Origin of the sequence: Spirillospora sp. CA-128828, assembly GCF_050945415.1 — a bacterium.
Lineage (GTDB): Bacteria > Actinomycetota > Actinomycetes > Streptosporangiales > Streptosporangiaceae > Spirillospora.
In genome coordinates this window covers 8,593,513-8,706,412 of the sequence record NZ_CP191986.1, presented here as the reverse complement: position 1 = coordinate 8,706,412, position 112,900 = coordinate 8,593,513, and the positions used below count along the sequence as shown (strand labels likewise).

At 71.6% G+C, this 112,900-nt stretch carries 103 protein-coding genes and 1 riboswitch (2 of these 104 running past the window's edge); of the genes, 59 read left to right on the top strand and 44 right to left on the bottom strand.

Going from position 1 to position 112,900, the window contains the following annotated elements; all coding sequences use genetic code 11:
- Both ACQPXG_RS41715 and ACQPXG_RS41710 read left to right on the top strand, forming a co-directional pair.
- Positions 1–802, top strand: partial view of an ABC transporter ATP-binding protein gene (locus ACQPXG_RS41715; RefSeq protein ID WP_433464667.1) — the 3' portion only. Its footprint begins 143 nt before the window's first position; only the last 802 of its 945 coding nucleotides appear in the window; its start codon lies off the left edge, out of view; it ends in the stop codon at positions 800–802.
- Between the two features lie 38 nt (positions 803–840).
- Complete coding sequence (locus ACQPXG_RS41710; protein WP_433464666.1) at positions 841–1,812, top strand: ABC transporter permease; 972 nt, start codon at positions 841–843, stop codon at positions 1,810–1,812.
- A 132-nt stretch (positions 1,813–1,944) separates the two neighbouring features.
- Here ACQPXG_RS41710 and ACQPXG_RS41705 read toward each other — a convergent pair whose 3' ends face one another.
- The 3 genes from ACQPXG_RS41705 to ACQPXG_RS41695 form a co-directional block, all read right to left on the bottom strand.
- On the bottom strand, positions 1,945–2,148 hold the full coding sequence (locus ACQPXG_RS41705) for a DUF397 domain-containing protein (protein WP_433464665.1): 204 nt from the start codon (positions 2,146–2,148) through the stop codon (positions 1,945–1,947).
- Between the two features lie 262 nt (positions 2,149–2,410).
- Entirely contained in the window at positions 2,411–2,632 is a 222-nt protein-coding gene (locus ACQPXG_RS41700; protein ID WP_433464664.1) for a DUF397 domain-containing protein, read from the bottom strand.
- Positions 2,633–2,671: 39 nt separating this feature from the next.
- Positions 2,672–3,532, bottom strand: coding sequence for a helix-turn-helix domain-containing protein (locus tag ACQPXG_RS41695; RefSeq protein WP_433464663.1), 861 nt, complete (start codon positions 3,530–3,532; stop codon positions 2,672–2,674).
- A 236-nt stretch (positions 3,533–3,768) separates the two neighbouring features.
- On the opposite strand from ACQPXG_RS41695, the gene ACQPXG_RS41690 reads away from it, so the two are divergent.
- The 8 genes from ACQPXG_RS41690 (at position 3,769) to tsaD (ending at position 11,458) form a co-directional block, all read left to right on the top strand.
- Positions 3,769–5,250 carry an NAD(P)H-hydrate dehydratase gene (locus ACQPXG_RS41690; protein ID WP_433464662.1) on the top strand — a complete coding sequence of 494 codons (1,482 nt, stop codon included), beginning with the start codon at positions 3,769–3,771 and terminating at the stop codon, positions 5,248–5,250.
- A 152-nt stretch (positions 5,251–5,402) separates the two neighbouring features.
- On the top strand, positions 5,403–6,527 hold the full coding sequence (alr, locus tag ACQPXG_RS41685; RefSeq protein ID WP_433464661.1) for an alanine racemase: 1,125 nt from the start codon (positions 5,403–5,405) through the stop codon (positions 6,525–6,527).
- Between the two features lie 11 nt (positions 6,528–6,538).
- Complete coding sequence (locus ACQPXG_RS41680; RefSeq protein ID WP_433464660.1) at positions 6,539–7,615, top strand: alpha/beta fold hydrolase; 1,077 nt, start codon at positions 6,539–6,541, stop codon at positions 7,613–7,615.
- Positions 7,612–8,082 (top strand): tRNA (adenosine(37)-N6)-threonylcarbamoyltransferase complex ATPase subunit type 1 TsaE, encoded by a 471-nt coding sequence (gene tsaE / locus ACQPXG_RS41675; protein WP_433464659.1) that lies wholly within the window; start codon positions 7,612–7,614, stop codon positions 8,080–8,082. Before ACQPXG_RS41680 ends, tsaE begins: the two co-directional genes overlap by 4 nt.
- Before the next feature lie 126 nt (positions 8,083–8,208).
- Positions 8,209–9,192 (top strand): hypothetical protein, encoded by a 984-nt coding sequence (locus tag ACQPXG_RS41670; RefSeq protein WP_433464658.1) that lies wholly within the window; start codon positions 8,209–8,211, stop codon positions 9,190–9,192.
- Between the two features lie 36 nt (positions 9,193–9,228).
- Positions 9,229–9,909, top strand: a complete 681-nt coding sequence (gene tsaB, locus ACQPXG_RS41665) for a tRNA (adenosine(37)-N6)-threonylcarbamoyltransferase complex dimerization subunit type 1 TsaB (protein ID WP_433464657.1) — start codon at positions 9,229–9,231, stop codon at positions 9,907–9,909.
- 5 nt (positions 9,910–9,914) lie between these two features.
- The gene (gene rimI, locus ACQPXG_RS41660) at positions 9,915–10,427 is read left to right on the top strand and encodes a ribosomal protein S18-alanine N-acetyltransferase (protein ID WP_433470147.1); all 513 of its coding nucleotides are present in this window, start codon (positions 9,915–9,917) and stop codon (positions 10,425–10,427) included.
- The gene (gene tsaD / locus ACQPXG_RS41655) at positions 10,424–11,458 is read left to right on the top strand and encodes a tRNA (adenosine(37)-N6)-threonylcarbamoyltransferase complex transferase subunit TsaD (RefSeq protein WP_433464656.1); all 1,035 of its coding nucleotides are present in this window, start codon (positions 10,424–10,426) and stop codon (positions 11,456–11,458) included. Before rimI ends, tsaD begins: the two co-directional genes overlap by 4 nt.
- Positions 11,459–11,645: 187 nt before the next feature.
- Here tsaD and ACQPXG_RS41650 read toward each other — a convergent pair whose 3' ends face one another.
- From ACQPXG_RS41650 to ACQPXG_RS41640, 3 genes are all read right to left on the bottom strand, one after another.
- On the bottom strand, positions 11,646–12,587 hold the full coding sequence (locus ACQPXG_RS41650; protein WP_433464655.1) for an aminoglycoside phosphotransferase family protein: 942 nt from the start codon (positions 12,585–12,587) through the stop codon (positions 11,646–11,648).
- 187 nt (positions 12,588–12,774) lie between these two features.
- On the bottom strand, positions 12,775–14,424 hold the full coding sequence (locus ACQPXG_RS41645; protein WP_433464654.1) for an apolipoprotein A1/A4/E domain-containing protein: 1,650 nt from the start codon (positions 14,422–14,424) through the stop codon (positions 12,775–12,777).
- 627 nt (positions 14,425–15,051) lie between these two features.
- Positions 15,052–16,266 carry a class I SAM-dependent methyltransferase gene (locus tag ACQPXG_RS41640; protein ID WP_433464653.1) on the bottom strand — a complete coding sequence of 405 codons (1,215 nt, stop codon included), beginning with the start codon at positions 16,264–16,266 and terminating at the stop codon, positions 15,052–15,054.
- A 270-nt stretch (positions 16,267–16,536) separates the two neighbouring features.
- Between ACQPXG_RS41640 and groES the strand changes: the two genes are divergently transcribed.
- From groES to ACQPXG_RS41620, 4 genes are all read left to right on the top strand, one after another.
- Positions 16,537–16,845 (top strand): co-chaperone GroES, encoded by a 309-nt coding sequence (gene groES / locus ACQPXG_RS41635; RefSeq protein ID WP_021594484.1) that lies wholly within the window; start codon positions 16,537–16,539, stop codon positions 16,843–16,845.
- Positions 16,846–16,932: 87 nt separating this feature from the next.
- Entirely contained in the window at positions 16,933–18,561 is a 1,629-nt protein-coding gene (groL, locus tag ACQPXG_RS41630) for a chaperonin GroEL (RefSeq protein ID WP_433464652.1), read from the top strand.
- Positions 18,562–18,837: 276 nt separating this feature from the next.
- Positions 18,838–19,473 carry a sigma-70 family RNA polymerase sigma factor gene (locus ACQPXG_RS41625; RefSeq protein ID WP_433470146.1) on the top strand — a complete coding sequence of 212 codons (636 nt, stop codon included), beginning with the start codon at positions 18,838–18,840 and terminating at the stop codon, positions 19,471–19,473.
- Positions 19,470–20,255 carry a hypothetical protein gene (locus tag ACQPXG_RS41620; protein ID WP_433464651.1) on the top strand — a complete coding sequence of 262 codons (786 nt, stop codon included), beginning with the start codon at positions 19,470–19,472 and terminating at the stop codon, positions 20,253–20,255. The genes ACQPXG_RS41625 and ACQPXG_RS41620 overlap by 4 nt, the downstream gene beginning before the upstream one ends.
- On the opposite strand, the gene ACQPXG_RS41615 is transcribed toward ACQPXG_RS41620, so the two are convergent.
- Positions 20,252–20,638 carry a DUF5319 domain-containing protein gene (locus tag ACQPXG_RS41615; RefSeq protein WP_433464650.1) on the bottom strand — a complete coding sequence of 129 codons (387 nt, stop codon included), beginning with the start codon at positions 20,636–20,638 and terminating at the stop codon, positions 20,252–20,254. The two genes, ACQPXG_RS41620 and ACQPXG_RS41615, sit on opposite strands and share 4 nt — an antisense overlap.
- Positions 20,639–20,893: 255 nt before the next feature.
- Here ACQPXG_RS41615 and guaB point away from each other — a divergent pair, with 255 nt between their 5' ends.
- The 3 genes from guaB to glpD all read left to right on the top strand — a co-directional run bounded on the left by guaB (position 20,894) and on the right by glpD (position 25,482).
- On the top strand, positions 20,894–22,390 hold the full coding sequence (gene guaB / locus ACQPXG_RS41610) for an IMP dehydrogenase (protein ID WP_433464649.1): 1,497 nt from the start codon (positions 20,894–20,896) through the stop codon (positions 22,388–22,390).
- Positions 22,391–22,528: 138 nt separating this feature from the next.
- Positions 22,529–23,644, top strand: a complete 1,116-nt coding sequence (locus ACQPXG_RS41605; protein WP_433470145.1) for a GuaB3 family IMP dehydrogenase-related protein — start codon at positions 22,529–22,531, stop codon at positions 23,642–23,644.
- A 98-nt stretch (positions 23,645–23,742) separates the two neighbouring features.
- On the top strand, positions 23,743–25,482 hold the full coding sequence (gene glpD / locus ACQPXG_RS41600; RefSeq protein WP_433464648.1) for a glycerol-3-phosphate dehydrogenase: 1,740 nt from the start codon (positions 23,743–23,745) through the stop codon (positions 25,480–25,482).
- 28 nt (positions 25,483–25,510) lie between these two features.
- Here the strand turns inward: glpD and ACQPXG_RS41595 are convergent, their stop codons facing one another.
- Positions 25,511–26,200 carry a TetR/AcrR family transcriptional regulator gene (locus ACQPXG_RS41595; RefSeq protein ID WP_433464647.1) on the bottom strand — a complete coding sequence of 230 codons (690 nt, stop codon included), beginning with the start codon at positions 26,198–26,200 and terminating at the stop codon, positions 25,511–25,513.
- Positions 26,201–26,487: 287 nt separating this feature from the next.
- On the opposite strand from ACQPXG_RS41595, the gene ACQPXG_RS41590 reads away from it, so the two are divergent.
- The 3 genes from ACQPXG_RS41590 to ACQPXG_RS41580 are packed head-to-tail and all read left to right on the top strand — an operon-like array spanning position 26,488 to position 30,259.
- A complete protein-coding gene (locus tag ACQPXG_RS41590) occupies positions 26,488–28,068 on the top strand; it encodes a succinic semialdehyde dehydrogenase (protein ID WP_433464646.1) in 1,581 nt (526 codons plus the stop codon).
- A gap of 9 nt (positions 28,069–28,077) precedes the next feature.
- Entirely contained in the window at positions 28,078–29,829 is a 1,752-nt protein-coding gene (locus tag ACQPXG_RS41585; RefSeq protein WP_433464645.1) for an FAD-dependent oxidoreductase, read from the top strand.
- Between the two features lie 16 nt (positions 29,830–29,845).
- Positions 29,846–30,259 carry a hypothetical protein gene (locus ACQPXG_RS41580; protein WP_433464644.1) on the top strand — a complete coding sequence of 138 codons (414 nt, stop codon included), beginning with the start codon at positions 29,846–29,848 and terminating at the stop codon, positions 30,257–30,259.
- A gap of 60 nt (positions 30,260–30,319) precedes the next feature.
- Here ACQPXG_RS41580 and ACQPXG_RS41575 read toward each other — a convergent pair whose 3' ends face one another.
- Entirely contained in the window at positions 30,320–31,213 is an 894-nt protein-coding gene (locus tag ACQPXG_RS41575) for a zinc metalloprotease (protein WP_433464643.1), read from the bottom strand.
- Positions 31,214–31,383: 170 nt separating this feature from the next.
- Between ACQPXG_RS41575 and ACQPXG_RS41570 the strand changes: the two genes are divergently transcribed.
- Entirely contained in the window at positions 31,384–32,103 is a 720-nt protein-coding gene (locus ACQPXG_RS41570; RefSeq protein WP_433464642.1) for a DNA alkylation repair protein, read from the top strand.
- Here the strand turns inward: ACQPXG_RS41570 and ACQPXG_RS41565 are convergent.
- The gene (locus tag ACQPXG_RS41565) at positions 32,100–33,038 is read right to left on the bottom strand and encodes a zinc metalloprotease (RefSeq protein ID WP_433464641.1); all 939 of its coding nucleotides are present in this window, start codon (positions 33,036–33,038) and stop codon (positions 32,100–32,102) included. The two genes, ACQPXG_RS41570 and ACQPXG_RS41565, sit on opposite strands and share 4 nt — an antisense overlap.
- Positions 33,039–33,262: 224 nt before the next feature.
- Here ACQPXG_RS41565 and guaA point away from each other — a divergent pair, with 224 nt between their 5' ends.
- Positions 33,263–34,861: a glutamine-hydrolyzing GMP synthase gene (gene guaA, locus ACQPXG_RS41560; protein WP_433464640.1), complete on the top strand. Its 1,599-nt coding sequence runs from the start codon at positions 33,263–33,265 to the stop codon at positions 34,859–34,861.
- 12 nt (positions 34,862–34,873) lie between these two features.
- Here guaA and ACQPXG_RS41555 read toward each other — a convergent pair whose 3' ends face one another.
- Complete coding sequence (locus ACQPXG_RS41555) at positions 34,874–36,349, bottom strand: MFS transporter (RefSeq protein ID WP_433464639.1); 1,476 nt, start codon at positions 36,347–36,349, stop codon at positions 34,874–34,876.
- Positions 36,350–36,597: 248 nt separating this feature from the next.
- Here ACQPXG_RS41555 and ACQPXG_RS41550 point away from each other — a divergent pair, with 248 nt between their 5' ends.
- Positions 36,598–40,041, top strand: coding sequence for a bifunctional glycosyltransferase/CDP-glycerol:glycerophosphate glycerophosphotransferase (locus tag ACQPXG_RS41550; protein WP_433464638.1), 3,444 nt, complete (start codon positions 36,598–36,600; stop codon positions 40,039–40,041).
- A 28-nt stretch (positions 40,042–40,069) separates the two neighbouring features.
- Positions 40,070–43,588: a bifunctional glycosyltransferase/CDP-glycerol:glycerophosphate glycerophosphotransferase gene (locus tag ACQPXG_RS41545; RefSeq protein ID WP_433464637.1), complete on the top strand. Its 3,519-nt coding sequence runs from the start codon at positions 40,070–40,072 to the stop codon at positions 43,586–43,588.
- 10 nt (positions 43,589–43,598) lie between these two features.
- Here ACQPXG_RS41545 and ACQPXG_RS41540 read toward each other — a convergent pair whose 3' ends face one another.
- From ACQPXG_RS41540 to ACQPXG_RS41510, 7 genes are all read right to left on the bottom strand, one after another.
- Entirely contained in the window at positions 43,599–44,300 is a 702-nt protein-coding gene (locus tag ACQPXG_RS41540; RefSeq protein ID WP_433464636.1) for a class I SAM-dependent methyltransferase, read from the bottom strand.
- A 92-nt stretch (positions 44,301–44,392) separates the two neighbouring features.
- The gene (locus ACQPXG_RS41535) at positions 44,393–45,151 is read right to left on the bottom strand and encodes an SRPBCC family protein (RefSeq protein WP_433464635.1); all 759 of its coding nucleotides are present in this window, start codon (positions 45,149–45,151) and stop codon (positions 44,393–44,395) included.
- A gap of 181 nt (positions 45,152–45,332) precedes the next feature.
- A complete protein-coding gene (locus ACQPXG_RS41530) occupies positions 45,333–46,187 on the bottom strand; it encodes an FAD binding domain-containing protein (protein WP_433464634.1) in 855 nt (284 codons plus the stop codon).
- Entirely contained in the window at positions 46,184–48,583 is a 2,400-nt protein-coding gene (locus ACQPXG_RS41525) for a xanthine dehydrogenase family protein molybdopterin-binding subunit (RefSeq protein ID WP_433464633.1), read from the bottom strand. The genes ACQPXG_RS41530 and ACQPXG_RS41525 overlap by 4 nt, the downstream gene beginning before the upstream one ends.
- Positions 48,580–49,071 carry a (2Fe-2S)-binding protein gene (locus tag ACQPXG_RS41520; protein WP_433464632.1) on the bottom strand — a complete coding sequence of 164 codons (492 nt, stop codon included), beginning with the start codon at positions 49,069–49,071 and terminating at the stop codon, positions 48,580–48,582. The genes ACQPXG_RS41525 and ACQPXG_RS41520 overlap by 4 nt, the downstream gene beginning before the upstream one ends.
- Before the next feature lie 183 nt (positions 49,072–49,254).
- Positions 49,255–49,962: a peptidoglycan-binding protein gene (locus tag ACQPXG_RS41515; protein WP_433464631.1), complete on the bottom strand. Its 708-nt coding sequence runs from the start codon at positions 49,960–49,962 to the stop codon at positions 49,255–49,257.
- Entirely contained in the window at positions 49,959–50,126 is a 168-nt protein-coding gene (locus ACQPXG_RS41510; protein ID WP_433464630.1) for a hypothetical protein, read from the bottom strand. The genes ACQPXG_RS41515 and ACQPXG_RS41510 overlap by 4 nt, the downstream gene beginning before the upstream one ends.
- 427 nt (positions 50,127–50,553) lie before the next feature.
- Between ACQPXG_RS41510 and ACQPXG_RS41505 the strand changes: the two genes are divergently transcribed.
- The gene (locus ACQPXG_RS41505; RefSeq protein ID WP_433464629.1) at positions 50,554–50,904 is read left to right on the top strand and encodes a hypothetical protein; all 351 of its coding nucleotides are present in this window, start codon (positions 50,554–50,556) and stop codon (positions 50,902–50,904) included.
- Positions 50,905–50,927: 23 nt separating this feature from the next.
- Here ACQPXG_RS41505 and ACQPXG_RS41500 read toward each other — a convergent pair whose 3' ends face one another.
- Positions 50,928–52,451, bottom strand: a complete 1,524-nt coding sequence (locus tag ACQPXG_RS41500; protein ID WP_433464628.1) for an alkaline phosphatase D family protein — start codon at positions 52,449–52,451, stop codon at positions 50,928–50,930.
- Between the two features lie 244 nt (positions 52,452–52,695).
- On the opposite strand from ACQPXG_RS41500, the gene ACQPXG_RS41495 reads away from it, so the two are divergent.
- Complete coding sequence (locus ACQPXG_RS41495) at positions 52,696–53,130, top strand: cysteine dioxygenase (RefSeq protein WP_433464627.1); 435 nt, start codon at positions 52,696–52,698, stop codon at positions 53,128–53,130.
- On the opposite strand, the gene ACQPXG_RS41490 is transcribed toward ACQPXG_RS41495, so the two are convergent.
- The 5 genes from ACQPXG_RS41490 to ACQPXG_RS41470 all read right to left on the bottom strand — a co-directional run bounded on the left by ACQPXG_RS41490 (position 53,081) and on the right by ACQPXG_RS41470 (position 57,905).
- Positions 53,081–53,491: a hypothetical protein gene (locus tag ACQPXG_RS41490; protein ID WP_433464626.1), complete on the bottom strand. Its 411-nt coding sequence runs from the start codon at positions 53,489–53,491 to the stop codon at positions 53,081–53,083. The two genes, ACQPXG_RS41495 and ACQPXG_RS41490, sit on opposite strands and share 50 nt — an antisense overlap.
- Positions 53,492–53,556: 65 nt before the next feature.
- Positions 53,557–55,434 carry a Vgb family protein gene (locus ACQPXG_RS41485; RefSeq protein WP_433464625.1) on the bottom strand — a complete coding sequence of 626 codons (1,878 nt, stop codon included), beginning with the start codon at positions 55,432–55,434 and terminating at the stop codon, positions 53,557–53,559.
- Positions 55,435–55,622: 188 nt separating this feature from the next.
- Positions 55,623–56,327: a TetR/AcrR family transcriptional regulator gene (locus tag ACQPXG_RS41480; protein ID WP_433464624.1), complete on the bottom strand. Its 705-nt coding sequence runs from the start codon at positions 56,325–56,327 to the stop codon at positions 55,623–55,625.
- Between the two features lie 98 nt (positions 56,328–56,425).
- Positions 56,426–56,647 carry a hypothetical protein gene (locus tag ACQPXG_RS41475; RefSeq protein ID WP_433464623.1) on the bottom strand — a complete coding sequence of 74 codons (222 nt, stop codon included), beginning with the start codon at positions 56,645–56,647 and terminating at the stop codon, positions 56,426–56,428.
- Positions 56,640–57,905 carry a PspC domain-containing protein gene (locus ACQPXG_RS41470; RefSeq protein WP_433464622.1) on the bottom strand — a complete coding sequence of 422 codons (1,266 nt, stop codon included), beginning with the start codon at positions 57,903–57,905 and terminating at the stop codon, positions 56,640–56,642. Before ACQPXG_RS41470 ends, ACQPXG_RS41475 begins: the two co-directional genes overlap by 8 nt.
- Positions 57,906–58,055: 150 nt before the next feature.
- Here ACQPXG_RS41470 and ACQPXG_RS41465 point away from each other — a divergent pair, with 150 nt between their 5' ends.
- The 3 genes from ACQPXG_RS41465 to ACQPXG_RS41455 all read left to right on the top strand — a co-directional run bounded on the left by ACQPXG_RS41465 (position 58,056) and on the right by ACQPXG_RS41455 (position 60,776).
- Positions 58,056–59,249, top strand: coding sequence for an ATP-binding protein (locus ACQPXG_RS41465; RefSeq protein ID WP_433464621.1), 1,194 nt, complete (start codon positions 58,056–58,058; stop codon positions 59,247–59,249).
- 8 nt (positions 59,250–59,257) lie between these two features.
- Complete coding sequence (locus ACQPXG_RS41460; RefSeq protein ID WP_433470144.1) at positions 59,258–59,899, top strand: LuxR C-terminal-related transcriptional regulator; 642 nt, start codon at positions 59,258–59,260, stop codon at positions 59,897–59,899.
- Positions 59,900–60,026: 127 nt separating this feature from the next.
- On the top strand, positions 60,027–60,776 hold the full coding sequence (locus ACQPXG_RS41455; RefSeq protein WP_433464620.1) for a DUF4190 domain-containing protein: 750 nt from the start codon (positions 60,027–60,029) through the stop codon (positions 60,774–60,776).
- Positions 60,777–60,825: 49 nt separating this feature from the next.
- Here ACQPXG_RS41455 and ACQPXG_RS41450 read toward each other — a convergent pair whose 3' ends face one another.
- The 4 genes from ACQPXG_RS41450 to ACQPXG_RS41435 form a co-directional block, all read right to left on the bottom strand.
- Positions 60,826–61,728 (bottom strand): serine hydrolase, encoded by a 903-nt coding sequence (locus tag ACQPXG_RS41450; protein WP_433464619.1) that lies wholly within the window; start codon positions 61,726–61,728, stop codon positions 60,826–60,828.
- 110 nt (positions 61,729–61,838) lie between these two features.
- Positions 61,839–62,294, bottom strand: a complete 456-nt coding sequence (locus ACQPXG_RS41445; protein WP_433464618.1) for an SRPBCC family protein — start codon at positions 62,292–62,294, stop codon at positions 61,839–61,841.
- Between the two features lie 102 nt (positions 62,295–62,396).
- The gene (locus ACQPXG_RS41440; protein WP_433464617.1) at positions 62,397–63,140 is read right to left on the bottom strand and encodes a PIG-L deacetylase family protein; all 744 of its coding nucleotides are present in this window, start codon (positions 63,138–63,140) and stop codon (positions 62,397–62,399) included.
- 14 nt (positions 63,141–63,154) lie between these two features.
- Positions 63,155–64,120, bottom strand: a complete 966-nt coding sequence (locus ACQPXG_RS41435; RefSeq protein WP_433464616.1) for a nucleoside hydrolase — start codon at positions 64,118–64,120, stop codon at positions 63,155–63,157.
- A 71-nt stretch (positions 64,121–64,191) separates the two neighbouring features.
- Here ACQPXG_RS41435 and dhaK point away from each other — a divergent pair, with 71 nt between their 5' ends.
- The 3 genes from dhaK to ACQPXG_RS41420 are packed head-to-tail and all read left to right on the top strand — an operon-like array spanning position 64,192 to position 66,192.
- Positions 64,192–65,187 (top strand): dihydroxyacetone kinase subunit DhaK, encoded by a 996-nt coding sequence (dhaK, locus tag ACQPXG_RS41430; RefSeq protein WP_433464615.1) that lies wholly within the window; start codon positions 64,192–64,194, stop codon positions 65,185–65,187.
- Positions 65,184–65,807: a dihydroxyacetone kinase subunit DhaL gene (dhaL, locus tag ACQPXG_RS41425; protein ID WP_433464614.1), complete on the top strand. Its 624-nt coding sequence runs from the start codon at positions 65,184–65,186 to the stop codon at positions 65,805–65,807. Before dhaK ends, dhaL begins: the two co-directional genes overlap by 4 nt.
- A gap of 1 nt (position 65,808) precedes the next feature.
- Positions 65,809–66,192 carry a PTS-dependent dihydroxyacetone kinase phosphotransferase subunit DhaM gene (locus tag ACQPXG_RS41420; RefSeq protein WP_433464613.1) on the top strand — a complete coding sequence of 128 codons (384 nt, stop codon included), beginning with the start codon at positions 65,809–65,811 and terminating at the stop codon, positions 66,190–66,192.
- Between the two features lie 75 nt (positions 66,193–66,267).
- Here the strand turns inward: ACQPXG_RS41420 and ACQPXG_RS41415 are convergent, their stop codons facing one another.
- Together ACQPXG_RS41415 and ACQPXG_RS41410 are read right to left on the bottom strand one after the other, a co-directional pair.
- Complete coding sequence (locus ACQPXG_RS41415) at positions 66,268–66,570, bottom strand: protealysin inhibitor emfourin (protein WP_433464612.1); 303 nt, start codon at positions 66,568–66,570, stop codon at positions 66,268–66,270.
- Between the two features lie 28 nt (positions 66,571–66,598).
- Positions 66,599–68,065 carry a hypothetical protein gene (locus ACQPXG_RS41410; protein ID WP_433464611.1) on the bottom strand — a complete coding sequence of 489 codons (1,467 nt, stop codon included), beginning with the start codon at positions 68,063–68,065 and terminating at the stop codon, positions 66,599–66,601.
- Positions 68,066–68,413: 348 nt separating this feature from the next.
- Here ACQPXG_RS41410 and pcrA point away from each other — a divergent pair, with 348 nt between their 5' ends.
- Complete coding sequence (pcrA, locus tag ACQPXG_RS41405; protein WP_433464610.1) at positions 68,414–70,750, top strand: DNA helicase PcrA; 2,337 nt, start codon at positions 68,414–68,416, stop codon at positions 70,748–70,750.
- 7 nt (positions 70,751–70,757) lie between these two features.
- On the opposite strand, the gene ACQPXG_RS41400 is transcribed toward pcrA, so the two are convergent.
- A complete protein-coding gene (locus tag ACQPXG_RS41400) occupies positions 70,758–71,735 on the bottom strand; it encodes an Lrp/AsnC family transcriptional regulator (protein ID WP_433464609.1) in 978 nt (325 codons plus the stop codon).
- A gap of 117 nt (positions 71,736–71,852) precedes the next feature.
- Here ACQPXG_RS41400 and ACQPXG_RS41395 point away from each other — a divergent pair, with 117 nt between their 5' ends.
- Genes ACQPXG_RS41395 through ACQPXG_RS41385 form a run of 3 tightly spaced genes read left to right on the top strand, consistent with a single transcriptional unit; the run spans position 71,853 to position 74,364 of the window.
- The gene (locus ACQPXG_RS41395) at positions 71,853–73,238 is read left to right on the top strand and encodes an MFS transporter (RefSeq protein WP_433464608.1); all 1,386 of its coding nucleotides are present in this window, start codon (positions 71,853–71,855) and stop codon (positions 73,236–73,238) included.
- Between the two features lie 22 nt (positions 73,239–73,260).
- Positions 73,261–74,160, top strand: coding sequence for a WD40 repeat domain-containing protein (locus ACQPXG_RS41390; protein WP_433464607.1), 900 nt, complete (start codon positions 73,261–73,263; stop codon positions 74,158–74,160).
- Positions 74,161–74,208: 48 nt separating this feature from the next.
- Positions 74,209–74,364: a hypothetical protein gene (locus tag ACQPXG_RS41385; RefSeq protein WP_433464606.1), complete on the top strand. Its 156-nt coding sequence runs from the start codon at positions 74,209–74,211 to the stop codon at positions 74,362–74,364.
- A 9-nt stretch (positions 74,365–74,373) separates the two neighbouring features.
- Here ACQPXG_RS41385 and ACQPXG_RS41380 read toward each other — a convergent pair whose 3' ends face one another.
- On the bottom strand, positions 74,374–75,120 hold the full coding sequence (locus ACQPXG_RS41380; RefSeq protein WP_433464605.1) for an AraC family transcriptional regulator: 747 nt from the start codon (positions 75,118–75,120) through the stop codon (positions 74,374–74,376).
- Between the two features lie 55 nt (positions 75,121–75,175).
- Between ACQPXG_RS41380 and ACQPXG_RS41375 the strand changes: the two genes are divergently transcribed.
- Positions 75,176–76,363: an MFS transporter gene (locus tag ACQPXG_RS41375; RefSeq protein WP_433464604.1), complete on the top strand. Its 1,188-nt coding sequence runs from the start codon at positions 75,176–75,178 to the stop codon at positions 76,361–76,363.
- A gap of 6 nt (positions 76,364–76,369) precedes the next feature.
- On the opposite strand, the gene ACQPXG_RS41370 is transcribed toward ACQPXG_RS41375, so the two are convergent.
- The 3 genes from ACQPXG_RS41370 to ACQPXG_RS41360 are packed head-to-tail and all read right to left on the bottom strand — an operon-like array spanning position 76,370 to position 78,071.
- Positions 76,370–76,864 (bottom strand): MaoC family dehydratase, encoded by a 495-nt coding sequence (locus ACQPXG_RS41370; protein WP_433464603.1) that lies wholly within the window; start codon positions 76,862–76,864, stop codon positions 76,370–76,372.
- Between the two features lie 44 nt (positions 76,865–76,908).
- The gene (locus tag ACQPXG_RS41365) at positions 76,909–77,391 is read right to left on the bottom strand and encodes a PH domain-containing protein (RefSeq protein WP_433464602.1); all 483 of its coding nucleotides are present in this window, start codon (positions 77,389–77,391) and stop codon (positions 76,909–76,911) included.
- 53 nt (positions 77,392–77,444) lie between these two features.
- Entirely contained in the window at positions 77,445–78,071 is a 627-nt protein-coding gene (locus ACQPXG_RS41360) for a TetR/AcrR family transcriptional regulator (RefSeq protein WP_433464601.1), read from the bottom strand.
- A 51-nt stretch (positions 78,072–78,122) separates the two neighbouring features.
- Here ACQPXG_RS41360 and ACQPXG_RS41355 point away from each other — a divergent pair, with 51 nt between their 5' ends.
- Together ACQPXG_RS41355 and ACQPXG_RS41350 are read left to right on the top strand one after the other, a co-directional pair.
- Positions 78,123–78,668, top strand: coding sequence for a GNAT family N-acetyltransferase (locus tag ACQPXG_RS41355; protein WP_433464600.1), 546 nt, complete (start codon positions 78,123–78,125; stop codon positions 78,666–78,668).
- A gap of 84 nt (positions 78,669–78,752) precedes the next feature.
- Complete coding sequence (locus ACQPXG_RS41350) at positions 78,753–79,499, top strand: sulfite exporter TauE/SafE family protein (RefSeq protein WP_433470143.1); 747 nt, start codon at positions 78,753–78,755, stop codon at positions 79,497–79,499.
- Here ACQPXG_RS41350 and ACQPXG_RS41345 read toward each other — a convergent pair.
- Positions 79,496–80,986 (bottom strand): glycoside hydrolase family 15 protein, encoded by a 1,491-nt coding sequence (locus ACQPXG_RS41345; RefSeq protein WP_433464599.1) that lies wholly within the window; start codon positions 80,984–80,986, stop codon positions 79,496–79,498. The genes ACQPXG_RS41350 and ACQPXG_RS41345 overlap by 4 nt on opposite strands.
- A gap of 312 nt (positions 80,987–81,298) precedes the next feature.
- Here ACQPXG_RS41345 and sucC point away from each other — a divergent pair, with 312 nt between their 5' ends.
- From sucC to ACQPXG_RS41330, 3 genes are all read left to right on the top strand, one after another.
- On the top strand, positions 81,299–82,477 hold the full coding sequence (gene sucC, locus ACQPXG_RS41340; RefSeq protein ID WP_433464598.1) for an ADP-forming succinate--CoA ligase subunit beta: 1,179 nt from the start codon (positions 81,299–81,301) through the stop codon (positions 82,475–82,477).
- Between the two features lie 2 nt (positions 82,478–82,479).
- A complete protein-coding gene (gene sucD / locus ACQPXG_RS41335; RefSeq protein WP_433464597.1) occupies positions 82,480–83,367 on the top strand; it encodes a succinate--CoA ligase subunit alpha in 888 nt (295 codons plus the stop codon).
- 141 nt (positions 83,368–83,508) lie between these two features.
- Complete coding sequence (locus ACQPXG_RS41330) at positions 83,509–85,284, top strand: cell division protein PerM (RefSeq protein ID WP_433464596.1); 1,776 nt, start codon at positions 83,509–83,511, stop codon at positions 85,282–85,284.
- A 10-nt stretch (positions 85,285–85,294) separates the two neighbouring features.
- On the opposite strand, the gene ACQPXG_RS41325 is transcribed toward ACQPXG_RS41330, so the two are convergent.
- Positions 85,295–85,765, bottom strand: a complete 471-nt coding sequence (locus ACQPXG_RS41325; protein WP_433464595.1) for a hypothetical protein — start codon at positions 85,763–85,765, stop codon at positions 85,295–85,297.
- A gap of 102 nt (positions 85,766–85,867) precedes the next feature.
- Between ACQPXG_RS41325 and purN the strand changes: the two genes are divergently transcribed.
- The 3 genes from purN to ACQPXG_RS41310 all read left to right on the top strand — a co-directional run bounded on the left by purN (position 85,868) and on the right by ACQPXG_RS41310 (position 88,546).
- A complete protein-coding gene (purN, locus tag ACQPXG_RS41320; RefSeq protein ID WP_433464594.1) occupies positions 85,868–86,539 on the top strand; it encodes a phosphoribosylglycinamide formyltransferase in 672 nt (223 codons plus the stop codon).
- Positions 86,520–88,085, top strand: a complete 1,566-nt coding sequence (gene purH / locus ACQPXG_RS41315) for a bifunctional phosphoribosylaminoimidazolecarboxamide formyltransferase/IMP cyclohydrolase (RefSeq protein ID WP_433464593.1) — start codon at positions 86,520–86,522, stop codon at positions 88,083–88,085. Before purN ends, purH begins: the two co-directional genes overlap by 20 nt.
- A 284-nt stretch (positions 88,086–88,369) precedes the next feature.
- Entirely contained in the window at positions 88,370–88,546 is a 177-nt protein-coding gene (locus ACQPXG_RS41310; RefSeq protein WP_433464592.1) for a hypothetical protein, read from the top strand.
- Between the two features lie 5 nt (positions 88,547–88,551).
- Here ACQPXG_RS41310 and ACQPXG_RS41305 read toward each other — a convergent pair whose 3' ends face one another.
- Positions 88,552–89,145: a GNAT family N-acetyltransferase gene (locus tag ACQPXG_RS41305; protein WP_433464591.1), complete on the bottom strand. Its 594-nt coding sequence runs from the start codon at positions 89,143–89,145 to the stop codon at positions 88,552–88,554.
- Positions 89,146–89,239: 94 nt separating this feature from the next.
- Positions 89,240–89,325: riboswitch (ZMP/ZTP riboswitch) on the top strand.
- 62 nt (positions 89,326–89,387) lie between these two features.
- Between ACQPXG_RS41305 and ACQPXG_RS41300 the strand changes: the two genes are divergently transcribed.
- Positions 89,388–90,236: a bifunctional methylenetetrahydrofolate dehydrogenase/methenyltetrahydrofolate cyclohydrolase gene (locus ACQPXG_RS41300; RefSeq protein ID WP_433464590.1), complete on the top strand. Its 849-nt coding sequence runs from the start codon at positions 89,388–89,390 to the stop codon at positions 90,234–90,236.
- Positions 90,237–90,385: 149 nt separating this feature from the next.
- Here the strand turns inward: ACQPXG_RS41300 and ACQPXG_RS41295 are convergent, their stop codons facing one another.
- Positions 90,386–91,114: an FHA domain-containing protein gene (locus ACQPXG_RS41295; RefSeq protein ID WP_433464589.1), complete on the bottom strand. Its 729-nt coding sequence runs from the start codon at positions 91,112–91,114 to the stop codon at positions 90,386–90,388.
- A gap of 239 nt (positions 91,115–91,353) precedes the next feature.
- Here ACQPXG_RS41295 and ACQPXG_RS41290 point away from each other — a divergent pair, with 239 nt between their 5' ends.
- From ACQPXG_RS41290 to ACQPXG_RS41280, 3 genes are all read left to right on the top strand, one after another.
- Positions 91,354–91,794 carry a DUF3017 domain-containing protein gene (locus ACQPXG_RS41290; protein WP_433464588.1) on the top strand — a complete coding sequence of 147 codons (441 nt, stop codon included), beginning with the start codon at positions 91,354–91,356 and terminating at the stop codon, positions 91,792–91,794.
- Between the two features lie 138 nt (positions 91,795–91,932).
- Positions 91,933–93,150 carry an NADP-dependent isocitrate dehydrogenase gene (locus ACQPXG_RS41285; protein WP_433464587.1) on the top strand — a complete coding sequence of 406 codons (1,218 nt, stop codon included), beginning with the start codon at positions 91,933–91,935 and terminating at the stop codon, positions 93,148–93,150.
- Positions 93,151–93,385: 235 nt separating this feature from the next.
- Positions 93,386–94,375 carry a malate dehydrogenase gene (locus tag ACQPXG_RS41280; RefSeq protein ID WP_433464586.1) on the top strand — a complete coding sequence of 330 codons (990 nt, stop codon included), beginning with the start codon at positions 93,386–93,388 and terminating at the stop codon, positions 94,373–94,375.
- 59 nt (positions 94,376–94,434) lie between these two features.
- On the opposite strand, the gene ACQPXG_RS41275 is transcribed toward ACQPXG_RS41280, so the two are convergent.
- Positions 94,435–95,499: a class I SAM-dependent methyltransferase gene (locus ACQPXG_RS41275; RefSeq protein WP_433464585.1), complete on the bottom strand. Its 1,065-nt coding sequence runs from the start codon at positions 95,497–95,499 to the stop codon at positions 94,435–94,437.
- A 272-nt stretch (positions 95,500–95,771) separates the two neighbouring features.
- Between ACQPXG_RS41275 and ACQPXG_RS41270 the strand changes: the two genes are divergently transcribed.
- A complete protein-coding gene (locus tag ACQPXG_RS41270; protein WP_433464584.1) occupies positions 95,772–97,547 on the top strand; it encodes an HSP90 family protein in 1,776 nt (591 codons plus the stop codon).
- Positions 97,534–100,185 carry a hypothetical protein gene (locus tag ACQPXG_RS41265; protein ID WP_433464583.1) on the top strand — a complete coding sequence of 884 codons (2,652 nt, stop codon included), beginning with the start codon at positions 97,534–97,536 and terminating at the stop codon, positions 100,183–100,185. The genes ACQPXG_RS41270 and ACQPXG_RS41265 overlap by 14 nt, the downstream gene beginning before the upstream one ends.
- Here the strand turns inward: ACQPXG_RS41265 and galK are convergent.
- Positions 100,178–101,314, bottom strand: a complete 1,137-nt coding sequence (galK, locus tag ACQPXG_RS41260; protein ID WP_433470142.1) for a galactokinase — start codon at positions 101,312–101,314, stop codon at positions 100,178–100,180. The two genes, ACQPXG_RS41265 and galK, sit on opposite strands and share 8 nt — an antisense overlap.
- Complete coding sequence (galE, locus tag ACQPXG_RS41255; protein WP_433464582.1) at positions 101,311–102,264, bottom strand: UDP-glucose 4-epimerase GalE; 954 nt, start codon at positions 102,262–102,264, stop codon at positions 101,311–101,313. The genes galK and galE overlap by 4 nt, the downstream gene beginning before the upstream one ends.
- A gap of 80 nt (positions 102,265–102,344) precedes the next feature.
- Between galE and ACQPXG_RS41250 the strand changes: the two genes are divergently transcribed.
- The 4 genes from ACQPXG_RS41250 (at position 102,345) to ACQPXG_RS41235 (ending at position 106,212) form a co-directional block, all read left to right on the top strand.
- The gene (locus ACQPXG_RS41250) at positions 102,345–103,370 is read left to right on the top strand and encodes a hemolysin family protein (RefSeq protein ID WP_433464581.1); all 1,026 of its coding nucleotides are present in this window, start codon (positions 102,345–102,347) and stop codon (positions 103,368–103,370) included.
- An 18-nt stretch (positions 103,371–103,388) separates the two neighbouring features.
- A complete protein-coding gene (gene trpS, locus ACQPXG_RS41245) occupies positions 103,389–104,465 on the top strand; it encodes a tryptophan--tRNA ligase (protein ID WP_433470141.1) in 1,077 nt (358 codons plus the stop codon).
- Entirely contained in the window at positions 104,455–105,087 is a 633-nt protein-coding gene (locus tag ACQPXG_RS41240; RefSeq protein ID WP_433464580.1) for a 2'-5' RNA ligase family protein, read from the top strand. The genes trpS and ACQPXG_RS41240 overlap by 11 nt, the downstream gene beginning before the upstream one ends.
- Positions 105,088–105,156: 69 nt before the next feature.
- A complete protein-coding gene (locus tag ACQPXG_RS41235) occupies positions 105,157–106,212 on the top strand; it encodes a YihY/virulence factor BrkB family protein (RefSeq protein ID WP_433464579.1) in 1,056 nt (351 codons plus the stop codon).
- Here ACQPXG_RS41235 and ACQPXG_RS41230 read toward each other — a convergent pair.
- The gene (locus ACQPXG_RS41230; RefSeq protein ID WP_433464578.1) at positions 106,182–106,610 is read right to left on the bottom strand and encodes a nuclear transport factor 2 family protein; all 429 of its coding nucleotides are present in this window, start codon (positions 106,608–106,610) and stop codon (positions 106,182–106,184) included. The genes ACQPXG_RS41235 and ACQPXG_RS41230 overlap by 31 nt on opposite strands.
- A 156-nt stretch (positions 106,611–106,766) precedes the next feature.
- Positions 106,767–107,936, bottom strand: coding sequence for a D-alanyl-D-alanine carboxypeptidase family protein (locus ACQPXG_RS41225; protein ID WP_433464577.1), 1,170 nt, complete (start codon positions 107,934–107,936; stop codon positions 106,767–106,769).
- Positions 107,937–108,476: 540 nt separating this feature from the next.
- On the opposite strand from ACQPXG_RS41225, the gene ACQPXG_RS41220 reads away from it, so the two are divergent.
- The 4 genes from ACQPXG_RS41220 to ACQPXG_RS41205 form a co-directional block, all read left to right on the top strand.
- Complete coding sequence (locus tag ACQPXG_RS41220) at positions 108,477–109,643, top strand: glutamate--cysteine ligase (protein ID WP_433464576.1); 1,167 nt, start codon at positions 108,477–108,479, stop codon at positions 109,641–109,643.
- A gap of 439 nt (positions 109,644–110,082) precedes the next feature.
- Entirely contained in the window at positions 110,083–111,327 is a 1,245-nt protein-coding gene (locus ACQPXG_RS41215) for a M20 family metallopeptidase (RefSeq protein WP_433470140.1), read from the top strand.
- Positions 111,328–111,640: 313 nt separating this feature from the next.
- Positions 111,641–112,699, top strand: a complete 1,059-nt coding sequence (locus ACQPXG_RS41210; RefSeq protein ID WP_433464575.1) for a BMP family lipoprotein — start codon at positions 111,641–111,643, stop codon at positions 112,697–112,699.
- Between the two features lie 152 nt (positions 112,700–112,851).
- Positions 112,852–112,900 carry the 5' portion of an ABC transporter ATP-binding protein gene (locus tag ACQPXG_RS41205; RefSeq protein WP_433464574.1) on the top strand. It continues 1,490 nt past the right edge of the window, so the window shows 49 of its 1,539 coding nt (coding positions 1–49); it begins with the start codon at positions 112,852–112,854; its stop codon lies off the right edge, out of view.

Genomic DNA, 112,900 nt, shown 5'->3' with positions numbered 1-112,900 from the left:
GACGCTGCTGCTGATCCTCGCCACGCTGCTCGCCCCCGACTCCGGCATGGTGCGGATCGCCGGGCATGACGCGCTGACCCGTCCCGCCGAGGCCCGCGACGCGCTCGGCTGGATGCCGGACACGTTCGGGGTCTACGACCAGCTCACCGTGGACGAGTACCTGGCGTTCTTCGCCGACGCCTACGGGCTGCCGAAGCAGGAGCGCCCGCGCCGGCTCAGGGCGCTGCTCAGCCTCGTCCACCTGGAGGACCATCTCGGGCAGCCCGTCCACGCCCTGTCCCGCGGGCAGAAGCAGCGGCTCGGGATGGCGCGCGCCCTCGTGCACCGGCCGCGCGTCCTGCTGCTGGACGAGCCCGCGTCCGGACTCGACCCGCGCTCCCGCATCGAGCTGCGTGACCTGCTGCGCTCCCTGGCCGCGGACGGGGTGGCCGTCCTCGTGTCCAGCCACATCCTCAGCGAGCTTGAGGAGATCGCCGACCGGGTCGTCCTGGTCGACCACGGCCGGACGGCCGGCGACCACGCGATGTCGGAGATCGCGGGCGCCACGGCGCGCGTCCCGTGGCGGATCCGCTCCCTCGACCCGGAACTGCTGGCCGCGGCGCTCGCCCGGCTGACCGAGGACCTGCCGTGGGTGCGGGTGGCCGACCTGCCCGGAGGCACCGAGGTCGGCCCGCTCACCGAGGCCGAGGCCGCCGGGCTGCTGGCCGGACTCGTCGCCGCGGACGTGCCCGTCACCGGCCTCGCCCCCGCGGGCAGCGCCCTGGAGGCGGCCTACCTGGCGATGACCGAGAACCGGAGATGACCGAGACCGGAGACGACCGATACCGGAGGTGACCGGCCATGACCGCGCGCGGGATCGGCCTGGTGGCAAGGCAGGAGATCAGGACCCGGCTGCGGACCGGCCGCTGGAAGGTGCTGCTCGGCGCCTGGTTCCTGATCGTCAACGGGCTCGGCCTGCTGTTCCGGCTCGCGCTGGAGGCCGGCGAGACCTCGTCCTACGGCGAACCCGGGATCCCGATGTTCGGCGGTGTGCTCCTCGGGGTGCTGGTGCTGATCCTGCTCGTCACGCCCGCGCTCAGCGGCCAGTCGATCAACGGTGACCGGGAGCGGGGGACGCTCGCCACGCTGCAGGTCACCCGGCTCACCCCGGGCGAGATCGCGCTCGGCAAGCTCGCCGCCGCGTGGGGGACGGGCCTGGTCGCCCTGCTCCTCACGTTGCCGAGCCTGCTCCTGCCGGTCGTCGAGGGCGCCATCGGCGTGGGGCGGGCGCTGGTCGTCCTCGTCGTGACCGCCCTGCTCATGGGCGTGGTCTGCGCCGTCTCGCAGGCCTGGTCGGCGCTGCTGGCCCGCAGCGTCACCTCGATCCTCATGTCGTACCTGACGGTGTTCGCCCTGCTCGCCGGGACGCCGCTGCTGTTCGCCCTGGCGACCCCGATGACGGCCGAGCGCCACGACGACGGGGACGTGTATTACAGCGAGGAGCACACAGAGCGCATCTGGTGGATGCTGGCCCCGAACCCGGTCGTCGTGCTCGCGGACGCGGCGCCGCGCCTGCACGGGAAAAGGATCACCGTCGGCGATCAGGTGATCACGCGTTCTCCCTCGGACGATCCGCTCGGCGAGCTCAGCCGCGGCGTGCGCGACGTCCGTGAGGGCGACGACGGCTTCGAGGACGGCTCGTCGAAGGGGGGCGCCGTCTGGCCGTGGGGCCTGGCCTTCGATCTGGCCCTCGCGGCGGGCGCCGTCGCCATCACGGCCACCCGCCTCCGGACCCCCCTTTACAAGGTCCCGAAGGGCGTCCGCGTGGCATGAAAAAAGCGCGGAGTGGACGCCGCCGACACGAAAATATCCAGCGGGCACTGGAATAACGGACGCCCTCTGCCGTCGAATGCAATTCTCCGTCGTGTTGAAATTCTCAACCAGATGTAACTTGCAGGGTCATTTTCAGGGGTGGTCGAAACGACCGTCCTTGACTCCGTCGGTGAACTCGCGCCATTCGCCGGGCTGGAACGACAGGATCGTCGCCGGGTCCTCGGTGGCCCGCACGGATATGGCGTCGCGGCCGAGCCGTGCCACCTCTACGCAGCCGTTGCTCGCGCATCGGGTGCTCTTTCTCCATCGGGCGGGCGGTGTCCCACGGAAACTCATTACGGCTCCCTGCATCGAAAGTTGCATCGGGCCCGCGGCGGCGCTGCCGGTGCTCAATGCACACGGTAACAAGATCATGAAAAACGCCTGATCACGTCCGGGCAGGGCGGTACCCGTGTGACAGGCGTGTCGAGGTAGGTCCAGAGTTTCAGGTGAGGGGGCGACGAGCCGGGTCAGCGGTGGACCCGGCCCGCGCTGCGTGGCCCCCGCGCCGCCCTCGCCGAGGCCGGCGGACGGGGCTCAGCGGTGCGTCACCGCCGTCTCATCGGCCCAGATCGAATTCGCCCTTCTTGGCTCGTCCGAGGAAGTCCAGCCATTCTCCCTGGGAGAAGGACAGGACCGGGCTCTGCGTACCGTGCTTGGCGTCCCGCGCCCCGATGAAAGGGGACGAACCGGCCAGTGCGGCGATTTCGACGCACGTGTTGCTCGCCCCGCAGTGGGCGCTTCTCCTCCATTGCGGAGCAGGAGTGGCGAAAGGGGACACTCGGTGCCTTTCACAAGGATTGAGCCCCTTAGCGGACCGTCACCATGTGTCCTTGGCCTCGGCGATGCGACGCCGCGATTCCGTGGCGTCCAGCGCCTGGCCGGCCAGGCTTGAATAGGCGAGCCTGTACATATAGGTAACAGCCTCATCCGCGAAGTGGCTGATTGTCAGGGATTCGGTGTGCACGATATCAGGAAATACGATGTCATGCACCGGTGAGAATTCCAGGAGGATAAACGATTCGGCCAACACCGAGTGTGCGATGTCCAAGGGCAGGATCTGCACGGTCACGTTCGGCCGCTCGGTCATCTGACACAGATGTTCGAGCTGCTCGCGCATGACCTTCCGGTCGCCGATCCGGCGCTGCAGAACCGCCTCGTCGATAACCGCCGACAGTTCCAGTGGATCGGCTTCGTCCAGCAGTTCGCGGCGCCGCATTCGCACGTCCAGCCGACGTTCCAGTTCCTGTGGAGGCAGGGTCGCCAGGTCGCTCCAGCCGCCGATCACATTCCGTGCGTAGTTCTCCGTCTGCAGCAGCCCCGGAAAGACGGTGCTGCCCCATTCCCTGGCCGCGGTGGCCTCGGACTCCAGTGCGATGAAGTCCGCGAGCGGGCTCGGCAGGTCGCGGTAGTCCTCCCACCATCCCCGCTGGGCGGCGTCGTGCGCCAGGGAGATCAGGTCCTCGTGCCGCGTGCCGTCGATCTCGTACAGGTCGAGCAGCCGCCGCACGTCGCCGATCTTCGCGCCGGTCCGCGCGTTCTCGATCCGGCTGACCTTGGCGGTGGACCAGGTGAGCCGTTCGGCGACCTCGTCTCCGGTGAGACCCATGCGTTCGCGCAGTCTCCGGAGTTCGGCGGCCAGCCGCCGCTGGCGGACGGAGGGACCACGGGAAGTGCTCATTGCTCGGGCCTCTCCAGTCCCGACGGACTGATCTGGGCGCATTCTGCCGCACCGGGGGGCCGCGGCGCGAATACATCGGACCGGATGAGGAAGATTCTACGGCTGAAGATTCTTTTGCGCACATGACACCGAAAGTTGCAGCGCAAGGTACGAATGGCATGGGGTCGCCGGGACGCGAGGTTGCGGAGCGCTTCCTCGTGGCACCCTAAGTGTGTGATCGACACGGGGAGCCGCGGATGAGGTACGCGCACGAGGTCGGCAAGGTCCGGGCCGCGGAGCGGGCCCTCATGGACCGGCTCCCGGACGGCGCCCTGATGCAGCGCGCCGCCGCCGGGCTGGCGTCGGTCTGCGCACGCGTCCTGCCCGCCGTGTACGGGTCCCGCGTCGTCCTGCTCGTCGGCGGCGGGGACAACGGCGGCGACGCGCTCTACGCCGGAGCCCGGCTCGCCCGGCGCGGCGCCCGCGTCCAGGTCGTCCAGGCCGGGTCCAAGATCCACTCGGCCGGGCTGGCGGACCTGCGCGCCGCCGGCGGCCGGCTCCTCGGCGGCGACGAGGAGGCCGCGATCGCCGGCGCCGACCTGATCATCGACGGGCTGACCGGCATCGGCGGGACGGGCGGCCTCCGCGAACCCCACGCCCGGTACGCCGCGCTGGCCTCCGAGTCCCCCGGGCTGGTCGTGGCCTGCGACGTCCCGAGCGGTGTGGACGCGAGCACCGGACGCGTCGAGGGTGCCGCCGTCCACGCCGACGTCACCGTCACGTTCGGCACGCACAAGCCCGGCCTCCTCATCGACCCGGGCGCCTCCTGCTGCGGCGTGGTCGAACTGGTCGACATCGGGCTCGGGCCGCACCTGCCCGACCCGGACGTCGTCGCGGCCCGCCCGGCGGACGTCCAGCCCCCCGACCCCGGCCCCGAGTCCGACAAGTACCGCCGCGGCGTCGTCGGCATCCTCGCCGGCGGGGACGAGTTCACCGGCGCGGCCGTCCTCAGCACCGGCGGCGCCGTACACGGCGGCGCCGGAATGGTCCGGTTCGCATCGGTGGCCCGCCCGGTCGAGCTGGTCCGGCAGCGCTGGCCCGAGGTCGTCACCACGGTCATCGAGCCCGGCCGCCACGACGGCAAGGTCCTGGAACGTGTCGGACGCGTCCAGTCCTGGGTCGCCGGCCCCGGCCTCGGCACCGGCGACGCCGCCGAATCGCTCCTGGAGGCCGTCCTCACCACCGACCTGCCGGTCCTGGTGGACGCCGACGGTCTCACGGTCCTGTCCCGCCGCCGCGACCTGCTGCGCCGCGCCGCGCCGACCGTCCTCACCCCGCACGCGGGCGAGCTGTCCCGCCTCATCGCCGCCGCCCGCGAGGACATCGAGGCCGCGCGTCTCGACCACGTCCGCCAAGCAGCCGCCGAACTCTCCGCGACCGTCCTCCTCAAGGGCTCCACGACCCTCGTCGCCGAAGAGGACCGCCCCGTCCGCGTCAACCCGACCGGCACCCCCCGGCTGGCCACCGCAGGCACAGGTGACGTCCTGTCCGGCCTGATCGGCGCCTTCCTCGCCGGAGGCATGCCCGCCATGGACGCGGCCGCCGCCGGCGCCTACCTGCACGGCCTCGCCGCCCGCCTCGCCTCCGCCCCCACCCCGGGCCCAGAGTCCCCTGTCAGCGCCACCGACGTGATCGAGTCCCTCCCCGCCGCCTTCAGAACCCTGTCCACCCAGGGGTAGCGACCCCTGGGCTGACACTGAACCTGGGGGCGGGCAATTGCGTCTTATCGGACGAGGAGCGCTGGGGGAGCGCTCATTGGGCGGGGCATCCTGGCCGTGAGCTGGGCGATGGTGCTCCGGGCATGGCCGTGGGGGCGGCACACTTGTTGGTCATGAGGGTTCCTGCGGAGGCACGGGTCGAGCTCGGCGCCATCGGCCACAACATCGGAGTGCTGCGCGAGCACGCGCGGGGTGCCGAGGTGATGGCCATGGTGAAGGCCGAGGCGTACGGGCACGGGCTGGTGGAGGCGGCACGGGCCGCGCTCGACGGCGGCGCGTCCTGGCTGGGCGTCGCGAAGCTCGCGGAGGCGCTGCGGCTGCGGGACGCGGGCCTCACCGTCCGGACGCTGGTCTGCGTGGGCGTTCCCGGCGAGCCGTACCACGAGGCCGTCGCGCGGGACGTCGACCTGACCGTGGGGGCGGTCTGGCTGCTGGACGAGGTGGTGCGGGCCGCGGAGCAGGCGGGACGTCCGGCGCGGGTTCATCTCAAGGCCGACACGGGGATGTCGCGCGGCGGTGCGCGGGGCGACGACTGGGACGCGCTCGTCGCCGCGGCACTGAAGGCGGAGGCGTCGGGGTACGTGCGGGTGGCGGGGGTCATGTCGCACTTCGCCTGCGCGGACGAGCCGGGGCATCCGTCGATCGCGGCGCAGGTCGGCGCGTTCACCGAGATGACGGCGCACGCGGAGAAGGCGGGGGCGCGGTTCGAGGTGCGGCACCTCGCGAACTCGGCGGCCGCCCTGACGCTGCCCGAGGCGCGGTTCGACCTCGTGCGGCCCGGGATCGCCACCTACGGGCTGACGCCGGTGCCGTCGCTCGGGACGTTCGGGCTGCGTCCCGCGATGACGCTCGTGGCGGACGCGGCGCTGGTCAAGCGGGTTCCGGCGGGCAGCGGAGTGTCGTACGGTCACACCTACCACACCGAGCGGGAGACGACCCTGGCCGTGGTGCCCGCGGGATACGGCGACGGGATCCCCAGGCACGGGTCCAACGTCCTGGAGGTCCTCGCGGCCGGACGTCGCAGGACGATCGCCGGGCGGGTCTGCATGGACCAGTTCGTCATCGACCTCGGCGACGACCCGCTCTCGGCGGGAGACGAGATCATTCTCTTCGGCCCGGGCGACCGGGGCGAGCCGACCGCGCAGGAGTGGGCGGACGCACTGGGAACGATCTCCTATGAGATCGTCACCCGCATCGGGTCCCGGGTACCGAGGGCGTACCCGGGAGGGGCGCTGTAGGGGGCGCGTGCATGGACAGCAAGAGCAAGCGCAGGATCGGCATCGCCGGCGCCGTCGCGGGCGTGGGTGCGGCGGGAGTAGGCGCGGCCGTCGGGCTGCGGCACTTCGCCGTCGGCCGGGTGCGGCTGCGGCCCGACCCGGACGCCGGAGAGCCGTTCGGCGAGCTGCGCGGCCGGGAGACGACCGTCCTGGCGGACGACGGCGTCCCGCTGCACGTCGAGGTGGACGGCCCCGAGGACGCCGACCTCACCGTGGTCTTCTGCCACGGGTACACCCTCAACCAGGACGCGTGGCACTACCAGCGCCGTGACCTGCAGGGTTCGCTGCGGATGGTGTTCTGGGACCAGCGCAGCCACGGCCGCTCGGGACGCAGCGGGCCCGCGCACGCGACGATCGAGCAGACCGGCGACGACCTGCGCGCGGTGCTGGACGCGACCGTCCGCCCGGGGTGCCCTGTCGTCCTCGTGGGGCACTCCATGGGCGGGATGTCGATCATGGCGCTGGCGGACCGGCATCGCGAGCTGTTCGGCGCGCGGGTCATCGGCGTCGCGCTGGTGAACACGTCCTGCGGCGACATGGCGGAGATGACGCTGGGGCTTCCGCTGGTGCTGGCGAAGGCCGTCCGGCCGCTCGCCCCCCGGACGCTGCGCGGCCTCGGCCGCCGCGCCGACCTGGTCGAGAAGGCCCGCGGGCTGGGCGCCGACCTGGCGTTCGTCGTCACCCGGAAGATGGCGTTCGCCGACAAGTACGTGAGCCCGTCCGTGGTGGACTTCCTGGAGCAGATGATCAGGGCGACGCCGATCGACGTGATCGCGGAGTTCTATCCGGCGCTGATCGGCCACGACAAGACCGGCTGCCTGGACGTCCTCGGCGAGGTGCCCACGCTGGTGCTGGCCGGCGGGCGGGACCGGCTGACCCCGGCAGAGCACGCCCGGCGCATCGCGGCGGCACTGCCGGACGCGGAGCTGGTAGAGGTGGAGGAGGCCGGGCATGTGCTGCCGCTGGAGTACCCGGGCGTGGTGACCGGCGGCCTGCGCAGGCTGATCGACCGGGTCCGTCCGGAGTACGAAGAGGAGCGCACCGCGTGAACGCCGTCACCGTCACCGTCCCGACCGCGGAGGACATGCGAGAGCTGGGCGTGCGCCTGGCCGGCCTGCTCGGCGCGGGCGACCTGCTCGTGCTGACGGGGCATCTCGGCGCGGGCAAGACGACGCTCACGCAGGGCATCGGCGAGGGGCTGAAGGTGCGCGGCCCGATCACCTCGCCGACGTTCGTCATCGCGCGGGTGCATCCGTCCCTTGCGGGCGGGCCGTCGCTGGTGCATGTCGACGCATATCGGCTGGGCGGATTCGCGGAGCTGGACGACCTTGATCTCGACGCGTCCGTCGCGGAATCGGTAACGATCGTGGAATGGGGAGAAGGGCTCGCGGAGGGCCTTGCCGAGGACCGGCTGGAAATGATCATTTCGCGCGGGGACGGCCCCGGCGAGGAACGCGAAGTAAGGATCGTCGGGGTCGGTCGTCGCTGGTCCGACCTGGAACTCGGCGCCGGATGACAGGGCTTCGGTAACTTCTTCGTTTTTTGCCAGTCGGGATGGACCACTTTACGGCTTCATGTCGTACTCTTTGCCGGAACGAACCACACCTTCGCGACATATCGATTTCCTCGGGAGTGGGAACCGGTGAGTGGTAGCCATCGCAGCGGTAGTCACCGCGACGGTTACCGCGGTCCGGGCGGTGGCCAGGGAACAAGCGGCGGTTACCGGCCGGACGGCGGTGGATACGGCGCGGCCGGCGACGAGCACGAGCGGTACTCGTCCGGCCGATCGGGTAGTGGCCCCTACCAGAGGGAGACCGGCCCTTACGAGACCGGCAGTGGCGGTTACCGCACGGAGAGTGGCGGTTACCGTACCGAGAGCGGCGGATACCGGAGCGGCAGCGGCGGCTACCGCACCGGCAGCCACCGGATCGTGCAGGAACGCCGTGCCGGCCGGCGCTGGGCCGTCCTCCTGGGCGGCGCCGTCGCGGGCATCGGCGTCTGCGTGCTCGCCGCGTTCGTCATCCTGAGCGGCGTCGGCGCGAGCGGAGACAAGGGCACCGGCCAGGTCGTCGGCAGCGGTGCCACCGAGGACTCGCCGACGTCCAAGGGCGAGCGCACCGCCGTCCCCGACTCGTGCACGATCGTCGGCGCGGACCTGATCGGCAGGCTGGCGCCGGACTCCGAGCGCAACGAGGCCGACAACTACCAGGGCGACGACCAGCAGAACCAGTGCGTCTGGGGTGCCTACGCGGGCGACCGCAAGCGGCAGCTCACCCTTGAGCTCCGCGCGATCGCGGGCGGGGCCGACCAGTCGCCCACGGCCGCCGCCCGCAAGACGCTCGCGTCGGAGCAGGCCGCGGACGAGTCCGGCAAGGCGCTGCTGGCCGGCCAGGAGCTCAAGGACAAGATCCGCCTCACCGGCGTCGGGGACGAGGGCTACATCGTCTACAGCGTCGATGACAAGCAGGGCTCCGGTGAGGCCGTCGGCAACGTCCGGCTGGGCAACGTCCTCGTCACCATCCACTACTCGGGCTCCGACAAGGGCGACCCGCTGAAGTCCAAGGACGCCACGGGCGGCGCCACCGAGGTCGCCAAGGCCGTGGTGGCGGCGTTGAACCAGGGCTGAGCCATCCCGGGCCCATGACCGGTAGGCTTACAACCCGTGCTGGTCTTGGCTTTCGACACCGCGACCGCCGCGATCACCGTGGCGCTGTACGAGTGGACTCCGGGGGAGAGCGCCGTGCCCCGCGGCCTGGCCGAGGCGGTCGACAGGCGACGGCACACCGAGCTGCTCACCCCGTCCATCGCGAGGGTGATGGCGGAGGCCGGAGCCGCCCCCGACGACCTCAGCGCGATCGCGGTCGGCGTCGGACCGGGTCCCTACACGGGGCTCCGCGTCGGCCTGGTCACGGCACGCGCGATGGGGGAGGCGCTCAGCGTCCCGGTGCACGGTGTCTGCACCCTGGACGTCATCGCGTGGGCCACCGGCAGGGACGAGCCGTTCGCCGTCGCCACGGACGCCCGTCGCAAGGAGGTCTACTGGGCGCGGTACGACTCGGCCCGCGCGCGCGCCACCGAGCCCGCCGTGGGCCCGGCCTCGGACGTCCTGGCAGGCGCGCCCCATGGCCTGCCCGTCGTCGGTGAAGGCGCCGCCCTCTACCACGACGTCCTCGGCGGTTCCGAGTTCGAGCCGCTGCTGCCCACCGCCGGCGCCCTGGCCGAACTGGTCATCGCGCGGCTGGCGGGCCTGAAGGGGCCGGACCTGCTGCCCCCGGAGCCCCTCTACCTGCGCCGCCCGGACGCGAAGGAGCCGGGCCCGCGCAAGAAGGTGACGCCGGCGTGAGCGACGTGGTCCTGCGGCCTATGACGAACGCCGACCTGCCGGTGATCCACCGGCTGGACCGGCTGCTGTTCCCCGACAACGCCTGGAGCGAGGAGATGCTCGCCGGGGAGCTCGCCGACCAGCCCCGCACCCGGCACTACGTCGTCGCGGAGACGTCCGGCGGCGAGATCGTCGGCTACGCGGGGCTCGCCGCGGCGGGCGGGCAGGCCGACGTGCAGACCATCGGGGTGCGCGCGGACCGGCGCAAGGGCGGTATCGGCGCCGCGCTGCTGACCGCCCTGCTGGACGAGGCCGTCCGCCGGAACAGTGAGGCGGTGTTCCTGGAGGTACGCGCCGACAACGACGCCGCGCACCGTCTCTACGAGCGGTTCGGCTTCGACCGGGTCGGCATCCGCAAGCGCTACTACCAGCCTTCGAACGTGGACGCGATCGTCATGTGCCGCAAGCTCCGCGACCGTCCGCCCGTGGGCTTCACCAGACCGGAGGGCACGGACGGGGAGAAGAGGAGACTCACGTGATTCGGGACGAGCCGCTGGTGCTCGGCATCGAGACGTCCTGCGACGAGACCGGGGTCGGGATCGTGCGGGGGCACACGCTGCTGGCGGACGCGATCGCCTCCAGCGTGGACCAGCACGCCCGGTTCGGCGGCGTCGTGCCGGAGGTCGCGTCCCGCGCGCACCTGGAGGCGATGGCGCCGACCGTGGAGCGCGCGCTGGCGGACGCCGGCCTGAGGTTCACCGACGTGGACGCGTTCGCGGTGACCGCCGGCCCCGGCCTGCCGGGGGCGCTGATGGTCGGCGTCGCCGCCGCGAAGGCGTACGCGCTGTCGCTGGGCAAGCCGCTGTACGGCGTCAACCACCTGGCCGCGCACGTGTGCGTCGACCAGCTCGAACACGGCCCGCTGCCGAAGCCGTGCGTGGCGATGCTGGTGTCGGGCGGCCACTCGTCACTGCTGCTGGTGCCGGACGTGGCGGACGACGTCCGGTCCCTCGGCAGCACCGTGGACGACGCGGCGGGCGAGGCGTTCGACAAGGTCGCGCGCGTCCTCGACCTCGGCTTCCCGGGCGGCCCGGTCATCGACCGCATGGCCCGCGACGGCGACCCGGCCGCGATCGCGTTCCCGCGCGGCAAGTACAACGACGGCACCTACGACTTCTCGTTCTCCGGCCTGAAGACGGCCGTGGCCCGCTGGGTGGAGGCGAAGGAGCGCGCGGGCGAGCCGGTCCCGGTCGCGGACGTGGCGGCGTCGTTCCAGGAGGCCGTCGTGGACGTCCTCACCCAGAAGGCGCTGAAGGTTTGCAAGGACAACGGCGTCCGCGACCTGCTGATCGGCGGCGGCGTGGCGGCCAACTCGCGGCTGCGCGCCCTGGCAGCGGAACGCTGCGAGGCGGCGGGCGTGCGGCTGCGCGTCCCGCGCCCGAAGCTGTGCACCGACAACGGCGCCATGGTCGCCGCCCTGGGCTCCGAACTGGTCGCGTCCGGCATAGCCCCCTCCGACCTGGAGTTGCCCGCAGACTCCAGCCTCCCCATAGAGGCCATAACCCTCTGATCAGCGAGGCTCACCCGCACGCACGGGTTGGGCGGCCGGAGGGCGCTCTGGCGCCCGGAGGTCGCACGACCCGCCGAGCCGGGCGACCGCAGCGCCACGACACAACCCGCACGGTCGCAGCGACCGTCACTGTGGCGTGAGGATCGACCGGCTCGTGACGGGGGTTCCAGGGGGTCGCCCCCCTGGGCTAACACTCGGCTAGGAGGTTGCTCAGGTAGTCCTCGTAGAGGGGGACTTGGGCTTCGTCTATGGTGCGGTCGTCTTCTTCGGGGAGCAGGTCGAGGAGGCTGCGGACGTCCCAGTAAGGGTCGTGCAGGTGGCCGCCGGAGACCTGGTCGAAGGTGGACAGGAAGCGGTCGGCGACGGGCCGGCCGTAGCGGAGGGCCAGGCCGCGGCGCATGCGGGCGATGTCGACGGCGATGGGGCCGGACGAGGCGTCCGACCAGTCGACGACGCCGGTGAGCTTGCCGTAGGACCACAGCGTGTTGTCGGCGTGGTAGTCGCGGTGGATGAAGCGGGCGGGCGCCTCGGGGGCGGGGCGGGCGGCGACCTCGAAGGCGCGTTCCCAGAGGCCGGGGCGGAGCGCGTGCTTCGGCGGGAGCCGCACGTCGAGCCGGTTGTGCGGGACGTACGGGGGCATCGTGGACGCGCCGTTCAGCGCGTGCACCGACAGCAGCGCGGCGGCCAGCTGGATGAGGTATTCGGGCAGGTCGTCGGGCGACGGGCGCGGCGGGTGGCCCTTGAGCCGGGAGATGAGCAGGGCGGGGACGTCGCAGTAGGCGCCCGCGGGGTCGGCGGCGACCAGGGACGGCGTGGGGATCTCGCAGCCGGCGAGCAGCGCCAGCGCGGCGATCTCGCGCTCGGGGGAGAACTCGGTGTCGCCGTAGGAGCGGCGCGCGGGGACGGCGTGGTGGGACGTCCAGCGGCGCAGCACGAGGCGGTGCGCCTCGCCGGAGCGGCTTTCGACGAGGAGGGCGTGGTTGGCGTGTGCGGCGCCGCCGGCGAGGGGCCGCACCATGCGGACCTCCGCGCCCTTGCCGAGGCACTCCTCCACCCAGCGCAGGGTGGTGTGCCCGGGCGGGGCGCCGGTCGGCAGGCAGGGAGCCGGTGTGTGGGTCACCTGATCCATGAAAACGGATTCCGAAGGGTATTGGGAGTGATTTTGCGAAGACGGAACGTAACAAAATGCACGTCATCGGGGTGACGTGTAAAAGCACCTTCGGTCGTCCCGGTGTAATGCCGGACAAACGCCTCAGATTCTGTTGGGTATTCAAATGCGGCCGGGTGGGGCCCGCGCCGGGCCCCACCCGGTCGGGTCAGTCCTTCGCCTCGCGGCGGGGACGCAGTAGCGCCTCGGCCAGGGCGAGCATTGTCTCCTCAAGAGTGGACAACCGCTTCAGCACGTCCTCGTGCACCGCGTTGACCTGCTTGGAGACATCGTCATGGACGCCGTCCATCTTGCGGCCGACCTCGTCCTCGACGTGGGAGAAGCGCTTGGCGAACTCGGCCTGCGCGGCGTCGGCGCGCCGTCCGGCCTCGTCCTGCATGTTCTCCACGCGTCGGGCGAATTCGGCGTGGACACCGCCGACCTGACGGGCGACGTCCTCCTGCATGTTGCCGACCTGCTTGGAGACGTCCTCGTGGATGCTGCCGACCTGCCGCGTGACGTCCTCGTGGATGTCGCCGATCCGCTTGCCGAAGTCGTCGTGGACGCCGCTGACCTGGCGCGCCACCTCGTTGTGCACGGACTCGACCTGCTTGGTGACGTCGGAATGCACCGACTCGACGCGGCGGGAGACGATGTCGACCTGCGTGGTGAATTCCTCCAGTGCGCTGTCGACCCTCTTGGTGACCTCCTCGTGGATGTTCTCGATGCGCTTGCGGACGTCGTCGTGCACGTCCTCGAACCGGCGGGAGAACTCGTCCATGCGCTTGGCGACGTCGCTGTAGGCCGTCTCGGCGATCTGCGACATGGTCGCCTTGACCTCGTCGCGGTCCGGCCTGGCGCGCAGCTCCTCGATCAGCGGGTCGACCGCCTCGGCGAGGTGCTTCTCCAGCGCGTCGAACCGGTCGCCGTACTCGGCCGCCGGACGCTGCGCGAGCTCGTTCAGCAGCCGGTGCAGCTCGGCGATCTCCAGCGTGGCGGGCAGCCGGCTGATCCGCTCGCCGACCCCGTCGATGCGGCCGTCGATGCCCTCGAACCGGCCGTCCAGGCCGTCCAGCTTGCCGGACAGCCCTTCGAGGCGGCCGTCCACGCCGTCCAGCCGCCCGTCCAGGCCGTCGAGCCGGCCGCCGACGCCCTCGACCCGGCCGTTGACCGCCTCAAGACCCTGCTCCATCCGCTCGGCCATCTCGCCGAGCGCCTGGTCGACCCGTGCCGTGACCCCGTTGATCGAGTGCTCGAGCCGCTCGGACCGGTGCCCGAGCTCCGCCAGCGACTTGTCGAGCCGGTTGAAGCGGACGGACGCGGCCTCCATGCTGCCCTGGAGCTTGTCCAGCCGCTTGGTCATCTCGTCCATGCGCTGCGACGCCTGGTGCGTGGCGTCGGTGATCTGCTGCGCGGAGTCGAGGACGGCCTGGATGCGGGTCAGTCCCTCGTCGACGTTCTCGGCGACGACGCCGACGTCGGCCCACAGCGCGGGCAGTTCGGCGACGGGCTTGACCCGCTCGCCGAACGCCTCGATGTGCTCGGCCAGTCCTTCGGCCCATTCCGGGGGCTTGCCGGACAGTTCGTCGACCTGCCCGCGGACGCTCTCGATCTGCCCGGTCAGCCCGGTGAGCTCCCGCTCACGGACCTCGCGGAGCAGCCACTCCATGCCTTCCAGCCGCTGGCGAATCTCGTCCAGGACCTGACCCTGTGAGCGCTGTTCATAGACGTGGTCCTGCGCCGCACGGGCGAGCAACTCCCGCATCCGATCCGAGACCGGTTGACCCCCCGTCTGCAGGAAGTTGTGATTCGTTTCCACCCGATGCTCCTTCGTGTGCCGGCGCGACGAAATGACGCACGGCAAATGAATCTCTGAGGTGGCCACTGTAGTGCGTGTTGAGCGCCGCTAAAACGGGTAGCAGAGAAGATTGTGAGTTCTGCGGAATGCGCCTGTTATCCGGCTGGCGTGGATAGCACGGAATCGCCGGACGCGTTGTAATTTCCGCGCTTTGCGGCTATTGCCGCGATCATGGGGTTGGATGCCGTGGGCGTACGGGAACTGGGACGGCCGTGCCCGGCGTTCTGTCCGTACATCTCGTCCAACATCGGCAGTTCCCGCACTGGCCGGTGGGTACGGCCCGGCGACGCGTGTGCTGGGGAAGTGATGCCTAGCCGCGGGTTCCGGGCAATTTCGGGAGGCTTTAAGGGGCGCCGGAGTCCCGGCTGCTGAACCCGCCTTGGTGTTTCCGGTCATGTTGATCGCGGCGCGCCGATTCCCGTGCCGCATCGCGCCCTTGCCGGGCGCCCGCAATCGCTGGTGAACGCAATGCCGGAAAACCCCGATGATTTGCACCGCCATGGCGCGTCGCCCGGCCCCCCTTTGTGATGCCCCGCCGAGTGGAAGATCTTTGGGCAGGTTGCCGGCCGGCCGCTCCCCCCGGGCGGGTCAGGCCGCCCGGACGGGGCGGGTGAGCAGCGCGACCGGATCGCGTGCGACACGCGTCACCACCAGGGTCAGCTCGTTCGCGCCGCGTCCCGTGCGGCGTCCGCCGAAGCCGAGATCGCGGCGGAGCCGGTCGACGTCGACGGCCGAGCCGCGCTTCTTGACCGTCAGCACGCCGACCTCGCGGCGGCGCAGCTCCGCGCGCAGCCGCTTGACCGAGAACGGCATCACGTCCTCTATCTCGTAGGCGGCGGCGAACGGCGTCGGGCGCAACTCATCCGATGTGATGTAGGCGATGTGCGGGTCCGCCAAGCCGCCGTCGACCAGCCCTGCGACCTCGCCGACCAGATGGGCGCGGATTACGGCTCCGTCTGGCTCGTACAGGTAGCGGCCCCATGCGCGCACGTCCGGGACGTCCAGCCCTTGCGGAGTCAGCGTCCACACCTGGGGATCGGTGTCGGACGAGAGCAGAGTGGCCCGCCGATCCACGTCGCCGGCGAGTTCGCCGAGCCACAGAGCGACTTCCTTCACGTCGCCGTTTACCGACACCCACTCGGCCTCTGCGTGGGCCGGGACGGCCTCATGAGGGATGCCAGGTGCGACCTTCACGCACGCGGCGGGCACCCGGTGGGCCATGCCGAGGACGACATCGAGTGGCGGCTCGTACGAACGAGGGTCGAAGACCCGGCCTCGCGCTGTACGGCGTCCGGGATCGGCGAAGAACGCGTCGAAGCCTGACGGGTCCTCTTCCGTCGCATCACCCACCCGGACGGCGGCGTTCAATCCGAAAGCGGTCACGTTGGCCCGCGCCACCTCAACCGTCAGTGGGTCGAGGTCCACGCCCTCCCCGGAGAGCCCCGCGCGCGCTCGGGCGATGAGGTCGGCCCCTATGCCGCATCCCATTTCCAGCACACGCGCACCAGGCAGGCGGTCCGCGAACCGTTCCGCACGGTAGGCAGCCACACTCGCCCGGGTCGCCTGCTCCAGCCCCGCTGGGGTGAAGTACATACGGTCGGCGTCCGCGCCGAACTTGACCCGCGCCCGCTGCCGCAACCGCACCTGCGTGAGCGCCGCCGAAACGAGCGCGGGATCATGCCTCTTGCGTAGCCGGGACGACGTCGCCAGCAGATTGTCCTCGCTCACGTCCGCGTCGGCGGCCTCAGCGAGAACCGCTTGGCCGGAGATGGTGAGAAGACTCTGTAGCGACGCGATGTCCATAGGCCGACATCCTCCCCGTCCTGAGGGACGCGGAGTCCAGCCTTGGCGGGCTGAGGTTCACTGGTGGTGCGTCCGTGTTCGTGTTGACGGGTCAACGGGCACGGAATAGTCTCCATGACTGGCACTCTCCTAGCGAGAGTGCCAACACAGCGACGAAGGTCGGTCTGGCACCCGCGACGGCAGGCCGGTCCAGGGTCGCCTCTTCTGTCACATGTGCTGGCCGGTCACTCCGTGGCCGAGCCGAGGACCAATCGAAGGGGAGGTCAGATCGTGACGACCGCCACCAAGGTTGTTCTCAAGCCGCTTGAGGACCGCATTGTCGTCCAGCCGCTTGAGGCCGAGACCACCACCGCGTCGGGCCTGGTGATCCCGGACACCGCCAAGGAGAAGCCCCAGGAGGGCACCGTCCTTGCCGTTGGCCCGGGTCGCGTCGACGACAAGGGCGAGCGCGTCCCCGTCGACGTCAAGGTCGGCGAGGTCGTGCTCTACAGCAAGTACGGCGGCACCGAGGTCAAGTACAACAACGAGGAGTACCTCGTTCTCTCGGCCCGCGACGTGCTCGCGGTCATCGAGAAGTAAATCACCGAGATCGTGATGCACCCGCCCCGGTCGGCGCCGCCTTCGGCGGACCGGCCGGGGCGGATCGCGTGAAAGAGGAGTATCCGCATGGCGAAGATCCTGGAGTTCGAGGAGGACGCTCGCCGGGCTCTTGAGCGCGGCGTCAACGCTCTCGCGGACGCCGTCAAGGTGACGATCGGCCCGCGCGGCCGCAACGTCGTCATCGACAAGAAGTTCGGCGCGCCGACGATCACCAACGACGGCGTCACCATCGCCCGCGAGGTGGAGCTGGAGGACCCCTACGAGAACCTCGGGGCCCAGCTCGCCAAGGAAGTGGCGACCAAGACCAACGACATCGCGGGCGACGGCACCACCACGGCGACCGTCCTCGCGCAGGCGCTGGTCCGCGAGGGCACCCGCAACGTGGCGGCCGGCGCGTCGCCGCTCGCCCTCAAGCGCGGCATCGACGCGGCGGCCCAGTACGTCTCCGACCAGCTGCGCAAGTCGGCCCGCGAGGTCGGCGAGAAGGGCGAGATCGCGCACGTCGCGACCATCTCCGCGCAGGACCCGCAGATCGGCGAGCTGATCGCCGAGGCGTTCGACAAGGTCGGCAAGGACGGCGTCATCACCGTCGAGGAGGCCCACACCATGGGCCTCGAACTGGAGTTCACCGAGGGCCTCCAGTTCGACAAGGGCTACCTGTCGCCGCACATGGTCACCGACCACGAGCGCATGGAGGCCGTCCTGGAGGACGCCTACGTGCTCATCGTGGACGGCAAGATCTCCAATGTGCAGGAGTTCCTGCCGCTGGCCGAGAAGGTCGCGCAGACCAAGAAGCCGCTGCTCGTGGTGGCCGAGGACGTCGAGGGCGAGGCCCTGGCGCTGCTCGTCGCCAACAAGATCCGCGGCACGTTCCTGTCCGTCGCGGTGAAGGCGCCGGGCTTCGGCGACCGCCGCAAGGCGATGCTCGGCGACATGGCCACCCTGACCGGCGGCCAGGTCGTCAGCGAGGCCATCGGCCTCAAGCTCGACTCCATCGGGCTGGAGGACCTCGGCCGCGCCCGCCGGATCACCGTCACCAAGGACGCCACCACCGTCGTCGACGGTGAGGGCTCCGCGGACGAGATCACGGCCCGGGTCAACCAGATCAAGGTCGAGATCGAGAACAGCGACTCCGACTGGGACCGCGAGAAGCTGCAGGAGCGCCTGGCCAAGCTGGCGGGCGGCGTCTGCGTGCTTCGCGTCGGCGCCGCCACCGAGGTGGAGCTGAAGGAGAAGAAGCACCGCCTGGAGGACGCCATCTCGGCGACCCGCGCGGCGATCGAGGAGGGCATCGTCTCCGGCGGCGGCAGTGCGCTGGTGCACGTCGGCAAGGAGGGCTTCGAGTCCCTCGGCCTGTCCGGCGACGAGGCCACCGGTGCCGAGGCCGTCCGCAAGGCACTGTCGGAGCCGCTTCGCTGGATCTCCGAGAACGCCGGCCAGGAGGGCTACGTCGTCGTCTCCAAGGTGCAGGCCCTGCAGTCCGGCCACGGCTTCAACGCCGCGACGAACGAGTACGGCGACCTGATCGCCCAGGGCGTCATCGACCCGGTGAAGGTCACGCGTTCGGCGGTCACCAACGCCGCCTCCATCGCGGGCATGCTGCTCACCACCGAGGCGCTCGTGGTCGAAAAGCCGGAGGAGCCCGAGGAGGCCGCCGGCGGCGGTCACGGGCACGGCCACGGTCACGGCCACTGAGATCGCCCTGCCGGACGGGTCCTCCGTCCGGAGTGCGTCGGCGAGACCCCCGTCCATCCGGGCGGGGGTCTCGCCCGTTTCTGAGATCGCGGCTTCCGTGAAGACTTGTGCCCGCCGGGCAGATTTCACGACATCTGGCAGTATCGCGATCACACTGCGTAGTATCCGCAGGGCCATTCCCGCACTGTGACCATTCCGTTGTAGAGGACAGTGGAGACACGCCCGGGGGTGCTGGGCATCATGCTTGACGTGACCGAGGGATGCTACGCCGGGACCATGACCGCGCGCGCTGCCGAACCCTCGGGAGGGCCGGCCCCTCCACCGGCCCGCGCGCTGCGCGCGGCGGACGCGGGCGACGGCGACCTCAAGGAGCTGACGAACCGCGCCGTGCAGGGCGACCCCGGCGCCATCGAGGGGCTCATCGCCGAGGTCCGCCCCATGATCGTCCGGTACTGCCGGGCGCGGCTCGGACGGGTCTCGGGGCAGTACCACATCGCCGACGACGTGGCCCAGGAGGTCTGCATCGCCGTCCTGTCGGCCCTGCCCCGCTACCGGGACATGGGCCGTCCCTTCGCGTCGTTCGTGTTCGGCATCGCCGCGCACAAGATCGCGGACGCGCTGCGCAGCGCGGTCCGCGCGGCGGTGCCCACCGAGGACCTGCCGGACGGCCCGGACGACCGTCCGGGGCCCGAGGAGACGGTGGTGCGCTACATCGAGGCGCAGCGCGCCCGCGACCTGCTCACCCGGCTGCCCGAGCACCAGCGCGAACTGGTGCTGCTGCGCGTCGTCGCGGGTCTGTCGGCGGAGGAGACCGGTAACGTGCTGGGCATGTCCGCGGGGGCGGTACGCGTCGCGCAGCACCGGGCGCTCGCCCGGCTCCGTGCGATGGCCAGAGAGGAGTCGATCGCTTGACGGAGCGAGGCCCCCTCACCGGCCTGCAGGGCGCCCCGGATCCGGCCGAGCCTTCGCATCCCGGCGACTCCCCGGCGCCGGCCACGGGCCTTCCGGCCGACCTCGGCGCGGTGCGCCGCACGGACGAGCTGATCGAGTCGCTGGCGCGGCGCGCCGCCGGTTCCGCGGCACGTCCCGAGACCGGACGCCCCCGCCTCCCGGACCCGGGGCGCGCCGACGACCGCGACCCGGCCGTGCGGCTGCTGAGCGCACTGATCACCGACGTGGACGACCAGGACCCCGGTCCCGAGACGGCCCCGCCCCCGCCGTCCGGCCCTCGCCGCCGCGGGCCGCGCACCATCGTCGCCCTGGGGGTGGCCGGTGCCGTCCTCGCCAGCAGCGGCGTCGCGGCGGCGGGCGGCGGCGTCGCCGACCGCACCGCCGCCTCCCCGGTGCCGAGCACTTCCGGCGTGTCGGACGACGCGGACCGGGCCACCGCGGACACGGACGCGGACCTTCCCGGCCGTAAGCGGCCTCCCGTCCGCCCGGCGCCGGAACCCGGTGGCCCCACGGCGCGCAAGCCGTCCGGCTCCCCTGACGCCGGGCGCATCAAGCGTCGTCTGGAGCGCACGATTCCGCGCCGTCCCGACCGCTCCGAAAGGGCCCCCGCTCCGGCGGTGAACTCCGCGCCTTCCACAAGACCCGACACCGCCAGCGAAGACGACCCCCGCCGCCTCCTGGACGACCTGCGCCGGGAAGCGCAGAAACGCGCCCTCGGCGACCGGCCCCCCGACGGCGGCTAGTTCTCGTCGCGGCCCTCTTCGCTGTCGATCACGCCGTCGACGTAGCCGCGGGCGTACTCCCAGCTCACGTAGTCGACGGGGTCGGGGGAGAGGGCGGGCTCGTGTACGCGGGGGAGGCCCTGGTCCAGCAGGTGGCGCAGGTTGCCGTGCAGCAGGTCCCAGTCGATGTAGTGGAGCTTGCCGCAGTCGCCGCAGTCGACGGTGAGGCCGCGCACTCCGAGCGGCTCCAGCAGTGCACGGAAGACCTCCAGGTCGGCGAGGTCGGCCAGCACGTCCTCCCGCTCCGTCACGCTGAGCGGAGCGGTGTCGTCCGGGTCGCCGAGCGCCGCCGCAGGATCCTCCGGGTCCCCGGCGAACGGGTCGAGCGGTGCGTCGTCGTGCACACCCCCACGCTACTGCGGGACGCCCCGGCAGGTGCACCCCCGGTCTCCTCCTTGCGCGAATCTGTGCGCGAACATTCACGCGGCGTGCGCGGAAGCCGGGAATGTACAGGACCGTTCTGCTTGTTGCGAGGTGTCATCAAGACCACGTCCCCGCCGTGCGCAAGAGCCCGTCCGGCCGTGGGCCCCAGCCCCTACCATGGGAACAGGGTCCACGTGACCTGGCCCGATGCCCGCCACCACCACGGGAAGGTTGTCATGATCCCCGCCGCCGAGCCCGACAAGTTCCTTCCGCAGGGCCTGACCTTCGACGACGTGCTCCTGCTGCCGGGCTACTCCGATCTGCAGCCCGGCGAGGCCGACACCACGACCCGGCTCACCCGCGACATCTCGCTGCGGATCCCGCTCGTCTCGGCGGCGATGGACACCGTCACCGAGTCCCGGACGGCGATCGCGATGGCACGGCAGGGCGGCATCGGCGTCCTGCACCGCAACATGTCGATCGAGGAGCAGGCCGAGGAGGCCGACCGGGTCAAGCGGTCCGAGTCCGGGATGATCACCAACCCGGTCACCTGCCTCCCGGACGCGACCCTCGCCGACGTCGAGGAGCTCTGCGCCCGCTACCGCATCTCGGGCGTGCCGGTCACCGACGTGCGGGGCGTGCTGGTCGGCATCGTGACGAACCGCGACATGCGCTTCGAGTCGGACCTGTCCCGTCCGGTGCGCGAGGTCATGACGCCGATGCCCCTGATCACCGCCCCGGTGGGCGTGTCGCGGGAGGACGCGTTCCGGCTGCTGGCGGGCAACAAGGTCGAGAAGCTCCCGATCGTGGACGCCGACGGCCGGCTCAACGGCCTGATCACCACCAAGGACTTCACCAAGAGCGAGCAGTACCCCGACTCCACCAAGGACGCGGACGGCCGGCTGCTCGTCGCCGCGGCCGTAGGCGTCGGCGACGACGCCATCCGGCGCGCCCGGGCCCTCATCGAGGCCGGCACCGACGTGATCATCGTGGACACGGCGCACGGGCACTCCAAGGGCGTCGCCGACACGATCGCCACGATCAAGGGGAACTCGTCCGTCCAGGTCGTCGGCGGCAACGTCGCCACCTACGCGGGCGCGAAGGTCCTGGTGGACGCCGGCGCCGACGCGATCAAGGTCGGCGTCGGACCCGGCTCGATCTGCACCACCCGCATCGTCGCCGGCGTCGGCGTCCCGCAGATCACCGCGATCTTCGAGTCGGCGCGCGCGGCGAAGGAGGCCGGGGTCCCGGTGATCGGGGACGGCGGCCTGCAGTACTCCGGCGACATCGCCAAGGCCCTGGTCGCGGGCGCCGACACGGTGATGCTCGGCAGCCTGCTCGCCGGCATCGAGGAGTCGCCGGGCGAGCTGATCTTCGTCCACGGCAAGCAGTACAAGTCGTACCGCGGCATGGGCTCGCTCGGCGCGATGCGCAACCGCGAGCGCGGCGCCTCCTTCTCCAAGGACCGCTATGCCCAGGCCGACGTCACCGCCGAGGAGAAGCTGATACCCGAGGGCGTCGAGGGCCAGGTCCCCTACCGCGGCCCGCTCGCCAACGTCGCGCACCAGCTCGTCGGCGGCCTGCACCAGTCCATGTGGTACGCGGGCACCCGCACCGTTCCCGAGCTGCAGGAACGCGGCCAGCTCATGCGCATCAGCGCCGCCGGCCTCCGCGAAAGCCACCCCCACGACATCCAGATGACGGTCGAGGCCCCCAACTACCAGGGCCGCTGACCCCCGCCCTCTCCCGTCGCACCGGTCGTGCCGCCGCGGGTCACGTCCCCGTGGGTGCTGACGTAAGCTCTTCGGGGCTTGTTACCGCCGACTGCGGGAACACCGATCACGTGGAAGAAGGGCGCAGTGGCTGCTGAGGTGGAGATCGGCCGTGGCAAGAGCGGCCGCCGGGCGTACGCCTTCGACGACATCGGCATCGTGCCGTCCCGCCGGACGCGCGATCCCGAGGAGGTCAGCGTCGCCTGGCAGATCGACGCCTACCGGTTCGAGATGCCGCTGGTCGTCGCGCCGATGGACAGCGTCGTCAGCCCCGCCACCGCGATCGCCGTCGGACGGCTCGGCGGCCTCGCCGTCCTCGACCTCGAAGGGCTGTGGACGCGGTACGAGAACCCCGAGCCGCTGCTCGCCGAGATCGCCTCGCTGGACGACGTCCGCGCCACCCAGCGGCTCCAGGAGATCTACTCCGAGCCGATCAAGGAGGAGCTGATCGGCCGCCGGATCGAGGAGGTCCGCGAGTCGGGAGTGACGGTCGCGGCGGCGCTGTCGCCGCAGCGCACCGCCCAGTTCCACAAGGCCGTCATCGACGCGGGCGTCGACCTGTTCGTGATCCGCGGGACGACCGTGTCGGCCGAGCACGTCTCGGGACGGGCCGAGCCGCTGAACCTCAAGCAGTTCATCTACGACCTCGACGTCCCCGTCATCGTCGGCGGCTGCTCCACCTACACGGCCGCGCTGCACCTGATGCGCACCGGGGCGGCCGGCGTGCTGGTCGGGTTCGGCGGCGGCTCCGGGCACACGACCCGGACCGTCCTCGGCGTGGCGGTGCCGATGGCCACCGCGGTCGCGGACGTCGCCGCCGCCCGCCGCGACTACATGGACGAGTCCGGCGGCCGCTACGTGCATGTGATCGCCGACGGCGGCATGGTGAACAGCGGCGACATCGCCAAGGCGTTCGCCTGCGGGTCCGACGCCGTGATGGTCGGCTCCCCGTTCGCCCGTTCCACCGAGGCGCCCGGACGCGGCTACCACTGGGGCAGCGAGGCGCACCACGGCGATGTTCCGCGCGGCACCCGCCTGGAGATCGGGACGATCGGGACGATGGAGCAGATCCTGCACGGGCCGTCCCACGTCGCGGACGGCTCCATGAACCTCATCGGGGCTCTGCGCCGCGCGATGGCGACCTCCGGCTACACGGAGTTGAAGGAGTTCCAGCGGGTACAGGTCGTGGTGGCCCCCCGCCGGTCCGCCGACTGAGAGCGAACCCACTACGAATCGGTCGTTTCCAGGGTGGACCCGTCCCTACTCTTGGGTAGGAAGTGTTCGGAAACCGAACCGCTGTGGGGGGATGCGCGATGACGGGATCACCGGTGACCGGCCTTGGAAGCTCCCGGCTGGGTCCGGCGGAGCGAGCGGTGGCGCTCGACCGCATGGCCCGCGAGGAGTTCGACGTGGTCGTCGTCGGCGGCGGCATCGTGGGCGCCGGGGCGGCGCTCGACGCGGCCACCCGGGGACTGTCGGTCGCGGTGGTCGAGGCGCGCGACTTCGCGTCAGGGACGTCGTCCCGCTCGTCCAAGCTGATCCACGGCGGGCTGCGGTACCTGGAGCAGTACAACTTCGACCTCGTCCGGGAGGCGCTGACCGAACGGAGCCTGCTGCTGCAGCAGATCGCGCCGCACCTGGTGCGGCCCGTCCCGTTCCTGCTGCCGACGACGCACCACGTGTGGGAGCGCGCGTACTTCGGCGCCGGCGTGGCGCTCTACGACCTGCTCTCGCTCCAGATGGGGAGCACCCGGGGCGTCCCGCACCACCGGCACCTGACCCGGCGCGGCGCGCTGCGGCTCGCGCCGTCCCTCCGCAAGGACTCCTTCACCGGCGCGATCCAGTACTGGGACGCGCAGGTCGACGACGCCCGCTACGTCATGACGGTGCTGCGGACGGCCGCGGAGTACGGAGCCCAGATCGCGTCCCGCACCCAGTGCCTCGGCTTCCTGCGCGAGGGCGAGCGGGTCACCGGGCTGCGCATCCGCGACCTGGAGGGCAACACGACCAGCGAGGTCCGCGCGAAGCAGGTCGTCAACGCCACCGGCGTGTGGACGGACGACATCCAGGAACTCGTCGGCGGACGCGGGCAGATCCACGTGAAGGCGTCCAAGGGCATCCACCTCGTCGTGCCGAAGGACCGCATCCACTCCTCGACCGGGATCATCCTGCGCACCGAGAAGTCGGTGCTGTTCGTCATCCCGTGGGGACGCCATTGGATCATCGGGACGACCGACACCGCCTGGGATCTCGACAGGGCCCACCCGGCCGCGTCCAAGGCCGACATCGACTACATCCTGGATCACGTCAACGCCGTCCTCAACACCCCGCTCACCCACGACGACGTGGAGGGCGTCTACGCGGGCCTGCGCCCGCTGCTCACCGGCGAGACCGAGGAGACCTCCAAGCTCTCCCGTGAGCACGTCGTCGCGCACCCCGTTCCGGGCCTGGTCCTGGTGGCGGGCGGCAAATACACCACGTACCGCGTGATGGCCAAGGACGCCATCGACGCCGTCGCCCACGGCCTCGACGGCAAGGTCGCGGAATCGTGCACCGACCGCATCCCGCTCGTCGGCGGCGACGGCTTCCAGGCGATGTGGAACGCCCGCCACCGCCTCGCCGCCCGCTCCGGCCTGCACGTCGCCCGCATCGAGCACCTCCTCCACCGCTACGGGACGCTCCTGGACGACGTGCTCGAACTGGTCTCCGACAAGCCCGACCTCGCCAAGCCGCTCGGCGGCGCCGACGACTACCTCCGCGCCGAGGTCGTCTACGCCGCCACCCACGAGGGCGCCCGCCACCTCAACGACGTCCTCGCCCGCCGCACCCGCATCTCCATCGAGACCTGGGACCGCGGTGTCGGGGTCGCCCAGGAGGCCGCCGACCTCCTCGCCCCCGTCCTCGGCTGGTCCAAGAAGCAGCGCGACCGCGAGATCGAGTACTACCGCAAGCGCGTGGAGGCCGAACGCGCCTCCCAGACCCAGGAAGACGACCAGGAAGCCGACGCCCACCGCCGGGGCGCTCCGGACATCGTCCCCACCGCCACCCCGTAACGCCGCCGGCCCCGCCTCGGGGGCGGGGTCAGGGTTCGCGGCGCTGCATCAGGGTCTTGCCGGTTCTGTAGAGGTCGGCGGGGACCCGGGCGGGGTCCAGGAGGTGCTGGAAGGCGAGGCCGAAGTCGAGGGCCATGGTGAGGGTGGCCCGGTCGCCGGGTGCCAGTCCGCCGGGTGCCGGGTCGTCGGGTGCCGGGCCGTCGGCGGGTTCGAGTTCGCCGGCCAGCTGGGCGCGGCGCTCGGCGTACCAGTCGGCGATGCGCCAGCCGGCGGCGTAGTCGCGCATGCCGTAGAGCCAGAACTCGACGAGGAGCAGGGTGAGCCGGCGGGGGCCGTCGCCGGCGTCGTGGCGGGAGGACGAGCGGCCGGCCGGATCGGCGTCCTGCGCGGCGGCGTGGAGTTCCTCGCAGACGTCGGTCCGGGGGAGGTCGCTGGTGATGCGTTCCATCAGGGCGAGCAGCAGGTCGGTCTTGCCCGCGAAGTTGGAGTACACCGCGCCCTTGGTGAGACCGGCGGCCGCGGCGATGTCGTCGAGCGAGGCGCCGTGGATGCCGCGGTCGGCCCAGAGGCGCGCGGCGGCGGTGAGCAGGGCGGTGCGGGTCTGCTCGCGCCTGTCCTGGCGCGGCCGGGGGCTGCCGCCTGGCGGCCGCGGGGGACGAAGGCCGCTCGTCCCGTCCGGGCCGCCCTCGGTCCGCTCGCCGCCGTGGGCGTCCGTCATGTGGTGTTCCCCTCCGTGTGCGGCGGCGCGCGGCCCCGGCTCCGGGCGCGCGGCAGCGGACGCCCGGGCGGCGGTCGCGCGCCGAGATTCTCTCCCTGCTCTTCGGGATACACCGCCCGGACATGGTCATTCCGCGAGTTGCGCAACTCCGCCTGGCTTGGAACGGTCCCTTCGGGATGCGTTGTCAATGCGGGCCGGAGATTACGGATCGAGGTGGGGCATATCACTGCAAGTAGCGCGTTACTTGCGGGTAGCCAAGGGTGGGCGGGTGGTCATACCCTGCCTGCATGGCATCCCCGACCGTCCCTGCCAAAGGCGCGGCAGAGCAGAAGCTCCCCCAGACCCTGATCGACCGGCTGGTCTCCCATGTCGCCTCGGACGGCGCCGAGACCGCGACGATCACCAGCCCGTTCACCGGTGAGCCCCTCGCGACCGTTCCGCTCACCGGCGCGGACGATGTCCGCGCCGCCTACGAGCGGGCCCGGAGGGCGCAGCGGGCCTGGGCGGCGCTGCCCGCGGGCGAGCGCGTCAAGCCGTTCCTGCGGCTGCCGGACGCCCTGGTCGACCGGCGCGAGGAGATCCTCGACATCATCCAGCTGGAGACGGGCAAGGCGCGCCGCCACGCGATGGAGGAGTTCCTCGACGTGGCGCTGTGCTCGCTCCACTACGCGCGGCGGGCCCCGAAGCTGCTGAAGCCGCGGCGCCGCCAGGGCATGATGCCGGGCCTGACGCGCGTCCAGGAGCTGCGGCACCCGAAGGGCGTCGTCGCGCTGATCGCGCCGTGGAACTATCCGTTCGCGCTCGGCGCCAGCGACATCGCGCCGGCGCTGATGGCGGGCAACGCGGTGATCCACAAGCCGGACACCCAGACGTGCCTGTCCAGCCTGTGGATCCTGGACCTGCTGATCTCGCTCGGGCTGCCGCGCGACCTGTGGCAGATCGTCGTCGGTGAGCCGTCCGAGATCGGCGACCCGCTGGTGGACGACGCCGACTACGTCTCGTTCACCGGGTCGACGCGCGGCGGGCGGGCCATCGCCGAGAAGGTCGCGCCGCGGCTGGTCGCCTACTCGCTGGAGCTGGGCGGCAAGAACCCGATGATCGTCATGCCGGACGCCGACGTCGAGCGCACCGCGCGCGGCGCCGTCCGCGCGTGCTTCACCAACGCCGGGCAGCTGTGCATCTCGATCGAGCGGCTGTACGTCCACGAGGACGTCTACGACCGGTTCGTCCCGCGGTTCGCCGAGCTGGCCGAGGGCATGAAGCTCGGCGCCGGCCTCGACTTCGGCGCCGACATGGGCTCGCTGACCTTCAAACGCCAGCTGGACGCGGTGACACGGCACGTCGACCAGGCCGTCGAAAAGGGCGCGACCGTCCTCGCCGGGGGCAAGGCCCGTCCCGACATCGGCCCGCTGTTCTACGAGCCGACCATCCTCGCCGACGTCAACGGGGACATGGACCTGTGCGCGAACGAGACGTTCGGCCCCGTCGTCGCGGTCTACAAGTACCGGGACGAGGACGAGGTCGTCGCCCGCGCCAACGACACGTCCTACGGGCTGAACGCGTCGGTGTGGACGAAGAACCCCGCCCGGGGCCGCCGCCTCGCCGCCCGCATCCAGGCCGGGACGGTCAACGTCAACGACGGGTACGGCGCGGCGTACGCCTCGTACGACGCCCCGATGGGCGGGATGAAGCAGTCCGGTGTGGGACGCCGTCACGGGTCCGAGGGCCTGCTGAAGTTCACCGAGGCGCAGACGGTCGCGAGTCAGCACTTCATGGACCTGGAGCCCCCGGGCGCCATCGGCTACGACAAGTTCGCCGACTACATGGCGACCGGCGTGAAACTCATGAAGAAGCTGCGTATCAAGTAGGGAACGCCTGTGAAGCATGACTTCGACGTGCTCGTCGTCGGGTCGGGGTTCGGCGGCAGCGTCTCGGCTCTCCGGCTGACCGAGAAGGGGTACCGGGTCGGGGTGATCGAGGCGGGCCGCCGCTTCGACACGAACCCGTCCGGTGCGCCGGGGTCGCGGTATCCGGAACTGCCGAAGACGAACTGGCGCATCGCGCGCTACCTCTGGGCGCCGGCACTGGGCTTGACCGGCGTCCAGCGGATGCATCTCATCCGCGGCGCGAAGTCGAGCCGCGTGATGGTGCTGGCAGGCGCGGGGGTCGGCGGCGGCTCGCTCAACTACGCCAACACCCTGTACGTCCCGCCGGAGCCGTTCTTCAAGGACCGGCAGTGGGCGCACATCACCGACTGGCAGGACGAGCTGGCGCCCCACTACGAGCAGGCGAAACGCATGCTGGGCGTCGTGCGGAACCCCACGACGACCGCGGCCGACGAGGTCATGAAGAAGGTCGCCGGCCGGATGGGCAAGGGCGACACGTACGTCAGGACACCCGTCGGCGTCTACTTCGGCCGCGGCGCCGGGATAGAGAGCGCCGACCCCTACTTCGGCGGGGCGGGCCCGCGCCGGCGCGGCTGCCTGGAGTGCGGCGAGTGCATGGTGGGCTGCCGCCACGGCGCGAAGAACATGCTCACGGAGAACTACCTGTACCTGGCCGAGAAGGCGGGCGCCCGGGTGATGCCGCTCAGCCGTGTCACCTCGGTGCGGCCCCTGCCCGGCGGCGGGTACGAGGTCGCGATCGTGCGGACCGGCTCGTTCGGCCGGAACCGCAGGACGTTCACGGCCGGGCAGGTGGTCTTCGCCGCCGGCACCTACGGCACGCAGAAGCTCCTGCACAAGCTCAGGTCGACCGGCCTGCTGCCGCGGCTGTCCGACCGGCTCGGCGCCCTGACCCGCACCAACTCCGAGGCCATCCTCGGCGGCGGCCGCCGCAACGGCAGACCCGGGCCGGACTTCTCCGCGGGCGTCGCGATCACCTCCTCGTTCCATCCGGCGCCGGACACGCACGTCGAACCCGTCCGGTACGGCCGGGGCTCGAACCTGCTCGCCGGCCTGCAGACCCTCCTGGTGGACGGCGACCGCCCCGGGAAGCCGCACACGCCCCGCATCCTGAAGTTCGCCCGCGCGGCGGTGCGCCGCCCGCGCGATCTCCTCCAGCTCCTCGACGTCCGGCACTGGTCGGAGCGGACGGTCATCGCGCTGGTCATGCAGACCCGCGACAACTCCATCACGCTGCGCCCGAAGCGGGGCCCGTTCGGCTGGGACGTCCGCGCGTCCGCCGGGCACGGCGAGCCGAACCCGACCTGGATCCCCGAGGGGCACGAGGCGACGCGGCTGATCGCCGAGGAGATCGGCGGCATTCCCGGCGGCGCCTGGGGCGACCTGTTCGACGTCCCGATGACCGCGCACTTCCTCGGCGGCTGCGCCATCGGCGACTCCGCCGAGTCGGGGGTGATCGACGCCTACCACCGCGTCTACGGGCATCCCGGCCTGCACATCGTGGACGGCTCGGCGGTCTCTGCCAACCTGGGCGTCAACCCGTCCCTCACCATCACCGCGCAGGCAGAACGCGCGATGTCGTTCTGGCCGAACCGCGCGGAGAACGACCCGCGCCCCGCCCTGGGCGATCCCTACCGCCGCCTCGCTCCCGTCCCGCCGAAGAACCCGATCGTCCCGGCCGACGCGCCCGCCGCCCTGCGCCTGCCCATCGTCGACATCACGTAACGCTTAGTGTTCGTCCATGCGCAAACCGATCCCCCTGATCGTGGCGTTGAGCGTGCCTCTGGCCCTCGCGCTGCCTGCACAGTCCGCGAAGGCCGACGAGCGTCCGCAGGTGCTTCCGATGAGTGCGAAGCTGCGAGACCGGCTGGCCCGGCTCTACGAGCGCGAACACAATCCCGGGCACTATCGGCGGCTCGTCGTGGAGGCGCAGGGCGCGCACTACGGACGGGTCGGACGGCACTACTACGCCGTGCTCGCCCTCTGGTACCGGGACAGCCCGGCCAGGAACACCGACGCCGGAACCGCGTTCACGAAGCAGGCTCCGAAAGGCCGCTGGAACGTCTCCATGGTGGACGGCGCGTACGACCCCTGCGCGCGTCCTGTGCCGGAAGCGCTGATGCGGGCCTGGCACATGAGGGTGGCCGACTGCTGATCCCCGTAGCGCCCGGCGCCGGGGCGGTTCATTCCGCTCCGGCGCCGGGCGTGCGACTTGTCAGGCGCGGTAGGCGGCCCATTGTGACTGCATGCGCTGGGCCTGGCCCGGCGTGAACTCGTACATGCACGAGTCGTAGCTGTAGTCCATGAAGTTGTGGATCGGGTCGGCCCCCGGCGCGGAGCAGGTGTCACGGCCGGTCGGGCAGCCCGAGGCCGGGCTCTGCTCGGCGGGCGTGTCCGAGACGCTGTCGCCCTGGCCGCTGCAGCCGCCCTGGAAGGTGTGGTACAGGCCCATCCAGTGGCCCACTTCGTGGGTTCCGGTGTCGCCCTCGTTGTAGTTGCCGAGTGAGCCGCCCGGCAGGCTCTGGTAGTGGATGACGACGCCGTCCATCGCCGGCTGGGAGCGGTAGTCGCTCGGGAACGTGGCCCAGCCGAGGAGGCTGCTGCCGAGGTCGGCCGTGTAGAAGTTGAGGTCCTGTGCGTTCCCGGCGTGCAGGGCGGTCTTCATCTGGCGCTCGTTGCCCTCCGGGTCGGAGAACCATGCCGAGTTCTGCGTCCGCTTGATCCCAGCGAGCGTGAACGTGACGCCGCTGTCCGAGTAGGCATCGTTGAGGACGTCGAGCTGCTTGTTCAAGGTCGCGTCGGACACGTTGCCCGCGCTGCCGTAGACGACCTGGAAGTGCACGCGGACGGTCATGGCCGCCGCGGGCTTCACCTTCTTGAGCTTGCCCAGGCGGTCGTGGAACTCCTTCTCCATCGCGGCGACCTTGGCCGCCCCGGGTTGGTTCCGTTCGGTGACGTGGGCTCCGGCGCGGACGCGGGCCTGCGCGGGCTGGTCGGCGCACTTGGTGGACGGGGCGGCGGGGGCGGCGAGGGTGGCGGGGGCGGCGGGCGCGTAAGCCGTGAGGGCGGCGGCCAGGCCGAGCGCAGCGGCGATTCCGGCGCGTTTCATGGAACTCCTCGGGGGTGCGGCGCGAGCGGGGGAGCGCGCGCTGGGGGAGCGGAGTCATCGCTGGAACCAGGGTGGATGCGAACAAACGTCACGTCTTTGGCAAACCTGGACGAACAAGGGCACGCAACGCTGAATACAGCGCCATAGCGCGAGCGCGTAGCGTGTCCCGCATGGACGTGGAGGGTGAGGCTGCGCGGCTCTTGGCGGAGTTCCGGGCGCAGGCGGATCCGGTGCGCGCGGAGTACGAGAAGCGTTACCTGAAGAGCGATTTCGTCCACATCGGCGTGACCGTCCCAGCGTTGCGCAAGGTCGCGCTGTCGACGGTCAAGGCCAAACCCACAAGGGGCGAACTGCTCGCCCTCGCTGAGTCCTTCTGGGGAGTGACCGACGAAGGCCGTCCCGTACACGAGGCTCGTATGGCGGCGATAGAGGTCCTCGCGAAGCGAGTCGCACTACTGGAGCCGCGCGACATGGGGTTTGCCGAGCGATTCATACGCGACTCGGCAAGCTGGGTGTACGTCGACCATCTTGCAGAGAAGTCCGTCGGCGCACTGGTCGTCCGGTACCCGGACCTGGCGACGACCCTCGACGCATGGGTCGCCGACCCCTACATGTGGATACGGCGTGCGGCGGTTCTCGCGCTGCTGCCAGGCGTCCGGACGGGAAACCCGGATCTCGGCAGGATCGACCGCTACGGGGACGCGCTCATAGCCGAACGCGAGTTCTTCATCCGTAAGGCTCTCGGATGGGTCCTTCGTGAGCTGTCCAAGAAAGACCCTGAGTGGGTGGCCGCATGGGTCGAACCCCGTGTCGACACCATCTCGGGTGTGACGCTACGCGAAGCCATCCGTCACCTGCCGCCCGCCGAGGTGGCGCGGATCAGAGCCTAAGCCCGGTACGCCTTCCACACCGTGTGGATACGGGCGCCCTGTCCGGCGGTGAACGACGTCATGCATGTGTCGTAGCCGTAGTCCATGTAGTTGTGCACCGGGTCGTACCCAGGAGAGGTACACGTGTCCTTGCCGGACGGGCAACCGTTCGTGGGGTCGCGCTCGGCCGGAGTATCCGAGACCCGGTCGCCCTGGGCGCTGCAGCCGTCCTGGAACGTGTGGTACAGCCCCAGCCAGTGCCCAACCTCGTGCGTCGCGCTGAACCCCTTGTTGAAGTGATCGATGGAACCGCCCGGCATGCTGGCGTAGTGGATGGTCACACCGTCCATCCTGGGGTCGGACCTGTACTTCCAGGGGAACGTCGACCAGCCGAGCAGATCCCCGCCTATGTAGGCGCTGTAGAGGTTCAGCGTGCCCTTCCCGCCTCTGTGCAGCTTCGGCTTGAACGTCCCCTCGTAGCGTTCCGGGTCGCTGAACCAGGCCGCGTTGTCGGAACGGCTCACAGCCATGAGCCTGAAGGAGACGCGCGTGTTCGCCCCGCCGTTCCGCCCGCCGTAGGACGCGTTCAACGTGCCGATCTGGCGCATGACCTCCCCGGTGGACACGTTGCCCCTCGCGCCGTCGTGAATCACATGGAAGTAGACCGGAATGCTGATCTGAGTCGCCCTGCGCAGGCCGGCGCGGTTCGTCGAGCCGTCCGTCCTGTCGGCCGTGCCCAGGTCCAGACCGGCCAAGATCCGGTTGAGGCGCTGCTCCACGGAGGCGGCCTGGGCCGGGGTGAGATCGTTGCGTTCCCGCCCGTGAGCGCCCGTCCTCAACCGCGCCTCAGGGTGCGCGCAGTCGTCCAGGCGTCCATGCCGGGCGCCCAGGGACGGCCCGGACGGCGCGGCGGGAACGAGGGCGGCGAGCAGGGCGGCGGCGGCGAGCAGCTTCACGGCACTCCTAGGGAGGTCGCTTGCGGACGGGAAGCGGGCGAACACAGGGTGTTATCCACAGGTATCAGAGCGAAGACCTGCCGCGAGTGTGATCAAGGTAAATGGATGCCGACCGTTATAGGGCGATCGCACCATGTGATGGGCATGGCCGGGGCCGCGCGCATCGGCGCAGGCAGCGGCCCTTAGACTGGGAGGCCCTTCCGGCCGTGCGAAAGGCGTAGTTGGTGGCCGCAGACCAGTCCTTTGACACCGTCCTCGTCGTCGACTTCGGTGCGCAGTACGCGCAGCTGATCGCGCGGCGGGTCCGCGAATGCCATGTGTTCAGCGAGATCGTGCCGTCCACCATGCCGGCGGCGGAGATGCTCGCCAGGCGGCCCAAGGCGATCATCCTGTCGGGCGGCCCCGCGTCGGTGTACGAGAAGGGCGCCCCCGCCGCGCCGGAGGGGCTGTTCGACATCGGCGTCCCCACGCTGGGAATCTGCTACGGCCACCAGGTGATGGCCCAGGCCCTCGGCGGGACGGTCGAGAACTCCGATGTCGCCGAGTACGGCGGCGCGACCGTCGCCGTCACCTCGCCTGGGATGCTGTTCGCGGGGCTCCCGCACGAGCAGGCCGTGTGGATGTCCCACCGCGACTTCGTCAGCGGCGCCCCTGCCGGGTTCACGGTGACGGCGAGCACGGACGTCACGCCGGTCGCCGGCATGGAGGACCTGGAGCGCGGCTTCTTCGGCGTCCAGTTCCACCCCGAGGTCCTGCACACCGAGCACGGCATGGAGATCCTGCGGCGCTTCCTGTACGAGGGTGCCGGCTGCCGTCCGAGCTGGACGATGGTGAACATCGCGGACGAGTCGATCGAGGCCGTCCGGCAGCAGGTCGGGGAGAAGCGGGCGATCTGCGCCCTCTCCGGCGGAGTGGACTCGGCGGTCGCCGCCGCGCTCGTCCAGCGGGCCATCGGGGACCAGCTGACCTGCGTGTTCGTCGACCACGGCCTGCTGCGCAAGGGCGAGCCCGAGCAGGTCGAGAAGGACTTCGTCGCCGTCACCGGCGTGAACCTGCACGTCGTGAACGCCCAGGAGCGCTTCCTCGCCGCCCTCGACGGCGTCACCGACCCCGAGGAGAAGCGCAAGATCATCGGCCGCGAGTTCATCCGGGTGTTCGAGGAGGCGGCCCGCGAGATCGTCAAGGGCGGCGGACCGTCCCCCCGGCACGGCGGGGCGGACGCGGCGGAGCCGGTCGAGTTCCTCGTCCAGGGAACGCTCTACCCGGACGTGGTCGAATCGGGCGGCGGCACCGGCGCGGCCAACATCAAGTCGCACCACAACGTCGGCGGTCTCCCCGAAGACCTCCAGTTCAAGCTGATCGAGCCGCTGCGGACGCTGTTCAAGGACGAGGTCCGCGCGCTCGGCGAACAGCTCGGCCTGCCACCCGAGATCGTCTGGCGCCAGCCCTTCCCGGGCCCGGGCCTCGGCATCCGCATCATCGGCGCCGTCACGCGCGACCGCCTGGACGTCCTCAGGGACGCCGACGCCATCGCCCGCGAGGAGTTGACCCGCGCCGGCCTCGACCGCGACATCTGGCAGTTCCCGGTGGTGCTGCTCGCCGACGTCCGGTCCGTGGGCGTCCAGGGCGACAGCCGGACGTACGGGCACCCGATCGTCCTGCGCCCGGTGACCAGCGAGGACGCGATGACGGCCGACTGGGCGAAGCTCCCGTACGACGTCCTGCAGCGGATCTCCACCCGCATCACCAACGAGGTTCGCGAGATCAACCGGGTCGCGGTCGACATCACGTCCAAGCCCCCGGGCACCATCGAGTGGGAGTGACCCCAAGGGGGTTCACTCCCGCCGGGCGGCGATGAGCGGCGCGGTGAGGCACGCGGCGACCAGGAGGATGGCGGACGCGACCGTGAGGGCGACGGTGTAGCCGTGTACGGCGACCGCGGCGTCCGACGCCCGCGGATGGGACGCGAGATAGGTCGCGCCGGCGCCGGCCGCGAGGGTGTTGAGCAGCGCCGTGCCGAGGGCGGCGCCCAACTGCTGGGCGGCGTTGTAGGCGGCCGAGGCGGCCCCGATGTCGTGCCCGCACATCCCCTCGGTGGCCGAGGCGGCGGTCGGCGGCATCACGCAGCCGAGACCGAGCCCGGTCAGCACCAGCGCGGGAAGCAGGTGGCGGACGAAGACGTCCGCGCCGTCGGCGGTGAGCCGGGTGAGGATCAGCATCCCGGCGGCCGCCGCCAGCAGCCCCGGCACGACCAGCACCGCGGACGGGACGCGGCCATGCGCCTTCCCCGCGATGAGCATGGCCCCGCACAGCGCCGCCAGTGCGTTCACGATCAGGGCCAGACCCGCCTGGACGGGCGAGTACCCGAGCACGGTCTGCAGGTAGTAGCTCATGAACAGGTAGAAGCCGAACATCGCCACGAACATCAGCGTGATGGCGAGGAACGCCCCCGCACGGACGCGGTGCATCAGCACCCGCGCCGGCAGCAGCGGCTCGGACGCGCGGACTTCGACGACGGCGAACGCGGCCAGTAGCAGCACCCCGCCGGTCAGCAGCGCTGCCACTTCGGCCGAGCCCCACCCGAGCGGCTCGGCCCGGTTGAACCCGTACACCAGGGCGGCGAATCCCGAGAGGCTGAGCAGCGCGCCCGCGACGTCGAACCGTCCGCGGCGCCCCATGGGCCGGTCGCGAGGCACCGCCCCCGCGCCGAGAACGGCGAGCAGCGCGACGGGCACGTTGATGTACAGGCACCATCGCCAGCCGGCGTACTCGGTCAGCAGGCCACCGGCGATCAGCCCGGCCGCCGAGCCGGCGGCGCCGACGGCCGCGAACACCCCGAACGCCCGGCCGCGTTCGCGGGCCTCCGTGAACGTGGTCGCCAGCAGCGACAGGCCGGCGGGGGCCAGCACGGCGGCGAACGCCCCCTGCATGGCCCGCGCCCCGAACAGCGTTTCCGCGTTGACCGCCGCCCCGCCCAGCGCGGACGAGGCGGCGAACCCCACCAGTCCGGTCAGGAACGCGCGCCGGTGACCGAGCGCGCCGCCGATCCTGCCGCCGATCAGCAGCAGCCCGCCGAAGGCCAGCGCGTAGGCGGTGATCGCCCACTGCCGGTTCCCGTCCGACATCCCGAGCGCCCGTTGCGCCGACGGCAGCGCGATGTTGACGATCGTCCCGTCCAGGACGATCAGGAGCTGCGCCGCGCTCACCACCGCCAGCGTCCACCATCGCCGCCTGGGCCCGTGCCCGCGCCGGTCCCCCGTCGCTTCGCAGGCAGGCTCCGTCAGCAGCGGTTTCTCGTCTCCGAAATCCATGACTTCAATCGTTTCGTTGAAGTCGTCCCGGAGACTTGGCGCCCCGCTGCCGGCCCGCGGCCTGGACGCGGCGACCGTTGCCCCTCAAACCGCGGTCGAACCCCGCAGCCGAGCGGGCGACCTTAACGTGCTGGTCAATGGCGGCCAGGTGAGGTCAAGTCTGCGTCAGGGCACGGCCTTGCAATCGCGATGCGTGTTCGTACGGTGGCGCAACGTCACCATGCTCTGTGGGGCGAGGAGGAGGCCCCATGTCCCCGAAGCTCAGCGTCGTCGTGCCGTTCCACAACACCGAGGAGTACTTCCGGGAGTGCCTGGAGTCGCTGGCCGATCAGACACTGCGCGACCTTGAGGTGATCCTGGTGGACGACGGGTCCACTGACAACGGTGCCGTCATCGCCAAGGACATGTGCGCCCGCGACCCCCGGTTCCGCCTGGTCACGCGTGAGAACGAGGGCCCAGGGCCCGCCCGAAACGCCGGTGTGCTGCAGGCGAAGGGCGAGTACCTGGCGTTCGCGGACGCCGACGACGTGGTGGAACGCGAAGCCTATGCGCGGATGGTCCGGTCCCTTGAACGGACCGGGTCCGACATCGCGTCCGGGAACGTGCAGCGGATGGACGAAGACCGGACCTGGCAGTCGCACCTGCACGACGGTGTCTTCACGGAGTCCTGTGCGAGGACGCATGTGTCGTCCAAACCGACGCTCATGCGCGACCGAACACCGTGGAACAAGGTGTACCGGCGGGAGTTCTGGGACCGGATCGGCCTGGAGTTCCCCGCGGGCTTCTACGAGGACCCTCCGGTCACGGCGCGCGCGCACGCGCTGGCCGGTTCCGTGGACGTCCTGAGTGAGACCGTCTACTTCTGGCGCAAGCGGCCAGGGTCCATCACAGAGGACCGCTACGACTGGGACAACATCCGCCAGCGGATGCGGTCGGCGCGGGTCGTCCGGGACGGCCTGGCCGACTACGGCCCGCAACTCCTCAACGCGTACGACGAGCACGTCCTCGTCCCGATCGAACTTCGTGTCCTGTTCGCGGCCCTCCCCAGGACGGAGGACGAGAACCGCGAAGAACTCGTCGCCATGGGCGCGGTACTGGCCCGGCACATCAGCCCGCGCGTCCTGAAGCGCCAGCCCGCGATGACGCGCCTGCAACTTCACCTGCTGTGCAGGCGGATGGTGCCGGAACTGCTGGAGGTGCTGCGGTTCGTCCAGCTCCGCAAGGTGGCCGACGCGCCGAGGGTGCGGCGTGGGCTGCGGCATCGCTGGTACGCGGAGTTCCCGTTCTTCGAGGACGAGGAGCGGGCCGTCCCGTCGCACGTGTACGACGTGACCGACGAACTGAAGCCGGTGGCGGCGATCGACCGGGCCGACTGGGTGGACGGGCGGCTCCGCATCGAGGGCCACGCGTACATCCGGCATCTGGACTCCTCCACCGAGGACGGCTCCCGCATCCGGCTCTGGCTGGTCGCGGCGAACAAGCGGGGCCTCATGCGCGTCCCGGTCACCCGGGTCCGCAGGCCGGACGTGACCGCCCGGTCGCGGCAGTCGGCGGTCTCCTACGACTGGTCGGGGTTCGTCGCGGAGATCGACCCGTCCACGCTGAGGATGTTCGGACGCTGGCGGGACGTCGACTGGGTCCCGTGCGTGGAGATCGTCAACCGGGGGCTGCGGCGGCGCACGACGTTCGTGAACCCGCGGCTCACCGGGCGGCAGTGGCCGGACGACCGCGAGTGCGCCCCGGGCGTGCTCGTCCAGGGCGTCGCGGGCAGGCACCGGTTCGTGGTGCAGGTGCGGCGGACTCCGGCGGCGGTCACCGGCTGCCACCTGGAGGGGGGCGAGTTGTGGCTGGACGGCTGGAGCCTCGCCCCGTTCGGGGACGAGCCGCGCGTCACCGCCACCCCGAAGGTGGGGCGGGCCACGGTGGTCGGCCCCGTCGAACCCGCCGGCGGCGACGGCTTCCGGGCGCGGCTGCCGGTCGCCGGGCTGGCCAGGCGGCAGGGCGACTGGGAGATCAGCCTGCCGGGCGGGATCCGCCCGTACCTGGACGAGGACCCGGCGGGCACGGCCTTCCCGATACCGGGCGGGGAACTGGAACTCGCCAGGACACGGCGTAGCACGCTCCGGATCGTCGCCCGTGGACGCGTTCTCGCCGTCGACGAGGTGTCGTGGTCGTCCGAGGGGGCCCTCCGCCTGGCAGGCACGTGCACCGACCGGGTCGGACGGCCGGATTCGCTGATGCTCAGGCGGCGGCGGTCGTCCGAGGAGCACATCGTCACGCTCCATTGGGATGGTGAGCGCTTCACTGCGAAGTTCTCACCCGCGCGTATGCCGGTCCTCGGTCTCTCCCGTCCTCTTGTGGCCGGCCGTTGGGACGTCCTCGCCTCCGTTGGCGGGCAGGAACAACCTGTCGTCATCAGGCGCCACACTCTCCGCGACATGCCCGAGCCATTCGAAGCGGGCTTGCACCGGATCACCGTCCGCGCGCACAAGACCGACGTGTTGCAGCTTCGGATAGAGACGGCCCTGGACGACGACGAGCGCGGGGCCTATGCGCAGAGCCGGATACGGTCCGGGCACTACCGGCGCCACCTCAACCTGCCCGTCCGCGAACTGGCGCTCTTCGACGCGTACCGAGGACGCCAGTACTCGTGCAACCCGCGCGGCATCTACGACGAGCTTCGACGGCGCGAAACCGACCTGGAATGTGTGTGGGTCACCGAGAACGGCCAGTTCGGCAGGCCGGCGGGTGCGCGGACCGTCCTGTCCGGCACGCGGGAGCACTACGAGGCACTCGCCCGCGCGCGCTACATCTTCGGCAACTGGTCGCAGCAGGAATGGTTCTGCAAGCGCGAGGACCAGACCTACGTCCAGTGCTGGCACGGAACGCCGTTGAAGAAGCTCGGATACGACGTCAAGCAGATGCCCTTCAAGCGCACCGAGGGCGTGGACTGGATGCAGTATGACGTTCCCCAGTGGGACCTCCTGCTCGCCCAGAACACCTTCTCCGTCCCGCTGTTCCGGCGTGCGTTCGGTTACGCAGGGGACGTCCTGGAGAGCGGCTATCCCCGCAACGACGTTCTGGGCAGCCCGCACAGGGACGAGATCGCCGGGGCGGTGCGGCGGCGGCTCGGCATACCGGACGGCAAGCGGGTCGTGCTGTACGCGCCGACATGGCGGGACGATTTCCACCACGCGATCGGCAAGCGCGCGTTCCGCCTCGAATTCGAGCTGGACCGTTTCAGGGCGGCGCTGGGCCGCGATCACGTCCTGCTTCTGCGGACGCACTACCTCGTCACGGACCGGCCGCGGCTGCGCCCGGGCGACTGCGTCATGGACGTGTCCGTCTATCCCGACATCTCCGAACTGTTCCTCATCAGCGACGTGCTCGTCACGGACTACTCGTCGTCCATGTTCGACTTCGCCGTCACCGGCCGGCCGATGGTGTTCTTCACCTACGACCTGGAGCGCTACCGCGACCACGTGCGCGGTTTCTACTTCGACTTCGACGCGGAGGCCCCCGGGCCGCTGCTGGGCACCACGCAGGAGGTCGTCGAGGCCCTGCGCGAGCCGGACGCGCTGGACGCCGGGTTCCGGGACGCCCGCGCCGCCTTCGCCGCCCGGTACTGCCCGCACGACGACGGCCACGCCGCCTCCCGCGTGCTCGACCGGGTCCTCCACCAGGCCCGTTAACACCCCGAACCCCATCACGGAGCTGCTCGTGTCCCCGCAGATAAGCATCGTCGTCCCTTTCCGCAACACCGCCGGCCGGCTGCCGGAGTGCCTGGAGTCGCTCGCCGGGCAGACCCTGCGCGACATCGAAGTGCTCATAGTGGACGACGGGTCGGACGACGGCGGAACGGTCGTCGCCAAGGACTTCGCAGGGCGGGACGACCGTTTCACGCTCGTGCAACCCGGTCCCGGCGCGGCCGCCGCCGACGTGGGCGTCGAGCAGGCGAAGGGCCGCTATCTCGCCTTCGCCGACGGTGAGGACGCACTGCCGCCCTACGCGTGCGAACTGATGGTCGGCACGCTGGATTCGACGGGATCGGACCTCGTCGGCGGAAACGTCATGTGTCTGGACGGCGAACGGGTATGGCAGTCGCCGCTCCACAGCGACTCCTACGCGGAGACCATGAAGGCGACGCACGTGACCCGCCACCCGGCCCTCCTGCAAGACAGGACGGTGTGGAACAAGGTCTACCGGCGCTCGTTCTGGGACGCGCATCGATTTGAGCTTGGGGTCGGCCGAGACGCGCTGATCGCCGTGCAGACCCAGATATTGGCCTCCGCTGTCGACGTACTGGACGCGACCGTCTACTTCTGGCGGGACCGTCCGGGGACGGCCACGCGCACACGTCCCGAACCGGCCGACATCACCGAACGGTTCGCGACCCTGGCGAACGTGCGGGACTTCATCCGTGAGCATGTGCCGGACCTTCTGGAGGTCTACGACATGCACGCGCTGGACCTGGACGTGCGCGAGCTCATGCTCGCCTTGCCCGGAGCCACCTGGGAGGAGCGTGAACGTCTGGTCGAGCTCGGCGCGGAGGTCGCCGCCGACGCCGGACGTCCGGCCGCCGCCGGCCTTGAGGCGATCAGGCGGCTGGAAACATACCTGCTCGGCGAGGGCATGCTCTCCGAGTTGCTGGAGGTGCTCCGTTTCGAGGAGGACGGGCTGCAGGACGTCCCTCTCGTTCCCCGGGGCCGTCTCCGCCAGCGCTGGTACGCCCGCTACCCCTACTTCGACGACGCGGCGCGGGACATCCCCGAGGACATGTACGACGTCACCGACGAGCTCGCCCTGTGGGCGGACGTCGACAGTGTCCACTGGGACGTCGACACCCTCATCGTCGAAGGGCACGCCCACTTCGACCGGTTGGACGTGTCGTCGGCGACGGACTCCCGGATCCGGGTCTGGATGAGCGACGTGCGGACCGGCAAGGAGATCAGGCTGCCGGTGGAGCGGACGTGCGTTCCGGAGGTCACCGCCCGGTCCGGCCAGGCGAACGTCTCCTACGACTGGTCGGGTTTCACCGTCCGCGTGGAGCCCGAGTACCTGCTGGACGGCGACGAATGGCGGACGGCCACCTACGAGGTGTTCGCCGAGGTCTCGACGGCCGGGCGCAAGGCGGTTCAGCGGTTGACCGCGATGTCTCCGGCCGTGCGGTGGACGGCGGCGCGGCAGGTGGACGAACACGTGGCCGTCCAGCCGGCGGCCGGCGACGACGACGTCTTCGTCGTCCACGTCAAGCGGGCCAAGGCCGTCCTCACCAGGATCCGCCGTGACGGGGACACGCTGGTGCTGAACGGATGGACGCGACGCGCACTCGGCGCGGGGGCCGCCATGGTCGCGGCACGCCGGCATGGGGGAGTCGAGGTCAGGGGCGAGGTGACTCTGCGCCAGTCCGCCGTTCTGCGGATGGCGGAGGGCACCGGGTTCGACTTCACGGCGAAGCTGCCGCTGGAGTACCTCATCTCCGTCCCGGAGGGCGGAACCTACGGCACGCATCTGCGGGACGCCGTCGACTGGGACATCCGGCTCACGGGCGAGGGCGGCCCGCTGAGGCTCACGGTCGCGAGCAATGTGAAGGCCGCCCGGCACGCCCTCCCGACCACGGGCGGACGCGGCCGGGAGCTCGCCCTCACACGCACCGCGTTCGGGAACCTGCGCGCCGTCGAGCGGGGTTTCCGCCCGGTCGTCACGAGCGCCGAGTGGGGCGCGAACGGGCTCCTCACGCTCAGCGGGGACTTCGCCGCGCCGGAAGACCGTCCCGACCGCTTCGTGCTACGGCGGCGCCGGTCGGGCGACGAGCATCACATCCCCGTTACCTGGGAGGAACACCGCTTCACCGCCACGTTCACGCCCGCGACGATGGCCGTTTTCGGGACGGACCTGCCGCTGAGCAGCGGAACCTGGGACCTGCTGGCGCGCGCGTGTGACGGAGAGGTGGCGGTCGTCGTTGAACGTGAGGCCGTCCCCAGCCTCCCCGACCGGCAGCGTGTCGGAACGCATGAATTCGAGATCGGCGTTCACCAGATCGACGCGCTGACACTGCACAGCCGCCTGGCCCTGGAGGACGACGAGCGCGGTGGGCACGCACAGGTGCTTCTCCAACGGCGGGACTATCCCGTCTACCTGCGGAGCCCTCTCGCAGACATCGCCGTGTTCTCCAGCCACAACGGATCCCAGTACAGCTGCAGCCCGAGGGCGATCTACGAGGAACTCACCCGTCGCGGAACCGATCTGGAATGCGTCTGGGTGTCCCAGGACGGCCAGTTCGCGGTTGATGGGAAGGCTCAGACCGTCCTGGCCGGAAGCCGCGAGCACTATCGCCACCTCGCGCGCGCCCGGTACGTCGTCACCAACCACGGGCTGCCGCCCTGGTACACCAAGCGAGATGAGCAGACCTACGTCCAGACCTGGCACGGAACCCCGCTGAAGCGTCTCGGCTACGACCTGAGGGACATGCCGTACCGGCACACCGAGCGGCTCGACCGGATGGAACGGGAAACGGCCCGATGGGACCTCCTGCTGTCCTCCAGCCCGTACGCCACGCAGGCCATGAAACGGGCGTTCCGGTACGACGGTGAGGTCCTGGAGACGGGATATCCGCGCAACGACATCCTCAGCACGCCCGAGTGGGAGCGCATCGGGACCCGCATCCGCAAGCGCCTGGGAATCCCGCAGGGCAAGAAGGTCGTCCTCTATGCGCCGACATGGCGGGACGACCGGCACCATGCTGAAGGCAGGCACGGGTTCTCCCTGGAACTGGACATGGAGATCATGCGCCAGGCCATAGGCGATGACCACGTCCTGCTACTGCGGACCCATCACCTCATCACCGATCGCGACCCTCTCGTCACGGACGGAGGCTTCGTCATCGACGTGTCCCTGTACCCGGACATCGCCGACCTCTACATGGCGGCAGACGTGCTCGTCACCGATTACTCGTCCGCGATGTTCGACTACGCGATCCTGGGTCGGCCCATCGTCCTCTACACCTATGACCTGGACTGGTACCGCGACCACCTGCGCGGCTTCTATTTCGACCTGGAGGCGGAAGCCCCCGGGCCGCTCGTGAAGACGTCCGCAGAGGTCGCCGACGCGGTCAAGGCCGCCCCGGGCAGCGAACAGGGTTTCGCCGACGCCTACGACCGGTTCTTCGTGAAGTACTGCCCGCATGACGACGGCCAGGCGGCGTCCAGGGTCGTCGACCGCGTCTTCGGCGAGGCGTGAATCCCGCCGCTCAACCCGGGCGGCGGGCCCGTGCGAACAGCCACACGCCCGGCCACGAGCAGATCGGCAGGCGCCGCTCCAGCACGGCGGACAGCCGCAGGGCCTCGTTGACGAGCGGATGCAGCGGAGCCAGATCCTCGCGCCGCACCGTCCGGTTCCTGAGAAGCCGCAAGAGCGGACGGTGCAGGACGCCCCGGCACCACACGCGCTCCAGCACGAGCTCCGCGCCCTCCAGCAGATCGACGAGCGCACGGTGGGTATAGCGGCGGACCCTTCCGAGCGCCACATCGTGCGCCGACCACAGGGCCATGTCGCACGGCACGGACACCAGCGCCGTCCCACCCGGCCGCAGCACACGCGCGATCTCGGCGACCGCCCGCGCGTCGTCCTCCACATGCGCCAGGACGTCCAACGCCAGCGCCAGGTCGTACTCGCCGGGCGGAAGCGGCAGGTACCGCGCGTCACCCTCGTACGCCTCCACGCCGTGGGCGCGGGCCAAGGCCACGGCGGCCGGGCTCAGGTCGATCGCCGTGGCGCGCCAGCCGTGCTCGGCCAGCACGCGGCAGCCGGCACCCGACGCGGCGCCGATGTCGACGGCCGTCCCGGGCACGCTGAACCGCAGCAGCTCGGCGGACAGGATCTCGCGGCGTTCGCGGTACCACCAGTTGTCGTTCTCGATCCGGGCGATCCGCCGGAGCTCGATGGTGTCCACGGGACAAGCCGACGGCATGGGCGGTGGCACGTTCCATCACCGTCGCCGCCCGCACACGGATCGTTGACCCCGGTTTGACCCCGGGGCGGCCGTCAGCGCCTCTTGCGCCGGCGCACCAGGAAACGGACGGCCATCAGGAGGGCGACCAGGCCGCCGACCGCGGGGACCGCGCGCTTGGCGATCGACGGCCCCGCGACCTCCAGCAGGTCGATCGCGTCGTCCTCCTTCGCCACGTGCAGCGGCGGCCGGGCCGGCTCCGCCCTGACCGGTCCGGGCTTGTCAGCGGGCTCCTCCGGCGTCGCCGCCGCCACCCCGGTCTCGGCCTCCACCTCCGGCTTCGCGGCCTCAGCCGGGCTCTCAGGCGCCGCGGCGGGGGCCGGCGCGGTCTCGGCGGGCGCCGCCGCGCCGGGCGACTCCAGTTCGGTGGCCAGCGCCTTGGCGAACCTCGCGATGATCTTGGAGCCGACCTCGGACAGGATGTTGCGGCCGAACTGCGCCGGACGCCCCGTCACGTTCAGCTTGGTGTGGACGGTCACCCGCGTCGTGCCGTCCTGCGGGTGCAGCGTCGCCTGGACGGTGGCCGCCGCCGTCCCCGACCCGCGGGCCTCCTTGCCGGACGCCTCCATCGTCACGACGCGGGACGACTCGTCCGCCGAGACGATCCGCGCGGTGCCGCGGTAGGTGATGGTCATCGCGCCGACCTTCACCTTCATCCGGCCGGAGTACTCCTCGCCCTCGACCCCGTCGAGCGTCGCGCCCGGCATGCACGCCGCGACGCGCTCCACGTCGAGCAGCACCGACCATGCCTGATCCACCGGTACGGGGACGGTGAAATCGTGGTCGAGTTCCATGATCAATGTCCTTATCGTCCGGAGACCTTGCCGCGACCCTACGGCGGCCGCACGCCGCGTCGCCAGTGGGACCCGACAGGCATCCAGGTACCCGGCGGCGCGGTGAACATGCCGCCTGGTGAACCTGCGGCGTGGCGGCCGGGCCCCGGGGTGCGGGGCGGGGCCCGGCCGCCTGGAACCGTCAGCCCGCGGCGGCCGCCAGTGCGCGCGCCGTCAGCACCGTCGCCAGATGGGTCCGGTACTCCGACGACCCGTGCAGGTCGGTCGGCGGTTCGGTGCCGGCCGGCGCCTGCGCGGCCGCCGTCCGGAACGTGTCCTCCGACGCCGGCCGCCCCTGGACGGCGATCTCCACCGCGTTGGCCCTGACAGGAACCGGCCCCATGCAGGTCAGCGCGACCCGTGCCTCCTCGATGCCGGCACCATTGCGGCGGACGGCGCACGCGATTCCGACGATCGCCCATGCCTGCGCCGTCCGGTGGAACTTCTCGTAGTGCACGCCCCAGCCCGCATCCAGTTTCGGTACGCGCACGCCCACGAGCAGTTCGTCCGGCTCCATCGCCGACGTCATCCAGTCGACGAAGAACTCCGACGCGGGGATCTCCCTCTCACCGCGCACGGACCGGACAAGGCACACCGCGTCCAGTGCCAGCGCGACCGCGGGAAGGTCCCCCGCCGGGTCGGCGTGGGCCAGCGACCCGCCGAACGTGCCGCGATGCCGGACGGCCGGGTCCGCGACCGTCTCCGTCGCCTGCGCGATCAGCGGGGCGTGCTCGCGCACCAGCGGATCGTGGATCACCTGGTGATGCGTCGCCATGGCGCCGATGACCAGGGAGTCGCCCGCGTCCCGGATCTCCCGGAGCCCGTCGACCCGGTCGAGGTCGATCAGCGCGTCGGGGTAGGCGAGCCGGAGCCGCAGCAGCGGCATCAGGCTCTGCCCGCCGGCCAGCACCTTCGCGTCCTCGCCGGCGTCGGACAGCGCCCGGCAGGCGTCCTCCACCGAGGCCGGACGCGCGTAGTCGAACGTCGCGGGGATCACTGTGCACCTCCGGCCGAGCCGAGTCCGCCGCCCGGGCCGGGTTCGGCCGCGGCGGGTTTCTTCTCCGCGCGCAGGGCGCGCCACACGCGTTCGGGCGAGCACGGCATCGGCACGTCCGTGACGCCGTGCGGGCGCAGCGCGTCCACGATCGCGTTGACGACCGCGGGTGTCGAGGCGATCGTCCCCGCCTCGCCGACCCCCTTCACGCCCATCGGGTTGGACGTCGCGGGCGTCTCGGTGCGGTCGGTCGTGAACGACGGCAGGTCCTTGGCGGACGGGACCAGGTAGTCGGCCATGGTGGTCGTCGTGAGGTTGCCGTCCGCGTCGTACACCGCCTCTTCATAGAGGGCCTGGGCGATGCCCTGCGCAAGCCCTCCGTGGACCTGCCCCTCCACGATGAGCGGGTTGACGACCTTGCCGATGTCGTCCACGGCCACGTACTTGCGGAGCTTCACCATCCCGGTCTCTGTGTCGACCTCGGCGGCGCACAGGTGCGTGCCATGCGGGAAGGAGAAGTTGTCCGGGTCGAACGTGGCGTCGGAGTCCAGCGACGGCTCGATGCCGTCCGGCAGGTCGTGCGCGGCGAACGCGGCCAGCGCGACCTCCTGCAGCGTCTTGCCCTCCTCCTGGACACCTCGGACGCTGAACCGTCCGCCGGCGAACTCCAGGTCCTGTTCGGACGCCTCCAGCAGATGCGCGGCGACCTTGCGGGCCTTGTCGACCACCTTCTCGCAGGCCGAGAACAGCGCGACGCCGCCGACGGTCAGGGAACGCGAGCCGTAGGTGTCCATTCCCTTGGGAGAGATGGCCGTGTCACCGTGCAGGACCTTCACGTCCTCGAACGGGACGCCGAGCCGGTCCGCGGTGATCTGCGCCCAGGCCGTCTCGTGGCCCTGCCCATGCGCGGACGAACCGGTGACCACTTCGACCTTCCCGGACGGCAGTACGCGCACCGACGCGTGTTCCCAGCCGCCAGCGCCGTACGAGAGCGATCCGAGCACGCGGGACGGGGCCAGGCCGCACATCTCCGTGAACGTGGACACCCCGATGCCCAGCTGCACCGGATCCTGCCGTTCACGCCTGTCCGACTGCTCCGCGCGCAGCTTGTCGTACTCGAACAGCTCCAGCGCCTTGTCCGTCGCCGCCTCGTAGTTGCCGGAGTCGTACGTGAGGCCCGCGATCGTCTCGTACGGGAACTCCTCATGCTTGATCCAGTTGCGGCGCCGTACCTCGATGGGGTCCACGCCCAGTTCGGCGGCCAGCTCGTCCATCATGCGCTCGATGGCGTACGTGGCCTCCGGGCGGCCCGCGCCCCTGTAGGCGTCCGTGGGCGTCTTCGTCGTGAAGACACCCGTGCAGGTGAACGACAGCGCGTCCATCTTGTAGATGCCGTTGTACATGAACGCGCCCAGCAGCGGGATGCCGGGAGTGACCAGCATGAGGTACGCCCCCATGTCGGCCAGCAGATCCACCTTCAGGCCGCGGATCCGTCCGTCCCGCTCCGCCGCGAGCGTGATCTTCTGTATCTGGTCGCGCCCGTGGTGGACGGTCATGTTGCCCTCGCTGCGCGTCTCCGTCCACTTCACGGGACGGCCGAGCCTGCGGGCCAGCAGCAGCGCGAGGACCTCCTCCCCGTACACCTGCAGCTTGGAGCCGAAGCCGCCGCCGACGTCCGGTGCGACGACCCGGATCCGGTGCTCGGGGATCCCGGTGACCGTGGCCAGCATCAGCCGCAGGATGTGCGGGATCTGCGTGGCCGAGTACAGCGTGAACTCGTCCCCCTCGGGGACGCACAGGACCGACCGCGGCTCCATCGCCGTCGGGATCAGCCTCTGCTGGACGTAGCGGCGCTCCAGGACGACCGGTGCGTCCCTCATCGCGGCGTCGAGATCCCCGTTCTCGAACACCCACGTGTAGGACTTGTTCGTCCCCAGGTCGTCGTGGACCAGATCGGCGCCGTCCGCTACGGCCGCCTCCATGTCCACCACCGCGGGCAGCGGCTCGTAGTCGACGTCGATCTCTTCCAGAGCGTCCACGGCCGCGGCCTTGTCGCGCGCCACGACGCACGCGACGGGCTCCCCGACGTAGCGGACCTCGTCCACCGCCATAGGCGCATGATCCGGATGCTTCATGTCATCGGTCACGACCCAGGCGCATGGAAGCGAGCCCTGTTCCGCGGCGAGATCCTGGCCGCTGAACACGCCGACCACTCCGGGACGCCCCTTCGCGGGCGCGGTGTCGACGCCGGTGATCCTGGCGTGCGCGTACGGGCTGCGCAGGAACGCCACGTGCAGCGTCCCCGCCGGCGTCATGTTGTCGGTCCACCGGGTCCGGCCGGTGATGAGCCGGGCGTCCTCCGACCGCTTGCGCGGGCTGCCGACCTCCTGCACGGTCACGGCGTCACCTCCTGCCGGCCGGGCTCACGCATCTCGCTCGCCGCGCGCCGGACCGCCTTGACGATGTTCTGGTAGCCGGTGCACCGGCACAGGTTGCCTTCGAGCCCCTCCCGGACCTCGTCCTCCGACGGGTCGGGGTTCTCCCGCAGCAGATCGAGCGACGCCATGATCATGCCGGGCGTGCAGTAGCCGCACTGGAGCGCGTGCTCCTCGTGGAAGGCCTGCTGCATGGGGTGCGTGGTGCCGTCGATGCCGAGACCCTCGACGGTCGTCACGTCGCGGCCGTCGGCCTGGACGGCGAAGACGGAGCAGCTCTTCACGCTCAGCCCGTCCATCAGGACGGTGCAGGCTCCGCAGTTGCTGGTGTCGCACCCGACCGGGGTCCCGACCTTTCCCAGCCGTTCGCGCAGATAGTGGACGAGAAGGAGGCGCGGCTCGACGTCGTCTTCGTACGTCGCGCCGTCGACCTCCACACGGATACGTGGCATGCGTTTCTCCCAGGGACGTCTCGGGGTGGACTTAGAGAGACACCCCTGGGCGGGGCACGCTGTTCCGGCCACGTCATCGGGGCCACCTCCGTGGAAGGCGACCCTCCGAAACTAATCCGCGGTTGAATGCCGTACTAGTCCCCTGCGTCGCTTATTTACCGACGTCTGGGGGACTGATGGCCGCTAGTGCACGCGGAGGAGAACCGGCCAGGTGTCGGAGCCGACGATCCCGTCGTCGTCGACGCCGCCCCACCGCTGCACCGCCTTGACGGCCTCCTCGGTCGCGTCGTCGAAGGTCCCGGTCATGGACACCTCGGGGTGGCTGCGCGCCTGCAGCAGCCCCTGCACGCTCTCCACGTGCTCCCCGGTGTCGCCCTTGCTCAGTTCCGGGAGCTTCTTCACCATGTCCTCCGTCCAGTTTCCCCCGCCGTAGGCGGGCCGTCCGTAACCGGCGATGACACCGGAGTCGCGCACGCGGCGCTTCACCGCGTCGCTCGTGTTGGCCTCGATGGTCTGGAGCCGCCCACCGCCGAGGACCTTCTCGACCACGCCGACGTGGTCGATCGCGCCCACGTTGTTGGTGGCGCCCCAGTCGAAGAACACGATGTCGCCGGGCTTGGCCTCGTTGACGCTCGCGGTCGTCCCGCTGTGCCACCGTCCGGCCTTCTGGAAGTCCTGTGCGTGCCACACGGTGTAGGCGCGATCCCCGCCCGGCAGGACGGCCGCGGCGTTCCCGCTGTGCCGTGCCCAGTAGGTGATGCCCATGTCGCACCAGGAGGCGCGCAGGAACTCGTCCCCGTGCCTGGACGCGTACTCCTTGGTGATGGTGTTCGGCCGGCCCGACATTCCGAGCGACTTCCGGGCCTCGGCGATCATTGCCGCGGCGCTCATCCGGAACCCTCCCCGCGGAAGATCCCGTCGGTATCGGGCTCGCCGTAAAGCGCTCCGAGGATCTGCTCCTCGTCCGGTTCGGTGGCGCGGTGGACGTCCGGATTCACGTCCACTTCATCCATATGGGCTGCTTCGTTCGCATCTGTGCTGTTTTGGGGGGTCATGTGCTCCTCCAGGAGCGTCGGCCTCCGCCGCGCCGTTCCGTGGGTGACTTTCGACCGACCGTAATGGGCCGACCCCATACTTCTCCGGTTTTCGCCCTAAAACTCACTCAACTGCCCGAGAAACGCTTCTACCAGGTAAGACACCCGACAACACATCGGTGCGGCCGGCGTTCCGCGGGCGATATCGACCGGTTCCGGGGTAGGGGCCGCCTATGTTGTTCTTTTCGTCCCGGCTGGGATGCCTGGGGTCGGTGGTCGTGACCCTGGTGCTCACCTGGGTCGTGTTCCTCCTGCTCAGCCGGTGAGTCAGCGGCGGGGAGCGAGGGTTTCGGTGTGAAGTGACCTTCCGTCCAGATCCCGCAGGTGGACGGTCAGGGATTTGGGTGAAGTACAGGAACCGAGCAGGCCGCGCGCGCGTCGCACCGGCATGCACCCTCAGTATCAGCAGCGTCCACACCGGTCCCCTGGCCTCATCATCGGCCTGGCGGCCGCCGTGGTGCTGGTGGCGGTGGTGGTAGTCGTGGTGGTGGCGGTCGCGTACTCGCGGTCACCGGAGTGGGATCGGGCGACGATCCAGGCGTGCGAGGCCGCGAAGGAGTACCACGAGCGGGACGGCGACGCAGCGGTCGCGGTCGAGGCGGCGTCCAGGAGCGGTGTGGCCGAGCTCCGGGTGATCGCCCGGAAGAACGCGCCAGACGGGTCGGTGGTGGAAGACCTGCGGGCGCAGACCGGCGCGATCGAGATCTCCACCTGGTGCATCAAGCACAAGATGGGCTGACTGCTCTGTCGGCGGCCGTGTGACTATCGAGGGGTGAGGGGCTGGGTGTAGAGCACGGCCCCGTCGAGGTCGCGTAGACGCACGGTCAGGACCTCGCTCTCCCCCTCGATCTCGACCTCACCGAAGAACTGGTAGCCCTCGGCCGGGGACGTGTTCGCGTGCGGGGGAACCTTCTGAAACTTGAGTACTCCACCAAACGTGCCGTCGAGTTCGTTGGGGCCGAAGGCGCCGGCGTTGAGGGGGCCCGAGACGAATTCCCAGAAGGGGTCGAAGTCGGTGAAGGCGGCCTTCGCGGGGTCGTAGTAGTGCGCGGCCGTGTAGTGGACGTCGGCCGTGAGCCAGACCATGTTCCGGACGCGGTGCCGCCGCGCGTACGAGAGCAGGTCGGCGATCTCGCGCTCGCGGCCCAGCGGGGCGCCGTCGTCGCCCTGGGCGGCGGACTCCTGCGCGGTGCCGTCGGGGACGATCAGCCCGATGGGCAGGTCGGCCGCGATGACCTTCCAGGTGGCCTTGGAGTCGCGCAGTTCCCGCTTGAGCCACGCGGACTGCTCGGCGCCGAGGAGGCCGTCCCGCTGGGCCGGGGACGTGCCCGCGTCGTTCGGGGACTTGTACGTCCGCATGTCGAGCATGAAGACGTCCAGGAGCGGGCCATAGGAGATCCGCCGGTAGAGGCGGCCCGAGCGGGCGGTGCGGACCGGCGTGTATTCGAACATCGCCTGGCGGGAGCGCCGCGCCAGGACGTCCACGCGCTTCTCGGTGTACTGGGGGAGGTCGAGGATCTCGCCCGGGTACCAGTTGTTCAGCGTCTCGTGGTCGTCCCATTGGTAGAGCATCGGGACCTGGGCGTTGAAGGCCCTGAGGTTCGCGTCCTGGAGGTTGTAGCGGAACTGGCCGCGGTACTCGGCGAGGGTCTGGGCGACGGCCGACTTCTCCGGAGTGACGACGTTGCGCCATGTGCGGCCGTCCGGGAGCGGCACGGTCTCGCTGAGGGGGCCGTCGGAGTAGACGAGGTCGCCGCTGCACAGGAAGAAGTCGGGGTCGGTGGCGCCCATCGCCTTGAAGATCCGGTAGCCGCCGAGGCCGGGGTCGATGCCCCAGCCCTGGCCGGCGAGGTCGCCCGACCAGACGAAGCGGAGGTCCCGCCGGCCGCGGGGGGCGGTGCGCAGCCGCCCGGCCAGCGGCTCGGACGCCGGCCCCTGGTCCAGGCCGTCGAGCCGGACCCGGTAGTGCAGTTCCTCGCCGGGCGGCAGGCCGCGCAGGAGCGTCTTGCCGGTGAGGTCGGTGCCGGGCGTCAGCACGGGCCCGCGCACGGTCCGGGCGTTCCGGAAGTCGGGACGGCGGCTCACCTCGACGAGCATCCGGGCGGGACGGTCGGAGCGCGCCCACACCACGGCCTCGTGCGCGGTCACGTCGCCGCTCTGCACGCCGTGGGTCAGGCGCGGGCGGTCCATGCGCAGCAGCGCGGACGCGGGCCCGCCGCCGAGCAGGGTGAACGCCGCCCCGCCAGTGGTGACGAGGCCGCCGCGCAGCACGGTCCGACGGTCCATGGGTACTCCGTTCCCTTGATCCATTCCCCGCGCATGCTCTCCACGCGGGGCGGATTCCGGGTGGACTCTCGGTGATCGGCTTGACAACCTTCGGTTACCGAGTGTCTCCTTGTACCCGTGACCGAGCGCCTGCCGACCGACAGCCCCGTGGCCCTGTGCCGCGTGGCCGGCGCGCTGTGTCCTTCGTGTTGTCGCTGACCTCTGTTCTCACCGGCCGACACACCTGCACGAAGGACTTTCTCCCGTGGACCTTTCCGTGGCTCCCGATCTCACCATGCACGGCCAGGACGACCCGCACGGCCGCGCGACCGCCGCCCGTCCGCCGACCGTCGGGCAGCTCGCCGCCCGCGTCCGCGAGCTCGCCGGGCGCCCCGGCGAGTGGTGGCGGCTCGTCCGGTTCGACCTCGGCGAGCCGGTGCACGTCCCGCTCGACGACGAGACGTGGCTGATCACCTGGCCGCCGGGGTCCGGCGCGACCGTCCCGGGGCAGGTCAGCACCCTGATCGCCGGTGAGCTGGCGGAGCTGGCGATGACCGGGCGGGGCGTCACCGAGCGGCCGCTGCGGGCCAACCGCGTCCGCGTGCACGGCGGTGCGCAGACGATGACGAACCCGGGGCCGGCGTTCGCGGTCAGCCTGCACGCCGGTGCAGCACGTCCTTCGGACCGCCCGTCCAGCTGACGACGAGCTTCCCGGACCGCAGGACGGCCCGGCCGGCGACCCGGTCGCGGGAGCCGTTCGCGCAGCTCAGCTTGATCCCGCCCGACCCGTCGACGGTGCCGGTGCAGAAACCCGGCGAGTTCAGGGCGGCGGCGCCGCGGTAGAGGTAGAGCGCGACGCGCCCCTTGCCCGAGCCCGCCGTCCAGTTGCCGTCCAGCGACGACTTCTTCTCGGCGCCGGGCCGCACGCCGTTCAGTACCGGCGGGGTCGGGCGGAACGTCGCCGCGGAGGGGGCGGGCCCGGCCGCGGGCGGTTCCGAACCGCTGCAGCCGGCCAGCGGGACGGTGAGCAGCAGGGAGAGCACGAGCACGGCCGGCCGCATGAGGTCCTCCAGGGATGAGGCGCGCGGCGGGCCCGGGGGAAGGGCCCGCCGCGCGTGCACGGGGGTCAGCGCGGGGCGACCCGGACGGTGGTCTTCTTCGGGGCGGCCGGGAGGACGCGGGGCTTCCGCACGGTGCGGGCGTCCTTCAGCAGCTTGGCGGCCTCGGCGGGCGCGGCCGCCTGCGGCGTGTTGCTCGGGTTGATCCCGGACGCGAGGCTGAGGACCCCGGTCAGGTTCATCGTGTTCTCGGACGCGGGCGACGGCAGGCCCATCATCTGGTTGATGACGCCGTCCAGGATCCCGAACGGGCCGCAGCCCTTCGCGGCCGGCACGGCGACCGGCGCGCTGATCGCGATCTGCCCGGACAGCCACGACAGCAGCGGGTCGAACGCGAGGTCGCCGGTCCGGAACGCCGGGGCGAGGTTCGCCTCGATCGGCCCGATGACGCAGGTGGCGCCGAGCAGCTGGTTGTTGAGGTGGACGTTCAGGGACGCCTTGGCGCCGAGCCCGCCGCCCGCGAGCGACACGTGAATCGGCCCGGCGAGCGACTGCGTGACGGTGAGCCGGTTGACGTCCCACATCGCCGCGGGGGTCTTGCCGAGGATCGGCCCGATGAGCGGCAGCTGCCCGATCAGCCCGCCCGGCACCTCGACCGGCGTGGACACGAGCTGCTGCCCGGCGACCGGCGGCTTCAGCACGAGGTCACCGGTCTCGTCCGGCTCGCCCAGGTAGCCGGTGATGCGGATGGCGCCGGCGGGCAGCTCCTGCTGGAACGAGCCGATCTTGACCGAGCCGCCGGTGGTGACCTGCGTCTGGCAGAGCTGCTCGCGCGGGCACTGGTTCATGAACTGGGCGGCTCCGTTGGGGGCGGCGCCGGGGAGGAGGGCCGGGACGGCCGGGTGGCGGGTGCCGGCGGGCGGCGCGGCCGGGTCGAGGTGCCCGATCAGCCCGCGGCCCGGCTCGCTGAACCACAGGTGGCCGCCAGGGCCGTTGACGATGCGCAGCGGCGCGGACAGCGTCGCCGGCAGCGGGTACTCGCTGATCGCGCCGGACACCGGGTCGACGCTCGCGATGTTGCTGGCCGCGGTCTCGGTGATCCAGAGCTTGCGGTCCGGGCCGAGGACGATGCCGGTGGGCATCGAGTCGGAGACCGGGGTGGAGTACTCGTTGATCGCGTGCGTGGCCGGGTCGATCCGGCCGACCCTGCCGGCGCCGGGCTCGGTGAACCACAGCCTGCCGTCCGGGCCGGTGACGATTCCGCCCATCGCGGGGGTCCCCTTGCCCGCGGACGGCGTCGGGAAGCTGGTGACCGCGCCGGTGGCGGGGTCGAGCCGGCCGAGGACGCCCTGGCCGGTGGTGAACCAGATCGCCTTGTCCGGGCCGGTCGTGAGCGCGTAGGGGAAGAGCCGGGTGGCGTAGGCGGTCACGGTGCCTGACGCGTCGATGCGGCCGATGGAGCCCGAGACACCGCCGGTGAACCACAGTGCGCCGTCCGGCCCGGGGGTGATGTCGGAGACCTGGGCGTTCGCGAAGTTCACGGTGCCGGTGGTGGGCAGCTCGTACAGGGTGGACTTGCCGGTCGCCGGGTCCACGCGCCCCACCCGCGGGGCGGCCGTGGACACGTCCGTGAACCACAGCGAGCCGTCAGGCGCGGAGGTCATCGCGTCCGGGGCGCCGAGAAGCTTCTTGGAGTTCTCGGCGACCGGATACTCGGTGACCTTGCCGGCGGCGTCCACGCGGCCGATGCCGCCCGCGTTGGCGGCGTACCAGACGGATCCGTCCGGGCCGGCGGCCAGGCCGAGCGGCAGGACGTCAGGGACGGGCAGGGCGATCTCGCGTACCGGGCTCGCGGCGGCCGCGGCGCCTGGGACGGCCGTCAGGGCGCCCGCTCCCAGCGCCAGCGCGGCGGCCAGCGAGAGCGCTCTGCTACGTCGATGGCGCATCGCCATCGCCTCCTTGGAAAAGTGGGGATCCCCCGACCCGAGACAAGATCCACACCAATAGAAACCCGTAGGTTTTTCACGTCAACCCGGTCGTTGATCTCCGGCCGCTTCCGGTCAGCGGGTCAACCGGAGGGCCGCGAAAGGGGTCCCGAGCTGGCCGGAAAGGTGAATGTGCCAGTATTCGCTGGTCAGGTGGGGTCGCCGTTCAGATAGGGCGACGCGGCCTCGCGGCCGATGAGGGGGAGCAGCGCGAAGTAGGTCAGGGACGGCAGCAGCGACGGCAGTTCCCCCGCCTCGCCCGTCTCCATCTGGACGTGGATCGCGCTGTAGATGCCGCCGACGATCGCGTCCACCACGGCGACCGGGACGGGCGCCAGCGACGGGTCGGCGAAGAACGCGCGGAAGCGGGCGAGGTTGTCGATGCGCGCCTGCCGGACCTGCGGGCCCGCCGCGTTCACCTCCACCAGCGACGCCCGCGCGAACCGGGGCTCCCGGGCCAGGGCGGCGAGCAGCGTGCGGAGCCCCGCGTGGATCCCGTCCGGCCAGGACGGCGCGGCCTCGTACGCCTCCCGCATGAGGCGGAGCAGGATGTCCATGCCGCGCTGGTAGGCGGCGAGAAAGCAGTCGTCCAGGTCGGTGAAGTGCGCGTAGAACGTCTTCTTCGTGACGCCCGCGCCCTCGGTCACCCGGCTGATCGTGGTGTGCGCGAACCCGCGTTCCGACACGACCTGGACGAACGCGTCGATCAGCCGCTCCCGCTGGATGGCGGCCACGGTCTCGGGGGACAGCCCGTGCCGGCCGGGCTTGATGGCGCGGCCCGGGTCCAGCGCCGACCGCGACCCGGGCAGCACGTCCGTGCACCCCGCCTCCGGCGTCCCCGCCTGCCCCGACATCGAACCTCGTTCCGTCACCAGCCGTTGGGATCAGGTTACTTCCCGTTCCCGGCGTGGGGGAAAGGCCCGGCGCGTGCGGCGCGGGTCACAAACGGGTGTCAGCGCAGGTTGCGGCGGCGGGAGCGGGTCAGCACCCGGACCGTCCCGACGAGCCCCAGGCCGATCAGCACCACCGGGACCAGCACCGTCGCGGGAACGCCGTCCGTCTCCGACAGGCCGTCCGAGAGGAAGAGCCCGGCGAGGACGAGGAAGAACAGCCCGGTGACGGGCCCCGCCGGATCGAACCTGTACCTCTTCTTCGCACGCTCCCGGTCAGCCACGGTGCACGTCCACGTCTCCGACCTTCCCGCGGATCCGCAGGACGATCACCGGCGGCTCGCCGGCCGCTTCGACCTCGGGTTCGAGGGTCCGCACGACCTTGGCGTTCGGCCCGCTCGTCGTCCGGTGCTCGATGCGCAGGTCGCCGAGCGCGACCTTCGCGTCCACCATGACCCGGGCGCCCGGCGGCAGCGTGACCTCCAGCCCGCCGAGCGCGACCTCCGCGTTGATCTCGACGCGCTGCCCGGCCGCGACGGGCAGGGCGGTGAGGTCGAGGTCGCCCTGGCCGACGCCCACCTTGTAGACCTGGTTCGCCTGCCCGAGGTCGGTGGGGCGCCAGTCGATCTCCCCGTACTCGGCGTTGTGCGGGACGTCGCCCACGACCGAGGTGGTGAGCATCGCGAGGGTCAGCACGGTCCCGGCCGCGGCGAGACCGCGGGTCCGGAACCAGCCGCCGACGAACAGCCCGAGCCCCATGACGGCGAGCGCGGGCGACATGACGATCAGCCAGGAGTCCGGGGCGGGATAGGACCGCGCGATCGGGATCATCGCCGCGCCCGCCGCCATGGCGGCCAGCAGCGTGATCGTGGCCGCCGGCGAGCTCACGCCGCCGCGGTCGCGCGGCGCCGGCGGCGCGTCCGCGACGGTCTCGGCCGCGTCCGTCCGCGTGGCCGAATAGGCGGCGAGGTCGATCATGCCCTCGGGCAGGCCCCCGCCGCCGCCCGGTGCCTGGGACGGCACGTCCTTGCCGAGGGAGACGCCACCGACGACGACGGACTCCGACCGCGTCCACTCGGCGGACGGCTCCGGCGGGTGCCCGGTGAGCCGTTCGGGGACCGACCGCGCCATGGCCACGAGGTCCACGCCGCGCGAGTGCGCGACGAGCAGCACCAGCCCGAACACCACCAGCACCGCGATCGCGTCGGTCGGCGCGCCGCCGAACAGGCTGAACACGACGCCGACGCACAGCAGCGCGCCGAGGATCGACAGCACGGCCTGCCCGTCGAACCACCGCTTGAGGAGCTGCTCGGCGAGCGACGACTCGCCCGGGCCCGACGGCATCAGCAGCGCCGCCGCGATGTAGAGGAAGATCCCCTGCCCGTGCGCCAGGACCAGGATCGCGAATCCCACGCGGAACACGACGGGGTCGATTCCGGTGAAGCGGCCGAGCCCGGTGCACACGCCGGCCAGCACCCGCCGGTCGGCGTCGCGCGCCAGCCGCCGGTAGTTCGGTTCCCGGACCTGCTTCTCCTCGCCCATGCCAGCCATGGTCGCGTGTCCCGCCCCGCGTGCGGTATCGGGGAGGTCCCTGATTCCGGCCCTGAGGCGGGCCCGGGGCAGGTCCCTGATGCGGTCCGCGTCCCGGCGTGTGACGATCGACGACGTGGGAGAACCTTCGGAGGGACGGCGGTGAGCCGGGAGACGGCGGAGCGGCCCGGGGCGACGCCGGTCGCGCCGGACCGGCTGGAACGCGCCGCCGAGGGCCGGCTCGTCGCCGGGGTGTGCCGCGGCCTGGCCGTGCACCTCGGCGTGGACGTGTTCCTCGTCCGGGCCGCGTTCGTCCTGCTCACGATGGCGAGCGGGCTCGGCCTCGCCGCGTACGCGGCGTTCTGGATCCTCCTGCCCGCCGCCGAGAGGTCCGAGCGGGCGGCCGGCCGGCGGCGCGGCCGCGACTGGGGCCAGCTGCTCGCCTACGCGGCCGTCACCCTGGGCCTCGCGGCCCTGCCGTGGGGTGCGGCCGGGGTCGTCCAGTGGGCGCTGTGGCCGTTCGTCGTCGGCGGGGTCGGCGCCGCGATCCTCTGGCAGCAGGCCGACCGGGACCAGCGGCAGCGCTGGACGCTTCCGCTCCGCCAGCGGTGGCTGCGCAGCCTGCTCGGCCTGCTCCTCGTCGTCGGCGGCATCGGCGGGGTCGTCGCGCAGAACGTGGAGGCCGACCAGGCGCGCTCGGTCGTCATCGCCATGCTGATCATCCTCACCGGGGTCGCGGTGATCGTGACGCCCTGGGTGGTGCGGCTCTGGCAGGACCTGGACGCCGAGCGGCACGAGCGCATCCGGTCCCAGGAGCGCGCCGAACTGGCCGCGCACATCCACGACTCGGTGCTGCACACGCTGACCCTCATCCAGCGGAACGCGCACGACACCCGGGAGGTGCAGCGGCTCGCCCGGTCCCAGGAGCGGACGCTGCGGACGTGGCTCTACCAGCCGCGCGCCGATCCCGACCAGACGTTCGCCGCCGCGATCCGCGAGGCGGCCGGCGAGGTCGAGGACGACCACAACGTGCCGATCGAGGTCGTCTGCGTGGGGGACACCGCGCTGGACGAGCGCATCGGCGCGACGCTCCAGGCCGCGCGGGAGGCGATGGTGAACGCCGCCAAGTACGCCGAGGCGCCGTCGGTGTCCGTCTACGCGGAGGTGGAGGGCGCCGAGATCGCCATCTTCGTCCGCGACCGCGGCAAGGGTTTCGACCTCGGCCAGGTCCCGGAGGACCGGATGGGCGTCCGGGGGTCCATCATCGGACGTATGGAACGCAACGGCGGCAAGGCCACCGTCCGCACCGCGCCGGGCGAGGGCACCGAGGTGCGTTTGGAGATCAAGAAATCGTGAGCGGAGCGATGGGCGAGGCGTTGAAGAGGGTCGTGCTGGTCGACGACCACCAGATGTTCCGGACCGGGGTGAAGGCCGAGCTCGGCGGCGGTGTCGAGATCGTCGGGGAGGCGGGCGACGTCGACGAGGCGGTCTCGGTGATCCGCGGGACGCAGCCGGACGTGGTGCTGCTGGACGTCCACCTGCCCGGCGGCGGGGGGATCGAGGTGCTGCGCCGCCTGCACGGCTCCGTCCCGTCCAAGTTCCTCGCGCTGTCGGTGTCGGACGCGGCGGAGGACGTGATCGGCGTCGTCCGGGGCGGGGCGCGCGGCTACGTCACCAAGACGATCTCCGGCCCCGAGCTGACCGACGCGATCGGCCGGGTCGCCGAGGGCGACGCCGTGTTCTCGCCCCGGCTCGCCGGGTTCGTCCTGGACGCGTTCGCGGCCACGGACGTCCCGGCCGTCGATCCCGAACTGGACCAGATCACCCAGCGGGAGCGGGACGTCCTGCGGCTGATCGCGCGCGGCTACGCCTACAAGGAGATCGCGAAGGAGCTGTTCATCTCCGTCAAGACGGTGGAGACGCACGTCAGCAGCGTCCTGCGGAAGCTGCAGCTGTCGAACCGGCATGAGCTGTCCCGCTGGGCCGCCGCCCGCCGCCTCGTCTGACGGCGCATGTTCATGCCCTTTGAAGTCCGCGCCGTAAACGTTTTCCCCGCGACTGTGAGCAAATTGTAATATCCGATTTGCCGGACTCGTGATCATCGCATCGTCCGGTATGGGACAGTCGCTCTCCATGACCTATCCTCCCCCCGGGCCCGGGCAGCCGGGCTCCCAGCCGCCTTATCCGACCCCTCCCATGCCGTCGGACTCCGGTTACGGCCCCGGCCACGGCTCCAGATCCGACAAGACCAACGGCCTGGCGATCGCCGCCTTCGTCACCGGCCTGCTCGGCTGCCTCGGCATCCTCGGGGCGATCCTCGGAGCCATCGCCCTCAACCAGATCGGGAAGAAGGGCGGGAAGGGCCGGGGCCTCGCGATCGCCGGCATCGTCCTGTCGTGCCTGTGGATCGTCGTGGGCATCGCCGCCTTCGTGCTGCAGGGCGGCGACTCCTCGGACGACGGCGGAGCCACGCCCAAGGTGACGCAGACCAAGCCCGAGAAGGTCGACGCCCAGGAGATGAAGGTCGGCCACTGCATCAACGACAACTCGGGCGCCACGAGCAGCACCGCGACCGACGCGCCGGTCGAGGTCGAGAGCGTCAAGATCGTCCCGTGTACGCAACCGCACGACGGCGAGGTGATGGCCGTCTTCAAGCTGCGGCAGGCCGTCATGCCGCCCGAGGCGCAGCTCCAGCAGCTCGCGTCGACCGGATGCAAGGCGCGCACCCAGGCGAGGATCAACCGCGACCCTGCCGCCCGGGGCATCGCGAACTCCTACTACTACCCGACGGCCGACTCCTGGAAGTCCGGGGACCGGGTCGTCACCTGCGTGGCCGTGGCCGCCACCGAGGGCAAGAAGCTCAGCCGGCCGCTGCACCGCTGACGTTCCCGGTGTTCCGCTGGGCGGCCGGCCCGCCGCCCCGGAACCCGCTCTAGGCCCGCGCCGCCCGCAGGGCTTCCACGACCATGCCCGCGACGTGTTCGACCGTGGAGACACCGGTCTCCATCGTCGGGTTCTCGCCGGTGCACACCGCGACGAGGAAGTCGTGGCCGGGGCCGGTGATGCGGCCGACGCTGTTGATCGTCCAGCCGTGCCCCTGGTGGCGGACCGGCGTCCAGCCGTTCTTCAACGCCACCTTCTCGTCCGGACGCGCCGCCGCGCTGACCCCCCACGCCTGCTCGTCCAGCACGGAGCCCATCAGGCCGAGGATGTACCGGCGGCCGGACGCGTTCAGCGGGCTGCCGTCCGACGCCAGGTTCGTGAGCAGCCGCACCTGGTCGGCCGGGCTCGTCCAGGACGAACCCCATGAAGGGGAGAACGGCGTCGTGTTCTGCAAGCCGAAGCTCTTGTTGGCCTTCCTGACACCGGCGCCGTAGCCGGCGTGGGAGTACAGGGCGTCCGCCGCCGAGTTGTCGCTCTCCCTGATCATCTGGCCGGCCAGTTCGCGCTCGCCGCCGGACAGCCACCGGTGGTCGCGCTGCCGCTGCAGGGCGAGGCTCGCCAGGATGTCGACCTTCATGATGCTGGCGCTGACGAACCGGCCCTTCTCGTTCTCGCCGAAGGTCAGGCCGGTCCGCAGGTCCGTCGCCATCACCCCCGCCTTGCCCGGACGCGTCCGGATGTAGGCGCGGACGGACTGGCGCAGCGCCGCCTGGTCGAACGGGCGAAGCGCCGAGTCCGCCGCGGCCAACTCCGGTCCGGCCTTGGCCGACCCGGTGGCGCTCACGACGACACCGCTCTTGCGATGCGGCTTGTCCGCGATGAACCAGTGGGCGGTGACCCCCGCCCCCGTGGCGCCCGCCGCGAGAGCGAGCACGATGAGATGACGCCGCATCGATTCCCCCGAATGTCGTGCGACCCGTTGTCAGCCGTTGTCAGCCGTTGTCAGATGGCGCCCGGTAGTGTCGGACGGCGCCCAGAACTGTCAGATGGCGGCCCGAAGTGTCAGATGGCGCCCGGAAGGCGGGCCGGGCAGCCCGGCTCGCAGCGCTCGGAATGCCATGCCACGCGGCGCGCGTACGCGCCGAGGCGGCGGCGCAGGGCCGCGCGGGCGACCGGTCCGATGCCCGGGAAGCCGTCGATCTCGCCGCTCCAGCGGATCAGCGTGCCCTTGACGTGCGGCTCCAGCGTGACGTCGGCGCGCAGGCGGCGCCGCGGCGGCCCGGCCTGCGCGATGTAGCCGTAGTGCCGCGGCGGATCCCAGGCCACGACCTCCGCACGCCAGGACCGGACGTGCCGGACGGCCCCGATCCCGTTCGGATGCTCCGCGCCGGCGGCCTCACGCCGGGCGCGGGTCCAGAAGCCGCCCCATTCGCCCCACGCCTCCGGCACGCACAGATGCTTGAAGATCACATCCGCCGTGGCGGAGGAGGTGGCGGTGACCTCGATCCCGTATGGCATGACGACCCCCCGTGTTCTGTCACATGGGGTACATGCCCGATCAGGAGCCGATTACGGCTTGTAAGCGAATGTATTTATCGCGTGACCGATTCTCGGGCGGGCTCAGGCGGTGTCGATGACCTGGAACGACTCGGCGAGATGGCCCTCGGGAAACCCCGCGGCGGTGGCGTTGTGGCCCAGCCAGCCGCGCAGCATCTCCGGCAGGCCGTCGCCCATGTGCCCGGTCTGGCTGGCGTGCGCCCGCAGCGCGTTCACCTTCCGGTCGAACCGGTCGGTGATGTCGACGTAGTGGTTCACGACGGGCCCGCCGCTCATCCACACCTCCCGCACCGTCCACGCGTCCAGGCCCTCGCCGGCGAGCAGCTCCGGAAACGCGTACGGGTTGCGGGCGTCGGGGTAGACGGCGTCGAGCGCGGCCGAGCCGACCGCCCGGTGGTCGGGGTGGCTCGGGTAGATCCGCTGGTAGTTGCGCTCGGGACTCGGCATCAGCACGCGGTCCGGCCGCACCTGCCGGATCACCCGGGCGATGTCGCGGCGTAGGTCCAGCGTGGCCTCGACCCGCCCGTCCCGGTAGCCGAGGAACCGGACGTCGCTCACCCCGGCGCACTTGGCCGCCGCGCGCTGCTCCTCGCGGCGCAGGGCGGCCATCTCCTCGCGGGTGACGCCGTCGTCGAAGCCGCCCGCGTCGCCGTCGGTGACCATGAGGTACACGACCTCGATGCCGCGGTCCGTCCAGCCCGCCACCGTCCCGGCCGCGCCGAAGTCGACGTCGTCGGGATGCGCCATCACGGCAAGGATGCGCCTTAGCTCACTGTCGTCCAGAACGTTGGTCACGGATTCAACCATAATGTCGATATTGATCAGAACGACATCAGGGACGACAGGAGCCGTTCCTGGAACGCCTTCACGTCGCTGCCGACGGCGACCTTGACCGGGCGGCGGGTGTCCTCGGCGGGCAGCGAGCGGGCGTCCCACACGGTCGTGCCGCGCGTCAGCTCGCCCCGCAGCTCCACCCGCACCGGACGGGTCGCGTACTCGCCGAGCTCCGGCTCCACGACCAGCATCGCGGCGAGCGCGTCGTGGATGACGGCGCCCCGGCGCTTGAGCGTGGGCGTGTAGGCGTCGGCGTAGAACTCCAGGATGCTCGCGGCGAACCGGGCGACCGGGGTGTCGTGGGCGGCCAGCCGGTCGAGCCAGTCGTCGTGGACGGCCGTCGGGTGGGTCGCGTCCAGCGGCACCAGGACCACCGGCCAGTCCGCGGCGAACACGAGGTCGGCGGCCTCGGGGTCGTGCCAGATGTTCGCCTCGGCGTGCGTGGTGATGTTGCCGGGGTGGTCGAACGCGCCGCCCATGACGACCACCTCTTTGATCAGCGACGGCAGCAGGTCGTCCAGCAGCAGCGCCGCGCCGAGGTTCGTCAGCGGGCCGGTCGCCAGCAGCGTCAGCTCGCCCGGCGCCTCCCGCGCCAGCCGGACGATCTGCGCGGCGGCGGGCTCGGCCACCGGCCGCCCCGCCGGCTCGGGCAGGCGGGTGTCGCCGAGGCCGTCCGTTCCGTGCCAGTCCAGCGCGTAGTGGACGTCCTGCGCCATCGGGCGGGGCGCGCCGATTGCGACCGGCACCCCCTGCTCGCCCGCCTTGATCTCCGCCGCCTCCAGCACGCGCAGCGTGTTCAGCGCGCCGGTCAGCGGGTCGATGTTGCCGTGCACCGTGCCGACGCCCGCGAGCTCCGCCTCCCCCGCCCGGACCAGCGAGGCCAGGTAGAGAAGTGTCAACGCGTCGTCGATGCCGGTGTCGCAGTCGTACAGGATGGTGGGTGATTTGGTCACGGATGCAACCTATATCGCATGATCGGCGATTGGGTCTGGGAGGCGGCGCCGCACCGGGGTAGAGCTGAGACATGCGCAAACTCATCAACGCCCCGGCGAACGTGGTCTCCGACGCGCTGCGCGGCCTGGCCGCCGCGCATCCGGAGCTGACGGTCGATCCGGGCAACGGGACCGTCATACGTGCGGACGCGCCGCGCACCGGGAAGGTCGCCCTGGTGTCGGGCGGCGGATCCGGGCACGAACCGCTGCACGCCGGGTTCGTCGGACACGGGATGCTGGACGCGGCGTGCTGCGGCGAGGTGTTCACCTCCCCGGTGCCCGACCAGATCATCGCCGCGACGATGGCCGTGAACGGCGGCGCCGGCGTGCTGCACCTCGTGAAGAACTACACCGGCGACGTCATGAACTTCCAGATGGCCGCCGAACTGGCCGAGGACGAGGACATCCAGGTCACGTCCGTCGTCGTCGACGACGACGTCGCCGTGGAGGACAGTACGTTCACCGCCGGGCGGCGCGGCACCGGCGCCACGCTGTTCGCCGAGAAGATCGCCGGCGCGCTCGCCGAGGAGGGCGCGCCGCTGGACGCCGTCGCCGCTGTGGCACGGGAGGTCAACGAGCGCAGCCGGTCGTTCGGCGTCGCGCTGTCCTCGTGCACGGTCCCGGCCGCCGGGTCGCCCACGTTCGAGCTGGGCGAGGACGAGATGGAGCTCGGCATCGGCATCCACGGCGAGCCGGGCCGCGAACGCGCCAGGATCGGCAGCGCGGCGGAGATCGTGGACGCGTCGCTCAGCGCGATCGACGCGGACATGCCGCTGTCCGGGTCCGAGGTCCTCGTGCTGGTGAACGGGATGGGCGGCACCCCGCTGATCGAGCAGTACGTCGCCTACGCGGCCGCCGCCGAGTGGCTGGAGGGGCACGGCGCCACCGTCGTCCGCCGCCTGGTCGGGTCGTACGTGACCAGCCTGGAGATGGCCGGCTGCATGATCAGCGTGTGCCGGGTGACGCCCGAGCTGACCCGCCTCTGGGACGCGCCCGTCGAGACCCCGGGGCTGCGGTGGGGCCGGTGAACGCGGACGATCTCGCCTCCTGGATCCGGCACGCGGCGGAGCTGGTGTCCGCCGACGCCGACCGGCTGACCCGGCTGGACGCGGCGATCGGCGACGGAGACCACGGCCTCAACCTGGACCGCGGCTTCCGGGCCGCGGTGGAGGCGCTGCCCGCGGACGTCCCGCCGGGCAAGGTGCTGATCACGGCGGGACGGGCGATCGTGTCGAAGACCGGCGGCGCGTCCGGACCCCTCTACGGGACGGCGCTGCGCCGCGCGGGCAAGGCGATGGGCGACGTCGGCGAGGTGGACGCCGCCGGGCTCGGCGGCGCGCTCCGGGCGGGGCTGGAGGGCGTCGTGGAGCTTGGCAAGGCCGCCGAGGGCGACAAGACGATGATCGACGCGCTCGCCCCCGCCGTCGCCGCCTACGAGGCGGCGCTCGCCGAGGGCTCCGGCCTCGCCGGGTGTGTGCGCGCCGCCGCCGAGGCCGCCGCGAAGGGCGCGGACGGCACCGTCCCGATGCGGGCCCGCAAGGGCCGGGCCAGCTATCTGGGCGCGCGGAGCGAAGGACACATGGATCCCGGCGCGTCGTCCACCGCCCTGGTGCTCCGGGCCCTGGCGGACGTCACAGGGGAGGGATGACATGGTCGGGATCGTCATCATCGCCCACAGCCGGACGCTCGCCGAAGGCGCCGCCGAGGTGGCCCGCGCGATGGGCATCGGCAAGGCCGTCGTCGAACCCGCCGGCGGCGACGTCGACGGCGGGCTCGGGACCAGCATCGACCTCGTCGAGCGCGCGGTCGCCGCGGCGGACCAGGGCGACGGCGTCGTGCTGCTCGCCGATCTCGGCAGCTCCGTGCTGACCGCCAAGACGCTCATCGAGGACGCCGACGGGGACGTGCTGCTCGCGGACGCCCCGCTGGTCGAAGGCGCGGTCGCCGCGGCGTCCATGGCCGCGGCCGGGGCCGACCTTCCCACCGTCCTCGCCGCCGCCGAGTCCGCCCGCGACCACCGCAAGACCGGCTGAACACCGCCGGCCGAACACCGCAAGACCGGCTGAACCTGGCCGTGGCGGGCTCGCGTCGGCCCGCCACGGCCAGGCTCAGGCCCAGTCGGGGCCTTCCAGGAGCGTCCCGAGAGGGGTCGTCCTGCCCGCCGTCGGGTCGCCCCGCACCTCGTACACGCGCGGTCCGCCGGGGCCGTCCTCCCCGGAGACCGTGATCCGGTAGGCGGGGAGGTCGGCGCCGATCTCCCCGGCCTCGCCGCGGGCTTGCGCGGCCGCGAGGGCGTGCACCGCCTCCCGGATGCGCCCGGCGTCCCCGGCGGGGAGGTCGGCGGTGTCGTACGACGCGACGACGGTCTCCCGGCCGGTGAACCCGCCGGTGCTCTCGACCTTCACGCGCATGCCGCTCGTCCCTCCCCGCCGGATCGCCCTACTTGCTGAAGGCCCGGCGCAGCTCGTCCAGTTCCTCGTGGAGGATGTCAGCGTCCTCCAGAGTGCCGCGCTTGGCCAGCTTGTCGGCCGCGACGACCTGGTATTCCGGCATCTGCATGGTGCCGCAGCAGCGCGAACGGTCCTGGCCGGCCCGCAGGCTCGCCGAGTGCTCGTCGTGCGCCTCGACCTTGGTGACGTCCTTACCGTTCCCGGTGTACCCGGCCTCGGTCATCGCCATCTGGCCGCTCATCAGGTCGCGCAGCGGGGTCGCCGCCGTCGTGATCTCCCGGACGGCGAACCGGTTGCGGATGAACGTCCGGTAGATCGCCGGGTCGCCGCGGCTCGCCGACATCTGCAGCATCTTGTTCGCCACGTCGACGAACAGGGCCCCGGTCGCGGGGGACGCGACGATCGCGTCGAACACGAGCTTGCACAGCGCGGACGCCGTCTCGATCAGCACGATCGCCGGGTCCTTGGTGCGCGCCTGCCGGCTCATCTCGAAGGTGTAGATGTCGGCGAGCACGTCGTAGATCGCGCCGGTGAACACCTGCGAGATCGCGTGCACCTCGTTGCCGACCTCGCTGAGCTTGAGGTCGTTGTCGGCGTTCCGCAGCCCGGACGGCATGCCGAGCGCCTTGCCGAACTCCTCGGCGAGCTCGGGCAGGAACGACTTGTCGTGCAGGTTCGCCTTCGTGAGCGCGACGAGCGCGTCGGCCTGGTCCGGCTCCGCCAGCGCCAGGAAGATCGCCGTGATGTCGCCGAACGACTCGTGCAGGCCGCCCGTCTGCGGCGGGTTGTTCGCCGACAGCCAGCCCGGCTTGAGCCCGTCCAGGATCGCGTGGCCCGTCTCGTGCGCGACGATGTCGAGCGACCGGCACGTGTTGACGACGGTGGACGGCGGCTGTCCCTCGGGCGTGAAGAACAGGAACTTCAGCGCCTTGGCCGTCCTGGAGTAGAACGCGTTGGCGCCTTCGCCGGCGTGCGGGAACACGGTGATGCGGTCGGTGTTGCCGCCGACGTTCCACGCGAACGGGATCGGATTGCCCCCGTTGTGCCGCTCGTACATCGCCATGGTCTGCCGGACGACGGCGAACGTGTGCGCGCAGTCGAACTGCGGGGTGCCCGGCGTGAACACGAAGTCGCCGTTGATGTTGCGCGCGACCGGGGTGACGCCCGGCAGCTCGGTCTGGACGCGGGCGTCCGCCGGGCCGATCAGCACCACGGTCGGGATGAAGGCCAGCCGGGCGCCCAGCTCGGTGACCGACGGGTCCTGCTTGTACATGAGGAACCGGTGGCCGGGCTGCGCCGGCACCGGGATCGGCACGGGCCGCGGTACCGAACGCGGCACGGGCGGCGCCGCCCCCTGGACGATCTGCGATGCCCGTCCGGGCCACTGCGCGGGGACCTCGAGGTCTCTCGCCTCGGCGTCCCGCTGCGTCTGGAACTCCTGCTGGTGGATCTTCACGCAACCACCTCCCCTGACGGTGCGCGAGCCCCTTATGACTCTGCGCTCCCATGGGCGGACATGCGGGGATGCCACACGGGCCTTGCACCCCCGGTGCGGGCCGGTCTCCTGTGGGGGACGATCCCCCACACCCCCGGGACGAGCCGACCGGGCCGGCGGGGTGTGTCCGCTCCGTACTGTGCCAACGTCCGTCGGTCAGGAGATCGAGTCAACCTGCGCAGTCCAAAAGGCATCCCATCTGTCCACATGCTGCCGCGGGCCTGTCCACATGCGGGCGCGGGCACGGGACGGCGGCAGGCTCGGCGGACGCGCCGAAAACGTCCGCCCGGCGCCGTAGACTCGCACCTGATGTCGAAGACCGAAGCTCACCCCTTGCTCGATGGCCTCAATCCGCAGCAGCGCGCCGCCGTCGTGCACTCCGGCGGCCCCCTGCTGATCGTCGCGGGCGCCGGCTCGGGCAAGACCCGGGTGCTCACCCACCGCATCGCGCACCTGCTCGGCGAGCGGAACGTGCATCCCGGCCAGATCCTGGCGATCACCTTCACCAACAAGGCCGCCGCGGAGATGAAGGAGCGGGTGGACGCCCTGGTCGGGCCCCGGTCCCGCGCCATGTGGGTGATGACGTTCCACTCCGCGTGCGTCCGGATCCTGCGCCGCGAGGCCAAGCGCCTCGGCTTCCCCACGAGCTTCTCGATCTACGACCAGGCCGACGCGAACCGGCTGATGGCGCTCGTCTGCCGCGAGCTCGACCTCGACCCGAAGCGCTACCCCCCGAAGTCGTTCAGCGCGCAGGTGTCCAACCTGAAGAACGAGCTGATCGACTACGAGACGTTCAAAGCGCGGGCGTCCACGCACATGGAGCAGACGCTCGGCGAGGCGTACGAGATGTACCAGGCGCGGCTCCAGCAGGCCGGCGCCATGGACTTCGACGACCTGATCATGATGACGGTCAACCTGCTGCAGGTGTTCCCGGAGGCCGCCGAGCACTACCGGCGCCGGTTCCGGCACGTCCTGGTGGACGAGTACCAGGACACGAACCACGCGCAATACGAGCTCGTACGGGAACTGACCGCCCCTATCGCGGTTGCCGGGGGGGCTGGGGGGCCGTCCCCCCAGAAGGAAACCGCGGTTGCCGGGGGGGCGTCCGGGCAGGAGGACCACGAGCAGCTCGGGGCGGCCGAGCTGTGCGTCGTGGGCGACGCCGACCAGTCGATCTACGCGTTCCGCGGCGCGACGATCCGCAACATCCTGGAGTTCGAGCGCGACTACCCGGACGCCACCACGATCCTGCTGGAGCAGAACTACCGCTCCACCCAGACGATCCTGTCGGCCGCGAACGCCGTCATCGAGCGCAACGCCGACCGCAAGCCGAAGAAGCTCTGGTCCGACCAGGGCGAGGGCCACAAGATCACCGGCTATGTGGCCGACAACGAGCACGACGAGGCCGCGTTCGTCGCCCGCGAGGTCGACCGGCTCACCGATGAGGGCGACGCCCATCCCGGTGACGTCGCCGTCTTCTACCGCACCAACGCGCAGTCCCGTGTCTTCGAAGAGGTGTTCATCCGCGTCGGGCTGCCGTACAAGGTCGTCGGCGGGGTCCGGTTCTACGAGCGCAAGGAGATCCGGGACGCGCTCGCCTACCTGCGCTGCCTCGCCAACCCCGAGGACACCGTCTCCCTGCGCCGCATCCTGAACGTCCCGAAGCGGGGCATCGGAGACCGGGCCGAGGCGTGCGTCGAGGCGTACGCGTCCCGGGAGCGGATCTCGTTCTGGCAGGCGCTGCGCGTGCCCGAGGACGTCCCCGGCATGGCGACCCGCTCGATCAACGCCGTCCGCGACTTCGTCGCCCTGCTGGACGAACTGCGCGCCGCCGCCGAGTCGCTCGCCCCCGCCGACCTGGTCGCCGAGGTGCTGAAGGCCAGCGGCTATCTCGCCGAGCTGGAGGCGTCCAAGGACCCGCAGGACGAGACCCGCGTCGAGAACCTCCAGGAGCTGGAGGCCGTCGCGCGCGAGTTCGAAGAACGCCTGGACGGCGAGTCCGCCGAAGGCCGCCTCCCCGAGTTCCTCGAACAGGTCGCACTCGTCGCCGACGCCGACTCCATCCCCGGAGGCGCGAAGGGCGGGCCCGTCCCGCCGGGCGAGCAGCCGGAGGAGACCGAGCACGGCGTCGTCACCCTGATGACCCTGCACACCGCGAAGGGCCTCGAATTCCCCGTCGTCTTCCTCACCGGCATGGAGGACGGCGTGTTCCCGCACCTGCGCGCCATGAGCAACCCCAAGGAACTCGAAGAGGAACGCCGCCTCGCCTACGTCGGCATCACCCGCGCCCGGCAGCGGCTCTACGTCTCCCGGGCCGCGATGCGCAGCTCATGGGGGGCGCCGCAGGTCAACCCGCCCTCCCGGTTCCTCGGCGAGGTCCCGAGGACGCTCGTCGACTGGGAGCGCGAGGCTTCGTCCGCGTCCGGTTCCGCCATGTCCCGAATGGCCGAACGGCCCGGCACCCGCTCCCCGGGGAACCGCCCCGTCCCGTCCCTCTCCCCGGGCGACAAGGTCACTCACGACGCCTTCGGCCTCGGCACCGTCGTGTCCGTGTACGACAAGGGCGAGAAGGCCAGCGTCGACTTCGGCGGCGAATACGGCGTCCGGACGCTGGTGCTCCGCTACGCCACCATCGAGAAGCTCTGACGGCACCTCACCGGCGTGTACGCGGCGCGCCGGCCGCGGGCCCGAGGGTGCCGAGGCGCTTCAAGGTCTCCAGTACCGGGGCCGTTTCGAGGGTCTGGATGCCGTCCAGGACGCCCAGCCGCTGCGTCAGGTAGCGGTGCAGATCGGCAGGACCGGTGCAGAGTGCTTGGGCGAGAAGGTTCGTCGGGCCGGTGGTGGCCGCGACCACGGCCATCTCATGGTGACCGGCGATCGTCTCCGCGACATGATCGAGGCTGCCGGGAGACACGGACATCCAGAGCAGGGCCTGTGTCGTCGCGCCGAGGAGCGTCGAGTCGACCTCGATGTCGAAGAAGACCGTCCCGTGGGCGCGCAGGCTTGCGAGGCGCCGCGCCACGGTCGCCTGTGACCAGCCGGTCGCTGCACCGAGGTCCGCGTAGCCGGCGCGGCCGTCGTGGCGCAGCGCGTCCAGCAGGGCATGGTCGGCGCCGGCCAGGGGGCGCGCGTCACCGGGTTCCGGGGCCGGCGGCTGAAGCCGGGCCCGCTGGCCGGGCGTGAGGGCCTGCGTGATGCCGCGCCACGCGACCGGCCCGCCGAGGTAGGTGTGAAGCAGGCAGTGGGCCGACACCGCGGTGATGCCCGCCCGGCGGGGAGTGTCGTGCAGCAGCATCGGGTGCCCGCCGTCCGGGACGTCCACGATGGCGAAGATCTCCGTGCCGCCGGACGTGAGCTTGACCCAGGACGTGTCGGGGCGGTGGGCGAGCGAGCGGGCGAGACTCTGTGCGGCGGGCGGGGTGCAGGTCAGCCGCACCATCCACCGCGTCGCCTCATGCATGTCGTAGGTCATGGCCCCGACGACGCGCAGGCCCGCCTCTGCGCGCAGCCGCCGGTACCGGCGGGTGACGGTCTGCGTGGACACGCCGAGGACGTCCGCGATCCGGCTGAACGGGGCGCGGCCGTCGATGTGCAGCGCGTGGATGACGGCGCGATCTAGATCGTCCAGCATCGAAATCCCTCACTCGACCGCATGTAGCTGGAAGAAAACAGCGAAAAACTCGCTGTGATTGGAAGTCTGTGCGGCCTCCAGCCCAGGCTAAGGCACGAATTCGAAAGGAGCGTGCCCATGGTGGTGCAGAGTGAAGTTCGGAACGTCGCCTACCGATGGCGGTGGGTCGCGCTGGCCGCGCTGCTCGTGGCCGAGGCGATGAACCTGCTGGACGCGACCATCGTGCAGGTCGCGGCGCCGGTCGTCCGCGCGGACCTGGGCGGCGCCGCGGCGGGGATCCAGTGGTTCAGCGCCGCCTACACGCTGCCGTTCGCCGCACTCCTGGTCGCGGGCGGGCGGCTGGGAGACCGGCTCGGCCGCAAACGCGTCTTCACGGCGGGTGTGGCGTGCTTCGCCCTGGCCTCCCTGCTCTGCGCGGCGTCACCCGACGCCGGTGTGCTGATCGGCGCCCGGGTCGTCCAGGGCGCCGCCGCCGCGCTGATCATCCCGCAGACCATCGGCCTGATCCGGGCGATGTTCGACGGCGCCGAGATGGCGAAGGCGCTCGGCTGGCTCGGGCCGGTCATGGGCCTCTCGGCGATCTGCGGACCGGTGCTCGGGTCCGTCCTCACGGACGCCTGGACCTGGCGCGTGGCCTTCCTGGTGAACGTGCCCCTGGCCGCCGCCGTGCTGGGGATGGCGCCGGCGATGCGAGAGGACAGGGCGCCGCGACCGCCTCGTCTCGACCTGCCCGGGACCGCACTGGCCGCAGCCGGATCCGCGCTCGTGGTCTACCCGCTGATCGAGGGGGACACGGCGGGATGGCCGCTCTGGACGTGGTCGGCCCTGGCGGCGGGTGTACTCCTGCTGGTGCTGTTCGGTCTCCACCAGCGGCGGACGGCGGACCCGCTCGTCGAGCCCACCCTGTTCCGCAGCCGTCGATTCCCGGCGGCGCTGGCCACGTCGACCCTCTTCTTCGCCGCCATGAACGGGCTGATGGTCGTGATCGTCCTCCAGGTCCAGTTGGGCCTCGGACGGGACGTGCTGACCGCCGGGCTCACTCTGCTGCCCTGGTCATGCGCGCTGGCCGTCTCCTCGTGGCTCGCCGGTACGTACCTGGTACCGCGGGTCGGCGCCCGGCTGCTCTTCTGCGGTCTGGCGCTGATGCTGACCGGCGTTCTCACGACAGTCGCCGTTTACCACGCCTCCGTGTCGTGGCCTCTGCTCGGTGCCCTGGCCCTGGTGGGGACGGGCAATGGGCTGTTCACGGTCCCGTTCTTCACGGCGGCCCTGGCGCCGGTCCGCCCGCAGGAGACCGGATCGGCCGCCGGGCTCCTCAACGCCGTCCAGCAGTTCGGCGGGACGCTGGGCATCGCCGTCCTGGGCACCGCCTTCCTCCACGAAGCGTCGGGGACCGGCCGAACGGAAGCCCTCCGCCCCGCCCTGTGGCTGGCCGCCGCCCTCCTGACCGCCACAGCCGCCACGGCCGCCCTCATGTTCGGGGACTCGGACGCCGTCCGATGAAGATCATTTAGGGTTCGGTTGCATGTCTGATGAGCGCATGATGCGCGGTTACGCGGGCCATTCGCATGGTCGTGCCACCTACTCCGGTACGCCGGTGATCGAGCTGGACGGTGCCCCCGTCACGGTCGGCGTCGATGAGGAGGGGCTGCTGTGGACGTGTGATCTCCGCGGCGACGGATGCGTCAGCCGTCCGCTGGACCTCGACGCGGCCGGGCCCGATGACGACTGGTACATCGAGAACGGGTGGTGGGACGAGGACGATGATGAGGACGAGCGGGAAAGGCTCGTCACCGAGCCCTCCCTCATCGCCGAGCGCGTGGTCGTGGCGGAGGTCGACGGGCGGCCCGTGGTCGTCACCGGCGGTGGCCGGTTCGACTTCCGCGTCGAGGACGGCGACGACGTCAGCGGCGGGATCGTGCGGGCCTGGGACCTGCATACCGGGCGGCGGATCGGCTCGGTCATGATCGGTCACGTGCTCGCGGTCTGCTCGCTCGCGACCGTCCGGTCCGAGCGCGGCCCCCTGGCCGTCAGCAGTTGCGAGACGGGTCTGCTACTGGCCTGGGAGCTGGCCACCGGTGTCAAGGTGATCGAGCGGCAGGGCGCCTACAACGGGGAGATGGCCGCCGCCGTGGTCGACGGCCGCCCTGTCGCCGTGACCGGCGGAAGTGACCGGTTCCTCCAGGCCTGGGACGTTCTGAGCGGTGAGCGGCTCGGCGCGGACCTGCCGGGGCTGGAGTCTCCCGCCGGCGGCATCGCGATCACCGAGGTGGAGGGCCGCACCGTGGTGCTGGCCGGCGACGGCCCCGTGCTGCGCGCCTGGGACCTCGCGTCCCAGGAGGCGATCGGGGCGCCGCTGACCGGGCACACCGGCGACATCGAGCGCGTGGCCACCGCGACCGTGGGCGGCCGCGCGATCGCTTGACCGGGGGGCGACCGCGATCCCAACGATTCGCGCAGGGGCACGACCCTGGTGTGGGACCTGGTGCGCGGAGAGCGGATCGGCGAGCCGCTCACCGGCCATCTTGAGTCGGTCACCGTGGTCGCGGGCACGCCGGCCGCCGTCACCCAGAGGTGGGACGGGACCGGCGCGTTCGGTCATCGGATCCACCTGTGGGACCTGACGTGAGGTGGCGCCCTATCCGGGGTGGTGGGTGCCGGGTGTGTGGCCGAACGCCCGATGGAAGACGTCGATGAAGGCGCTCGCGGACGACCAGCCGCATTGATGGGCCACCGCGGTCACCGGAGTGTTCTCGGCCAAGAGGACCAGGGCGTGGGAGAGGCGCAGCTGGGTGCGCCACTGCGGGAACGTCATCCCGAGATCGGTCTTGAAGAGCCGGGACAGGGTCCGGTCGCTCGCGCCCACCTCTCTGCCCAGTGCGGCCAGTGTGCGGTTGTCGGCAGGGTCGGCGTGCAGGAGCTCGCACACCGCCTTGAGGTGGGGGACGGTCGGCGCGGGCAGATGCAGAGGTTGCTGAGGGGATGCGCGCAGCTGGTCGAGCAGAACCGCTCGCAGGCGTGCGCGTTCGGGGCTGTCGTCGTCCTGCGGGGTTCGCGTGTAGGCGAGGATCAGCTCCCGCAGCAGGGGGCTGACGCTGAGCACCGTCGGCTCGTCCAGGCCGAGGGGGTTGTCGGCCGCGCGCAGGCCGATCAGGTGCAGCCGGAGTTCGCCGTGCGCCTGGTGAGCGTGGACGGACCCGGCCGGTATCCAGATGGCGCGGTTGGCGGGCGCCACCCATGAACCGGCGTCGGTGGTGACGGCGACCACGCCCCGTCCGGCGTAGGCGATCTGGTGGTCGTCGTGCCGGTGGGCGTCGATGGCCGTCCCCGGCGCCAGCCGGCGTGTCCGGGTCGGCGCGGTCGGCTGATGGCGGCTTTCCTGCATTGGTTGGCAGATTATCGGAAGCCCGACACGCCGCTCCAGCGCGAGCATGAGGGACGTGTCAACGAGAAAGCCGGTCCTGCTCCTGTCGGCCGGGCACGCGTGCGTGGACGTCTACCAGGGGTCCGTGACCGCGCTCGTCCCCTTCTTCGTCGCCGAGCGCCACTACACCTATGCCGCCGCCTCGGGCATCGTGCTCGCCGCGTCCTTGCTGTCCTCAGTGGCGCAGCCGCTGTTCGGCGCGCTCACCGACAAGTGGGCGATGCCCTGGCTGCTGCCCCTGAGCACGCTCCTCGGCGGCGTGGGCATCGCCCTGAGCGGACTCAGCGGGAACTACGCGCTCACGCTGGCGTTCGTCGCCGTCTCCGGGGTCGGGGTCGCGGCCTACCATCCCGAGTCCGCCCGGGTCGCACGGAGGGCCAGCAGGGGGAGCCACACCGCGATGAGCTGGTTCTCGGTCGGCGGCAACGTCGGGTTCGCGCTGGCGCCGCTCCTGGTCGCCGCCGTGGTCGCCGGGAACGGGCTGCGGTACACGCCCTTTCTCGTGGTCCCGGCCCTCGCGGGCAGCGTGCTGTGCCTGCCCGTGCTGCGCGTCCTTGAGAGGACGGCGATCACAGGGCCCGGCAGTGCCGCGAACACCGCCTCGGACGACACCGCCTCCTTCCTGAGGCTGTCACTTGCCGTGATCTGCCGGTCCGTCGTGTTCATGGGGATGAGCACGTTCATCTCGTTCTACGCCCGGCAGCGCACGGGAGGGGGCATGGCGGCGGGCACCGCGGCGCTGTTCGTGCTGTACCTCGGCGGCGCGGTGGGCACCGTGCTGGGCGGCTCGCTGGCCGCCCGATGGGACCGGGTCACCGCGGTGCGCAGGTCGTACCTGATGGCCGTCGTCGCCGTCGCGGGCATCGTGTTCGTGCCCGGCCCGGCCATCTACCTGTTCGTGGCACTGACCTCCGCCGGGCTCTACATCCCGTTCTCCCTGCAGGTCACCCTTGGCCAGGACTACCTGCCCTCGCGGGTCGGAACCGCCAGCGGCGTCACCCTCGGCCTGACCGTCAGCGTCGGCGGCCTCGCCAGCCCCGTTCTGGGCGGCATCGCGGACGCGACGTCCCTGCAGACGGCGTTGACCCCGCTGATCGCGATGCCCGCCCTGGCCTGGCTGTTGTTCCGGACGCTGCCTGAGCCCGCCGTCCCGAAGCTCGCCGCACCGGTTCCGCAGGTCGTCGACGACGTGGCGCCCAGTTGACGCGAGCTACGCCCCGCGGCGGCGCAGGAGGTTCATAGGGAGGGTGTGCAGCACGGCCTGGTCGTCCTGGTTCAGCAGTTCGGCGCGGGTGCGGACGATGCCGCGGTCCGGCTTGGAACGGGACGGGCGGGCCTCCAGGATGGTCACGCGGAGCCGCAGCGAGTCGCCCGGACGGACCGGGGCGGGCCAGCGCAGCTCGTCCACACCGGGGGAGGCGAGGCTGGCGACGCGGGAGAGGACGTGGTCGGCGAACAGCCGCATCATGATCGAGCCGGTGTGCCAGCCGCTCGCGATGATCCCCTTGAACGGCCCGGACGCCGCGAAGTCCGCGTCGACGTGGATCGGCTGCGGGTCGAACCGGCGGGCGAACTCCAGGATCTCGGCCTCGGACACGGTGACGTGGCCGTACTCGTAGGTCGCTCCTTCGGCGTAGTCCTCGAAGTAGCGGTCGTCGATGGGGGCCGTGAAGTCGTCACCGAGGGCGCGGGTGCTGATCGTCATGGCACCAGGATGGCCCAGCGGCCGTTCGTCCATCGCGGCGGCCGCTACGCGGGGGCCGAGACGCGGCTCTGCCATTCCTCCCAGACCTCGGCGTGCAGCTTGTACAGGCCGTACGGGGTGTCGGCGGACGGCTCCTGAAGGTGGGTGCCCTGGTCCACCTTCATCGACGCCAGCCTGACGGGAAAGAAGGCCGCCTGGTGCTCGCGGTCCTCGGACCGCACCTGGAGCAGGAAGTAGCTGTGGTAGGCGTCCGCGCTGATCTCGACGATCTCCGCCCAGTCGAAGTGGCGGCGGCGGTACCCGGAGACGAGGGTGAGTCCCGTGTCGTCCATGATCATGCGCGTGCGCAGCTTGGGGAGGGCTGAGAGCGCGAGGACGAACAGTACGATTCCGGCGGCGAGCGCCGGGGCGCCCGCGCCGTCGAGGGCCTTGTCGGTCGCCACCACGCCGAAGAGCGCGGCGATGGCGGCACCGGCGAGGATCAGGCCGAGGTGGCGGGGGCAACGCAGCGCGCGCGGCTTGGTCATCGCGGCATTATCGGGCAATCCATGCGGAGCCGTCGAGCAGCCCAAATCGGCGGTCAGCCGGAGAGGGCGTCCCCGCCGGGCGCCGCATGGCCGGAACCCGTGGCGAGTGAGGCGAGGAAGGCGTCCAGCATCGCGCTCTGGCGGTCGGGCGGGTAGGCGTCCGGATCGAACAGTGCGTGGACGACGAGGCCGTGCGCGAAGGCCGCCGCGGCGGCGACGACGTCGTCCACCTCGGACGCGGTGGGCAGCTCGCCCTGGGCTACGGCGGTCGCCACGTGGGGGCGCAGCCGGGCCTGCCAGTTCTCGTAGCGGCGCCGCTGGCGTTCGCCGAGGTCGGGGTCGGCCAGCGCGACGTCCCACGAGCCGACCCAGATCCGGTTCATGCCGGTCGCGGCCGGGGTCAGGGGCAGGACGTCCAGGAGCGCGGCGCGCAGGGCGGCGAGGCCGGGCGGAGCCTCCCGCAGCGGACGGTTCGCGGTGCGCTCGTCGGCGAGTTCAAGGGCATGCGCGACGAGGGCCTTCTTGCTCGGGAAGTAGTGGGTGAGCAGGCCGGTGGACGCGCCCATCTCCGCGGCGACCGCGCGCAGCGTCAGGCCGCCGAAGCCCCGGGCGGCGAGGACGCGCCAGACGGCCTCGGAGACGTCCCTGCGCCGGGCCTCGTGGTCACCTTTGGCGGGCATCCCCGTACGATACATAACAAACGTTGGGTACGTACCCCTCTGGAGGCCCCCATGTTCGCTCGCACGCTCGCCGACGGTGCCGAGCTCCGTCCGTTCGAGCCCTGGCAGGCGGCCGAGTTCGCCGCGCACGCGGACCGGGTCCGCGCGGACATCCGCGAGTACATTCCCTGGGCCGGGACGGTGGTGGACGAGAAGACGGCCCGCGAGCTGCTGCAGTCCTACGCCGACAGGCAGGCCAGGGACGAGGGCCGGATGTACGGCATCTGGGTGGACGGCGTCCTCCAGGGCGGGACGGTCTTCCGGACGTTCGACGCCGCGCAGGGCGTCTGCGAGGCGGGTGTCTGGCTGGCGGCGGAGGCACGGGGGCGCGGCCTGGTCACCAAGGCGGTCCGCGTCATGATCGATTGGGCGATCGGAACGCGTGGCATGCACCGGGTCGAGTGGCTGTGCGACCCGCGCAACACCGCCAGCGCGGCGGTGGCCGAGCGGCTCGGGATGACCTGCGAGGGCGTCCTGCGGCAGGCGTTCGTGCTGAACGGCGAGCGGCGGGACGTCCAGGTCTGGGCGGTCCTCGCGGAGGAGTGGGCGGCGGCCTGACCCGCGGGGCCCGGTAGGGTAATCGGTGATCTAGTCTTAACCCTTACCCCCTGGGAGCCCCCTGTGCATGCCGAGCAGGTGCTCATGCTGCTGGCCGCCGCCGTCGCGGCGGGCTGGGTCGACGCCGTGGTCGGCGGGGGCGGGTTGATCCAGCTGCCCGCGCTGCTGCTGCTCAACCCGGGGCAGCCGGTCGCGACCGCGCTCGCCACCAACAAGCTGGGCTCGATCGCGGGCACCGCCTCGGCCGCCGTCGCCTACGCGCGCAAGGCCAAGCCGGACGTCCGCGTCGCCGTTCCGGCGGGGGTCCTCGCGGTGTGCTGCGCCGCCGCCGGCGCCCTCTGCGCGTCGGCGATCTCCTCGGACGTGCTGAAGCCGGTCATCATGGTCGTGCTGCTGACCGTGGCCGCGATCGTGGTGCTCAAGCCGGATCTCGGCCGGGCCCCGCGGCTGGTGCTGCGGACCCGCCGCCGGGTCGCCGCCGCCGTCCTCGTCCCGGGTGTCGCGATCGCCTTCTACGACGGGCTCGTCGGGCCGGGCACCGGGACGTTCCTGGTCGTCGCGTTCACCGCGCTGCTCGGCCTGGACTTCGTCGACGCCTCCGCCACGTCGAAGATCATCAACGCGTGCACCAACCTCGGCGGGCTGATCGTGTTCGCGGCGCAGGGCCATGTCCTGTGGGCCGTCGGGCTGGCCATGGCACTCTGCAACGCCGGCGGCGCGCAGCTCGGCGCCCGCATGGCGATCAAGAAGGGAGCCGGTTTCGTCCGGGTTGTACTGCTCTGCGCGGTCTCAGCGCTCGTGCTGAAGCTCGCCTACGAGCAGTTCGGCTAGGGGATCGGAAGGGGCCGCTCCAGCGCGGAGAGGCTGAGCAGGACGAGCGACGCCGTCCAGCCGAGCGGCGCCGGACCGGCGGGCATCCCGGTCGGGCCGACCTTCTCCGGCAGGACGCCCAGCGAGGTGCGGTGCGCGGAGAGCCAGCTCAGCCGGCTCATCGCCTCGTCCGTCCGGCCCGACGCCGCCGCGTTCAGCCCGAACAGCGCGGTCTCCGGCGTCCAGGCGACGTCCGGGGTGCCGGACCAGCGCTCGCCCGGCAGGACGCCTCCGTTCGGCAGCGCCTGCTTGCGCTCGGCGTCCCCGATCGCGACCGTCACACCCGCGTCCGCGGGGGCGAACGGCGGCGCGAGGAAGGTCACCGACGTGTCCATCAGCCCGCCTCGCAGGGGCGACCGCGGGTAGCCGTAGGGCGCGAACTGCCTGGCCACCGCGTCCGACACGCGCTGCGCCGCGCGCCGCCACTCCGCCGCCTTGCCGCCTTCACCCCGCATCCGCGCGAGGTCCGCGGCCGAACGCAGCCCCGCCAGCACGGGCCCGACGACGCCGAGCGTCGGCCGCCGCGGGTCCTCCTCGCGCCGGTGGTCGCGTTCCCAGTAGTCGGACGAGGCGGGCGGGAGCCCCTCCGCGTCCAGCGAGCGCGCCAGGTGGTCGGCGGCGCGCTGCACCATCGGCCACAGCGTCGGGAGCTCGTCCGTCGCATTCGCCCGGACGCGGTAGAACCACGCCGCCCACAGCACCCAGCCGAGCGAGTCGAGCTGCGGCGCCCGGCCGTCGGCGACCGCCGTCCCGTCCGGGTTGTAGCGCGCGGCCCACATGCCGTTCTCGTTCTGGGCGCGGGCGAGGAAGCGCAGGACGCGGCGCGCCTCCGACGGATGCCCGGTCACGGTGAACGCGGCGACGGTGAACGCGGAGTCGCGCGGCCAGCAGTACCGCCATTTCGAGTACCAGGAGGCCAGGGACGCCCCGTTCGGGCGGGTGAGCAGGCGCAGGTCGAGCAGCGCGCGCGCCGCCATGTCGCGATGGCCGCCGCTCGCCGGGACCGTGCCCTGGGCCAGCCACGTCCGGTCGGACCTGACCGCCCGGTCCACGCGCGGGTCGGACGCGTCGACGGTGATCGGTGTGTCGCCGCCGGACGGGACGAGCCGGATCCGCCCGTCCGCGAGCCTGACGACCGAGCTGTCCGGCAGGTAGGACGCCCCTTCGGCCTGGTCCGGAGCGAGCGGCACGCCCGCGAACGGCCATCCGCCGCCGCCGACGAGACCGGGGCTCGCCCAGCCCGAGTCGGGCGGCTCGGGGACGGTGGCGCCGCCGGTCGCGACGAGCGCGGCGACGAGGAGCAGGGCCGTGGTGCGCCGGACCTTGCTGACGCCCGACCGCCTGCGCGGCGCCGGTCGCCGGCGCCCCCGCGGAGGCGGGACGACCGGGGTGGGCGCGACGGGGGCCGGGGCCGCGACTGACGTGTCCCGTTCCTCCGCCATCGCCATGCGTTCGCCCCCTATACCGCACCAGGCCACCCGACCGTCAGGTCGAATTAAGTACATCAAACTACGTCAATTGGTTCATCCTCCTCACGAGCCACTCGTGCCCGCCCTTGAGGATGAGCACACCCGCCGTCCCGGGAACACTCGCCCGCGGAGGGAACTCTCGGTGACATATGGCCCCGGCGGCATCACCACGAAGAAGGGTTGACTAGGCTGCATCGACGGAGCGGACCGCAGAGTGCCGGCCGCACGGACACCCGTGTAACCCCCACTCGTGTGGTCACATTTGGCAGTCGATCCGTAAAAGGACGCCTCGTGGACCTGTTCGAACATCAGGCGAAGGAACTCTTCGCCGAGTACGGGGTACCGGTGCCCACCGGCAAGGTCGCCCATACTCCCCAGGAAGCCCGGGCCATCGCGGCGGAGCTGTTCGCCGCGGGAAGCTCGAAGGTCGTCGTCAAGGCCCAGGTGAAGACCGGGGGCCGCGGCAAGGCCGGCGGCGTGAAGCTGGCCGACTCAGCCGACGAGGCCCAGGAGCTCGCCACCCAGATCCTCGGCATGGACATCAAGGGCCACACGGTCCACAAGGTCCTGGTCGAGGAGGGCAGCGCGATCGCGCAGGAGTACTACTTCTCGTTCCTGCTCGACCGCGCCAACCGTACCTTCCTCTCCATCTGCTCCGTCGAGGGCGGCGTGGAGATCGAGGAGGTGCCGCACGACCGGTTGGCGCTGGTGCCGATCTCCCCGCTGCACGGCGTGGACCGGGCCAAGGCCCGCGAGATCGCCGAGCAGGGCCGCCTCCCGCAGGAGGCCCTGGAGGGCGCCGCCGAGCTCATCGAGCGGCTGTGGGCCGTGTTCACCGACGAGGACGCCTCCCTCGTCGAGGTGAACCCGATGATCCTCACCGCCGACGGCCAGGTGAAGGCCCTCGACGGCAAGGTGTCCCTGGACGAGAACGCCGCGTTCCGCCAGGAGCACGAGAAGCTTGAGGACAAGGCCGCGGCCGACCCGCTGGAGGCCGCCGCCAAGGCCAAGGACCTCAACTACGTCAAGCTGGACGGCAGCGTCGGCATCATCGGCAACGGCGCGGGCCTGGTCATGTCCACGCTGGACGTGGTCGCCTACGCCGGCGAGCAGTTCGGGGGGCAGAAGCCGGCGAACTTCCTCGACATCGGCGGCGGCGCGTCCGCCGAGGTGATGGCGAACGGGCTGGAGATCGTCCTGTCCGACACCGAGGTGAAGTCCGTCTTCGTCAACGTCTTCGGCGGCATCACCGCCTGCGACGCCGTCGCCAACGGCATCGTCTCGGCCTACAAGCTGCTGGCCGACCGCGGCGAGGCCGTGAACCGCCCGCTCGTCGTCCGGCTGGACGGCAACAACGCCGAGCTCGGGCGCACGATCCTCAACGACGCGGGGCTGCCCGGCGTCCAGCAGGTCGACACCATGGACGAAGCGGCCGGGCGCGCCGCCGAACTCGCAGCGGCAGGTGCATGACAATGGCCATCTGGCTCACCGAGAACAGCAAGATCATCGTCCAGGGCATCACCGGCTCCGAGGGCACCAAGCACGGCCGCCGGATGCTCGCGTCCGGCGCCCAGGTCGTCGGCGGCGTCAACGCCCGCAAGGCCGGCCAGACCGTCGAGTTCGACGGCACCACGCTCCCGGTGTTCGGCACCGTCAAGGAGGCCATGGCCCAGACCGGCGCGGACGTCTCCGTCGTGTTCGTCCCGCCGAAGTTCACCAAGGACGCGGTCGTCGAGGCGATCGACGCCGAGATCCCGCTCTGCGTCGTCATCACCGAGGGCATCCCGGTGCACGACACCGCCTACTTCTGGGCGTACGCCGAGTCCAAGGGCGGCAAGACCCGCATCATCGGGCCGAACTGCCCCGGCATCGCGTCCCCCGGCAAGTCGAACGCGGGCATCATCCCGGCCGACATCACCACGCCCGGCCGCATCGGGCTCGTGTCCAAGTCGGGCACGCTGACCTACCAGATGATGTACGAGCTGCGCGACATCGGCTTCTCCACCTGCGTCGGCATCGGCGGCGACCCCGTCATCGGCACGACCCACATCGATGCCCTCCAGGCGTTCCAGGACGACCCGGACACCGACGCCATCGTCATGATCGGTGAGATCGGGGGCGACGCCGAGGAGCGCGCCGCCGCCTACATCGAGCAGCACGTGACCAAGCCGGTCGTCGGCTACGTCGCCGGGTTCACCGCCCCCGAGGGCAAGACCATGGGCCACGCCGGCGCCATCGTGTCCGGGTCCGCCGGCACCGCGCAGGCGAAGAAGGAGGCCCTGGAGAAGGTCGGCGTGCGGGTCGGCAAGACCCCGAGCGAGACCGCCATCCTCATGCGGGAGATCATGAAGAACCGCTGATCCACCCGGATCACCGAAAGACGCCCGGGCCGCCCCGGCGGCCCGGGCGTCTTTCATTCCCGCCCGGACGGCCGGCGTACAAGGGCGACACGCCGGGCGGGCGGGGCGTCCTGGAGCCGGCGTGGTGCCAGCATGGACCGGGTGAGCGACAAGACCCCCGGGCAGCGTGCGAGGCGCGAGCCGGCGAAGGCCGGACCGCCGAAGAGCGGAGCGGGACGGGCCGCCGGGCCGCCGCGCGCGGACGCCGGGCGCGGACGTCCCGCGGCCGCCGCCGCGTCCAGGCCGCTGTACGTGACAGGGCTCGTGGCAGCGCTGTGGTGCATCGGCATCGGGCTCGCCGTGCTCACCACCATCACCCTGATCGGATGGATCGCGGCCCCCAGGAGCGCGTTCGGCCACGGCATGGCCGGCGTGTTCCGCACTGCCGTGAACTTCTGGCTCGTCTCCCACCACGCGGGCTTCTCCTACGGGCACGGACGGTTCGGGCTGCTGCCGCTGGGCGTGCTCGTCCTGCCCGGGGTGCTGCTGTACCGGGGAGGCGGCTGGATGATCCGGGTGGCCGGGCTGCCGCACCGGCAGCGGATCGCGGTCGTCCATGTGGCGGTCGCGCTGGCCGCGCCGTACGCGGGGCTGGCCGGGCTGCTCGCGCTCGCGGCGTCGTCCGCGGAGGTCCGGCCGTCGGCGTGGCAGGCGCTCGTCGGGTGCTTCCTCGTCGCCGTCATCGCCGGCGGGCTGGGCGCGGCACGCGCGGTCGTGGCGGCGGAGGCGCGGGGACGGCGGGTCCGGTCCGGGCTGGGAGCGCTGCTGCGGCTGCTGCCCGAACGGCCGCGGTCCCTGGTGATCGGCGTGGCCGGGTCGCTGAGCGTGCTGCTCGCGTCGGGCGCGCTGCTCGTGGCCGGGTCCCTCGCCATGCACATGCCGGACGCCGACGACCTCTACGGCATGCTCGCCCCCGGCATCGTCGGCGGCGTCCTGCTGCTGCTGGTCGAACTGGCGTTCCTGCCCAACGCGGCGATCTGGGGGATGGCGTACGCGGTCGGGCCGGGGTTCTCGGTCGGCGCCGGGACGAGCGTCTCCCCGACCGGGGTGTTCCTGGACGCGGTCCCCGCGTTCCCGCCGCTCGCCGCCCTGCCCCAGCCGGGCCCGGCGCCCGCGATCTCACTGCTCGCGCTGGCGGCCCCGTTCGTCGCGGGCGCGGTGGGCGGCGTCCTCACGATCCGGTCGCTGCCGAGCCCGGTGTCGGAGGGCGCGCCGCTGTGGGGTTTCGTGTCCGGCGCGCTGACCGGGGCGGTCGCCGCGCTGCTGAGCGCGCTGGCCGGCGGGCCGCTCGGCGACGGGCGGATGGCGACCGTGGGCCCGTCCGCCTGGCAGGTCGGGCTGCTGGCCGCCCTCGAAGTGGGGATCTCGGCGGCGATCGCGGCGTGGGTGGCGAACTGGATGGTGCTGCGCCGTCCGGCGGGTGAGACGCCGAAGAAGCGGAAGTCCGGGAAGTCCGCCGCGAAGAAGCCGGCGGCGAAGCCGAAGAAGCCCGTGCGCGCGGTGCCGGAGCCGGCCGTTCCGCTGTCGGCGCCCGTTCCCGGCGACTACGACCTCCGCCCGGAGAAGGCGGCCGAGCCGGCGCCGAAGGCTCCGCACGCGCCCGATCCGCTGGAGTTCGAGGAGGCCGAGCCCGTGCTCGCGCCCCGGCGCCCCCGCCGCCGGTCCGACCCGGTGCCCGCCCCTCCGGAGGAACGCCCCGAACCGCCGCCGGGCGACGGCACGGTCGTCGTGGAGGGCCATCTCGTGGACGAACAGGCCGACGAGCCCGAGCCCGAGCCCGGGCGTCCCGTCCCGCCTCCGCGCGAGGATCCGGAACGCACCGAGAACCGGGGCGGCGCGATCTACGTCCTGCGCGAGGAGCCCGACCAGGAGGACTAGGGCGGGACTGCTAGAGCAGGTCGCCGTACTTGTCCATGCTGCCGGCGGGCAGGTCGAGCTTCTTCTCGATCTTCGGGTAGTACTCCTCGCGGCATGCCGCCTTGTCGGTGGCCGTGTTGGACGCGCTGACGCAGCTCTGGTAGCCGCTCAGCTCCGCCCACAGGAACACCGTGAGCGACACCGACAGCAGCGAGAACACCAGCCCGATCGCGCCCAGCACGATGCCGGGGACGGCGCCGGGAGCGGCGTCCCGGGCCCGCCGCGCGTTCCGGCGGGCCCTGATGCCGACGACGAGCGCGGCGATGCCGAGCACGAGCCCGAGCGGGTAGAAGAAGAACGCGGTCAGCAGCGCGATGCCGCCGAGCCACAGGGCCCGCCAGCCGGTGCGTTGACCCTGCCCCGGTCGCGCGGGCGGCTCTCCCGCCGGCCGCCCGTCCGGGCGGTCTTCGGGCTGGGCCGGACGGCCCTGCTGCTCGCTCACGTTCTCTTCCTCCTGGCCCGTCTGATGGGTGGCTGGGGTTCAAGCGGCACCGAGCAGGCCCGATAGGCTTCGTGGTGTCCCAGCAACGTCCACCGGGGAGTCATGGTGTCCGCCCGGCTCGTCGTCCTCGTCTCCGGCGCGGGGACCAACCTACAAGCGCTGCTCGACGCGTGCGCGGATCCAGCCTACGGGGCGAAAGTCGTGGCCGTGGGGGCGGACCGCCCCGATATCGGGGGAACCGAGCGCGCGGAACGTGTGGGTTTGCCCACTTTTACGGTCCGAATTCCTGATTTTTCATCCCGGGACGACTGGGACGCGGCGCTGACCGACGCCGTCGCGAAGCACGAGCCCGACCTCGTCGTCTCCGCCGGCTTCATGAAGATCCTCGGCCCCCGGTTCCTGGCGAGGTTCGGCGGCCGGACGGTCAACACCCATCCGGCGCTGCTCCCGTCGTTCCCCGGCGCCCACGCCGTACGGGACGCCCTGGCGTACGGCGTGAAGGTCACGGGCTGTACGGTTCACTTCGTCGACGAAGGCGTGGACACCGGACCCGTCATCGCCCAGGAGACCGTCCCCGTGGGCTGGCATGACGACGAAGACTCCCTGCACGAGCGGATCAAGCGGGTGGAGCGCCGGCTCCTCGTCGACGTCGTCGGACGGCTGGCCCGCGACGGCTGGACCGCGCGCGGCAGGCGGGTCTCGATGAAGTGCAGGACCTGTGGTGATTCGTCCGATCAAGAGGGGAGCTCGGCCGGTGAGTCGGGTGGCGATTAAGCGCGCATTGATCAGCGTGTACGACAAGTCCGGGCTGGAAGAGCTGGCCCGGGGCCTGCACGAGGCGGGCGTGGAGCTCGTCTCGACCGGATCGACGGCGGCGCGGATCTCCGCCGCCGGCGTCCCGGTGATGAAGGTGGAGAAGCTCACCGGCTTCCCCGAGTGCCTGGACGGGCGGGTCAAGACCCTGCATCCCCGGGTGCACGCGGGCCTGCTCGCCGACCGCCGCAAGGACGACCACCTCCAGCAGCTGGAGGACCTCGGCGTCGAGCCGTTCGACCTGGTGGTCGCCAACCTCTACCCGTTCGCCGACACCGTCGACTCGGGCGCGGGGCCGGACGAGTGCGTCGAGCAGATCGACATCGGCGGCCCCACGATGGTCCGCGCCGCCGCGAAGAACCACGCGAGCGTCTCCGTCGTCGTGGACCCGTCCGCCTACGCGACGGTCCTGGACGCCGTGCGGGCGGGCGGTTTCACCCTCGACGAGCGCCGCCGCCTCGCCGCGCGGGCGTTCGCGCACACCGCGTCCTACGACGTGGCCGTGGCCTCGTGGTTCGCGAGCGCCTACGCCCCCGACGAGACCGCGGCCGAGACGCAGTGGCCCGACTTCCTCGGCGCCACCTGGGAACGCTCGAACACCCTCCGGTACGGCGAGAACCCGCACCAGCGCGCCGCCCTGTACCGCTCGCCGGGCGAGAAGGGCCTCGCCGGGGCCGAGCAGCTGTACGGCAAGGAGATGTCGTACAACAACTACGTCGACACCGACGCCGCGCGCCGCGCCGCCTACGACTTCACCGAGCCGTGCGTCGCGATCATCAAGCACGCCAACCCGTGCGGGATCGCGGTCGCCGCGGACATCGCCGAGGCGCACCGCAAGGCGCACGCCTGCGACCCGGTGTCGGCCTACGGCGGCGTCATCGCGGCGAACCGCCCGGTCACCGCCGCCCTGGCCCGGCAGGTCACCGAGAGCTTCGCCGAGGTGCTGGTCGCACCGTCGTTCGAGGACGAGGCCGTCACCGTCCTCAAGGACCGGTTCAAGAACATCCGGCTGCTTGTCTGCCCGGACGCCCCGGCGGGCGCGGCCGAGTACCGGCGCATCGACGGCGGCGTCCTGCTCCAGGGCGTCGACCGCGTGGACGCGTCCGGCGACGACCCGGCCACGTGGGAACTGAAGACCGGTTCGGCGGCGGACGAGGCCACCCTCCGCGACCTGGCGTTCGCGTGGCGGGCGATCCGCTCGGTGAAGTCCAACGCGATCCTGCTGGCGGCCGACGGTGCCACCGTCGGTGTCGGCATGGGCCAGGTCAACCGGGTCGACTCCGCCAAGCTCGCGGTGGCGCGGGCCGGCGAGGAGCGGGCCTCCTCCGCCGTGGGCGCGTCCGACGCGTTCTTCCCGTTCCCGGACGGCCTGGAGGTGCTGACCCGGGCGGGGGTCCGCGCGATCGTCGAGCCCGGCGGCTCCGTCAACGACGACAAGGTGATCGCCGCCGCGGAGAAGGCCGGCATCACCCTCTACTTCACGGGCGTGCGGCACTTTTTTCATTGAGTTCTTCTCCTCCTTCGGGCCTTGAGGGCCCTCCGTCGTCGAAAAACTCGATGCGATCGCTGCATCGCTCCGGCTCGCCTGGCGGCTCGCTGCGCGATCAGTTTTGTGCTCCGCTCGAAACTGCCTTCGGACGCGATCGCGGTGATCGAGGTTCCTGCGTGGTTGCGGTGGTGGCTGGGGCCGCCGCATGGGACGGACCTGTCTTGTGCGGAAGGTAGCCTCGGGCTGCCGCGCCCCATGCCCCTCCGTTGACCCCGGCGCCGGCGAACCCTCATGGAGGCCCGATGGACGTGCTGATGTCCTTCATGCTCGGCGTCGTGTACCAGGCCGACTCCCTGCTCATGGAGTCCCGGCAGGTGATCGGGCTGGTCGCCGCGTTCCTGGCCGCGATGCTGGCCGCGCAGCTCGGCTGGCACGGCACCGACCGTGTGATCGCCTGGCGGCAGCGCTCCGAGGACTGACGGACCTAGCGCAGCCTCGCCCGGAGGGCCTCGGCGGCGGCCGGCCAGTCGTCGTCCGTCATCCCGTAGGTCGCGGTGTCGCGGATCGACCCGTCCGCCCGGACCCGGTGCTTGCGGTGGACGCCCTCGAACGACGCGCCGAGCCGCTCGATCGCCGCACGCGACCGCTCGTTCCGGACGTGCGTGTGCCAGCCCACCCGGATCGCGCCGAGATCGTCGAACGCGCGTCCCATCAGCAGCAGCTTCGCCTCGGTGTTGATCCCCGTCCGGTGCCAGCGCGCCCCGATCCAGGTGTGGCCGATGCACACGCCCCGGTCGGACGGTGAGATCTCGTAGTAGGACGTTGTTCCCGCCACCTCGCCGGTCGCCGCGTCGATCTGGACCCACGGGAGTCGCAGGCCGCGCTCGCAGTCCGCCAGGGCCTTGTCCACGGCCGCCGCCATCTCCGCGACGGTCGCGGGCTGCCGCGCGCTCATCCACGTCCAGACGCCCGGGTCCTTGGACGCCTCGAACAGGCCCCCGGCATGGCCGGCGGACAGCGGCTCCAGCCGCACATACCGCCCGGTCAGGACGGGCCGCTCGAACCAGTCATCGCTCATGCGGATCACGCTAGGAGCCCCGGGGTGGCATCCGGCAGAGCCACTTGACGCCGATTTCCACATGCCACTTGGCCGTCGCCCCGCCGGTTAGCATGGGTGCCTACGCGACTGGCGCGGTCAAGGTGGATCACCACCGGGGAGCGAACGACAGTCCGGACACCGCGCGCCTGGGTGGACGGGACCCATCGCCGGCCGGGCCCGGGCCCGGCCCGGTCCCTGGCGAGATCCACGCGGAGGAACGTATGACGGCACAGATTCTGGACGGCAAGGCCACGGCCGCCGAGATCCGCTCGAACCTCAAGGTACGCGTCGAGGCGCTCCGCGACCGCGGCGTCTCCGTGGGGCTCGGCACGGTCCTGGTCGGCGACGACCCGGGCAGCCACTCCTACGTGAACATGAAGCACCGCGACTGCGCCGAGGTCGGCATCGAGAGCATCCGCCGCGACCTGCCCGCCACCGCCACCCAGGACGACGTCGAACGCGCCGTCGCCGAACTGAACGCCGACCCGGCCTGCACCGGCTACATCGTCCAGCTGCCGCTGCCGAAGGGACTGGACGAGCAGCGCGTGCTGGAGCGCATCGACCCGGCCAAGGACGCCGACGGCCTGCACCCCACGAACCTCGGACGCCTCGTCCTGATGCAGCAGGGCCCGCTGCCCTGCACGCCCAAGGGCATCATCGAGCTGCTCCGCCGCTTCGACGTCCCGATCAAGGGCGCCGAGGTCACCGTCGTCGGCCGCGGCATCACCGTCGGACGCTCCCTCGGCCTGCTCCTGACGCGCCGCACCGAGAACGCGACCGTGACCCTCTGCCATACCGCCACCCGCGACCTGGCAGCCCACACCCGTAGCGCCGACATCGTCGTGGCGGCCGCCGGCGTGCCCGGCCTGATCACCGCCGGCATGGTCAAGCCCGGCGCCGCCGTCCTGGACGTGGGCGTCTCCCGGGTGGACGGCAAGCTTGCCGGCGATGTCGCCGCCGACGTCCGCGACGTCGCCGGATGGGTCGCGCCCAACCCCGGGGGCGTCGGCCCGATGACCCGCGCGATGCTCCTCGCGAACGTCGTCGAGGCCGCCGAGAAGAACGCCTGACCCGCACACGAACGGGGCCGCCACCAGCACCGAGGTGGCGGCCCCGCCTCACGTTGCCCTGGGCCGCGCCGTCACATACGCGACCCGCGGGGGTTCAGCGATCGCCCTCGGGTTTGCGCTGCCGGGGAGGGCGACCGCAGGTCCTCACATCAGCTGGCCCTCCGTCCCGCCGTGCTGTGCGCCGGCCGCCCCGGGCCGTGCGCGTGCCCGGGCTGGCCCGGCCTGCGCGTCTCGGCCGTGTTCCGCACCCCGGAGACCCGCCCGTCCATCGGCGGACGGCCCTGCTGGGGCACGTGCACCGGCGGCAGCGGCCGGACGAGGCCCATGGCGATGACCTCGTTGGCGAGCCGCGTACGCCGGTTGGCGCCCTCGGGGATCCGGAACTTCTGGTAGAGGCGCAGCAGATGCTGCTTGACGGCCGCCTCCGTGACGACCAGCTCGCCGGCGATGTCGCGTGCCGTGGCGGGGGCCACGAACGCCTCGTCCGACAGGGCGGGACGGCACAGCGAGGTCAGCACGTCGACCTCGCGGCGGGTGAGCTCGGGCGCGACGGCGCGCCGCAGTTCGACGTCCGGGTCGACCTCCTCACGGGGGATGCCCCCCAACCGGCAGCGCGCCGTGCCGAAGCTCACGACGTCACCGTCCTCCAGGACACGGCGGGCGATCGGCCGGCCGTTGACGCGCGTCCCGTTGCGGGACAGGCCCATGTCCACCACGTAGACGTACGGACCGCGCCGGACGATCTCTGCGTGCAACCGGGACACACTCGGGTCGTCGAGGCGGATGTCCACCCCTCTCCCTCTCCCGACCGTCGTAACGTCGGGGCGCAGCGGCATCACCAGCCCGCTGTCCTCGATCCGCATGAACGGCCCCTCCACGGCAGTCCTCCCAGCTAGTTAGCGACCCCTGTCTGCCGGGTTACCCGGGCGCCATGCCGTCACACCCTCCTACTGGCGAGTAGGTCCGCTGCCGCAAGGGATTCCGGCCTCTCGGGGGGCACCCGGGCCCCACTCGTCCCACCTTGGTTCCCAGCTCCGGGCGGCGAGCCGGACCGTTCCATCCCGCGTTCCGGCGGACGATGTCGTCCCGCGCCGCGATTGCCTATACCGTGAGGACCATGAGCACCCAGGTGCACCGGCGCAGGCGCAAGGCGCCGCGCCGCACGGGCGCCGCGCCGCACTGGCTCGCGCAGCTGCCGTACCTCCTCGTGCTCAGCGGCGTCGGCGCCGGGCTCACGCTGTGCGCCTTCAACTACTTCCGCAAAGGCTCCGGCTTGATGGCCGCCGCGCTCCTCATCGGCGCGCTCGCCCGGCTGCTGCTGCCCGAGTCCCAGCTCGGGCCGCTCGCCGTCCGGAGCCGGTCCGTCGACTGCTGGACGCTCGTGATCCTCGGCGAGATGGTCGCGTTCGTGTCGCTGAGCGTCCCGCCGGTGAACAAGACCGGGCTCGTCCTCGCCGGCGCGTTCGGCGTGGTGATCGCGCTCACGATGCTGGTGCGCGGTGTGAGACTTCTCATCGCCGGACGCGCTTCGGTGCCGGGGGGCGGTCCGCCGGACTAGCGCGTCGTCGCAGCTGGAGGCGGATCCGGCGGGTCGCGGGCCGAGGGCAGGTCTAGACCTCATGACCGCCTCGGCTAGCCTAGCCAGTTGAGCCTTACAAGGACTGCTGGCCAGGTGTAGGAAAGGGACAGCAACAGCATGCCCAAGATCAAAGTAGCGGGCCCGGTCGTCGAACTCGACGGCGACGAAATGACGCGGATCATCTGGAAATTCATCAAGGACCAGCTGATCCTGCCCTACCTCGATGTTGACCTGAAGTACTACGACCTGGGAATCGAGCACCGTGACGCCACGGACGACCAGGTCACCGTCGACGCCGCCAACGCCATCAAGCAGTACGGCGTCGGCGTCAAGTGCGCGACCATCACCCCCGACGAGGCGCGCGTCGAGGAGTTCGGCCTGAAGAAGATGTGGCGGTCCCCGAACGGGACGATCCGCAACATCCTGGGCGGCGTCATCTTCCGCGAGCCGATCGTTGCGTCCAACATCCCCCGCCTGGTCCCCGGCTGGACGAAGCCGATCATCATCGGCCGCCACGCGCACGGCGACCAGTACAAGGCCACCGACTTCGTCGTGCCGGGCCCGGGCAAGGTGACGATCACCTACACGCCCGAGAACGGCGACGAGCCGATGGAGTTCGAGATCGCGGACTTCTCCGGCGGCGGCGTCGCCATGGGCATGTACAACTACGACGACTCGATCCGCGACTTCGCCCGGACGAGCATGCGGTACGCGCTGAGCCGCGAGATGCCGCTGTACATGTCGACCAAGAACACGATCCTCAAGGCCTACGACGGCCGGTTCAAGGACCTCTTCCAGGAGATCTACGAGTCCGAGTTCAAGGCCGACTTCGAGTCCAAGGGCCTCACCTACGAGCACCGCCTCATCGACGACATGGTCGCCGCGGCGCTCAAGTGGGAGGGCGGGTTCGTCTGGGCCGCCAAGAACTACGACGGCGACGTCCAGTCCGACACCCTCGCGCAGGGCTTCGGCTCGCTCGGCCTCATGACGTCCGTCCTCATGACCCCGGACGGCAAGACCGTCGAGGCCGAGGCCGCGCACGGCACGGTGACCCGGCACTACCGGCAGCACCAGCAGGGCAAGCCGACGTCGACCAACCCCATCGCGTCGATCTTCGCCTGGACGCGCGGCCTCGACCACCGAGGCAAGCTCGACGGCAACAAGGAGCTCATCGGTTTCGCCCGCGCGCTCGAAGAGGTCTGCGTCAAGACGGTCGAGGGCGGCCAGATGACCAAGGACCTGGCTCTGCTCGTCGGCCGCGAGACGCCCTGGCTGACCACGCAGGAATTCCTGGAGGCGCTCGACACCAACCTCCAGAAGAAGATCAACGGCTGACCCGCGCCGCACTTGGAGGGCCGTCCCGGATGTCGTCCGGGGCGGCCTTCCGCGTTCGCGGGGGCGGGCGCCATGCCGGGCGGTGCACCTGGGGGGTGGCGGGGAGGGGGCGCGCGATAGCCTGAACTCCGGAACTATCTCGACGGCGAGAGAACCCGCGCGGGCGGACTCTCCGGCGGTCGGGTTCGAAGGATGGCCGCCTGAGCCCCGTCAGGTCACAGCAGAAGAAGGACGCATGACTCGCACCCCAGTCACCGTTACCGTTACCGGCGCGGCGGGCCAGATCGGCTACGCGCTGCTGTTCCGCATCGCGTCCGGGCACCTCCTCGGCGCGGACGTGCCCGTACGCCTGCGGCTGCTGGAGATTCCGCAGGCGGTGAAGGCCGCCGAGGGCACCGCGATGGAACTGGACGACTGCGCGTTCCCGCTGCTGTCCGGCATCGACATCCTCGACGACGCGACGAAGGCGTTCGAGGGGACGAACGTGGCGCTGCTCGTCGGCGCCCGCCCGCGCACGAAGGGCATGGAGCGCGGCGACCTGCTGGAGGCCAACGGCGGCATCTTCAAGCCGCAGGGCGAGGCGATCAACGCCGGCGCGGCCGACGACGTCAAGGTCCTCGTCGTCGGGAACCCGGCGAACACGAACGCGCTGATCGCGCAGTCGCACGCGCCGGACGTCCCGGCCGACCGCTTCACCGCGATGACGCGCCTCGACCACAACCGCGCGCTCGCGCAGCTGTCGAAGAAGGCGGCCGTCTCGGTCGCCGACCTCAGGAAGCTGACGATCTGGGGCAACCACTCCGCCACCCAGTACCCGGACATCTTCCACGCCGAGATCGCCGGCAAGAACGCCGCCGAGACGGTGAACGACCAGACCTGGCTGGAGAACGACTTCATCCCGACCGTCGCCAAGCGCGGTGCCGCGATCATCGAGGCCCGGGGCGCGTCCTCGGCGGCGAGCGCCGCCTCGGCCGCGATCGACCACGTGCACACGTGGGTGAACGGCACCGCCGACGGCGACTGGACGTCCATGGCGGTCGTCTCGGACGGCTCCTACGGCGTCCCCGAGGGCCTGATCTCGTCCTTCCCGGTCACCACGAAGGACGGTAAGTGGGAGATCGTCCAGGGCCTGGACATCAACGACTTCTCCCGTGCCCGCATCGACGCTTCGGTGAACGAACTGTCCGAGGAGCGCGAGGCGGTCCGCAAGCTCGGCCTCATCTGAGCCACCGGTGGACGGGCCCCGGACCACACAGGTCCGGGGCCCTCTCGCGTCCGGTCACATCAGGCGGGGGTGGTCGTCGCCACGTAGTAGACGTTCAGCGGGTCCCCTTCGACCGAGTGGGCCTGGACGTCGGTGAAGCCGGCGTCCCCGAGCATCCGCCGGGCGGTCTGCTCCCCCCAGACCGTGCCGAGACCGGCGCCGCCGCTGCTCAGCGAGGTGGTCATGCAGTAGAAGACCGAGAAGCTGTAGAGCGCGGGCCCGAAGGGATGATCGAGGTTCTCCTCCAGGTTGCTGGACGCGGCGATGTCGCCCATCAGGAAGATGCCGCCGTCGCGGAGGGACGCGGCGATGGCGTCCAGGGTCTCCTGCGGCCGGGCCAGGTCGTGGATGACGTCGAAGGCGGTGACCAGGTCGTACCGTCCGGTGATCTGCGTCGCGTCGCCGATCGTGTAGGAGACGTTGTCCAGGGACAGCCGGTCGGCCTCCCGGCGGCCGGCCGCGATGCCCTCCTCCGACTGGTCGAGGCCGTGGAAGCGGCTGCGTGGGAAGGCCTGGGCCAGGACGACGGGGGCGTGTCCCTGGCCGGTTCCCACGTCCAGGACGTCGATGCCGTCGCGTAGCCGTTCGGTGAGGCCCGGGGCCATCGGGACGATCGTGTCGACGAGGGCCGCGTCGTACACGCGTGCCGTCTCCTGCGCCTGGAGGGCCTGGAAACGGGGGTACGCGGAGTAGGGGACGCCGCCGCCGTTGCGGAAGGACGCGATGACCTGCTGCTCGACCTCGCCCATCAGCGCGATGTACGGCGTGAACCCGGCGAGGTTGTCGGGCCCGGCGGCGGTGGTGAGCGAGGCGGCGTGTTCGGGGGGCAGTGTGTACGTCGCGCCGTCCGGCTCGTACTCCAGGATGCCGCCGACGACCATGCCGCCCAGCCACTCGCGTACGTAGCGCTCGTCGAGGTGCGCCGCCTTGGCGATGTCGCTGCTCGTGGAGGGGGGCAGCGTGCTCATGGTGTCGAACAGGCCGGTCTGGTGGCCGACGCTCACGAGGAGGGCCAGCGTCCCCTTGTTGAGCACGTCGACCATGAGGCCGGTGAACTCCTCCTGCCGCGTGGCGTCCGGTGACACGGTCCCTCCTCGGATCAGAACGGCATCGTTTCCCCTCTTCGTCCCTATCGTGGCCGGGACGGTGAGGGGGAGCGGGGCGCCAAGTATTTGCCGGATCCGGGGGAAGCCATCACTCTTCACGGTCGAGGTCCGCGGCACCCGGCCCCGCCGCGCTCCACCACAGATGGGAGGCCGAGGCTGATCGGACAGTGGCGGTCGCAAAAGATCTGAAGGCGTCGGTAGTGGTCGCTATGGTGTGATCCGCTCGCAATGTGATCGGGGGAGGCGCGCCGGTGGCGGAACAGGCATTTCAGGTGGATCTGCGTGGGGTGGTGGATCTGCTGAGCCGCCATCTCTACGCCAGCCCGCGGGTGTATCTGCGGGAGCTGCTGCAGAACGCGGTGGACGCGATCACGGCGCGGGGCGAGGGCGGCCGGGTCGAGATCGAGACCGGTGGCGGGACGCTGCGGGTCCACGACGACGGCGTGGGGCTGACCGAGGACGAGGTGCACACGCTGCTGGCGACGATCGGCCGGTCGTCCAAGCGGGACGAGCTGGGCTTCGCGCGGCACGACTTCCTCGGGCAGTTCGGGATCGGGTTGCTGTCGGCCTTCCTCGTCGCGGACGAGATCGAGGTCGTGACCCGGGCCGCCCGGGGCGGTGCCGCCGTCAGATGGACGGGCCGCTCCGAGGGCAGCTACCGGGTCGAGCCCGGCGAGCGCGACGAGCCGGGCACGACGGTCACGTTGCGGGCCCGGCCGGGGGCCGGCGAGCTGCTGAGTCCGCCGGTCGTCGCCGAGCTGGCCCGGACGTACGGGTCGCTCCTCCCGGTCGAGCTGGTCGTGGACGGCACCGCCGTCACCGGGGACGGGCCGCCCTGGCGCGCGTCCTACCGCGACCCGGCCGCGCGCAGGCGGGCGCTGGGGCGGTACTGCGAGGAGCTGTACGGGTTCACGCCGTTCGACGTGGTGGATCTCGACGTGCCGGAGGCGGGGCTGACGGGGGTCGCGTTCGTTCTGCCGGAGCCGGTGTCGCCGTCCGCGCGCGCCGCGCATCGCGTCTACCTGAAGCGGATGCTCCTCGCGGAGAACGTGGAGGGGCTGCTGCCGGAGTGGGCGTTCTTCGCCCGGTGCGTCGTGGACGCGGGGGAGCTCCGGCCGACGGCGAGCCGTGAGGCGCTCTACGAAGACGAGCTGCTCGACTCGACGCGGCAGCGGCTCGGTGACGTCCTGCGGCAGTGGCTGGTGAAGCTCGCCGAGACCGACCCGGCGAAGCTGCGCTCGTTCCTGCGGCTGCACCAGCTCGGCGTGAAGGCGATGGCGCTGCACGACGACGACATGCTGCGGATCGTCGACCGGTGGCTGGAGTACGAGACGTCCGCCGGGCCGATGACGCTGCACGAGTTCCGCCGGCGGCACCCGGACGGCCGGTTCACCGCGAGCGTGGACGAGTTCCGGCGGCTGTCGGCGGTCGCGGGCGCGCAGGGGGTCGGGCTCGTCAACGGCGGCTACGTCCACGACACCGAGATCATCGAACGGCTGCCCGACCTGGACCCCGACATCCGGCTCGCCCGGCTGGACGCGGCGGAGCTGACCACCACGTTCGGCGTCCTCGACCCCGCCACGGAGCTGGCGCTGCGGCCGTTCCTGGCGGCGGCGCAGCGGGCCGTGGAGCGGCTCGGGTGCGAGGTGGTCGTCCGCGACTTCGACCCGGCCTCCCTGCCCGCTCTCTACCTGACCAGCCGCGACGCACAGTTCCGTCAGGAGCTCACGCGCGCGCAGGAGGAGGCCGACGAGCTGTGGGCGGACGTGCTCGGCGCGGTCAACGCCTCAGCGAGCGCCGACCGGCCCCAGCTTGTGCTGAACCATCGCAACCCGCTGGCGCGGCGCGTCACGTCCCTCGGCGACGACGGGCCGGTCGAACTGGCCGTCCAGGCCCTGTACGGGCAGGCGCTGCTGCTCGGCCACCATCCACTGCGGCCCGCCGACACGGCGGTCCTGAACCGTTCCTTCATCGGCCTGCTGGAGTGGGCCGTCCACTCGCCGGAGGCGCCGAATGAGCACGGATGACGTCTACGCGCTGATGGCGCGGTCGCAGGAGCTGCCCTACGGGGAGGCGCGCACCGTCCTGGTCGAGGACGCGCTGCGCCGCGCGGAGGCGGCCGGGGACGAGGTGCTGGCGTTCCATGTGCGGGTCCGGCTGACGGACGCGTACCGGTACGGAGGCGAGCCCGCGAAGGCGTTCGCGACTTTCGGCCGCACGCTGGCCGAGCACGACCGCGACCCTGCCCGGTTCGACGAGACGCACAGCCTCCTGTGGCAGATGAAGGCGGCGGTCAGCTCCCTCACCCTTTTCCCGGAGATCCCGCTGGACCGGGCCTACGCCGTCCTGGACGACATGGAGCGGCGCTACAAGGCGGCCGGGCACAGCCTCCAGGCGGTGTACCACTACCGCAACGTGGTGGCGCGGCACATCGGCGACGGGTCGGCGGACGAGTGGTACCTGAAGTGGCGCACCGCCGAGCGGGACGACCTGTCCGACTGCGAGGGCTGCGATCCCACCGGCATGGCCCGCCACCTCGTCGAGGCAGGACGGTACGAGGAGGCGTTCGAGATCGCCGCGCCCGTGCTGAGCTCGCGGCTGTCCTGCAACGAGCAGCCGCAGTCCATCCAGACCGCGCTGCTGCCCGTCTACCTGCGCACCGGCCGCGGCGAGCAGGCCGCCGACGCGCACCGCCGCGCCTACCGGGTGCACCGGGCGCGCCTCGCCGACCTCAGCGACATCGCCGAGCACCTGGAGTTCTGCGCGGTCACCGGCAACGAGGCGCGCGGACTGGAGATCCTGCAGCGGCATCTCGGCTGGCTCGACCGGGCCCCGAGCGCGCACGCCGACATGGAGTTCTCCGCCGCGGCGGCCCTCGTCCTGGACCGGGTCGCCGCGGCCGGGCACGGCGCGGCGACGATCCGCCGCCCGGCCGCCGACGGGCGCGCGGCGGCCGATGTGCCGCTGCCGGAGCTCCACACGGAACTGGCGGAACGCGCCACGGCCCTGGCGGACCGGTTCGACGCCCGCAACGGCACGTCCCACCAGGGCGGCAGAGTGCGTGCCACGCTGGCGGCCGAACCGGTCGCCGGCTTCGTCCCGCTGGCCGCCCATCACCGCCGTCCCGCGCCGGCGCCCGCCCCGCCGCCCGTCCCGCAGGACGACCTGACCTCCGTGGACGACCTCGGCGAGCTCCTCGACCTCGTGGACCGGCGCCGCGCGGACAACGACCTGGACGGCATGCGGGCGGCGTGGCGGCGGTTCGACGCCGTCGCCGAGACCACCGAGCCGACGCCCTTGCAGAAGGCCCGCCGCCTGGACGGCCGGGGCGTCGAGCACGCCGTGGACGGCGACGGCCACGGCGCGGTCGCGTGCTGGGAGGAGGCGGTCCGGCTCTTCGCCGAGCTGGGCGACGAGACGCGCCGCCACCGCACGCTCGGCCGTCTCGGCGCGCTGCGCATCGACCTGGGCGACGACGGCGGGCTTGAGCAGGTGATCGCGTCGGCCGGCCACCTCGCCGCGCACCCGGGGGAGGACGGCGACGCCACGGCCGCCCTGCTCCGCCTGGCCACCGCCTATGTGCGGTTCGACCGCCCGGCGGACGCGCTCGCCGCGCTGGACGGGGTCGTTCCGGACGACGCGCCCGACCGTGCCGGCGAACTGTGGTTCCTGCGGGGACAGGCGCTTCTTCAGAAGGGCGACACCGACGAGGCCGCGGCGGCGCTGCGCCGCTCCATCGACGCGGCGCGCACGTCCGGCGAACCCGAGACGGTCGCCTCGCCCGGCCTGCTTCTCGCCCGCGTCCTGGCGCGGCGGGAGGACGGCCCGGACGAGGAGACGTTCCCCCTGCTCGACGAGGTGATCGCCGCGCTGCCCGGCGCGTCGCCGATGCGCGCCTCGGCGCACTCCGAGCGCGGGCTCGCGTTCCTCGCCGCCGACCGCCCCGCCGACGCCGTCGCCGACCTCGCGGAGGCCATCGCCGCCTGGACGGCGCAGGGCGCCCATGAGCAGGCAGTTCAGCTGCGCGTGGACCTCGCCGCCGGCTACCTGGCCACGGGCCGCAATTTCGAGGCCGCCGAGGTCGCCGAGGAGGCGCTGCCGAACCTCGACGGCGACGCCGGGCAGCGTTGCCGCCTCATCCTCGCCCACGCGCAGAAGGGGATGGGGGAGGAGGACGCCGCCGCGACGTTCGGCTCCCTCGCCGAGGACGCCGCGCGGGACGGCCGCCACGACGCCGTCGCGCACTTCCTCGACGAGGCCGCCGGCGTCCTGACCGCCCTCGACAAGGACGCCCAGGCCGCCGAACGGTTCGCCGAGGCGGCCGAGTCCTACGAGAAGGCCGGCGACCCGTACGGCATGGTCCGCACCCGCCGCCGCGCCGCGATGTGCCTGTTCTGGAGCGGCGACGCCGACAGGGCCCTCACCGCCATGGACACCGCCCGCGCGGCCCTGGCGGGCCTCCCTCCGGACAACGAGCCCGCCCGCATCTGGGAGACGGCCCTCGTCTCCTACGACCAGGCCCGGATCCTCGCCCAGGTCGGCCGCCTCCCCGAGGCCGCCTCCCACGCCTCCGCCGCAGCGGACGGCTTCACCACACTCAACGAGACCGATGCCGCCGAAGAGGCCACCCGGCTCCACACCGACATCAGGTCGGCCCTCAGCTGACGCGGTGGGCGCCCTGTGAGGGGGGCGCCTCCAGGAACTCGGGCGGCGTCCAGGAGCGCTTCTCGTACGCGGCCGTGATCGCGTCGCGCACCTGCTGGGCGCGGGCCGTGGAGGTGAGGACGATGACGGAGCCGCCGAAGCCGCCGCCCACCATGCGTCCGCCCCGGGCGCCCGCGCGGAGGGCGGCGTCGACGGTCGCGTCGGCCTCTGGCCAGGAGATCTCGAACTCGTCGCGGAGGGAGAGGTGCGAGGCGTTCAGCATCGCGCCGAGCTCGGGCAGGGCCCCGGCGCGCAGCAGGCCGACGGCGGCCTCGACGCGGTGGTTCTCGGTGACGACATGCTGGACGCGGCGGCGCAGCACGGGGTCGCGCAGCGCCCCGAGGGCGGCGGCGAGGTCCTTCACGTCGCGCAGCGCCGCGACGCCGAGCAGCTCCGCGGCCTCCTCGCACTCGGCGCGGCGGCGGCCGTAGTCGCCGCCGGTCAGGGTGTGCGAGGCGCGCGTGTTGATCACCAGGAGCGTCATGTCCGACGCGGCCGGGTCGAAGGGGACCTGCGCCGACAGTTCGCTGCGGCAGTCGAGCATCAGGGCGTGGCCGGGCGTGCAGAGCAGGGACGCCGACTGGTCCATCAGCCCGCACGGCATGCCGACCTGCTCGTTCTCGGCCCGCTGCGCCAGCCGCGCCAGCGCCGGCCGGTCGATGTCCACGCCGTACAGGTCGCGGAGCGCGAGCGCGGTCGCGCACTCCAGCGCCGCGGACGAGGAGAGACCGGCGCCCTGCGGCAGGTCGGAGTCGACCAGGAGGGACGCGCCGCCGGTGCCGTGCTCGCGCAGGACGCGGGCGACCCCCACCGGGTACGCCGCCCACGCCCGGTCGGACGGCCAGTTCTCGGAGACGACCGTCCCGCCGTCCACCGGGGCCGTGACGGTGGCGGGGGCCTGCAGGGAGCGGACCTCCAGCACACCGTCGTCACGCCGGGCGGCGGCGACCGAGACGCCGCGGGACAGGGCGAACGGCAGGACGAAGCCGTCGTTGTAGTCGGTGTGCTCGCCGATCAGGTTGACCCGGCCCGGCGCGTGCCACACGCCTTCGGCGGGCCGCCCGAACGCCGCGCGGAACGCCTCGGTCATCGCGACCGCAGGAACGTCCACGCGTCGCCGACCATGGTGCGCAGGTCCCGCTCCGGCTTCCAGCCGAGCTCCGCCTGGATCTTCTCGGAGGAGGCGACCAGCACGGCCGGGTCCCCGGCGCGGCGCGGCGCCACCTCGGCCGGGATGTCGCGGCCGGTGACCTCGCGGCAGACCTCGACGACCTCCCGGACGGAGTTGCCGGTGCCGCTGCCCAGGTTGAAGATCTGGTGCGTGCCCGGCGCGCAGGCGTCCAGCGCGAGGAGGTGGGCGCGGCCGAGGTCGGTCACGTGGATGTAGTCGCGGATGCAGGTGCCGTCCGGAGTCGGGTAGTCGTCGCCGAACATGCGCACCGTGTCGCCGTCCCCCTGCGCGATCTTCAGCACGTTCGGGATCAGGTGCGTCTCGACGGTGTGCCGCTCGCCGTGCCGCCCGTGCGCGCCCGCCACGTTGAAGTACCGCAGCGAGACCCCGCCGATGCCGTGCAGGCGCGCGTACTCGGCCAGCGCCGTGTCGATCGCCAGCTTGGACGCGCCGTAGGGGTTGGTCGGGCGGGTCGGGTCGGTCTCCAGGATCGGCGTCGACTCCGGCTCGCCGTAGGTGGCGGCCGTGGAGGAGAACACGATCCGGGGGACGCCGGCGACGCGCATCGCGTCCAGCAGCGCCAGCGACTCGCCGAGGTTCTTGTCCCAGTACAGGCCGGGCTTCTCGACCGACTCGCCGACGAGGGACTTGGCCGCGAAGTGCAGCACGGCCTCGAACCCGCCGCCGCCGAGGAGCTCCGCCGCCTTGTCGCGCAGCGTGCCGCGCACCAGCCGGGCGCCCTCGGGCACCGCGTCCTCGTGCCCGGTGGACAGGTCGTCCAGGACGACGACCTCGTGCCCCGCCTCCAGGAGCAGAGCGGAGACGACACTGCCGATGTAGCCGGCGCCTCCGGTGACGAGCAGCTTCACTGACGGACCTCCACGGCGAGACTCTTGGACGACGGGTGCGTCCAGGCTATCCGGAACGCCGAACGGGGAAGGCTGAACGCATGGACCGGAGGCCGCCGAGGCCGCCCGCGGGGCCCGCGCGCAGGCTGGCGCGCCCGCTGGTGTGGCTGCTGTCGAGCTCGACCGACCTCGTCGTGCGGCTGTCGGGCGGCGACCCGCACGCCCTGCGGGAGGAGATCACCGCGGAGCGGATGCGCGCCCTCGTGGCGGAGAACACGCAGCTCACCGCGGACGAACGCGCGTTGATCGGGGAGGTGTTCGCGGCCGGGGAGCGGCCGCTGCGGGAGGTCCTCGTCCCGCGCACCGAGGTGGTGTTCCTGGACGCGGCGCTCCCGCTGACCGCCGCCGCGAGGCTCGCCGCGGGCAGCCCGCACTCCCGGTTCCCCGTCTGCCTCGACTCCCACGACGAGGTGATCGGCTTCGTCCACATCCGAGACCTGCTGGCGCCCGGCGGCCCCGAGGGGGAGGGGCCGGTGGGGGGCCTGGTGCGGCCGGTGAAGTTCCTGCCGTCCTCCAAACGGGTGCTGCCGGCGCTGTCGGAGATGCGCCGCGAGGGCTGCCACCTGGCGATCGTCATGGACGAGTACGGCGGCGTCGCCGGGATCGTCACGCTGGAGGACCTCCTGGAGGAGCTCATCGGCGACATCCGCGACGAATATGATGTGCAGGACGCGCAGGCACGGCGCCTGCACGGCGGGGTGGTCGAGGTCGACGGCCTGCTCAACCTGGACGACTTCGCCGCCGAGACCGGCATCCGGCTGCCGGACGGCCCGTACGAGACGGTCGCCGGGCACATCATGGCGGTGCTGCGCCGCGTGCCCGCCGAGGGCGACTCGGTGGAGGCCGGCGGCCGCCGCCTCGCGGTGGCCCGGATGGACGGCCGGCGGGTGGCCCGCGTGCGCGTCATGCCGCGGGCGACGCCGCAGGCCGTACCGGTGCCGCCCGGCACGCCGTCCGCGACCCCGCGGGCGGCGACCGGCGACGCCGCCACCGGTCCCGGCGCCGGCCCCGGCAACGGGCCGGCCGCCCGGCAGGCCACCGGCGGCCGAGCCTCCGGTGACACCTGAGAGAATCGATCCGTGCAGATGCCCGAAGCGCCCAGCCCCGAAGCGTCCGACGCCGGAACCGCCGCGGCCCCGCCGCGCGTGCTGTCCGGTATCCAGCCCACCGCCGACTCGTTCCACCTCGGCAACTATCTGGGCGCGCTCCGGCAGTGGGTCTCGATGCAGGACACGCACGAGGCCTTCTACTGCGTGGTCGACCTGCACGCCATCACGATCGAGCACGATCCCGCGCTGCTGCGCCGCCGCACGAAGGTCGCCGTCGCGCAGCTCCTCGCGATGGGGCTGGACCCCGAGCGCGCCACCGTGTTCGTGCAGAGCCACGTCCCCGAGCACGCCGAGCTGGCGTGGGTGCTCAGCTGCCTCACCGGGTTCGGCGAGGCGGGGCGGATGACCCAGTTCAAGGACAAGTCGTCCAAGCAGGGCACCGGCGGGACGAGCGTCGGCCTGTTCACCTACCCGATCCTGCAGGCCGCCGACATCCTGCTCTACTCGCCCGACCCCACCCGTGAGGAGCGGGCGCTGCGCGTCCCGGTCGGCGAGGACCAGCGGCAGCACCTGGAGTTGACCCGCACGCTCGCGCAGCGGTTCAACCACCGGTTCGGCGACACGTTCGTGCTGCCGGACGCGCACATCCCCGAGGGCGCCGCGAAGATCACCGACCTGCAGGAGCCGGGCGCGAAGATGAGCAAGTCGGCGTCCTCGCCGCAGGGGATCATCGACGTGCTGGAGGAGCCCGGCCCGATGCGCAAGAAGATCATGCGCGCGGTCACCGACACCGGTTCCGAGGTCGTCTACGACGAGGAGAAGAAGGCCGGCGTCACCAACCTGCTGCGGATCTACTCCGCGCTGGAGGGCACGTCCGTCCCCGACCTGGAGCGCCGCTACGAGGGCTCCGGCTACGGCCAGTTCAAGAAGGACCTCGCACAGCTCGTCCTCGACACGTTCACGCCGATCAGGGAGCGCACGCTCAAGCTGCTGGACGACGAGGAGCAGCTCGACCGGCTGCTCGCCGTGGGAGCCGAGCGCGCCTCCGAGGTCGCCGCCGGGACGATGGAGACGGTGCGCGAACGGGTGGGATTCGTGGGACGTGGTCGCTGACCGTCCCCCACACGACGACGCCGCGGAGGGCACCGGCGAGGCGCCCTCCGCGAGTGGCGCCGCGTCTTCCGGCGACGGGATTCGCGCGATCGGCGTCGCCATCCCCATCCCGGACCCGCACGGAGCGTTCCTCCAGGCCAGGCGCGCCTCGTTCGGCGATCCCCTCGCCCATGCGATCCCGACGCACATCACGCTGCTGCCGCCCACCGAGGTGCGCGGGTCCGACCTGGACGCCGTCGAGGAGCATCTGCGCGGCGTCGCGGCCACCGAGCGGCCGTTCCCGATCAGGCTGCGCGGCAGCGGAACGTTCCGACCGGTGTCCCCGGTCGTGTTCGTGGCGCTCGCCGAGGGAATCGGGGGCTGCGAGCGCGTCCAGGCGAAGGTTCTGTCGGGCCCGCTCGCCCGGCCGCTGCCGTTCCCGTACCACCCGCACGTCACCATCGCCCACCACCTGCCCGACGACGTCATGGACCAGGCGTTCAAGGAGCTCGCCGGCTACAGCGCCGACTTCGAGGCGTGGGGGTTCTCCCTTTACGAGCATGGGCTGGACGGCGTGTGGCGCCCGCAATGCGACTTCTTCTTCGGTGGTGGCGTCGTGCCCTCGCCGGGACGGAATGGGTGAAAAACGCTCTGTTGAACGGTTGATTACGGTCTGCCGCATCGAGTGGTCTCCGCTGGGTACGTTGCGTACATGCGGCAGGTGATCAACAGGGTGCAGCGGCAGAGCGAGTCTCTGTTCGGCAAAGGCAAGGACCTGCTGCGCCGCTCGCGGCGCCGCTCGCGGTGGCTCGACCACCAGGCCCGCGCGTTCGAGCGGTACCGGGAGCGCCGCGGCGACCGGCTCGCCGCCGCCCTCACCTGCTACGCGTTCCTGTCCTTCTTCCCGCTGCTGGCGCTGGCGTACGCGCTGCTCGGCTATCTCCTCGGGGTCAGCGACGAGGCCCGCGACTACTTCGTCCGGGCGATCGGCTCGCAGCTGCCCGGGCTCGCCGGTCAGCTGGACGTCGAGCAGATCGCCCGGTCCAAGACGGCCGTCGGGGTCGTCGGGCTGGTCGCGCTGCTGGTCACCGGCCTCGGCTGGGTGCAGGTGCTGCGCGAGTCCCTGCGCGACATCTGGGGGAACGAGCCGGGAGGCGGCGGTAACTTCTTCCTGAAGCGGCTGTGGGACCTGGCCGTCCTGGCCTTCCTCGGCCTGATCCTGGTCTGCGGCATGGCGGTGACGACGGTCGCCACGTCCACCACCCACACCGTTCTGGGATGGCTCGGGATGCAGGACGTCCCCGGGGCCGGCACCGGGCTGCGGCTGCTGTCGCTGGCCTGCGCGATCTTCTTCGACACCGTGGTCTTCCTGGTGCTGTTCACGCGGCTGTCGGGGACGCGGGCGCCCTGGCGGCGGATCATCCGGGGCGCGGTGTTCGGCGCGGTCGGGTTCGAGGTCCTCAAGCAGATCGCGGCGATCCTGGTCGGCCGGACCACGCAGAACCCGGTCTACGGCACGTTCGCCGTGCTGGTCGGGCTGATGGTGTGGATCAACATCGCGACCCGGTTCGCGCTGTTCGTCGCCGCCTGGACGGCCACCCGCCGCGTCGTCCTCACCGCCGACGCCGCCGATCCGGAGAACGTCGCCGACCGTGCGGAGGCCGAGGCGCTCCAGGAACGCGCCGACGAGGCCCAGGCGCCCCGGAGAAAGGCCGAGCCGTCCGGGACCGGCCCGGCTCAGGACCAGAAGGCGTCGTCGGCGTACTGATCCTCGGCCAGCGTCCGGATCTCGGTGATCTTCCCGTCCCGGAAGCGGAACAGGTCCACCCCGCGGCCGTCCAGGACCCGGCCCGGGCGTTCGGCGTAGGTCTGCACGAGGGCCGCGCCGTACTCGTCGTTGGCCATCACCGAGTACGGCTCGGCGCGGAACGTCCCGCCGGACAGCTCGAACAGCCGGACGTAGAAGCCGAGGACCTCCTCGGGCGTCCGGTACTCGCCGCAGATGGGCCCGCGCCCAGGGACGCGGTGGACGACGTCGTCGGCGAGGAGCTCGCGGATGAGGGCCATGTCGCCCTTGGCGAACGCCGTGTAGCCGTCCTTCAGCAGCGTGACGTTGGGGTGCTCAAGGACGGACGCACCGGGCACGGAGACGTACAAGTCGGACATGACGCCGTTCCTCCCGCGGCGCCGGCCCGCCGTCCCGCGGCAGCGGCGAGGTCACCGGCGCCATCGTGAGCGTAAGCCCGCCGGGCGCGCGCGTACCAGAGCCGTGGGCTCGGGGTGAGAGAAGCTTTACCGGCCGGCTTCACCGGCCGGTGCCGCCTACCTGCCGGCGCGGTTGCGGGCCGCCTCCAGGCGGCGCCGCCGCCGCAGCACCACGAACAGCACCGCGATCGCGAGCAGCGCCCCGGCCGTGCCGCCGCCGACGAGCAGCCACATGCGGGACGAGTCGTCCGAGGCGAGCGGGGCGTCCGGCAGCACGCCGGAGTCGCGCTTCTTGGTCTGCTCGGCGTCGCCGGGCGGGACCAGCGTGCCGACCGGCTGCACCTTGCCGCGGGCGGTGAAGCCCCAGTTGAGCAGCTTGGCCGCGTACGGGGACGGCGGCCGGTCCGCCTTCATCAGCGAGATCACGATCGTGTGCCCGCCGCGCCGCGCCTCGGCGACGAAGGTCTGCTGCGCGGCGAGCGTGAAGCCGTTCTTGCCGCCGAGCATCCCGGCGTACTCCTGGCCCTCGCCCGGCAGCATGTGGTTGTGCGTGTGGATCGGGTATCCGCCGACCTTCACGCCCTTCTTGCGCTGCTTCTTCGTGGGCGGCGCCGGGAACTTGAAGTCGATCGCCTGCATGTAGGCGCGGTACTCGGGGTTCTTCATGCCCTCGCGCAGGATGAGCGCGAGGTCGTAGGCGGAGGTGTGCTGCGTCCGGACGTTCAGCCCGAGGTCCTTGTCGAGCCCGTTCGGCGACGCGGCGAGGGTGTCGTGCGCGTTGATGCGCTTCGCCTCGGCGTTCATGTCGGCGAGCGTCTTCTTCACGCCCCCGTCGGCCTCGGCCAGCGTGAACGCCGCGTCGTTGGCGGACATCATCAGCATCGCGTGGAACAGCTCGTTGACCTTGTACTTCATCTTCGGGGTCAGCCCGACCTTGGTGCCCTCGACGTCGCACGCCTTCTGGGACGGCCGGACGAGCCGGTTCGGGTCCAGCTTCGGGACGAGCGTGAGCGCGGTCAGCGTCTTGATCGTGCTGGCCGGGAGGTAGTGGCCGTGCGGGTCCTTGGCGGCGAGGACCTGGCCGGTGTCCGCGTCCGCGATCATGTACGAGGAGGCGTTGATCTTCGGCGGCGCGGGAACCCCGGGGGCCCTGTTGACGACGATGCCCCGGCTCGCGAGCTGCGGACCGCCGACCGTCTCGGCCGCCGGCGCGGCCGGGGACGCGGCCGTGGCGGGCGCTGCGACCAGGGCGGGGCCCGTCGCGAGCGAGGCGGCCGTGACCGGCACGGTGATCACCGTAAGGGCACGGCGGACGCCGTCCGGCCCTCGTCGCTGTGGTCGCAAGCTCCCGACGCTCCTCACTCCCGTGGAAGCGCCATCGCTCCCGACGCGCATGCGCCCAACGCCCATGACTCCCCCGAAGACTAGGCGACGTATCCGACGAAGGGGTACCCGATCACGAATACGGCAAGCACGGGACGGACGCGACGCCGGGTGCACAGGTGATCTCACGGTACGTAAGGGACGCTCAGTATTGGTCACAGTCCGTCATGGAAGGTATTTTGGGACCGGCTGACTAGTTCGATCTAGTGATGCCGAAGGCAAGATCGATGACCGAAAAGTAGGACCCCCACGCGCCCACCGACGGCCCGCATGAGTCAATTGATCCGCAAAGGGCATGGACACCCGGCAGGGTGGCGCGCTCGGACGTCATCATGGAGCGAACACGTGACCTGGACCGGCGTTTGTCCAGGCTTAGGGACCCGCTGGCTGAATAGCGCCACGTGCCACGCAACGACCTGCAAGGATTGTGGACGGAGGTTGGCCGTGGCCATTGACTTCAACGCATCGAACGGGGCGACGCTCGGCGTCGAGTGGGAGATCCAGCTCGTCGATGCGGAGACCAGGCACCTGCGGCAGGACGCACGCGAGGTGCTCGCCGCCCTGCCTTCGCTCAGCGAGGACGGCGACAACCCGCCCGTCCGGCATGAGCTCATGGAGTCGACGGTAGAGGTCGTGACCGGTATCTGCGACACCGTCGGGGAGGCCAAGGCCGACCTCTCCGGCACGCTCGCCGCCCTGCGGATCGCCGCGGCCGACCGCGGTATCGCGCTGGCCTGCACCGGCACCCACCCGATCAGCGACTGGCGGGACGCCGTGATGGCGCCCATGGGGCGCTACGCCCAGCTGGTCGAGGAGATGCAGTGGCTGGCCCGGCGCATCCAGACGTTCGGCGTTCACGTCCACGTCGGCGTCTCCGACGGCGCCAAGGTGATCCCGATCGTCAACGCTCTCTCGTCCTATCTTCCGCACTTCCTCGCGCTCACCGCGTCCAGCCCGTTCTGGAGCGGCAGCGACACCGGCCTCGCGTCCTGCCGTTCGGTCGTCTTCGGCCAGATGCCGACGGCCGGGCCGCCCCACCTGTTGGACGACTGGGCGGCCTTCGAGGATTACATGGACACCCTGATGCGTTCCGGAACCATAAGGAGCATCAAAGAGGTCTGGTGGGACATCCGCCCGCATCCCGACTTCGGCACGGTGGAGATCAGGATGTTCGACGGCATCCCCACCTTGCGTGAGGTGGGCATGGCCGCCGCTCTGTGCCAGAGTCTGGTCACGCTCTTCGAGCAGCAGCTCGACCGCGGCTACACCCTGCCGCGGCCGGCCGCCTGGGTGGTGCGCGACAACAAGTGGCGCGCGACCAGGTACGGTCTCGACGCCATCATCATCACCGACGACACTGGGAACACCGCACCGCTCCGCGACGATCTGTACGAGCTGATCAGGGAGCTGGAACCGGTGGCCGACCGGCTCGGCTGCGCGGAGGAGCTCAAGGTCGCGGGCGAGGTGCTGGAGCACGGAGCCCCGTACGAACGTCAGCGCGCGATCCGCGCCGAGGGCGGGACGCTGGAGAACATCGTCGACGCGGCGATCGCCGAGCTCGCGGAGGACAGGTTCGTCACACTGGGGGAGGTCGCACATGCCGGAGCGTGAGCAGCCGAGGCGCTCGACCGAGCCCGCCGACGCCGGACCCGCGAACGCCGACCCCGCCGCGCAGGGGGACGCCGGCCCGGCCGAACCGGCCGGGACGGACCCCGCGAACAGCAAGGCTCGTGAAACCGACCAGAAGACCACCGGGCGGAGCCCGTTCGGCTCCGCCCTCGCGCAGGGGGCGCACATGACTCATCCGGGACCCGGGGTGATGCCCGGCCTTGAACCACCCACCGCCCCGGGACCTGTGGGCTCCGAGGGCCTCGACACCGGCTCCGCGGCCGCCCGCGTGAACGGGACGACGGCGTCCGGCGAGCCCGCACGGCGACCCGCCCCACGGCACCCCGAGGCGCCGCGACCCGAGATACAGGGCGCGGTCTCCGAAGGTGCGGAGGAGGAGCAGGGCCGGCCGGGGCTGGCGGCCGTCGCAGGCTTCCCCGCCGTGCTCGGCGGCGCCGTGCTGCAGCCGCAGCTCGACGCGTTCCTCGCCGAGCACGAGGACGAGCTGATCGCGTTCCGGCGCGACCTGCACATGCACCCCGAGCTGGGCTACGCCGAGCACCGCACCACCCGCAGGATCGCCGAGCGGCTCCGCGCGGCGGGCCTGGACCCGGTGATCCTGCCGAAGGGCACCGGCCTGTTCTGCGACATCGGCCCCGCCGACGGCACGACGGTGGCGCTGCGGGCCGACATCGACGCGCTCCCCCTCCAGGACGAGAAGGAGGGCGTCGAGTACCGGTCGACGGTTCCGGGCGTCGCGCACGCGTGCGGCCACGACGTGCACACCACGATGGTGCTGGGCGCGGGCCTGTTCCTGGCGCAGCAGGCGGAGGCGGGGCTGCTGCCCGGCCGCGTCCGGCTGCTGTTCCAGCCCGCCGAGGAGACCCCCGGCGGCGCGCTGGACGTGATGGCGGCCGGCGGCATCGCGGGCGTGGACCGCGCGTTCGCGCTGCACTGCGACCCCCGCATCGAGGTCGGCCAGCTCGGACTGCGCACCGGCCCGATCACCGCGGCGTGCGACAAGGTGTACGTGAAGGTCACCGGGCCCGGCGGGCACACCGCCCGGCCGCACCTGACCGCCGACCTGGTCTACGCGCTTGCCAAGATCGTCACCGAGCTGCCGTCCGCGCTGTCCCGGCGCGTCGACCCGCGCTCCAGCCTGTCGCTGGTGTGGGGACGGGTCTCGGCCGGGTCCGTCGCCAACGCCATCCCCGACGACGGGATCGCCGAGGGCACCGTCCGCTGCCTGGACGACGAGGCGTGGCACCGGGCCCCGGAGATGATGAAGGCGCTGCTGCAGTCGGTCGCCGCGGCCTACGACGTGGAGGCGTCACTGGAGTACGTCCGGGGCGTCCCGCCGACCGTGAACGAGGCCGCCAGCGTCCAGATGTTCCGGGACGCCGCCGCGCAGGTGATGGACGAGGAGGGCGTCGTGCCCACCCCGCAGAGCCTCGGCGGCGAGGACTTCGGCTGGTACCTGGAGTCGATCCCGGGCGCGCTCGCCCGGCTCGGCGTCCGCACCCCCGGTTCTCCCGGCGAGTACGACCTGCACCGCGGCGACTTCGACGTGGACGAGCGGTGCATCGCGGTCGGCATGCGGGTGCTCAGCGCCACCGCGCTGACCGCGCTGTGGGAGGGCGGCCGTCCCGGCGACACCGAGCCGATCGAGGGCGCGGCCCTGGCCTGAACACTTCCCCTGAGCCTCCCGCTCGAAGCTCCTGCCTGGTCCCCGGCTTGATCACCCGGTCCGATCACCGTGTGTAGCCGTCCGACCCGGCCTCCCGGTCTCCGGGGCATCTCCTGACACGGTGGCCCCGCGCACCGGTCCACGGCGCTGACTGCCGCGCTGACCTGTGGCGATATGCGTACGCATTGGTAACGGACCTATTGCGAAACGGTGCAAGCGGGAAGTTTGCCCGCATTCGCGAGGTAGCGTCCGATCGATTTCGGTGACCGGACCGGTCGCCGGACCGTGGGTGGGGAACGGAAGGAGCGCTACCTTGCGCCGTGGACTCAAGATTTCGCTCGTCACCGTGACGGGTGCGGCGCTGACGCTCAGCGCTTCCGCGTGCGGTGGCAAGAAGGCGGACACCGGCGGCGGTGACGAGGGCGGCAAGAAGACCCTCAAGATCGGTCTCGCCTTCGACATCGGCGGCCGTGGTGACCAGTCCTTCAACGACTCGGCCGCCGCGGGCCTCGACAAGGCCAAGAAGGACCTCGACGTCAAGACCGAGGAGATCTCGGCCAAGCCGGACGAGCCGGACTCCGACAAGGAGTCCCGCCTGCGGCTGCTGGCCAACAAGGGCTACAACCCGGTCATCGGCGTGGGCTTCGCCTACACCGCCTCGATCAACAAGGTCGCCAAGGACTTCCCGAACACCAAGTTCCTGGTCGTCGACGCCGACCAGTGCAAGGTCGAGGGCGCGAACGTCAGCGGCGCGTGCTTCTCCGAGGAGCAGGGCTCCTACCTGGTCGGCGCCGCCGCGGCGCTGAAGTCCAAGACCGGCACGATCGGGTTCATCGGCGGCGTCAACGTGCCACTGATCAACAAGTTCTTCGCCGGGTACCAGGCCGGCGCGAAGAAGGCCAAGCCGGGCATCAAGGTGCTGCCGGCCAAGTACCTGACGCAGCCGCCCAACTTCAACGGCTTCAAGGACGCCGGCCTCGGCAACGAGGCGGCCAAGGGCCAGCTCGACCAGAACGCGGACGTGATCTACCACGCCGCCGGAGGTGCGGGCATCGGCGTCATCAAGACCGTCGGCGCGGCCAAGAAGTGGGCCATCGGCGTCGACTCCGACCAGTACAACCAGCCCGCGGTCGCCGGCGTGAAGGACTACATCCTGACGTCCATGGAGAAGCACGTGGACGTCGCGGTGTACGACTTCGTCGAGAGCGTCGCCAACGGCAGCTTCAAGGCCGGTACCAAGCAGTACAACCTGCAGAACAACGGCATCGGCTACGCGACGTCCGGCGGCCATGTGGACGACATCAAGGCCAAGCTGGACGAGCTGAAGGCCGACATCGTCAGCGGCAAGATCACGGTTCCGACCAAGGCCTGACGCCGCGGCCGGGGTGCGGGATCCCTTCCGCGCCGTGACCGGGCGGACCGGTTTCGTCCGGCCGTAACCGCGCACCGGGCGTCACCATCGCGGTGGCGCCCGGTGGCGGCGGTTCCAGACACAGCACGTTCGAGGCAGGAGGAGGGGCACTCGTGCCTGACCAGGTGCCGGCCGTGCGGCTGACATCGATCACCAAGCGGT

Excerpts from the sequence above, each read along its gene's own strand:
- ACQPXG_RS41400 (WP_433464609.1), bottom strand. The coding sequence starts at position 71,735 with ATGCTGGACGATCTAGATCGCGCCGTCATCCACGCGCTGCACATCGAC.
- ACQPXG_RS41380 (WP_433464605.1), bottom strand. The coding sequence starts at position 75,120 with ATGCAGGAAAGCCGCCATCAGCCGACCGCGCCGACCCGGACACGCCGG.
- ACQPXG_RS41490 (WP_433464626.1), bottom strand. The coding sequence starts at position 53,491 with ATGCGGCCGGCCGTGCTCGTGCTCTCCCTGCTGCTCACCGTCCCGCTG.
- ACQPXG_RS41575 (WP_433464643.1), bottom strand. The coding sequence starts at position 31,213 with ATGAAACGCGCCGGAATCGCCGCTGCGCTCGGCCTGGCCGCCGCCCTC.
- purN (WP_433464594.1), top strand. The coding sequence starts at position 85,868 with ATGGTGTCCGCCCGGCTCGTCGTCCTCGTCTCCGGCGCGGGGACCAAC.
- ACQPXG_RS41350 (WP_433470143.1), top strand. The coding sequence starts at position 78,753 with ATGCTGCTGGCCGCCGCCGTCGCGGCGGGCTGGGTCGACGCCGTGGTC.
- ACQPXG_RS41440 (WP_433464617.1), bottom strand. The coding sequence starts at position 63,140 with ATGGTTGAATCCGTGACCAACGTTCTGGACGACAGTGAGCTAAGGCGC.
- ACQPXG_RS41265 (WP_433464583.1), top strand. The coding sequence starts at position 97,534 with ATGAGCACGGATGACGTCTACGCGCTGATGGCGCGGTCGCAGGAGCTG.
- ACQPXG_RS41625 (WP_433470146.1), top strand. The coding sequence starts at position 18,838 with ATGACCGCGCGCGCTGCCGAACCCTCGGGAGGGCCGGCCCCTCCACCG.
- ACQPXG_RS41705 (WP_433464665.1), bottom strand. The coding sequence starts at position 2,148 with ATGAGTTTCCGTGGGACACCGCCCGCCCGATGGAGAAAGAGCACCCGA.
- ACQPXG_RS41680 (WP_433464660.1), top strand. The coding sequence starts at position 6,539 with ATGGACAGCAAGAGCAAGCGCAGGATCGGCATCGCCGGCGCCGTCGCG.
- ACQPXG_RS41650 (WP_433464655.1), bottom strand. The coding sequence starts at position 12,587 with ATGGATCAGGTGACCCACACACCGGCTCCCTGCCTGCCGACCGGCGCC.
- ACQPXG_RS41355 (WP_433464600.1), top strand. The coding sequence starts at position 78,123 with ATGTTCGCTCGCACGCTCGCCGACGGTGCCGAGCTCCGTCCGTTCGAG.
- ACQPXG_RS41515 (WP_433464631.1), bottom strand. The coding sequence starts at position 49,962 with ATGAGCGCCGCGGCAATGATCGCCGAGGCCCGGAAGTCGCTCGGAATG.
- ACQPXG_RS41235 (WP_433464579.1), top strand. The coding sequence starts at position 105,157 with ATGCGGCAGGTGATCAACAGGGTGCAGCGGCAGAGCGAGTCTCTGTTC.
- ACQPXG_RS41420 (WP_433464613.1), top strand. The coding sequence starts at position 65,809 with ATGGTCGGGATCGTCATCATCGCCCACAGCCGGACGCTCGCCGAAGGC.
- ACQPXG_RS41285 (WP_433464587.1), top strand. The coding sequence starts at position 91,933 with ATGCCCAAGATCAAAGTAGCGGGCCCGGTCGTCGAACTCGACGGCGAC.
- ACQPXG_RS41485 (WP_433464625.1), bottom strand. The coding sequence starts at position 55,434 with ATGCGCCATCGACGTAGCAGAGCGCTCTCGCTGGCCGCCGCGCTGGCG.
- ACQPXG_RS41550 (WP_433464638.1), top strand. The coding sequence starts at position 36,598 with ATGTCCCCGAAGCTCAGCGTCGTCGTGCCGTTCCACAACACCGAGGAG.
- ACQPXG_RS41370 (WP_433464603.1), bottom strand. The coding sequence starts at position 76,864 with ATGACGATCAGCACCCGCGCCCTCGGTGACGACTTCACGGCCCCCATC.
- ACQPXG_RS41455 (WP_433464620.1), top strand. The coding sequence starts at position 60,027 with ATGACCTATCCTCCCCCCGGGCCCGGGCAGCCGGGCTCCCAGCCGCCT.
- glpD (WP_433464648.1), top strand. The coding sequence starts at position 23,743 with ATGACGGGATCACCGGTGACCGGCCTTGGAAGCTCCCGGCTGGGTCCG.
- alr (WP_433464661.1), top strand. The coding sequence starts at position 5,403 with ATGAGGGTTCCTGCGGAGGCACGGGTCGAGCTCGGCGCCATCGGCCAC.
- ACQPXG_RS41300 (WP_433464590.1), top strand. The coding sequence starts at position 89,388 with ATGACGGCACAGATTCTGGACGGCAAGGCCACGGCCGCCGAGATCCGC.
- ACQPXG_RS41640 (WP_433464653.1), bottom strand. The coding sequence starts at position 16,266 with ATGGACATCGCGTCGCTACAGAGTCTTCTCACCATCTCCGGCCAAGCG.
- sucD (WP_433464597.1), top strand. The coding sequence starts at position 82,480 with ATGGCCATCTGGCTCACCGAGAACAGCAAGATCATCGTCCAGGGCATC.
- ACQPXG_RS41520 (WP_433464632.1), bottom strand. The coding sequence starts at position 49,071 with ATGCCACGTATCCGTGTGGAGGTCGACGGCGCGACGTACGAAGACGAC.
- groL (WP_433464652.1), top strand. The coding sequence starts at position 16,933 with ATGGCGAAGATCCTGGAGTTCGAGGAGGACGCTCGCCGGGCTCTTGAG.
- ACQPXG_RS41535 (WP_433464635.1), bottom strand. The coding sequence starts at position 45,151 with ATGGAACTCGACCACGATTTCACCGTCCCCGTACCGGTGGATCAGGCA.
- ACQPXG_RS41695 (WP_433464663.1), bottom strand. The coding sequence starts at position 3,532 with ATGAGCACTTCCCGTGGTCCCTCCGTCCGCCAGCGGCGGCTGGCCGCC.
- ACQPXG_RS41510 (WP_433464630.1), bottom strand. The coding sequence starts at position 50,126 with ATGACCCCCCAAAACAGCACAGATGCGAACGAAGCAGCCCATATGGAT.
- ACQPXG_RS41710 (WP_433464666.1), top strand. The coding sequence starts at position 841 with ATGACCGCGCGCGGGATCGGCCTGGTGGCAAGGCAGGAGATCAGGACC.
- trpS (WP_433470141.1), top strand. The coding sequence starts at position 103,389 with ATGCCCGAAGCGCCCAGCCCCGAAGCGTCCGACGCCGGAACCGCCGCG.
- ACQPXG_RS41580 (WP_433464644.1), top strand. The coding sequence starts at position 29,846 with ATGCGCAAACCGATCCCCCTGATCGTGGCGTTGAGCGTGCCTCTGGCC.
- ACQPXG_RS41445 (WP_433464618.1), bottom strand. The coding sequence starts at position 62,294 with ATGCCATACGGGATCGAGGTCACCGCCACCTCCTCCGCCACGGCGGAT.
- ACQPXG_RS41690 (WP_433464662.1), top strand. The coding sequence starts at position 3,769 with ATGAGGTACGCGCACGAGGTCGGCAAGGTCCGGGCCGCGGAGCGGGCC.
- ACQPXG_RS41415 (WP_433464612.1), bottom strand. The coding sequence starts at position 66,570 with ATGCGCGTGAAGGTCGAGAGCACCGGCGGGTTCACCGGCCGGGAGACC.
- ACQPXG_RS41390 (WP_433464607.1), top strand. The coding sequence starts at position 73,261 with ATGTCTGATGAGCGCATGATGCGCGGTTACGCGGGCCATTCGCATGGT.
- ACQPXG_RS41290 (WP_433464588.1), top strand. The coding sequence starts at position 91,354 with ATGAGCACCCAGGTGCACCGGCGCAGGCGCAAGGCGCCGCGCCGCACG.
- ACQPXG_RS41555 (WP_433464639.1), bottom strand. The coding sequence starts at position 36,349 with ATGGATTTCGGAGACGAGAAACCGCTGCTGACGGAGCCTGCCTGCGAA.
- ACQPXG_RS41395 (WP_433464608.1), top strand. The coding sequence starts at position 71,853 with ATGGTGGTGCAGAGTGAAGTTCGGAACGTCGCCTACCGATGGCGGTGG.
- guaB (WP_433464649.1), top strand. The coding sequence starts at position 20,894 with ATGATCCCCGCCGCCGAGCCCGACAAGTTCCTTCCGCAGGGCCTGACC.
- ACQPXG_RS41480 (WP_433464624.1), bottom strand. The coding sequence starts at position 56,327 with ATGTCGGGGCAGGCGGGGACGCCGGAGGCGGGGTGCACGGACGTGCTG.
- ACQPXG_RS41345 (WP_433464599.1), bottom strand. The coding sequence starts at position 80,986 with ATGGCGATGGCGGAGGAACGGGACACGTCAGTCGCGGCCCCGGCCCCC.
- ACQPXG_RS41570 (WP_433464642.1), top strand. The coding sequence starts at position 31,384 with ATGGACGTGGAGGGTGAGGCTGCGCGGCTCTTGGCGGAGTTCCGGGCG.
- pcrA (WP_433464610.1), top strand. The coding sequence starts at position 68,414 with ATGTCGAAGACCGAAGCTCACCCCTTGCTCGATGGCCTCAATCCGCAG.
- ACQPXG_RS41365 (WP_433464602.1), bottom strand. The coding sequence starts at position 77,391 with ATGACCAAGCCGCGCGCGCTGCGTTGCCCCCGCCACCTCGGCCTGATC.
- galK (WP_433470142.1), bottom strand. The coding sequence starts at position 101,314 with ATGACCGAGGCGTTCCGCGCGGCGTTCGGGCGGCCCGCCGAAGGCGTG.
- ACQPXG_RS41310 (WP_433464592.1), top strand. The coding sequence starts at position 88,370 with ATGGACGTGCTGATGTCCTTCATGCTCGGCGTCGTGTACCAGGCCGAC.
- ACQPXG_RS41280 (WP_433464586.1), top strand. The coding sequence starts at position 93,386 with ATGACTCGCACCCCAGTCACCGTTACCGTTACCGGCGCGGCGGGCCAG.
- ACQPXG_RS41505 (WP_433464629.1), top strand. The coding sequence starts at position 50,554 with ATGCACCCTCAGTATCAGCAGCGTCCACACCGGTCCCCTGGCCTCATC.
- ACQPXG_RS41470 (WP_433464622.1), bottom strand. The coding sequence starts at position 57,905 with ATGGGCGAGGAGAAGCAGGTCCGGGAACCGAACTACCGGCGGCTGGCG.
- ACQPXG_RS41305 (WP_433464591.1), bottom strand. The coding sequence starts at position 89,145 with ATGAGCGATGACTGGTTCGAGCGGCCCGTCCTGACCGGGCGGTATGTG.
- ACQPXG_RS41250 (WP_433464581.1), top strand. The coding sequence starts at position 102,345 with ATGGACCGGAGGCCGCCGAGGCCGCCCGCGGGGCCCGCGCGCAGGCTG.
- ACQPXG_RS41595 (WP_433464647.1), bottom strand. The coding sequence starts at position 26,200 with ATGACGGACGCCCACGGCGGCGAGCGGACCGAGGGCGGCCCGGACGGG.
- dhaK (WP_433464615.1), top strand. The coding sequence starts at position 64,192 with ATGCGCAAACTCATCAACGCCCCGGCGAACGTGGTCTCCGACGCGCTG.
- ACQPXG_RS41360 (WP_433464601.1), bottom strand. The coding sequence starts at position 78,071 with ATGCCCGCCAAAGGTGACCACGAGGCCCGGCGCAGGGACGTCTCCGAG.
- ACQPXG_RS41500 (WP_433464628.1), bottom strand. The coding sequence starts at position 52,451 with ATGGACCGTCGGACCGTGCTGCGCGGCGGCCTCGTCACCACTGGCGGG.
- ACQPXG_RS41460 (WP_433470144.1), top strand. The coding sequence starts at position 59,258 with ATGGGCGAGGCGTTGAAGAGGGTCGTGCTGGTCGACGACCACCAGATG.
- ACQPXG_RS41230 (WP_433464578.1), bottom strand. The coding sequence starts at position 106,610 with ATGTCCGACTTGTACGTCTCCGTGCCCGGTGCGTCCGTCCTTGAGCAC.
- ACQPXG_RS41450 (WP_433464619.1), bottom strand. The coding sequence starts at position 61,728 with ATGCGGCGTCATCTCATCGTGCTCGCTCTCGCGGCGGGCGCCACGGGG.
- ACQPXG_RS41590 (WP_433464646.1), top strand. The coding sequence starts at position 26,488 with ATGGCATCCCCGACCGTCCCTGCCAAAGGCGCGGCAGAGCAGAAGCTC.